The 81,906-nt window shown below is 72.9% G+C and carries 75 protein-coding genes, 1 tRNA gene and 1 pseudogene; 39 read left to right on the top strand and 38 right to left on the bottom strand.

All coding sequences use genetic code 11. The features are described 5' to 3' along the window. Positions 1 to 55 precede the first annotated feature (55 nt). Positions 56 to 1,492: an RNB domain-containing ribonuclease gene (locus AAW13_RS24305; protein WP_046728313.1), complete on the bottom strand. Its 1,437-nt coding sequence runs from the start codon at positions 1,490 to 1,492 to the stop codon at positions 56 to 58. 128 nt (positions 1,493 to 1,620) lie between these two features. Here AAW13_RS24305 and yaaA point away from each other — a divergent pair, with 128 nt between their 5' ends. Both yaaA and AAW13_RS24295 read left to right on the top strand, forming a co-directional pair. After that, complete coding sequence (yaaA, locus tag AAW13_RS24300; RefSeq protein ID WP_046728314.1) at positions 1,621 to 2,436, top strand: peroxide stress protein YaaA; 816 nt, start codon at positions 1,621 to 1,623, stop codon at positions 2,434 to 2,436. A gap of 119 nt (positions 2,437 to 2,555) precedes the next feature. Continuing rightward, a pseudogene (locus AAW13_RS24295) lies at positions 2,556 to 3,185 on the top strand (bifunctional 4-hydroxy-2-oxoglutarate aldolase/2-dehydro-3-deoxy-phosphogluconate aldolase); the annotation flags it as partial. Positions 3,186 to 3,285: 100 nt separating this feature from the next. Here AAW13_RS24295 and AAW13_RS24290 read toward each other — a convergent pair. The 3 genes from AAW13_RS24290 to AAW13_RS24280 are packed head-to-tail and all read right to left on the bottom strand — an operon-like array spanning position 3,286 to position 6,344. After that, on the bottom strand, positions 3,286 to 4,710 hold the full coding sequence (locus tag AAW13_RS24290; RefSeq protein WP_046728315.1) for a bifunctional RNase H/acid phosphatase: 1,425 nt from the start codon (positions 4,708 to 4,710) through the stop codon (positions 3,286 to 3,288). A gap of 45 nt (positions 4,711 to 4,755) precedes the next feature. After that, a complete protein-coding gene (locus AAW13_RS24285) occupies positions 4,756 to 5,499 on the bottom strand; it encodes a zinc ribbon domain-containing protein (RefSeq protein ID WP_063777049.1) in 744 nt (247 codons plus the stop codon). After that, a complete protein-coding gene (locus AAW13_RS24280; protein WP_046728316.1) occupies positions 5,496 to 6,344 on the bottom strand; it encodes a Nif3-like dinuclear metal center hexameric protein in 849 nt (282 codons plus the stop codon). The genes AAW13_RS24285 and AAW13_RS24280 overlap by 4 nt, the downstream gene beginning before the upstream one ends. 187 nt (positions 6,345 to 6,531) lie before the next feature. On the opposite strand from AAW13_RS24280, the gene AAW13_RS24275 reads away from it, so the two are divergent. Both AAW13_RS24275 and AAW13_RS46015 read left to right on the top strand, forming a co-directional pair. Continuing rightward, positions 6,532 to 7,941, top strand: coding sequence for a hypothetical protein (locus tag AAW13_RS24275; protein ID WP_240528715.1), 1,410 nt, complete (start codon positions 6,532 to 6,534; stop codon positions 7,939 to 7,941). 96 nt (positions 7,942 to 8,037) lie between these two features. Next, positions 8,038 to 8,190 carry a hypothetical protein gene (locus AAW13_RS46015; RefSeq protein WP_167391732.1) on the top strand — a complete coding sequence of 51 codons (153 nt, stop codon included), beginning with the start codon at positions 8,038 to 8,040 and terminating at the stop codon, positions 8,188 to 8,190. A 71-nt stretch (positions 8,191 to 8,261) separates the two neighbouring features. Here the strand turns inward: AAW13_RS46015 and AAW13_RS24270 are convergent, their stop codons facing one another. From AAW13_RS24270 to AAW13_RS24260, 3 genes are read right to left on the bottom strand one after another with little or no spacing between them, the layout of a single operon-like run. Continuing rightward, positions 8,262 to 9,209, bottom strand: coding sequence for a 3-oxoacyl-ACP reductase (locus AAW13_RS24270; RefSeq protein WP_046728317.1), 948 nt, complete (start codon positions 9,207 to 9,209; stop codon positions 8,262 to 8,264). Positions 9,210 to 9,219: 10 nt separating this feature from the next. Further along, entirely contained in the window at positions 9,220 to 10,296 is a 1,077-nt protein-coding gene (locus tag AAW13_RS24265) for a Zn-dependent alcohol dehydrogenase (RefSeq protein WP_046728318.1), read from the bottom strand. Between the two features lie 55 nt (positions 10,297 to 10,351). Beyond that, positions 10,352 to 11,209, bottom strand: a complete 858-nt coding sequence (locus AAW13_RS24260; RefSeq protein ID WP_046728319.1) for a MaoC/PaaZ C-terminal domain-containing protein — start codon at positions 11,207 to 11,209, stop codon at positions 10,352 to 10,354. A 345-nt stretch (positions 11,210 to 11,554) separates the two neighbouring features. Between AAW13_RS24260 and AAW13_RS24255 the strand changes: the two genes are divergently transcribed. Continuing rightward, positions 11,555 to 12,904, top strand: a complete 1,350-nt coding sequence (locus tag AAW13_RS24255) for a sensor histidine kinase (protein ID WP_046728320.1) — start codon at positions 11,555 to 11,557, stop codon at positions 12,902 to 12,904. Here the strand turns inward: AAW13_RS24255 and AAW13_RS24250 are convergent. Then, positions 12,882 to 14,453 (bottom strand): alpha-L-arabinofuranosidase B, encoded by a 1,572-nt coding sequence (locus AAW13_RS24250; RefSeq protein WP_107483395.1) that lies wholly within the window; start codon positions 14,451 to 14,453, stop codon positions 12,882 to 12,884. The genes AAW13_RS24255 and AAW13_RS24250 overlap by 23 nt on opposite strands. 239 nt (positions 14,454 to 14,692) lie before the next feature. Here AAW13_RS24250 and AAW13_RS24245 point away from each other — a divergent pair, with 239 nt between their 5' ends. Continuing rightward, positions 14,693 to 15,346 carry a response regulator transcription factor gene (locus AAW13_RS24245; RefSeq protein WP_071659672.1) on the top strand — a complete coding sequence of 218 codons (654 nt, stop codon included), beginning with the start codon at positions 14,693 to 14,695 and terminating at the stop codon, positions 15,344 to 15,346. Positions 15,347 to 15,371: 25 nt separating this feature from the next. Here the strand turns inward: AAW13_RS24245 and AAW13_RS24240 are convergent, their stop codons facing one another. Both AAW13_RS24240 and AAW13_RS24235 read right to left on the bottom strand, forming a co-directional pair. Beyond that, positions 15,372 to 16,802 carry an MFS transporter gene (locus tag AAW13_RS24240; protein ID WP_046728322.1) on the bottom strand — a complete coding sequence of 477 codons (1,431 nt, stop codon included), beginning with the start codon at positions 16,800 to 16,802 and terminating at the stop codon, positions 15,372 to 15,374. Between the two features lie 49 nt (positions 16,803 to 16,851). After that, entirely contained in the window at positions 16,852 to 18,063 is a 1,212-nt protein-coding gene (locus tag AAW13_RS24235) for a lipid-transfer protein (RefSeq protein WP_046728323.1), read from the bottom strand. A gap of 179 nt (positions 18,064 to 18,242) precedes the next feature. On the opposite strand from AAW13_RS24235, the gene AAW13_RS24230 reads away from it, so the two are divergent. Beyond that, the gene (locus AAW13_RS24230) at positions 18,243 to 19,988 is read left to right on the top strand and encodes an MFS transporter (RefSeq protein WP_046728324.1); all 1,746 of its coding nucleotides are present in this window, start codon (positions 18,243 to 18,245) and stop codon (positions 19,986 to 19,988) included. Between the two features lie 155 nt (positions 19,989 to 20,143). Here AAW13_RS24230 and AAW13_RS24225 read toward each other — a convergent pair whose 3' ends face one another. After that, on the bottom strand, positions 20,144 to 21,196 hold the full coding sequence (locus AAW13_RS24225) for an aldo/keto reductase (RefSeq protein WP_046728325.1): 1,053 nt from the start codon (positions 21,194 to 21,196) through the stop codon (positions 20,144 to 20,146). Between the two features lie 219 nt (positions 21,197 to 21,415). On the opposite strand from AAW13_RS24225, the gene AAW13_RS24220 reads away from it, so the two are divergent. From AAW13_RS24220 to AAW13_RS24205, 4 genes are all read left to right on the top strand, one after another. Beyond that, on the top strand, positions 21,416 to 22,069 hold the full coding sequence (locus tag AAW13_RS24220) for a class I SAM-dependent methyltransferase (protein ID WP_046728326.1): 654 nt from the start codon (positions 21,416 to 21,418) through the stop codon (positions 22,067 to 22,069). 22 nt (positions 22,070 to 22,091) lie between these two features. Beyond that, positions 22,092 to 23,006: an N-acetylmuramoyl-L-alanine amidase gene (locus tag AAW13_RS24215; RefSeq protein WP_046728327.1), complete on the top strand. Its 915-nt coding sequence runs from the start codon at positions 22,092 to 22,094 to the stop codon at positions 23,004 to 23,006. 304 nt (positions 23,007 to 23,310) lie between these two features. After that, a complete protein-coding gene (locus AAW13_RS24210) occupies positions 23,311 to 24,126 on the top strand; it encodes a hypothetical protein (protein ID WP_206306269.1) in 816 nt (271 codons plus the stop codon). A 99-nt stretch (positions 24,127 to 24,225) separates the two neighbouring features. Beyond that, positions 24,226 to 25,236: an LLM class F420-dependent oxidoreductase gene (locus AAW13_RS24205; RefSeq protein ID WP_046728329.1), complete on the top strand. Its 1,011-nt coding sequence runs from the start codon at positions 24,226 to 24,228 to the stop codon at positions 25,234 to 25,236. Here AAW13_RS24205 and AAW13_RS24200 read toward each other — a convergent pair. Next, positions 25,233 to 25,799 carry a hypothetical protein gene (locus AAW13_RS24200; RefSeq protein ID WP_046728330.1) on the bottom strand — a complete coding sequence of 189 codons (567 nt, stop codon included), beginning with the start codon at positions 25,797 to 25,799 and terminating at the stop codon, positions 25,233 to 25,235. The genes AAW13_RS24205 and AAW13_RS24200 overlap by 4 nt on opposite strands. A 137-nt stretch (positions 25,800 to 25,936) precedes the next feature. Between AAW13_RS24200 and AAW13_RS24195 the strand changes: the two genes are divergently transcribed. Continuing rightward, entirely contained in the window at positions 25,937 to 26,224 is a 288-nt protein-coding gene (locus tag AAW13_RS24195) for a hypothetical protein (RefSeq protein WP_046728331.1), read from the top strand. Positions 26,225 to 26,351: 127 nt separating this feature from the next. On the opposite strand, the gene AAW13_RS24190 is transcribed toward AAW13_RS24195, so the two are convergent. The 3 genes from AAW13_RS24190 to AAW13_RS24180 are packed head-to-tail and all read right to left on the bottom strand — an operon-like array spanning position 26,352 to position 29,586. Continuing rightward, positions 26,352 to 27,422: a prenyltransferase gene (locus AAW13_RS24190; RefSeq protein ID WP_046728332.1), complete on the bottom strand. Its 1,071-nt coding sequence runs from the start codon at positions 27,420 to 27,422 to the stop codon at positions 26,352 to 26,354. Further along, positions 27,419 to 28,189 carry a class I SAM-dependent methyltransferase gene (locus tag AAW13_RS24185; protein ID WP_046728333.1) on the bottom strand — a complete coding sequence of 257 codons (771 nt, stop codon included), beginning with the start codon at positions 28,187 to 28,189 and terminating at the stop codon, positions 27,419 to 27,421. The genes AAW13_RS24190 and AAW13_RS24185 overlap by 4 nt, the downstream gene beginning before the upstream one ends. Further along, positions 28,183 to 29,586: a glycosyltransferase family 4 protein gene (locus AAW13_RS24180; RefSeq protein ID WP_046728334.1), complete on the bottom strand. Its 1,404-nt coding sequence runs from the start codon at positions 29,584 to 29,586 to the stop codon at positions 28,183 to 28,185. The genes AAW13_RS24185 and AAW13_RS24180 overlap by 7 nt, the downstream gene beginning before the upstream one ends. Before the next feature lie 220 nt (positions 29,587 to 29,806). On the opposite strand from AAW13_RS24180, the gene AAW13_RS24175 reads away from it, so the two are divergent. Both AAW13_RS24175 and AAW13_RS24170 read left to right on the top strand, forming a co-directional pair. Next, a complete protein-coding gene (locus AAW13_RS24175; RefSeq protein WP_046728335.1) occupies positions 29,807 to 30,457 on the top strand; it encodes a TetR family transcriptional regulator in 651 nt (216 codons plus the stop codon). Between the two features lie 452 nt (positions 30,458 to 30,909). Continuing rightward, entirely contained in the window at positions 30,910 to 31,536 is a 627-nt protein-coding gene (locus AAW13_RS24170) for a maltokinase N-terminal cap-like domain-containing protein (RefSeq protein ID WP_046728336.1), read from the top strand. 47 nt (positions 31,537 to 31,583) lie between these two features. Here AAW13_RS24170 and AAW13_RS24165 read toward each other — a convergent pair whose 3' ends face one another. The 3 genes from AAW13_RS24165 to AAW13_RS46010 form a co-directional block, all read right to left on the bottom strand. Then, complete coding sequence (locus AAW13_RS24165; protein ID WP_046728337.1) at positions 31,584 to 31,817, bottom strand: ferredoxin; 234 nt, start codon at positions 31,815 to 31,817, stop codon at positions 31,584 to 31,586. A 6-nt stretch (positions 31,818 to 31,823) separates the two neighbouring features. Further along, positions 31,824 to 33,281, bottom strand: a complete 1,458-nt coding sequence (locus AAW13_RS24160; RefSeq protein ID WP_046728338.1) for an aldehyde dehydrogenase — start codon at positions 33,279 to 33,281, stop codon at positions 31,824 to 31,826. A 119-nt stretch (positions 33,282 to 33,400) separates the two neighbouring features. After that, positions 33,401 to 33,640 (bottom strand): hypothetical protein, encoded by a 240-nt coding sequence (locus AAW13_RS46010; RefSeq protein ID WP_046728339.1) that lies wholly within the window; start codon positions 33,638 to 33,640, stop codon positions 33,401 to 33,403. A gap of 78 nt (positions 33,641 to 33,718) precedes the next feature. Here AAW13_RS46010 and AAW13_RS24150 point away from each other — a divergent pair, with 78 nt between their 5' ends. After that, a complete protein-coding gene (locus AAW13_RS24150) occupies positions 33,719 to 34,768 on the top strand; it encodes an MBL fold metallo-hydrolase (RefSeq protein WP_046728340.1) in 1,050 nt (349 codons plus the stop codon). Between the two features lie 4 nt (positions 34,769 to 34,772). Here AAW13_RS24150 and AAW13_RS24145 read toward each other — a convergent pair whose 3' ends face one another. The 4 genes from AAW13_RS24145 to AAW13_RS24130 form a co-directional block, all read right to left on the bottom strand. Continuing rightward, positions 34,773 to 36,347, bottom strand: a complete 1,575-nt coding sequence (locus tag AAW13_RS24145; RefSeq protein WP_046728341.1) for an NAD(P)/FAD-dependent oxidoreductase — start codon at positions 36,345 to 36,347, stop codon at positions 34,773 to 34,775. Next, positions 36,340 to 37,689 carry an MAB_1171c family putative transporter gene (locus tag AAW13_RS24140; protein WP_240528714.1) on the bottom strand — a complete coding sequence of 450 codons (1,350 nt, stop codon included), beginning with the start codon at positions 37,687 to 37,689 and terminating at the stop codon, positions 36,340 to 36,342. The genes AAW13_RS24145 and AAW13_RS24140 overlap by 8 nt, the downstream gene beginning before the upstream one ends. Before the next feature lie 79 nt (positions 37,690 to 37,768). Then, positions 37,769 to 38,341 carry a hypothetical protein gene (locus AAW13_RS24135; RefSeq protein WP_046728343.1) on the bottom strand — a complete coding sequence of 191 codons (573 nt, stop codon included), beginning with the start codon at positions 38,339 to 38,341 and terminating at the stop codon, positions 37,769 to 37,771. Positions 38,342 to 38,425: 84 nt separating this feature from the next. Next, positions 38,426 to 39,007 (bottom strand): hypothetical protein, encoded by a 582-nt coding sequence (locus tag AAW13_RS24130; RefSeq protein ID WP_046728344.1) that lies wholly within the window; start codon positions 39,005 to 39,007, stop codon positions 38,426 to 38,428. Between the two features lie 269 nt (positions 39,008 to 39,276). Between AAW13_RS24130 and AAW13_RS24125 the strand changes: the two genes are divergently transcribed. From AAW13_RS24125 to AAW13_RS24090, 8 genes are all read left to right on the top strand, one after another. Then, positions 39,277 to 40,320: an ATP-grasp domain-containing protein gene (locus AAW13_RS24125; protein WP_046728345.1), complete on the top strand. Its 1,044-nt coding sequence runs from the start codon at positions 39,277 to 39,279 to the stop codon at positions 40,318 to 40,320. 325 nt (positions 40,321 to 40,645) lie between these two features. Further along, positions 40,646 to 41,848, top strand: coding sequence for a prenyltransferase/squalene oxidase repeat-containing protein (locus AAW13_RS24120; protein ID WP_046728346.1), 1,203 nt, complete (start codon positions 40,646 to 40,648; stop codon positions 41,846 to 41,848). Further along, entirely contained in the window at positions 41,845 to 42,483 is a 639-nt protein-coding gene (locus tag AAW13_RS24115) for an SCO2322 family protein (protein WP_046728347.1), read from the top strand. The genes AAW13_RS24120 and AAW13_RS24115 overlap by 4 nt, the downstream gene beginning before the upstream one ends. After that, positions 42,476 to 43,675 (top strand): energy-coupling factor transporter transmembrane component T, encoded by a 1,200-nt coding sequence (locus tag AAW13_RS24110; protein ID WP_071659670.1) that lies wholly within the window; start codon positions 42,476 to 42,478, stop codon positions 43,673 to 43,675. Before AAW13_RS24115 ends, AAW13_RS24110 begins: the two co-directional genes overlap by 8 nt. Next, complete coding sequence (locus AAW13_RS24105; protein ID WP_079178938.1) at positions 43,672 to 45,639, top strand: ABC transporter ATP-binding protein; 1,968 nt, start codon at positions 43,672 to 43,674, stop codon at positions 45,637 to 45,639. Before AAW13_RS24110 ends, AAW13_RS24105 begins: the two co-directional genes overlap by 4 nt. After that, positions 45,636 to 46,445: an ECF transporter S component gene (locus AAW13_RS24100; protein ID WP_046728348.1), complete on the top strand. Its 810-nt coding sequence runs from the start codon at positions 45,636 to 45,638 to the stop codon at positions 46,443 to 46,445. Before AAW13_RS24105 ends, AAW13_RS24100 begins: the two co-directional genes overlap by 4 nt. Positions 46,446 to 46,733: 288 nt before the next feature. Then, positions 46,734 to 47,147, top strand: coding sequence for an aggregation-promoting factor C-terminal-like domain-containing protein (locus AAW13_RS24095; RefSeq protein ID WP_046728349.1), 414 nt, complete (start codon positions 46,734 to 46,736; stop codon positions 47,145 to 47,147). 138 nt (positions 47,148 to 47,285) lie between these two features. Continuing rightward, positions 47,286 to 47,972, top strand: coding sequence for a YoaK family protein (locus tag AAW13_RS24090; protein WP_046728350.1), 687 nt, complete (start codon positions 47,286 to 47,288; stop codon positions 47,970 to 47,972). A gap of 104 nt (positions 47,973 to 48,076) precedes the next feature. Here AAW13_RS24090 and AAW13_RS24085 read toward each other — a convergent pair whose 3' ends face one another. After that, complete coding sequence (locus tag AAW13_RS24085; RefSeq protein WP_046728351.1) at positions 48,077 to 49,312, bottom strand: cytochrome P450; 1,236 nt, start codon at positions 49,310 to 49,312, stop codon at positions 48,077 to 48,079. 260 nt (positions 49,313 to 49,572) lie between these two features. Between AAW13_RS24085 and AAW13_RS24080 the strand changes: the two genes are divergently transcribed. The 4 genes from AAW13_RS24080 to AAW13_RS24065 all read left to right on the top strand — a co-directional run bounded on the left by AAW13_RS24080 (position 49,573) and on the right by AAW13_RS24065 (position 55,042). After that, positions 49,573 to 50,742, top strand: a complete 1,170-nt coding sequence (locus tag AAW13_RS24080; RefSeq protein ID WP_046728352.1) for a steroid 3-ketoacyl-CoA thiolase — start codon at positions 49,573 to 49,575, stop codon at positions 50,740 to 50,742. 688 nt (positions 50,743 to 51,430) lie between these two features. Then, positions 51,431 to 52,816 carry an MFS transporter gene (locus tag AAW13_RS24075; RefSeq protein ID WP_046728353.1) on the top strand — a complete coding sequence of 462 codons (1,386 nt, stop codon included), beginning with the start codon at positions 51,431 to 51,433 and terminating at the stop codon, positions 52,814 to 52,816. Positions 52,817 to 53,065: 249 nt separating this feature from the next. Continuing rightward, on the top strand, positions 53,066 to 54,262 hold the full coding sequence (locus AAW13_RS24070; protein ID WP_046728354.1) for a DUF2330 domain-containing protein: 1,197 nt from the start codon (positions 53,066 to 53,068) through the stop codon (positions 54,260 to 54,262). Between the two features lie 108 nt (positions 54,263 to 54,370). After that, positions 54,371 to 55,042, top strand: coding sequence for an O-methyltransferase (locus AAW13_RS24065; RefSeq protein ID WP_046728355.1), 672 nt, complete (start codon positions 54,371 to 54,373; stop codon positions 55,040 to 55,042). A gap of 20 nt (positions 55,043 to 55,062) precedes the next feature. Here AAW13_RS24065 and AAW13_RS24060 read toward each other — a convergent pair whose 3' ends face one another. Then, positions 55,063 to 55,452, bottom strand: a complete 390-nt coding sequence (locus tag AAW13_RS24060) for an FHA domain-containing protein (RefSeq protein WP_046728356.1) — start codon at positions 55,450 to 55,452, stop codon at positions 55,063 to 55,065. Positions 55,453 to 55,555: 103 nt separating this feature from the next. Between AAW13_RS24060 and AAW13_RS24055 the strand changes: the two genes are divergently transcribed. Beyond that, on the top strand, positions 55,556 to 55,990 hold the full coding sequence (locus tag AAW13_RS24055) for a DnaJ family domain-containing protein (protein ID WP_046728357.1): 435 nt from the start codon (positions 55,556 to 55,558) through the stop codon (positions 55,988 to 55,990). Positions 55,991 to 56,002: 12 nt separating this feature from the next. On the opposite strand, the gene AAW13_RS47465 is transcribed toward AAW13_RS24055, so the two are convergent. Continuing rightward, positions 56,003 to 56,812: a hypothetical protein gene (locus AAW13_RS47465; protein ID WP_052768499.1), complete on the bottom strand. Its 810-nt coding sequence runs from the start codon at positions 56,810 to 56,812 to the stop codon at positions 56,003 to 56,005. Between the two features lie 5 nt (positions 56,813 to 56,817). Further along, positions 56,818 to 57,465 (bottom strand): hypothetical protein, encoded by a 648-nt coding sequence (locus AAW13_RS24045; protein WP_046728358.1) that lies wholly within the window; start codon positions 57,463 to 57,465, stop codon positions 56,818 to 56,820. 160 nt (positions 57,466 to 57,625) lie between these two features. Here AAW13_RS24045 and AAW13_RS24040 point away from each other — a divergent pair, with 160 nt between their 5' ends. Beyond that, positions 57,626 to 58,183: a GNAT family N-acetyltransferase gene (locus AAW13_RS24040; protein ID WP_046728359.1), complete on the top strand. Its 558-nt coding sequence runs from the start codon at positions 57,626 to 57,628 to the stop codon at positions 58,181 to 58,183. Here AAW13_RS24040 and AAW13_RS24035 read toward each other — a convergent pair. Further along, positions 58,116 to 60,149: an MDR family MFS transporter gene (locus AAW13_RS24035; RefSeq protein ID WP_046728360.1), complete on the bottom strand. Its 2,034-nt coding sequence runs from the start codon at positions 60,147 to 60,149 to the stop codon at positions 58,116 to 58,118. The genes AAW13_RS24040 and AAW13_RS24035 overlap by 68 nt on opposite strands. Before the next feature lie 470 nt (positions 60,150 to 60,619). Between AAW13_RS24035 and AAW13_RS24030 the strand changes: the two genes are divergently transcribed. Further along, positions 60,620 to 61,300 (top strand): peptidoglycan-binding protein, encoded by a 681-nt coding sequence (locus AAW13_RS24030; RefSeq protein ID WP_338059063.1) that lies wholly within the window; start codon positions 60,620 to 60,622, stop codon positions 61,298 to 61,300. A 149-nt stretch (positions 61,301 to 61,449) separates the two neighbouring features. Here the strand turns inward: AAW13_RS24030 and AAW13_RS24025 are convergent, their stop codons facing one another. Next, positions 61,450 to 62,106: an HAD-IA family hydrolase gene (locus AAW13_RS24025; protein ID WP_046728363.1), complete on the bottom strand. Its 657-nt coding sequence runs from the start codon at positions 62,104 to 62,106 to the stop codon at positions 61,450 to 61,452. A 205-nt stretch (positions 62,107 to 62,311) separates the two neighbouring features. Beyond that, entirely contained in the window at positions 62,312 to 62,893 is a 582-nt protein-coding gene (locus AAW13_RS24020; RefSeq protein ID WP_046728364.1) for a TMEM165/GDT1 family protein, read from the bottom strand. Positions 62,894 to 63,305: 412 nt separating this feature from the next. Between AAW13_RS24020 and AAW13_RS24015 the strand changes: the two genes are divergently transcribed. The 3 genes from AAW13_RS24015 (at position 63,306) to AAW13_RS24005 (ending at position 66,547) form a co-directional block, all read left to right on the top strand. After that, positions 63,306 to 63,959 carry an HNH endonuclease family protein gene (locus tag AAW13_RS24015; RefSeq protein ID WP_046728365.1) on the top strand — a complete coding sequence of 218 codons (654 nt, stop codon included), beginning with the start codon at positions 63,306 to 63,308 and terminating at the stop codon, positions 63,957 to 63,959. 62 nt (positions 63,960 to 64,021) lie between these two features. Continuing rightward, positions 64,022 to 65,644 (top strand): alkaline phosphatase D family protein, encoded by a 1,623-nt coding sequence (locus AAW13_RS24010; RefSeq protein ID WP_046728366.1) that lies wholly within the window; start codon positions 64,022 to 64,024, stop codon positions 65,642 to 65,644. A 291-nt stretch (positions 65,645 to 65,935) separates the two neighbouring features. Beyond that, the gene (locus AAW13_RS24005; protein WP_046728367.1) at positions 65,936 to 66,547 is read left to right on the top strand and encodes a DedA family protein; all 612 of its coding nucleotides are present in this window, start codon (positions 65,936 to 65,938) and stop codon (positions 66,545 to 66,547) included. 60 nt (positions 66,548 to 66,607) lie between these two features. Here AAW13_RS24005 and AAW13_RS24000 read toward each other — a convergent pair whose 3' ends face one another. Continuing rightward, the gene (locus tag AAW13_RS24000) at positions 66,608 to 66,832 is read right to left on the bottom strand and encodes a DUF2277 domain-containing protein (RefSeq protein WP_046728368.1); all 225 of its coding nucleotides are present in this window, start codon (positions 66,830 to 66,832) and stop codon (positions 66,608 to 66,610) included. 256 nt (positions 66,833 to 67,088) lie between these two features. On the opposite strand from AAW13_RS24000, the gene AAW13_RS23995 reads away from it, so the two are divergent. Further along, positions 67,089 to 67,964 (top strand): ketopantoate reductase family protein, encoded by an 876-nt coding sequence (locus AAW13_RS23995; RefSeq protein ID WP_046728369.1) that lies wholly within the window; start codon positions 67,089 to 67,091, stop codon positions 67,962 to 67,964. On the opposite strand, the gene AAW13_RS23990 is transcribed toward AAW13_RS23995, so the two are convergent. Next, positions 67,961 to 68,554, bottom strand: coding sequence for a phosphoribosylanthranilate isomerase (locus AAW13_RS23990; protein WP_046728370.1), 594 nt, complete (start codon positions 68,552 to 68,554; stop codon positions 67,961 to 67,963). The genes AAW13_RS23995 and AAW13_RS23990 overlap by 4 nt on opposite strands. A 119-nt stretch (positions 68,555 to 68,673) precedes the next feature. On the opposite strand from AAW13_RS23990, the gene AAW13_RS23985 reads away from it, so the two are divergent. Then, entirely contained in the window at positions 68,674 to 70,668 is a 1,995-nt protein-coding gene (locus tag AAW13_RS23985; protein ID WP_240528712.1) for an SMI1/KNR4 family protein, read from the top strand. Positions 70,669 to 70,689: 21 nt separating this feature from the next. Here AAW13_RS23985 and AAW13_RS23980 read toward each other — a convergent pair whose 3' ends face one another. Further along, positions 70,690 to 70,890, bottom strand: coding sequence for a hypothetical protein (locus AAW13_RS23980; protein ID WP_046728371.1), 201 nt, complete (start codon positions 70,888 to 70,890; stop codon positions 70,690 to 70,692). 104 nt (positions 70,891 to 70,994) lie between these two features. On the opposite strand from AAW13_RS23980, the gene AAW13_RS23975 reads away from it, so the two are divergent. Next, on the top strand, positions 70,995 to 71,324 hold the full coding sequence (locus tag AAW13_RS23975; RefSeq protein WP_046728372.1) for a hypothetical protein: 330 nt from the start codon (positions 70,995 to 70,997) through the stop codon (positions 71,322 to 71,324). A gap of 74 nt (positions 71,325 to 71,398) precedes the next feature. Here the strand turns inward: AAW13_RS23975 and AAW13_RS23970 are convergent. After that, a tRNA-Val gene (locus tag AAW13_RS23970) sits at positions 71,399 to 71,470 on the bottom strand. 165 nt (positions 71,471 to 71,635) lie between these two features. Here AAW13_RS23970 and AAW13_RS23965 point away from each other — a divergent pair. Both AAW13_RS23965 and AAW13_RS23960 read left to right on the top strand, forming a co-directional pair. Next, positions 71,636 to 73,048: a hypothetical protein gene (locus AAW13_RS23965; RefSeq protein WP_046728373.1), complete on the top strand. Its 1,413-nt coding sequence runs from the start codon at positions 71,636 to 71,638 to the stop codon at positions 73,046 to 73,048. A gap of 122 nt (positions 73,049 to 73,170) precedes the next feature. Further along, positions 73,171 to 73,713, top strand: coding sequence for a DUF4383 domain-containing protein (locus AAW13_RS23960; RefSeq protein ID WP_046728374.1), 543 nt, complete (start codon positions 73,171 to 73,173; stop codon positions 73,711 to 73,713). Here the strand turns inward: AAW13_RS23960 and AAW13_RS23955 are convergent. The 3 genes from AAW13_RS23955 to AAW13_RS23945 form a co-directional block, all read right to left on the bottom strand. After that, positions 73,701 to 74,873, bottom strand: coding sequence for an amidase domain-containing protein (locus AAW13_RS23955; protein ID WP_071659668.1), 1,173 nt, complete (start codon positions 74,871 to 74,873; stop codon positions 73,701 to 73,703). The two genes, AAW13_RS23960 and AAW13_RS23955, sit on opposite strands and share 13 nt — an antisense overlap. Positions 74,874 to 75,018: 145 nt before the next feature. Next, on the bottom strand, positions 75,019 to 76,314 hold the full coding sequence (locus tag AAW13_RS23950; protein WP_046728375.1) for a polysaccharide deacetylase family protein: 1,296 nt from the start codon (positions 76,312 to 76,314) through the stop codon (positions 75,019 to 75,021). A 50-nt stretch (positions 76,315 to 76,364) separates the two neighbouring features. Continuing rightward, positions 76,365 to 78,473 (bottom strand): transglycosylase domain-containing protein, encoded by a 2,109-nt coding sequence (locus AAW13_RS23945; protein WP_079178941.1) that lies wholly within the window; start codon positions 78,471 to 78,473, stop codon positions 76,365 to 76,367. A 623-nt stretch (positions 78,474 to 79,096) separates the two neighbouring features. Between AAW13_RS23945 and AAW13_RS23940 the strand changes: the two genes are divergently transcribed. Next, positions 79,097 to 79,306 (top strand): FmdB family zinc ribbon protein, encoded by a 210-nt coding sequence (locus tag AAW13_RS23940; RefSeq protein WP_046728376.1) that lies wholly within the window; start codon positions 79,097 to 79,099, stop codon positions 79,304 to 79,306. Here AAW13_RS23940 and AAW13_RS23935 read toward each other — a convergent pair. After that, positions 79,303 to 80,115 carry an HAD family hydrolase gene (locus tag AAW13_RS23935; RefSeq protein WP_046728377.1) on the bottom strand — a complete coding sequence of 271 codons (813 nt, stop codon included), beginning with the start codon at positions 80,113 to 80,115 and terminating at the stop codon, positions 79,303 to 79,305. The genes AAW13_RS23940 and AAW13_RS23935 overlap by 4 nt on opposite strands. Further along, the coding region (locus AAW13_RS23930; protein ID WP_107483393.1) for a cysteine protease StiP domain-containing protein at positions 80,115 to 81,906 on the bottom strand (1,792 nt) is incomplete at its 5' end. The genes AAW13_RS23935 and AAW13_RS23930, both read right to left, overlap by 1 nt.

The following is an 81,906-nucleotide window of genomic DNA, read 5'->3' as shown; positions in this document are numbered from 1 at the left end:
CAGTCGGTCAGCAGGCCAGTCGGTCAGCAGGTCAGTCGGTCGGCAGGTCAGTCGGTCACGCGGGCGCGAACCGTACCTTCGCCGTGCCCGGGTCGGCCTGGATCAGGCGTACCGGCAGCCGCTCGCCCAGCGGAAGACGCACGCCGTCCTCGATCCGGCCTATGACGGCGGGCTCCTGGAGCAGCACCCGCCCCACGGTCGGCCGGTGCTCCTCGACCTCGACCACGCAGCCGTCGAAGACCTCGCCGACCCGGTCCTTCAGCAGCGCCGCCTCGACGATGTCGACGCACTCCCGTTCCACCGTGGCCGAGCGCCGCGAGCCCTCCGCCATCTCCTTGGGCAGCGTGTCCAGCCCCATCAGCACCCAGTCGGGCGGGGTCTCGCCGGCCGCCGCCGCGAGGCAGAGCTCGGACGCGTAGCGGTCCGCGAGGCGGCGCAGGGGCGCGGTGCAGTGGGCGTAGGGGGCGGCCACCGCCGCGTGGGTGGTGACCGCGGGCCGGACGCCGTCCCGGAAGACCGTGTACCCGGCGCCGCGCAGCAGGGTGGTGCACTCCTGGAGGAAGGCCGCGTGCCGGGGGCGGCGCGGGTTCAGGGAGCGGATCAGCTCCGCGTACGACACGTGGTGCGGCCACTCGATGCGCAGCGCCCGCGCGGTGGTGCGCAGCCGGGCCACGGCGCCGTCGGGGGCGGTCGGCAGGGTGCGCAGCACACCGGTGCCGTGGGCGAGCATCATCTCGGCGGCGGCCATACCGGTGAGCAGGGAGATCTGCGCGTTCCAGGCGTCGGCGGGCAGCGGGGCGCGGTAGGCGAGCTCGTAGGTGTGGTCGTGTTCGACGATCTCCTGCTCCGGCACGTTCAGCGAGATGCCGCCGCGCTCCACCTCCAGCAGTTCCCGTGCCTCGCCGATCTCCTTGAGCAGCGCGACGGGTTCCTCGGCGGTGCCGTCGTCGATCCGCCGCTGCACACCCGCGTAGTCGAGCTTGGCCCGGCTGCGCACCAGGGCCCGCCGGACGTCGGCGGCCCGGGTCCGCCCCTCCGCGTCCAGGTCGACGGTCCACAGCACGGCCGGGCAGGTCCGGTCCGGGAGCAGGCTCGCGGCGCCCTCGCTGAGCACGGCGGGGTGCAGCGGCACCCTGCCGTCCGGGAAGTAGAGCGTGGTGACGCGGTGGTGCGCCTCGGAGTCCAGCGCTCCGCCGGGCACGACGAAGGCGGCGACGTCGGCGATGGCGTACCGGACGCGGTAGCCGCCGTCGTGCCGGGACAGGTGCATCGCCTGGTCGAGGTCCCTCGACGTGGGCGGGTCGACCGTGAAGAAGGGGATGTCGGTCGCGTCGTGCGCGGGCACGGCCGGGGCCTTCGCGGCGCCTTCGGCCTCCGCGAGGACCTCGACCGGGAAGCTGTCGGGGACGCCGAGGTCGGCCCGGAGCGCGCTGAGCGCGGCCCGGAGCGGGGCCTCGGGGGCACCCTTGACGCGGATGTGACGGCGGGGCATAGGTCGAGCGTAGTCACATCGCCCGGCTCCGGCGTCTTACGCTGGCGCGAAGCGTCGATGACGAACGTCGGTCACGAACGTCGGTCACGAACGTCGGCCGTGCAGGCCGATCACGAAGAGGAGTACGTGTGCTGGTCCTGCTGCCGCCCTCGGAAGGCAAGGCGACCTCGGGTCGTGGCGCCCCGCTGAAGCCCGGGTCGCTGTCGCTGCCGGGGCTCGCGGAGGCCCGCGAGGCCGTGCTGGCCGAACTGGTCGACCTGTGCGCGGGCGACGCGGAGAAGGCCCGCGAGGTCCTCGGACTGAGCGAGGGGCTGCGCGGCGAGGTCGCGAAGAACGCGGAGCTGATGACGGCGGGCACTCGCCCGGCCGGGGAGATCTACACGGGGGTGCTGTACGACGCCCTCGGCCTGGCGTCCCTGGACCCGGCCGCGAAGCGGCGGGCGGCGCGGTCGCTGCTGGTGTTCTCGGGGTTGTGGGGTGCGGTCCGGGTGACGGACCGGATCCCGTCCTACCGCTGCTCGATGGGGGTACGGCTGCCGGGGCTCGGCGCGCTGGGCGCGCACTGGCGCGGGCCGATGGCCGAGGCGCTGCCGGAGGCGGCCGGGTCGGGGCTGGTGCTGGACCTGCGGTCGGCGGCCTACGCGGCGGCCTGGAAGCCGAAGGGCGAGGTGGCCGCGCGGACGGCGACGGTACGGGTGCTGCACGCGCCGACGCGGAAGGTGGTCAGCCACTTCAACAAGGCGACCAAGGGGCGGATCGTGCGGAGCCTGCTGACCGCCGGGGCCGCGCCGGCCGGGCCGGCCGAGCTGGTGGAGGCGCTGCGGGACCTGGGGTACGAGGTGGAGGTGACGGCGCCCGCGCCGGGGCAGGCAGGGAAACCGGAGAAGCCGGGGAAGCCGGGGCAGGGCTGGGCACTGGACGTGTTGGTTACAGAGGTTCACTAGAGTTAGAGGCTGTTGCGAAAGCTGGAGCAGGCGCTCCCGTTTTGGGCACTAATGCCGGCAACACCCTCTAATTGCAACATGCGCAACGACCTTTGCGGAGGCTGCATCGCCTCGGCAGGATGTTCGTCATGCCCCTACCGATCTCCGTGCTGGATCTCGCCCCCGTGGTGCCCGTGGTCGTGATCGAGGATGCCGCCGACGCCGTGCCGCTGGCGCGGGCACTGGTGGCCGGCGGGCTGCCCGCGATCGAGGTGACGCTGCGGACGCCCGCCGCGCTCGACGCCATCCGGGAGATCGCGGGCGGGGTGCCGGACGCGGTGGTCGGCGCGGGGACCGTCCTCACCCCCGGGCAGGTCGCGGGGTGCGTGGCGGCCGGGGCACGGTTCCTGGTCAGCCCGGGGTGGACGGACGGGCTGCTGGCGGCGATGGCCGGGTCCGGCGTGCCGTTCCTGCCGGGGGTGTCGACCGTCTCCGAGGTCGTGGCACTCCTGGAGCGCGGGGTGCGGGAGATGAAGTTCTTCCCGGCGCAGGCGGCCGGCGGCACGGCCTATCTGAAGTCCCTCGCCGGACCGCTGCCCCAGGCCCGGTTCTGCCCGACGGGAGGGATCGGCCCCGGCAACGCGCCGGAGTACCTCGCCCTCCCCAACGTGGGCTGCGTCGGCGGCACCTGGATGATCCCGGCCGATGCCGTCGCCGCCCGGGACTGGGCCCGCGTCGAGTCGCTGGCACGGTCGGCGGCGGGCCTCAGGGACAACGCCCTGGGGGACCACGGCCCCAGGGACGGCAGCCTCGGCATCAGCGGCCCCGACGACGCCGGTCTCGGCGACGGCGGTCTCAGGGACGGCGGTCTCAGGGACGCAGGTGGGACGTGTCGTTGAAGAGCCGTACGCTCGCGTTGCCGTCCGCGTAGTACGCCACCGCCGACAGCGACGCCGCCGACAGTTCCATGCGGAACAGCGACTTCGCCGGCGCGCCCAGGGCGAGCCGCACGAACGTCTTGATCGGCGTGACGTGGGTGACGAGCAGGACGGTGCGGCCCGCGTAGGCCGCGACCAGCCGGTCCCTGGTGGCCGCGATCCGGGTGGCCGTCTCGGCGAAGCTCTCGCCGCCCCCCGTGGGGTGCGCCTCCGGGTCGGCGAGCCACGCGGTCAGGTCGTCCGGGTAACGCTCGCGGACCTCGCCGAAGGTGAGGCCCTCCCAGGCGCCGAAGTCGGTCTCCTTGAGCCCGTCGTCGATCGTGACGTCGAGGCCGAGGCGGTCGGCGACGGCCGCCGCCGTCTGCCGGGTCCGGGTGAGCGGGGAGGCGAGAATCGCCTCGATCGTGCCGCGCCGGGCCAGGGCCTCGCCGACCCGGCGGGCCTGGTCCTGGCCGATGCCGGAGAGGGCGGGGTCGGTGCCGCCGCTGCCGGAGAAGCGCTTCTGGGGGGTGAGGGGGGTCTCGCCATGGCGGAGGAGGACGAAGGTCGCCGGTGCGCCGAGGTCGGGGGCCGAACTCCAGCCGGGGCTCGCCACGGTGCGGGCGGCGCGGGTGTCGGCGGTGGGCTTGTCCGTCGTCGCCACAGTGCCGGAGAGCGGGGGCCGGTCGCGCGTTTCCCCGCGCCCCTCACGGGTCGCCGTTCCCGCGGTCGGCGTTCCTGCGGTCGCCGTTCCCGCGGTCGGCGTTCCTGCGGTCGGCGTTCCTGCGGTCGCCGTTCCCGCGGTCGCCGTTCCCGCGGTCGCCGTTCCCGCGGTCGCCGTTCCCGCGGTCGCCGTTCCCGCGGTCGCCGTTCCCGCGGTCGCCGTTCCCGCGGTCGGCGACGAGTGCGCGGCCCGGCCGCCCGCGTCCAGCTCGGCCGTCGACGCCGAGGCCGACCACTGTTCGCCCCGCTTGCCCGCGTCCATCGCCTCGTTCGCCAGGCGGTCGGCGTGCTTGTTGCGGTCGCGGGGGATCCACTCGTACGTCACCTGGTCCGGCAGGAAGACGCCCCCGGCCGCCAGCGCCAGCGGCTTCATGTCGGGGTGCTTGATCTTCCACCGGCCGGACATCTGCTCGATGACCAGCTTGGAGTCCATGCGGACGTGCACGGTGGCGGTCGGGTCCAGGGCGTGGGCCGCGCGCAGGCCCGCCAGCAGGCCCCGGTACTCGGCGACGTTGTTGGTGACGACGCCGAGGTACTCGGCCGTCTCCGCCAGCGTCTCCCCGGTCGCCGCGTCGATGACCACCGCGCCGTAGCCGGCGGGGCCCGGGTTGCCCCGGGATCCGCCGTCCGCCTCGACGATGAACTCCCTTGCCACGTAAGCCCCTCAGCCCTTCAGCCCCTCAAGCCCCTCTGGGTGTTCCTACAGGCCCGACTCGGACGTGCGTACCAGGATGCGGCGGCAGTTCTCGCAGCGGACCACCGTGTCGGGCGCGGCCGAGCGGATCTCGTTCAGCTCGGTGATGGCGAGCTCCTGGCGGCAGCCCTGGCAGCTGCGGGCGTACAGCTTGGCCGCGCCGATGCCGCCCTGCTGCTCGCGCAGCTTGTCGTACAGCTTCAGCAGGTCGGCGGGGACCGCGGCCGCGATGACCTCGCGCTCCTTGGTGACGGTCGCCGCCTCGGCGTCGAGCTGCTCCGCCGCGGTGTCCCGCCGGGCGGTCGCCTCGTCGATACGGCCCTGGACGGCACCGACCCGCTCGGACAGCTCGGCGACCCGCTCCTGCGCCGACTCACGGCGCTCCATGACCTCCAGGACGACGTCCTCCAGATCGCCCTGACGCTTGGCGAGGGAGACGATCTCCCTCTGGAGGTTCTCCAGGTCCTTGGGGGAGGTGATCGCGCCGGAGTCCAGGCGCTGCTGGTCGCGGGCGGCGCGCTGGCGCACCTGGTCCACGTCCTGCTCGGCCTTGGTCTGCTCGCGGGCGGTGTCGCTCTCCTCGGTCTGCGCGGCGACCGACAGGTCGCGCAGCTGCGTGAGGTCCTTCGTCAGCGACTCGATCTCGGCGTGCTCGGGCAGCGACTTCCGCTTGTGCGCCAGCTGCTGGAGGCGTACGTCCAGGGCCTGGACGTCGAGGAGTCGGATCTGGTCGGCGGGCGCTGCGTTCAGTTGGGGGCTCCAAGGGACGGTGAGTGGCTGGTCCAGGGGTCGGTGACCGTCTTGGAGACGTGCACGCGCAGGTCCCAGCCGTGGCGGTCGGAGATCTCGTCGAGCTGGGCCGCGGCCAGCTCGCACCAGGGCCATTCGGTGGCCCAGTGCGCCGCGTCGAGCAGCGCGAGGGGGCTCGGGGCGACGGCCGCCGTGAATTCCGACGCCGGGTGGTGGCGCAGGTCGGCGGTGAGGAAGGCGTCCACCGCGGCGGCCCGCACGGCGTCGAAGAGGCTGTCGCCGGAGCCGCCGCTGACGGCGACCGTGCGGACCAGGGCCTCGGGGTCGCCGGCGACGCGGATGCCCTGCGCGGTGGCGGGGAGGCGTTCGGCGGCCCGGTCGGCGAGCTCGCGGACGGTCACCGGGTGGTCGAGCTCGCAGACGCGGCCGAGACCCCGGCGGCCCTCCGGGTCGGTGGGGTCCGGGACGAGGGGCCGCACGACCCTGAGGTCCAGGGCGCCCGCGAGCGCGTCGGAGACGCCCGGGTCGGCGGTGTCGGCGTTGGTGTGGGCGACGTGCAGCGCGATGTCGTTCTTGATGAGGGTGTGCACGACCCGGCCCTTGAAGTGGCCGGCCGCGACCGTCGTCGTACCGCGCAGGTAGAGCGGGTGGTGGGTGACCAGCAGGTCGGCGCCCAGCTGCACCGCCTCGTCGACGGTGTCCTGGACCGGGTCGACGGCGAACAGGACCCGGGTGACCTCCTGGTCGGGGTCGCCGACGACCGTGCCGACCGCGTCCCAGGACTCGGCCCGCTCGGCGGGCCACAGGGTCTCCAGCGCGGCGATGACTTCAGACAGACGGGGCACGGGGAAAGGCTACCTGCCTGTTCCGCGGGGCTGTACCCGCTCGCCCGCGGGAGGCGGCCCGCAGCACATCCGCCCCCGTTTCCTCAGGCGAATCGTCCAGCGTGCACCCGTATGTGTGAAGCCGGGGGCTGCCGCTCCCCCGCCTGTGCGTGCGAAAACTAGCTTCGTGGCCGGAGGTGACCGAACGATGACGGCCTGTGCGATCGAACCCTCGGCCGCGGACGAGGGCGACAGCGTGCCGGGGGCGGGCTGCGCCCTCACGTCTGCCACCGCGTCTGCCACCGCGTCCGCCATCACGTGTGCCATCACGGTGGACGGGGCGTACGCGGCCCGGCTGGCCCAGCAGGATGGTTCCTGCTACCCGGAGCGCTGGACGCTGGACGGACCCGAGCCGTACGCCGTGCCGCTGCCCGGCAACCAGCCGGAGGAGCCGGACACCGAGGTGCAGCCGCTGGGTGACGGACGGGTGCTGATCCGCCGGCTGGTGGACGGGCGGCACCACTTCGCCCTGCTGTACCCGACCGGTCCGGGGACCGGCGAGCTGCCGCTGGGCGCGGTGGAGTGCCCGGACCCGGACGCCTCGCTACGGCTGCTGCCGCCGGCGCCGGGCGGCGGTCACGCCTACGCGCTCGCCGTGGGGCCGCGCACCTCCACCGTGTGGCTGGTGGCGGGCGGGGCATTCGGGCCCGAGCCGCTGGCGGTGGTTCCGGGCCGGTGTTCGGGCGGGGTCTGGCTGGACCGGCGCGGGCGGATGCTGGCGCTGGACCGGGAGCTGGGCGGGCGGACCAAGGCGGTCGTGGTCGATCTGGAGCGGGGCGGCGAGGTGTCGCCGCTGTTGCAGATCGCGGCGGACAGCGACGACCGGCTGCTGCTCGCCGACCCGGACAGCGGGCTGATCCTGGTCGGCTCGGACGCGCCGTCCCCCGGGCAGGAACGGTTGGGCTGGGGCGTCCTCGGCAGCACGCTGCCGCTGCGGTTCCCGGAGAGCCTGCGGGTGCCGCAGGTGCCGGACTGCACGGTGACGCCGTTCGCGATCCAGCCGGGGCAGGTGCTGACTCCGGAGAGCTGCGGGGTGGCGCTGTGGATCGCGGGTCCGCTGGGCAGCTGGGTCGGCGCCTGGCGGGCCGGGGACCGGCGGATGTGTCATCTCCCCGCGCCGCAGGGGTGGTTGGCCGGTGCCGGGGTGTGGACGCTGGACGGGGTGCTGCGGCTGCCGTACGCCACGGGGGAGGTCCCGTGCGGGGTGGCGGCGGTCGTGGTGCCCTGGGGGGAGACGGGGGGCGCGGCGGGTCCGCGGGATCCGGTTCCGGACGGCAGGGCTGCCGGGGCGCCGGGCGCGTCCGGGGAGCCGGCGGAACCGGATCACCCGGCGCCTGTCGTGGCACGGCCGGTGCCGTTGCAACAGGCCCCGCTGGGGCGGCCGTCGCGGCCGGTGCCTCCGGTGCGGCCGGCGGAGCCGGTGTCCTGGGAGCGGCCGTTGCGGTGGGTGCGGCTGGAGCGGCGGTTTCAACCGTCGCCGGTGGGGCAGACGTTGGAGCGGAGTCCGGTGGGGCCGCCGTCGCGGCAGGGGCCGCCGGAGCCGCTTGTAACAAAGTAGCTGCGGTCGGCGTGCCCGCCTGGATCCGCCCCGTGCCGGTCCGGATAAACTCGCCGCGCTGTTAGAAAGATCATGTTGACGGGGTGAATTCTTCCGATGAGCGACGCCAGTACGTCCCAGCAGCTGTCCGCCGACCTTGAGGAGGTGGACGGTCACGGGAAGCACCGTGGTCACGTCTCGGCCCAGGACGGTGAGTCGGCCCCCAGCGGCCGGCACCGCAAGCCGGAACCGGCCGAGACCGCGGCCTGACGGCACGTACGTACGACCCGGCGGCCCCGCCCCCTCGTCAGCAGGGGGCGGGGCCGCCGTCGTACGTCGTGCTACCGGCGTCGCAGCGCCAGCACCTCCGCCGCCGCGAAGGTCTCCCCCGGCGGCCGGTCCGCGTAGTGCGGGGTGAGCAGGGCGTCGAGCTCGGCGTGGTCGAAGGTGTCCTGTTTGCTGTCGAACCTGGCCTCGACGCGAGGCCGTTCGACGACCGCGACCATGCCGCCGTGCACGACGAGCAGCTGGCCGTTGACGCGTTGGGCGGCCGGTGCGGCCAAGTAGCCGACCAGCGGGGCGACATGCTCGGGGGCGAGCGGGTCCAGGCCCTCGGCGGGCTGCTCGAACCCGGCGAAGACGTCCTCGGTCATCCGGGTGCGGGCGCGCGGGCAGATCACGTTGGCGGTCACGCCGTACTTGGCGAGGGCGAGGGCGGTGGAGGTGGTCAGGCCGACGATCCCGCCCTTGGCGGCCGCGTAGTTGGGCTGGCCCGCGGAACCGGCGAGGAAGGCCTCGGAGGAGGTGTTGACGATCCGGCCGTACACCCTGCCGTCGGCCGCCGCCTTGGCCCGGTCCCGCCAGTGCGCGGCCGCGAAGCGGGTGGTGTTGAAGTGGCCCTTGAGATGGACCCGGATCACCGAGTCCCACTCGTCCTCGGTCATGGAGAACACCATGCGGTCGCGCAGGATGCCGGCGTTGTTGACGAGGATGTCCAGCTTTCCGTAGGTGGTTGTCGCGAGCGCGAGAAGGTCTCGCGCCTGCGAGAAGTCCGCGACATCGCCGGTGTGGGCGACCGCCTGGCCACCGGCCGCGCGGATCTCCTCCGCGACCTGCTCGGCGGGGCCCGCGGAGGCCGCCCCCGAGCCGTCCCGGCCGGACTGGCCGAAGTCGTTGACGACGACGGCCGCGCCCAGCCGGGCGAGTTCCAGCGCCTCGGCCCGCCCGAGCCCGCGGCCCGCGCCGGTGACGATCGCGCTGAGCCCTTCCAGAGGCCTCTCTTCCGGCATCCGACGGCCCTCAGATCTCTATGCAGGTACGCAGGGCGGTGCCGGTGCGCATCTGGTCCAGCGCCTCGTTGATCTCCGCCAGCGGCACCCGGTGGGTGATCAGGCCCTCCAGGTCGATACGGCCGGCCCGCCACAGGGCGATCGTGCGTTCGTAGGAGCGGACCACGTCACCGCCGCCGTACATGGACGGCAGGATCCGCTTCTCGTCGAAGAACAGCTCGAACATGTTGAGCTGGAGGAAGTCGTCCATGGCTCCCGCGCCGACCACCACGAGGGTGCCACCGCGCCGGGTGTTCTCGTACGCCGTCCGCGCGGTCGCGGACCTGCCGACGACCTCGAAGACGTAGTCGAAGCCCTCGCCCGCGGTGACCTCCTGCTTGGCGCCGGGCAGTTCGTCCGGCGACACGGCCCGGGTCGCCCCGAACCCGAGCGCCGACTCGCGCCGCGACGCCACCGGGTCGACGGCGACGATCTCGGCCGCGCCCTTGAGCCGCGCCCCCTGGATCGCCGAGATGCCGACGCCCCCGCACCCGATCACGGCGACGGACGAACCGGCCTCCACGTCGGCGGTGTTGAGGGCCGCGCCGAGTCCGGTGGTCACCCCGCAGCCGATCAGCGCGGCGATGTCGAAGGGCACGTCGTCCGGAATCGGCACCGCGCACCCGGCGTCGACCACGACCTCCTCGGTGAAGGTGCCGGTGCCCGCGAAGCCGAAGACGTCACCGGTGGGGCGCCGGAAGTTGGGGGTGCCGGCGTTCATGAACCCGGCCAGGCACAGTTCGGTCTGGCCGCGCCCGCAGGCGGGACAGGCGCCGCAGGCAGGGAGCCAGCAGACCACCACCCGGTCGCCGGGCTTCACCCGGGTGACGCCCTCCCCCACCTCCAGGACCTCGCCCGCGCCCTCGTGGCCCGGCACGAACGGCCCCGGCTGCGGCAGCACCCCGCTCATCGCCGACAGGTCCGAGTGGCACAGCCCGGTGGCGCGCACCCGGATCCGTACCCGGCCGGGCCCGAACCCCACCGCCTCGACGTCGTCGAGGACCTCCAGCTTCTCCTGGCCGATCTCGTGCAGTACGGCTGCGCGCATGGTGCGGCTCTCCCCTCGACTGCCTGCTCAACTAGGTGCTCGACTGGCTGCTGGATCAAGAGTGTTGAACGATCGTGTCGGCGAGGACCGGCGCGTCGTCCCGCTCGACGGCGCTCACGGCCACCCGGGTCGACTCCGCGGCGCGCCACATGCGGATCCGCAGCGTCTCCCCCGGGTACAGCACCCCGGCGAACCGCGTCTCGTACGACCGCACCCGCGACACGTCCCCGTCGAGCAGCGTGTCGACGACGGCCTTGAGGGTCATGCCGTAGGTGCACAGTCCGTGCAGGATGGGCCGGTCGAAACCGGCGAGCTTGGCGAACTCGGGGTCGGCGTGCAGCGGGTTGTAGTCGCCGGAGAGGCGGTAGAGCAGCGCCTGGTCCTCGCGGACCGGCCGCTCCACGGTCCGGTCGGGCTCGCCCGCGGGCGGCTCCGGGCGCATCGAGGGGCCGCGGTCGCCGCCCCAGCCGCCCTCCCCCCGTACGAAGATCTGCGCGTCGTTGGTCCACAGCGGGCCGTCGGCGTCCGCGACCTCGGTGCGCATGACGAGGACGGCCGCCTTCCCCTTGTCGTACACGGCGGCGATCCGGCCGGTGGCGGTGGCGGTGCCCGCGACCGGGATGGGGCGGTGGAGCTCCAGCCGCTGGCCGCCGTGCAGCACCTTGGCGAGGTCGACGTCGATGCCCGGCATGGACAGACCGCTGATCACGCCGGGTGAGCCGGCGCCCGCGACGGTGGCGAAGCTGGGCAGGACGTGCAGCCGGGTCTCCAGGGTGTAGCGGAGCTCGTCGGGGTCGGTGGCGGGGCGGCCCGCGCCGATGCCGAGGTGGTAGAGCTGGACGTCCCGGCGGTCCCAGCGGATCTCCCCGGAGCGGGGTCCGGCGGCGAGGGCCTTGGCTGCGTCGATGGGCATACGGCTCCTGGGGTGTCTCAAGACCTCGGCACGGCCGTCCGCACCGTCGGCCGCACCGAGGCCGTCCACGGGGCGTGCGTCTAGGACCTAGAACGCGTTCCAGTCCGGCGCCCCTTGTATAGCCCAGCGTCCGTGACTTGTGAAGACTCCTGACGGCGTGTCAGTTGCGGTGGCACCCGGGACATTTGTCCTGCCGGAGTCCGTACACACGCATCTGCCGGACGGGCGGGCCGGATTCGTAGCGTCGTACCCATGACACAGACACAGAGGGCCGCCGGGTTCGGTTCGTACGCTGTGCTGTCGTGCCGCCGGTCCGGACGGGCCGGCCGACGGGGGGAGCGGGAGATGTACCGGACGCGTGGAGCGCGCACTCGGCTGCGGGAGTGGCGGGCGGCGCGGGAGCGGTGGAAGGCGGACATGCGGGCCTTCCGGGCCTCGGAGAAGGAGGCGCGCCGGACCGGCGCGGCGGTGCCCGAGCAGCCGGGGCCGCCGCCGACCGCGTTCTCCCTGCTGCCCTGGCTGCTGATGGGGCTGGGCGCGTTCTCCAACCTGTTCCAGGGCAGGACCCCGAACCCGTGGGTCGGCGGTCTGGGGCTGCTCGCCTTCAACTCCCTCTACATCTACGTGGCGGTCCGCGCCTTCGTGAAGGAGAAGCGGCAGGCTCCCTCGACGCTGACGGCGCTGGCCGCGATGGCCGTGATCACCTGCGGTCTCGGCGGCGGTTACGGCGGCAACTGGCTGCTGTTCTTCCCGCTGCTCGGCCTGGCGACGGGCGCGGCGCTGCGGGGCGAGCACCTGCGCTGGGCCGGCCTGGCCGTGGCCGTGCTCGCCGGTGCGGTCTCCGCCGCGCGCGACGGCTGGAACGGCCTGAACATCGCGTACGCCACCTGGATCTCCACGATGGTGACGGCGGCGATCCTCGGGCTCTCCGAGGCCGTACGGGAACTGCGGGCCGCCCGCGAGCAGTTGGCGCACCAGGCCGTGGCGGAGGAACGGCTGCGGTTCTCCCGCGACCTGCACGACCTGCTCGGCCACACCATGTCGGTGATCGTGGTGAAGTCGGAGGCGGCCCGGCGGCTCGCGCCCCGGGACATGGACGCGGCGCTCGCCCAGATCACCGACATCGAGTCGGTGGGCCGGCAGGCGCTCACCGAGATCCGGGAGGCCGTCACCGGATACCGCGAGGGCAGCCTCGACACCGAACTGGACCGGGCCCGCTCGGTGCTGGACGCGGCCGGGGTGGAGCCGGTGGTCGGCCGCTCGGGTGCTCCGCTCGCCCCGGGGACCGAGGCGCTGCTGGGCTGGGTGGTGCGGGAGGCGGTCACCAACGTCGTACGGCACTCCGGCGCGAGCCGCTGCGAGATCACCGTCGACGGCACCTCCGAACGGGTCCGCCTCACCGTCGCCGACAACGGCCCCGGTGCCGGGGCCGGTGCCGAGGCCGGGGCCGGTGCCGAGGCCGGGGCCGGTGCCGAGGCCGGGGCCGGTGCCGAGGCCGGGGCCCTCGGCGCGGCCCCCTCGCCGGAGGGTGCCGGCGGCACCGGTCTGAAGGGGCTGACCGAGCGCCTCGCGGCGGCGGGCGGCTCCTTGCGGGCCGGCCCGTCGCCGCGCGGCTTCACGGTCACCGCGGAGCTCCCCACCGAGGCGCTGGAGCCGCCGGCCCCGGCGCCCGCTACGGAGCCCAGGGCGTGCTGACGACCCAGCTCACGTCGTCGCTCCAGGACGTGTCGGTGTCCCAGGCGTTGGAGCCGCCGTCGCTCGCTATGTAGAGGTTGTAGTTGTAGTGACGCAGGTATTTCGTCGGGTAGTTGTACGAGGCGAACGACGTGCCGGTGCCGCTCTTCCCGGTCGTCGGGCAGAACGTGGCGTCCTGTCTGAACGTGGTGGTGCCGTCCATGGGCTGCCGGTAGATCTTGTAGTTGTAGTGACGGAGGTAGTCACCGGGGTAGTTGCGGGACTCGAAGGACACGCACGAGCTGTCGGCGAGTCCCGGGCGGACGATCCAGGTGGCGTCGTTCTTGTCGAGGACGGAGCTGCTGGAGGTGATGGCGGACAGCACCCCGGCGTTGTTCTGGTGGCGGACGTAGTCGGCGGTGCAGCAGGACGTGGTCGCCTTCAGGGAGATCTCCGAGGCGGCGCCCAGGGTGCCGGTGGAGCCGGTCGCGCCGCCGTAGCCGACGGAGACGATGTTCGACTGGACGGTGTCGTCGGCGGCGTCGGTCGGGATGCCGGAGGTCATCACGCCCTCGAAGAACGAGCCGATGGAGCCGTTGCTGTTGTCGCCGCCGGTGCCGAGGACGATCGCGCCCTCCTGGTGCATCGGCGAGTAACCGCTGCTGGTGCTGGGCTCACTGCCGGAATACGTGGTGGTGAGGCCGCCCGACTGGGCGTTTCCCCATTTCAGTGCGAAATGGTCCTGCCCGTTGTTCTTCAGCAACGCGGTGACGAACGGTATCGCGCCGGTGCCGGTGTTCGACGAGTTGGTGCTGTAGCCGAGATTGGACTGGAACAGCCCGTTCTCCAGGTCCGCCTGCACCCAGGGGCCGGAGCCGTAGCAGGGTGAGAACCAGCACTCGGTGCCGAAGTTGATGGCGTCCATGTGGCCGTTGCCGGTGTCCTTGTTGTTGGTCTCGGCGTTGCCGTAGTCGAAGCAGCAGCTGCCGTTCACATGGGTGCCGGAGGTGACCATGTACATCCCCTCGGCGCCGCCGTTGGTGGCGACTCCCGAGGTGGCGTTGTCCCGGTAGCCCATGCCGGCCGAGATCTCCAGGCCGTAGACCTGGTGGCCGCCCACGGTCACCGGCAGGGCGTCGGCCGGGGCGCCGACGTCGGCCGCGCCGGCCCCGCCCGCGCCCTCGACGGTGAGGTCGTTGTGCTTGCTCGACTGGTCGTAGATCCTGGTGATGATGCAGGTGGTACCGGCGCAGAAGGAGTCCTGCGCGGCCGCGTTGGCGTACCCGCCGGTGGACAGCAGGCCGATGTTGGCCGTGGCGCTGTCCGAGGCGCGCTGCACCTGGTAGAGCGAGCCGCTGTACGACGAGTACAGCGCCCGGACCATGCTGTGCGCGGCCACGCACGGCGTGCCGGCGGCGGCGTAGACGTCACAGGGCAGCGAACTCGCGGCGGCGGCCTCGGGGGCGCCGGCCCCGACGACGAGCGCGGCGACGGTCGCGAAGGCCGCCAGCACGGACAGGACGGCTCTCTTCAGTCGCCGCGGACCGGAGCGCGCGGCTCGTTGGGACACTGAGAACACGATGCACCTCTTCTTCGGTTCCTCGTAGGGCGGTGCGGGTGCCTGGTCGGTATACCGAACGCTGTTCGATCGAAATACCGAACCTATTCAGCTGTCGAAATGCCGACCGTTCGCCGACCATTCAGGGAATTGCAGAGGCGATTGTTTGAGCACGGTCAAGCGCCGTCAAGACCTGCGGTACGGAACAATGACTACTCTTTAATTGCCGGTTCCGAGGCTAGGCTTGGGCTGTGTACGAGCCTGCGAACGAGACGCCCCGGGACCACCGGCCCGCCAAGTCCGTCAGGGTGCTCCTCGCGGAGGACCAGGGGATGATGCGCGGGGCGCTGGCCTTACTGCTCGGCATGGAACCGGACATCGAGGTCGTCGCCCAGGTCGCCACGGGTGACGCGATCGTGGACGCGGCGCTGGTGCACCGGCCCGACGTGGCCCTCCTCGACATCGAACTGCCGGTCCGCAGCGGTCTGGACGCGGCGGCGGAGCTGCGCGAGCAGGCGCCGGACTGCCGGGTGCTGATCCTGACCACCTTCGGGCGGCCCGGTTACCTGCGCCGGGCGATGGAGGCCGGGGCCGCCGGGTTCCTCGTCAAGGACGGACCGGTGGAGGACCTGGCGCGGGCGATCCGGCGGGTGCTCACCGGGGAGACCGTGGTCGACCCGGCGCTCGCCGCGGCCGCGCTGAGCGCCGGGCCGAACCCGCTCACGGCCCGCGAGTGCGATGTGCTCAAGGCGTCGGTGGACGGCGCGACCGTCGCCGACATCGCCGCGAAGCTGCACCTGTCGGAGTCGACGGTGCGCAACTACCTCTCCGCCGCGATCGGCAAGACCGGCACCCGCAACCGCGCGGAGGCGGTACGGGAGGCGCGGCAGCAGGGGTGGCTGTGACCGGACGGCCCCCGGCCGACGCCCCCTAGCCCGCCGTGGTCTTCCGGTGGGGCAGCCACAGCAGCATCAGGACCGCTCCGGCCAGCAGCAGCCCGGTGCTGGTGCGGAAGGCCGCCGCGTAGCCCTCCGTCAGGGCGGCCGGCCCGCCGGTGGTGCCGGTCCGGGCCGCCGCGATCGTCGACATCACCGCGAGCCCCAGCGAACCGCCCATCGTGCGCGAGGTGTTGATCAGCCCTGACAGCAGCCCGGCCTCGGCGGGCGCCGCCCCGGACGTGGCCAGCGCGGCCAGCGGGGTCGCGGCCAGGCCCGCGCCGAGCATCATCAGGACGCCGGGGCACATGATGGCCGTCGCGTAGGCGCCGTGCGGGCCCATCGTCGACTGCCAGGCGAACCCGGTCGCGGCGACCAGCGTGCCCGACACCGCCACCGGCCGCGTCCCGAACCGCCGCATCAGCCGGGGCGCCGACTTGGAACCGACGAGCACCGCGACCGAGCTGGGCACGAGCGCGAGCCCCGCCTCCAGCGGGGTGTAGCCGAGGACGTTCTGGGCGTAGAGCGTCATGAAGTACCACATGCAGAACATCGCCGAACCGGAGACCAGCATGGCCCCGTTGGCCGACGCGACCGACCGCCTGCCGAGCAGTCCGAGCGGCATCAACGGGGCCGCCGTACGCGCCTCCACGGCGAGGAACAGCCCGATCAGCGCGAGCCCGGCGGCCAGCGGGACCAGGGTGCCCGCCGCCGCCCACCCCTCGGCCTCGGTCTGCGAGATGCCGTACGCCAGGGTCCCGAGGCCCGCTGTGACCAGCAGCGCGCCGGGCAGGTCGAGCCGCCGGCCGTCCCCGGCCCGGCTCTCCGTCAGCCACCGCACGGAACCGGCGAGGACCAGCGCGCCCACCGGCACGTTGATCAGCAGGACCCAGCGCCAGGAGAGCACCTCCACGAGCACCCCGCCGACCAGTCCGCCGGCCGCGCCGCCGCCGGCCCCGACCGCCGTCCAGGTGGCGATCGCCCGCGCCCGGGCCGGGCCTTCCGGCACGGCCGCCGTCAGCAGGGTCAGGGTCGAGGGCGCCAGGACGGCCGCGCCCAGCCCCTGCACGGCCCGGGCCAGCAGCAGCTGCCAGCCGTCCTGGGCGAGCCCGCCGCCGAGCGAGGCCAGCGTGAACAGGCCGAGCCCGACCAGGAACATCCGCTTGCGGCCGTAGAGGTCACCGGCCCGTCCGCCGAGCAGCATGAACCCGGCGAAGGCGATGGCGTACGCGTTGACCACCCACTGAAGGCCCGTGGCGCCCAGCCCCAGGCCGTCCCTCATCGACGGGAGCGCCACGTTCACCACGGACACGTCGAGCACGACCAGGAACTGCCCGGCGCACGCCAGCGCCACCACCAGCCAGGTGGGGGCCGCCGTGCGGCGGGATATGTGCGAGGTGCCCGCGGTCTCCAGCATGGCTGTCATGCTCTCAAGCCGGTTACGGTCCTTGCATCGGCTTTTCGGCCCACCCGTCCTAGGCCCTGGGCCCTAAGGCCGGGGTCGTCGCCCGAAGCAGGGTGACGACCGCCGCGCCGCCCAGTCCGATGTTGTGGGCGAGCCCCACCCTGGCCCCCTCGACCTGCCGGTCCCCCGCCGTGCCGCGCAGCTGCCAGACCAGTTCGGCGGTCTGCGCGAGCCCGGTCGCGCCGAGCGGATGCCCCTTGGAGATGAGCCCTCCGGAGGGGTTCACCACCCAGCGCCCGCCGTACGTGGTGGCGCCGGACTCGACCAGCTTGCCCGACTCGCCGGCCGCGCACATGCCCAGCGCCTCGTAGGTGAGCAGCTCGTTGACCGAGAAGCAGTCGTGCAGTTCGACGACGTCCACGTCCTCGATGCCGAGGCCGGAGCGGTCGTACACCCGGCGGGCCGCCGCCCGGGACATCGGCTGCCCGACGACGTCGATGCACGAGCCCGACGCGAAGGACTCACCGGTGTCCGTGGTCATGGCCTGCGCGACGATCTCGACCGCGCCGGTGAGCCCGCGGCGCTCGGCGAACCGCTCGGAGACGACGACCGCCGCCGCCGCGCCGTCGGAGGTGGGCGAGCACTGGAGTCTGGTGAGCGGGCGGTGGACGGTGGGGGCGGCAAGGACGCCGGCGACGTCGTGGACGTCCTGGAACTGGGCGTAGGGGTTGTCCGCCGAGTGCCGGTGGTTCTTGGCGGCCACCGCGGCGAGCTGCGCCTCGGTGGTGCCGTAGCGCTCCATGTGCTCGCGGGCCGCGTCGCCGAAGATCTGCGCGGTGGGCGGGGTCATCTCGAAGCCGTGCCGGGCGGCCATGATCCCGTAGTGCCGGGCGACGGGTGAGGCCGAGAAGTCGCCCCCGTCGGCGCCGCCGCCGAGCGAGCCCTTCTTCATCTTCTCGAAGCCGACGGCGAGGACGCAGTCGGCGGCACCACCCTCGACCAGCTGCCGGGCCAGCATCAGGGCGGTGGCGCCGGTGGCGCAGTTGTTGTTGACGTTGTAGACGGGGATCCCGGTGAGACCCAGCTCGTAGACGGCGCGCTGGCCGGCCGTGGAGGGCTGGAAGCAGTAGCCGATCGGAACCTGTTCCACATCGTCGTACGAGATCCCCGCGTCGGCGAGGGCGGAGCCCGCCGCCTCCCGGACCATGTCCCAGTACTGCCAGTCCCGGGTCTCGGGCTTCTCGAACTTGGTCATCCCGACCCCGGCGACATACGCCTTCATGGCGCTCACGGCACTCATGACGCGGGAGATTAGAACACGTTCCACCAACAGACCAGACCCTGACGCCAGGTCAGAAACCCATGGGAGGGTCAAGGATTCGTTAGCAGCTCGAAGCAACGGAATAGTTGCCTGTGCATACGAGGTTTAGCCGGTACTTACCAATCGGGAGGCCTCACTCAATGACGCACACGACGACCGACCAGCCCGCCCGGGGCGCGAGCGGGGCCGTGGTCCCGGTCCTCGCCTTCGCGGGCATCGTGGTCGCGGTGATGCAGACCCTGCTCGTCCCGGTCATCAAGGATCTGCCACAGCTGCTGGGCACCGAGCCCAGCAACGCCACCTGGGTCCTCACCTCGACGCTGCTGTCGGGCGCCGTGGCCACTCCGATCATGGGCCGCCTCGGCGACCTCTACGGCAAGCGCCGGATGCTGATCCTCAGCCTCGCCGTGATGGTGGTGGGCGCGCTGGTCAGCGCCCTCACCAGCGACCTGCTCACGATGATCGCCGGCCGTACCCTCCAGGGCTTCGCCATGGGCGCGATCCCGCTGGGCATCGGCCTGATGCGCGACATGCTGCCCCGCGAGAAGCTCGGCTCGGCGATGGCCCTGATGAGCTCCTCGATCGGCGTCGGCGGCGGCCTCGCGCTGCCCGCCGCGGCGCTGGTCGCGCAGCACATGGACTGGCACGCCCTGTTCTACGGCGCCGCCGCCCTCGGTGTGCTCTCCATAGCCCTGACGCTGCTGGTCGTACCGGAGTCCCCGATGCGCGCGCGGGGCTCGTTCGACGTGCTGGGCGCGCTGGGCCTGTCCGCCGGTCTGGTGCTGCTCCTGCTGCCCATCACCAAGGGCAGCGACTGGGGCTGGTCCTCGGGCACCACGCTCGGCCTGTTCGGCGCGTCGGTCGCGGTACTGCTCCTGTGGGGCGTCTTCGAGCTGCGCCACAAGGCCCCGCTGGTCGACCTGCGCACCACGGCCCGCCCGGCGGTGCTCTTCACCAACCTCGCCTCGATCATGGTCGGCGTCAGCTTCTACGTCGTCTCGCTGGTCCTTCCGCAGCTGCTCCAGCTCCCGAAGGCCACCGGGTACGGCCTGGGCCAGTCGATGGTCGTCGCGGGCCTGCTGGTCGCCCCGCTCGGCCTGACGATGATGTTCACGGCCCCGGTCTACGCCCGGCTGTCCGCCAGGTACGGCCCCAAGCTCACCCTCATCCTCGGCATGCTGATCATCGGCATCGGCTACGGCGCGGGCCTCGGCCTGATGAGCGCGCCCTGGCAGAGCGCGGTCATCGCGGTCGTCCTCGGCGCCGGCATCGGCCTCGCCTACTCCTCCCTGCCGGCGCTCATCGTCGGCGCGGTCCCGGCGTCCGAGACCGGTGCGGCGAACGGCCTGAACACGCTGATGCGGTCCATCGGCACGTCCGTCTCCAGCGCCGTCATCGGCATGGTGCTGGCCAACACGGCGAACCACGTCGGCGGGGTCGCCGTCCCGACCATGCACGGCTTCCGGGTCTCCTTCCTGATCGCGACGGCCGCGGTGGCGGTGGGCCTGCTGCTCGCGCTGTTCCTGCCCAGGCAGAACCGGCCGGCCCTGGGCGCGCGGCCGCAGGCCAGCAGCGAGCAGGACGCCGCCGTGCTCGCCGACGCCGAGGAGATCCTGCGGGGCTTCCGCGGCCGGGTCCTCGACGCCGAGGGGGTGCCGGTGGCCCGTGCGAAGGTGACGCTGATCGACCGGCGCGGCCGGCAGGCGGGCGCGACGCTGTCCGCCGCGGACGGGACGTACGCGCTCGCGGTACCGGCCGAGGGGGCGTACGTGCTGGCCGCGAAGGCCGCCGGACACGGCCCGCACGCGTCGTCGGCGACGCACGCGGGCGACGAGCGGGCGGTCGACCTGGACCTGTCACTGCCCGGCGAGACGGTCCCGGCGTAACGACACGGGACCGACGGCCCCGGTTCTTCCGCACCCAGGGCGGGCGGTACCCCACTCGGTGGGGTACCGCCCGCCGCCGTTCTCCGGGACGGGCCGCCCAGGGGCCGGAGGAGACCGGCGGCAGAGCGGTGCCGCATGCGCCCCGGGCCGGCGGTTCAGTCCGCGGCCGATCGGTCTCCGGCCGGGCGCCTGCGCCGGGCGGGTTCGGTGAGGGACGGCGGCTGCCAGACGCCGTCGGCCCGGTACAGGTCGGTCCCGGGCGGCACGATCTCGTCGATGCGGTCCAGCACCGCGTCGTCCAGTTCCAGGTCCGCCCCCTTGAGCAGCGCGGTGAGCTGGTCCATGGTGCGCGGCCCGATGATCACCGAGGTGACGGCCGGGTGCACCAGCGGAAAGGCGACGGCCAGCTCCGGGAGGGTGCGGCCGGTCTCCGCGGCGAGCGCGACGAGTCGCTCCACGGCCGCGTACTTGGCCGCGTTGCCCGGCAGTTCGGGGTCGAAGCGGTGCGGGGTGAGCTTGGCGCGGCCGGTGCCGAAGTCCACGGGCCGGCCCTCGCGATGGGTACCGGAGAGGAATCCCGAGGCCAGCGGCGACCAGGTCAGCACACCCATGCCCAGGCGCCGCGCGGTGGGCAGCACGGCCCGCTCTACGCCACGCGCCAGGATCGAGTACGGCGGCTGCTCCGTGCGCAGCCGCATCAGCGCCCGCCGCTCCGCGACATGGTGCGCCTCCACGAGGTCCTCGGCCGGGAACGTGGAACTGCCGAACGCCCGGATCTTGCCCGCCCGCACCAGGTCGCTGAGGACGGACAGCGTCTCCTCGACGTCGGTGGTGTGGTCGGGGCGGTGCACCTGGTAGAGGTCGATCCAGTCCGTGTCGAGGCGCCGCAGACTGTCCTCGACGGCCCTGACGATCCAGCGGCGCGAGTTGCCACTGCGGTTGCGGCCCTCCCCCAGCGGAAAGTGCACCTTGGTGGCGAGCACCACGTCGTCACGCCGGCCCTTGAGCGCCTTGCCGACGATCTCCTCGCACTCGCCTGCCGAGTACATGTCGGCGGTGTCCACGAAGTTGACGCCGGCGTCGAGGGCGGCGTGGACGATCCGGGCGCCGTCCTCGTGGTCGGGGTTGCCGATGGCCCCGAACATCATCGTGCCGAGGCAGTGGGTGCTGACCTCGATGCCGGTCCTGCCGAGGACTCGATAGCGCATACCGGTGCTCCGTCACGGGAGGGGGCGGGGATTGGCGGCGTCAGTGTAGGACTTGGAGTGCGCTTGAGAGCCAGTTCCCGGCCGGTGCGCGGGCCCGGCGGGCACCTGCGCGCCACCCCCTGTCGGGCACCGGGCGGAGCGTGCGGCAGCATGGGTGCCCGGACCGCACGGTACGTGCGCCGAGTGACCTTGCGACGAGTGACCCGAGGAAAGGGAGCCATGACCGCGGCAGCACCCAAGCCCGAGATCCAGGCCGCGTTCGAGGCGGCGAAGGGGTTCATGCCCGTCGGCGAGGGCCTCGCGCTGTACGCGGCGGCGGTCGAGGCGGGCGCGCTCGGTCTGCCGCTGCTGGAGGTCGGGACGTACTGCGGGCGCTCGACGATCCTGCTCGCCGACGCGGCCCGCGCGGCCGGCGTCACCGCGGTCACCGTCGACCACCACCGGGGCAGCGAGGAGCAGCAGCCCGGCTGGGACTACCACGACCCGGACACGGTCGACCCGCAGCTCGGGCTGATGGACACGCTGCCCGCCTTCCGGCGGACCCTGCACGGGGCCGGCCTGGAGGACCACGTGGTCGCGGTCGTCGGCCGTTCCCCGCAGATCGCCGCGTTCTGGAACTCCCCCCTCGGCCTGGTCTTCATCGACGGCGGCCACACCGACGAGCACGCCACCGCCGACTACGAGGGCTGGGCCCCCCATGTGGCCCAAGGCGGCCTCCTGCTCATCCACGACGTCTTCCCGGACCCGGCGGACGAGTTCACCGGCCAGGCCCCGTACCGCGTCTACCTCCGCGCCCTGGAATCGGGAGCGTTCACCGAGATCGCCGCCCACGACTCGCTGCGTGTCCTGCGGCGAACGGGGGCGGGGATCTGAGGGCGCGGTTAGAGTCGCAGACGTGTCGTACTCAGGCCCGGAATTCGATCCTCCCCAGCAGCGCCGGCCCCGGCGGGCGCCGGTCGCCGTCGGTCTTGCCGCGCTGGTGCCCGGCGCACTGCTCGGGTGGGTGGTGTACGAGGGGGTGGGCAAGCCCGGCGGGAGCGACGCCGGGCGGACCGGCGGGTCGACGACCCGGTCGGCGCCCGCCTCGGCGAGCGACGACGCCAAGGTGCCGAGTCCCACCGCGCCGGCCCTGCCGCTGAAGGGCAAGGTCGTGGTCGTCGACCCGGGGCACAACCCGGGGAACTTCCAGCACACGTCCGAGATCAACCAGAAGGTGGACATCGGCACGAACTGGAAGGAGTGCGACACCACGGGCACCTCCACCAACGCCGGTTACAGCGAGGCCCGGTTCACCCTGGACGTCGCGCACCGGCTGCGGACCCTGCTGGAGCGGCAGGGCGCCACCGTGAAGCTCACCCACGACGGGGACCGTCCCGCCTGGGGGCCGTGCGTGACCCGGCGGGCGCAGATCGGCAACGACGCGCACGCCGACGCGGCCATCTCCATCCACGCCGACGGCGCTCCCGAGGGCGACCGCGGCTTCCACGTCATCCTGCCCGCGTCCGTGCACGCCGGCGGCGCCGACACCCGCCCGATCGTCGCCTCCTCACGCACCCTCGGCGAGCGCGTCGAGAAGGACTTCGCGGCGGTCACCGGCAGCGCTCCGTCCAACTACGTGGGCGGCGGCACCGGGCTCGACGTGCGCAAGGACCTCGGCGGCCTCAACCTGTCGACGGTTCCCAAGGTGTTCATCGAGTGCGGCAACATGCGCGACAGCACGGACGCGGCCCGACTGACCAGCGGCGCCTGGCGCCAGAAGGCGGCGCAGGGCATCTCGGACGGAATCACGGGCTTCCTGCGCGGCGCGTGACGGACCCGCGGCCGGCCCCACCGTCCGGCCGCCGGGCGGTCTCGATCTGTCAACGGTTCCGGCGGTGTTCGCCGTGGGCGGCGCCGCGCGGGGTAGCAAGTACGCGGCACCGTCGACCAGCGGTGCCGGGCGGCAGCAGGCAGCGCAGGGGATCTCTGAGGAAATCGTGAGTTTCCTGCACGGGTGGGCAATCGCGCGCTGGTCCGGGCGGACACCCTGATCGTCCGGGCGATAGTGTCCTTCTACGATGAGGGGCCCGTGTGACGCCTCCTCCGCCGACGAGACGACCTACGAAGGACCTGAAGTGAATATCCGCTCCCTCACTAGAGGCGACGGCGTGGTGATCGGAGCAGCGGTGTTGCTGTTCATCGCGTCGTTCCTCGACACGTTCGACAAGTCCGGCAGCGGTGCCCCGAACGCCTGGGACAACCTCGGCCTGGTGATGAGCATGTACGTCGGCGGTATCGCCGGCGCGGTCCTGATCGTCCTGTCCCGCGCACTGCCACAGCCGTTCAAGGTCGTCGGACTCGACCTGGGCCAGATCGGCGTCGGCCTCACCGTGTTCTCGCTGTGGACCGCCTTCTGGTCGACCATCGACCCGCTGGGCCCGTTCACCGACGAGTTCAAGAGCCTTGACGTGGGCGCGGGTTCGGGTCTGATCCTCGGCCTGATCGGGGCGCTCGTGCTGGCCGCGGCCGCGGTGGCCACCGCGCTGGTCCCCGCCCTCCAGGCGGCCCTGATCCCGGCCCCCAAGCCGCAGGCCCCCCAGCCCTACGGCGCCCAGCCCCCCGGCGGCTACGGCTACCCGGGTGCCGCCGCCCCGCAGCCCGGTCAGCCGTACGGTGCGCAGCCGCAGCCGGGTCAGCCGTTCGGGCAGCAGCAGCCCCCGGCTCCCGCCGCCCAGCAGCAGCCGCCGGCCGCCGACTTCTCGCCGTTCTGGTTCGCCGTGCCGGTGGCGCGGCCGCTGTTCGCGGAGGACGGCTCGACCGCGCCGATCGCCGAACTGGCGCCCGGCACCTGGTACCTGGCGGTCGAGCAGCGTGGTGCCGCACTGGTCGCCCAGACCCAGGACGGCCGCCGCGGCGTGCTCCAGGACACCTCCGGGATCCAGCGCGGCTGACCTGCCCGAGCCGCACGTACGGCCCCTCGCCCTTCCGGGTGGGGGGCCGTTGTCGTACAGTCGCCCGGCAACTGTCTGACGGTACGTCAGGAGGCGGTCATGCGACTCGGGTTGGCACTGGGCTACTGGGGGCGCGGTCCTTCCCCGGACCATGTGCCGCTGGCGCGGGAGGCGGAGCGGCTCGGGTACCACTCCGTGTGGACGGCGGAGTCCTGGGGCTCGGACGCGTTCACCCCGCTCACCTGGATCGCCGCGCGGACGTCGACCATCCGGCTGGGGACGGCCGTCGCCCAGATGGCGGCCCGGTCACCGACCACCACGGCGATGCACGCGCTGACCCTGGACCACCTGTCGGGCGGCCGGGTGCTGCTGGGGCTCGGGCTGTCCGGGCCGCAGGTCGTCGAGGGCTGGTACGGCCGCCCGTTCCCGAGGTCCCCGCTGACCGCGACACGGGAGTACGTGGACGTCGTACGGCAGGTGCTGCGCCGGGAGGGGCCGGTCGTCTCCGAGGGCCGCTTCCACTCCCACCCCTACCGCGGCCCCGACGCCACCGGGCTGGGCAGGCCGCTGAAGCCGATCACCCACCCGCTCCGTGCCGGCCTGCCCGTCCTGCTCGGTGCCGAGGGGCCGAAGAACGTCGCCCAGACGGTCCGGATCGCCGACGGCTGGCTGCCGCTGTACTGGGCGCCCAGCCGGCCCGAGGTGTACGGGCCGGCGGTGGCGGACCTGCCGGCGGGCTTCCTCGTCGCGCCCATGGCCCAGGTCAGGGTCTGCGACGACGTGACCGAGGGGCTGCTGCCCGTGAAGGCCATGCTCGGCTTCTACATCGGCGGGATGGGGCACGCGGCCCGCAACTTCCACGCCGACCTGATGGCACGCATGGGGTACGAGGGGGCGGCGCGGCGGATCCAGGAACTGTTCCTGTCCGGGCGCCGCGAGGAGGCGGTGCTGGCGGTGCCGGACGCGTTCGCCGACGAGATCTCACTGGTAGGACCCCGCGAACGGATCGCCGAGCGGCTGGAGTTGTGGCGCAAGGGCCCGGTGACGGACCTGCTGGCCGTGGCACCGGACCCCCACACCCTGCGGGTGCTGGCGGAGTTGAACTCCTAGCCCCCGGTGAGCTGGCCGGCCGACGGCACCTGGTCGGTGACCGGGGCGCCGGCGCCGGCGCCGGCCTGCTTCACCTTGTTGATGACGTCGTCGAACGCGCTCGCCGCGTTGCCGTCGCCCTTGCGGAGCTTGGCCGGCAGGTCCTTCAGCGCGTCGATGCCGGCGGTCAGCGGCGCGATGGCCTTGGACAGCAGCGGGTCACCCTGGGCGTTCCGCTTGGCGGCCTTGAGCCGGTTGTAGGCGAAGGCGCCCGCGGCTCCGGCCTTGATCAGGGTGAACGTGCGGCCGTGGGCGCCCTTCTTGAACTTGCCGGCCTTCCAGGGTTTGACGATCCACTGGTAGGTCGCTCCGGCCGCCAGGCCCGCGTTCGCGACGAACCGGGTCTTGGCGAACTTCTGCTTCTCCGCGGACGTACTCGGGCTGGGCGTGTCGGCCACGGGGACCGCCGCCATGCCGGTGTCGGTCGACTTGCTCTGGGTGCTGCCGGCGCAGGCGGTGGCGCCCGCGACCAGGGCGCAGCAGACGGTCAGCGCGACGACGAGGCGCCGTATCGGTACGGGCACGGGGTCCTCCCGTGTGTCTCTCGATGTCCTCCCCGAGCGGATGCTTCCTCCGGCAGCCTCACCCAGATGGCGGCACCTCGCCACTCGGGGCGACGCGTTACAGGTTTCAAGGACCGTTCGGCGGCAAACCGCAGGACATGTCCTCTGAACGCGGTGCCAATCAGGCCGGTAGGGTCGTCGCGGTCGTCGCCGACGTCATGGCCCTCATCCTGGGCCTCTGGATCCTGATGTATCTGCTGGACGCGAACCGGGCGAACAGCCTGGTCCAGTTCGTCCATGACACGGCGGCCTGGCTCGCCGGCTGGTCGCGCGACCTGTTCACCTTCGACGAGGCCTGGGCGAGGGTGGTGGCGGGCTACGGCCTGGCAGCCGTCGTCTACCTCTTCATCGGCCACGCGATAGCGAACCGCATGCACCGCCACTGAGAAAGCCCGGTCAGTGCAGCGCCCCGCCAGGGGCGCTGGGGGTGCCCCCGGCCGAAGGCCGGGGGAGGAACTGCGCGATCAACCACGACGCACCCGCACCCGCGCCACCGCCGTTCCCCCCGCCCCACTAGGCGCAGCAATCCACCTCGAGCCCGTTCGGAAGCTCCCCGCCCCCGAACACCGCACACGTCGCGTCATGCCCCCCGAGCGCGGCGACGGCGAGCAGCAACGACCCCGCCGTCCACGTCGTCAGCTCCCGCGGCCACACCGCGTCGTCCTCGTACACGTACCCGGTCCAGTACAGCCCCGACTCGGCGTCCCGAAGGTGCTGGATGGACTGGAGGATCTCCAGCGCCCGGTCGGACTCGCCGACCGCCCACAGCGCCAGCGCCAGTTCCGCCGACTCCCCGCCCGTCACCCACGGGTTGGGGACCACGCACCGCACCCCGAACCCGGGCACCACGAACCGGTCCCAGTCCTTCGCGATCCGCGCGCCCGCCTCCGCGCCGGTCAACGCCCCGCCGAGGACCGGGTAGTACCAGTCCATCGAGTAGCGGTCCTTGTCCAGGAACCGCTCGGGGTGCCTGCGGATCGCGTGCCGCAGCGCGCCCACCGCCAACTCCCAGTCCGGCTGCGGCTCCTCGCGCTGTTCGGCGATGGCGAGGGCACAGCGCAGCGCGTGGTGGACGGACGAACTCCCGGTCAGCAGCGCGTCGTCGGCGGGCGTGCCGTCGTCGTCGCGGCGCCAGCCGATCTCGCCGCCCGGCTGCTGCAACCGCAGCACCCACTCGACGGCCGCGTAGACGGTGGGCCACATCCGGTCGAGGAAGGTGTCGTCGCCGGTGGAGAGGTAGTGGTGCCAGACGCCCACGGCTATGTAGGCGACGAAGTTGGACTCGCGGGCCCGGTCGGTGACGTCGTCGTGGGCGCCGTCGGCGTAGGCCGCGTACCAGGAGCCGTCCTCGTGCTGGTGCCGGGCGAGCCAGGAGTACGCCCGCTCGGCGGCCTCGTGCTCGCCGGCCGCGTCCAGCGCCATCGCGGCCTCGGTGTGGTCCCAGGGGTCCAGGTGGTGTCCCCGGAACCACGGGATCGCGCCGTCCTCCCGCTGCACGGCGAGGATGCCGCGAACGGTCGCGGCGGCCTGCTCGGCGGTGAGGACCCCGGGCAGGACGAGGTGTTCTGTCCGGGGGGTGGTCACTTGGCGGCCACCCCGGCGTCCGACGTGGCACCGGTGCCGGTGCCGGCCGCGGGCAGGTGCGGCTTGGTCGCGTAGACGACGACGCTCTTGCCGATGACCGGGTTCAGCGCCTGCTCGGCGACCCGTGTGACCAGCGGCTTCTTCATGATGTCCCAGACCAGCAGCTTGTGGTACGCCCGCACCGGCAGCGCCTTGTCGTTGTCGACGCCGAACGCGCACTTCAGCCACCAGTACGGCGAGTGCAGCGCGTGGGCGTGGTGCGTGCCGTACGGCCGCAGCCCGGCCTCCTTGATCTTCCCGATCAGTTCGTCGGCCTTGTAGATGCGGATGTGGCCGCCCTCGACCTCGTGGTACGCGTCGGAGAGCGCCCAGCAGACCTTCTCGGGGCCGTAGCGCGGCACGGTGACCGCGATCCGGCCGCCCGGCCTGAGCACCCGCACCATCTCGGCGAGCACGCCCTTGTCGTCGGGGATGTGCTCCATCACCTCGGAGATGATGACGACGTCGAAGGACTCGTCGGGGAAGGGCAGGGCGAGGGCGTCGCCCTCCATGGCCGTGGCGGTCGCGCCGGCGGGGGCCTCACCGGCCTCCTTCATCGCCGCGAACCACTTGGCGACCTCGCGGATCTCCTCGCCGTTCTGGTCGAGGGCCACGACCTGGGCGCCGCGCCGGTAGCACTCGAAGGCGTGCCGGCCGGCCCCGCACCCCAGGTCCAGGACGCGGTCGCCCGGGGCTAGCGGGAACCGGGAGAAGTCGACGGTCAGCACGTGGCCCTGCTTTCGGGAGTGGATGCAACGTCTGCGAGGGGGGCGGCCGCCGGGCGGCCGGGGGTCGTGGGCGCGGGACGCGCCGCGGGGCGGCCGGCGATGGCCTCGCGGTAGCGGGCCACGGTGCCCTCCGCGGCCCGTGCCCAGGTGAACTTGCGCAGCACCCGTTCCCGGCCCGCCCGGCCGAGCCGGGCCCGCAGCTCCGGGTCGCCCAGCAGCCTGCCGAGCCCCGCGGCCAGCGCGTCGGCGTCGCCCGGCGGTACGGCCAGGCAGGTCTCGCCGTCGGCTCCGGCGACCTCGGGGATCGCGCCGCCGGTGGTCGCGACCAGCGGGGTGCCGGTGGCCATGGCCTCGGCGGCGGGCAGCGAGAAGCCCTCGTAGAGCGAGGGCACGCAGGCCACCTCGGCCGAGCGGACCAGGTCGACGAGTTCGGCGTCGGAGATGCCCTTCACGAACTCGACGGCGCCGCCGAGGCCGTACCGTTCCACGGCCTGGGCGACGGGCCCCTCGGTGGGCCGCTTGCCGACGACCACGAGGTGGGCGGCGGGGTGCTCGGTCCGTACCTTGGCGAGGGCCTCGACGAGGTACACGAGACCCTTGAGGGGGACGTCCGCGCTGGAGGTGGTGACGATCCGGCCCGGTACCTGGGGTACGGCGGGATCCGGCGCGAAGAGGTCGGTGTCGGCGCCGATGTGGACGACGTGCACGCGGTCCTCGCGGACGCCGAGGTGGTCGACGATCTCCTGGCGGGAGGTGCCGGAGACGGTGAGCACGGAGGGCAGCCGGCGGGCGACCCGCTTCTGCATCCGGGTGAAGGCGTACCAGCGCCGTACGGAGTAGCGCCGCTGCCAGCCCTCGGCGGCGTCCAGCTCCAACTGCCGGTCGACGGTGATGGGATGGTGGATGGTGGTGACGAGCGGCGCGCCGATGTCCCCCAACAGCCCGTACCCGAGCGTCTGGTTGTCGTGGACGACGTCGAACTCCCCGGCGCGGGCGCGCAGATGGCGGCGGGCACGCAGGGAGAAGGTCAGCGGTTCGGGGAAGCCGCCGGTCCACATGGTCGCCACTTCGAGGGCGTCGACCCAGTCCCGGTACTCGTCCCGCTTCGGCGTCCGGAAGGGGTCCGGGGAGCGGTAGAGGTCGAGACTGGGCAGCTCGGTGAGGGTGAGGCCGGGGTGTCCCTCGTCGAGGACGTCGAGGACGGGGTACGGCTGCGAGCCGATGACCTCGACCCGGTGGCCGAGCCGGGCCAGCTCACGCGACAGGTGGCGTACGTAGACGCCCTGGCCGCCGCAGAACGGGTTCCCTTTATAGGTGAGGAGCGCGATGTCGAGCGGTCGCTCGCCGTCGGCGGCGGGTTCCTCCTTGGTACCCGCCCGCCTGGCCTCAGCGGTCACTCCGGGCCCCCTTCTCCCTGCACTTTCCCGCGAGGTTACGCCGGGACGCTAATCTAGAACAAGTTACAGACTTGATCGTTCAGGAGGCTCTGAATCTACCGGCAGGTAGGGGCGGAGTGAGCAGTGGATCAGGTGATTCGCGCCACGACGCGAACCCCTGCCATGCTGTCTGATCACTCGCCCTGAGCACTGCCCTCACCGACTGTCACGGACGGGACCCATGCCTGCGGAAGCCAAGGTGGACATCAGCGCCCGGCCGGCCTCACCCCCGCTCACCGAGCGCCAGGAGGCCCGGCGCCGCCGCATCCTGCACGCGAGCGCGCAACTGGCCAGCCGGGGTGGTTTCGACGCGGTGCAGATGCGCGAGGTGGCCGAGTCCTCCCAGGTCGCGCTGGGGACCCTGTACCGCTACTTTCCGTCCAAGGTCCACCTGCTGGTCGCGACCATGCAGGACCAGCTGGAACACATGCACGGCACGCTGCGCAAGAAGCCGCCGGCGGGCGAGACGGCGTCCGAGCGGGTCGCCGAGACCCTGATGCGGGCGTTCCGGGCCCTGCAACGCGAGCCGCACCTCGCCGACGCGATGGTCCGGGCCCTGACCTTCGCCGACCGCAGCGTCTCCCCCGAGGTCGACCAGGTCTCCCGGCAGACCACGGCGATCATCCTGGACGCGATGGGTCTGACCGACCCGAGCCCGGCCCAGCTCTCCGCCGTCCGCGTCATCGAGCACACCTGGCACTCGGCGCTGATCACCTGGCTCTCGGGCCGCGCCTCCATCGCCCAGGTCAAGATCGACATCGAGACGGTGTGCCGCCTGATCGACCTGACGGAGCCGGGCGCGGCGCAGGGGAACAAAAGCCAGGGGCGCTAGGGGCGCGAAGGCAGGCCGGGCATGCGAAGGGGGCACGCGAAGGCCGGGCATGCGAAGGGGGCACGCGAAGGCCGGGCATGCGAAGGGGGCACGCGAAGGCCGGGCATGCGAAGGGGGCACGCGAAGGCCGGGCATGCGAAGACCCACGAGACGGGTTCCCTTCGCCGGTATGGTCCGGATCAGGTGGTAGGGGTCGCCGTACGGCTCAACCACTGCCTTCCGGCCTCTCAGCCCGACCGTCGACGTCGGCACCGGCGGATGCTTCTGCATCTGCGTCACGCCTGCGTCGGCTACTCCGCTCGGACTCCCTCACTCGCCTCGTAGGCTGTTAACAGCATAGAACGCATGAAGCCAGATAAACCACCCCAAAGCTGGATTTTTTCTGCTTCTCCTGGTATCAGTCACCGGAAAGTCCCTGGCGAGGTCGCCGCGCCCGGCCCGAGAATTCCCCCATGGCACTCATCCACCGCACCACCCTCAAGCCCACCAAGGTCGAACTCCTCGCCGGCTGGCTTCCGACCCGCCCCTGGTACCGCGGCTCCGCCGCACCGGAACCGGTGAAGGCCGGCGGGTTCCGGCTGGACGATCCGGCGGGCGAGGTCGGGATCGAGTTCATGGTCGTCACCGAGGAGTCGGGGGCGTACCTCGTGCCGCTCACCTATCGCGGCGCGCCCCTGGAGGGCGCCGACCACGCGTTCGTCGGCACCATGGAGCACGGGGTGCTCGGTACTCGCTGGACCTACGACGGCTGCCACGACCCCGTGCTGACGGCGGGGCTGCTCGCCCTGATCGAGGGGCGCGCCCAGGCGCAGGCCCAGAGCCTCACCGACACGCCGGACCACGAGGTCGCCCGCGGGTACGAAGGCGAGAGCCCGCTGCCCGGCCTCGGCGCCCCCGTCGACACCGACGAGAGCACCGAGTTCGCCGTGCCGGACACCGGCCTGGTGCTGGCGCTGCGGCGGGTGCTGACGCCCGGCTCGACACCGCCCGAGGACGCGGTCGGCCATGTCACCGGTGTCTGGGAACACTCCGCGGACACCCGCACCCGCGGCCTGTTCGCCGCCCTCCGGCCCCACTAGTCCTCCGACGCCGCTAGTCCTCCGACCCCGCTAGTCCTCCGACCCCGCTAGTCCTCCGGCGGGAAGACCGGCTCCCCGCTGTCCAGCAGGGTGATCGTGATCGCCTCCACCGGGCAGTTCTCCGCGGCGTCGAGGACCCGGCCGTTGGCGTCCGTCTCCGGGTCCACGGGGTGGGACTGCATGGCGGAGTCGAGACGGAAGGCCCCGGTGGCGCGGTGGACGCACTGGGCCGAGCCGATGCAGATCGACCGGTCGACCTCGACGTGCCAGCGGTCACCCATGGTCCGTCACGCCTCCCAGCCGGCCGGCAGATGGATCATCTTGTGCTCCAGGAACTCGCCGTAGCCCTCGGGCCCGAACTCCCGCCCGAGACCGGAGTCCTTGTAGCCGCCGAACGGTCCGAGCATGTCGAGGCTGAAGGTGTTGACGGAGTAGGTGCCGGTACGGACCTGGCGCGCGACCTCGATGCCGTGCGCCACGTCCGCCGTCCAGACGCTGCCGCTGAGCCCGTAGTCCGAGTCGTTCGCGATCTTCAGGGCCTCCGACTCGTCGCCGTAGGGGAGCAGGCAGATCACCGGGCCGAAGATCTCCTCCCGGGCGATCCGCATGGAGTTGTCGACGTCGCCGAAGAGGGTCGGCTCGACGTACCAGCCCTTGTCCAGGCCCGCCGGACGGCCGCCGCCGGTGAGGATCTTCGCGCCCTCCTCCAGCCCGATCCGGATGTAGTCCAGGTTCCGCTGCTGCTGACGGCGGGCGACCAGCGGTCCGACCTGGGTGGCCGGGTCCAGCGGGTCGCCGACCTTCAGGGCGCTCGCGGCGGCCGCGAAGGCCTCGGCGAACTCGTCGTAGCGGGAGCGCGGGACGAGGATGCGGGTCTGGGCGACGCACGCCTGGCCGTTGTTCATCCAGGCGGCCGGGACGATCCCGGCGACGGCGGCGGACGCGTCCGCGTCCGGCAGCACCACCGCCGCCGACTTGCCGCCCAGCTCCAGGGTCACCCGGGTGAGGTTCTTCGACGCGACCTCCATCACGCGCCTGCCCGCGGCCACCGAGCCGGTGAACGAGATCTTGTCGACGCCGGGATGCGACACCAGGTACTCGCTCACCTCGCGGTCCGCCGGGAGGATGGACAGGACCCCGTCCGGCAGCCCGGCCTCCTTCGTGATCTCCCCCAGGATGTAGGCGTCCAGCGGGGACTCCGGGGACGGCTTGAGCACCACCGTGCAGCCGGTGAGCAGCGCGGGGGCGAGCTTGGCGGCGGCGACGAACTGCGGGACGTTCCACGGCACCACGGCCGCCACCACCCCGACCGGCTCCCGCCGCACCAGGATCCTGCCCAGCACGCCGTCGCGCGTCTCCTCGTAGGTGAAGTCGCGCGCCACCCTGATCGCCGCGTCCCAGACCATCATCGCGCCGAGCGCCTGGGCGAGGACGCTCCAGGAGTACGGGGAGCCGTTCTCGGAGGAGATCACCCGGGCGATCTCCTCGTGCCGCACGGCGATCGCGTCCTTGATCCGGGTGACGACCTCGATCCGCTCGTCCAGCGACATCCGCGGCCAGGGCCCCTCGTCGAAGGCCCGCCGCGCCACCGCCACCGCCCGGTCCACGTCCTCCCGGGAGGCGTGCGGCACCCGCCCGAAGACCTCCTCGGTGTGCGGGGAGACCACCTCGATGACGTCCTTGCCGAGGGGGTCGGTCAACTCCCCGCCGATGAACAGCTGTCCGTGCTCCAGGAACTCGGTCATGGCGCCCCGCCACCCTTTCTGACGATGTCTCAGAACTGATACCAGTTCTAGTTCAAGTAAGCCAGGGGCGGGACCGAATAGGCCCTCACCAGCGGTTTCGCCACCGGTGAGGGCAGGTGTCAGACCGGCTCGGGAAGCCGTTCGCCCTCGTTCAGGGTCGGTTCCGGCGGCGCCTTGCGGCACAGGCGGGCGAGCCGGGCCGGCCGGACGACGCCCAGGTCCCGCCGGATCGGGCCCGACGTGACCCGGGACCGGGACGGCGACTTCGACGACCCCGGCGCGCCCGCCGGGCCGCTCCGCCCGGACGTGCCGTACCGGATCGCGGCGACGGACGCGGCCGCGGAAAGCCGGAACTTCACGGCACGCCGTCCGATGTGAAACCAGTTCTAGTTATAGTGAGCGGTGGCCGTGGGACGGGCGGGCGCGGAGGCGGGCTGATGACGGACAGTCGGGGCGGGTCGGCGGCGGTACGGGACCTCGGCGGGGGCGTGCGGTCCGTGGCCGTGCCCATTCCGGACAATCCCCTGGGGTACACGCTGGTGTACGTCGTCGACACCGATCGCGGGCCGGTGCTGGTCGACACCGGGTGGGACGACCCCGGGTCGTGGGACGTGCTGGTGGCGGGGCTGGCGGCCTGCGGGACCGGGGTGGGCGAGGTGCACGGGGTGGTGATCACGCATCACCATCCGGACCACCACGGGCTGTCGGGCAGGGTGCGGGAGGCCTCCGGGGCCTGGGTCGCGCTGCACGCCGCCGACGCGGCGATCGTACGGCGGTCGCGGGAGACCCGGCCGGAGCGGTGGTTCACGTACATGGCGGCGAAGCTGACGGCCGCCGGGGCACCCGAGGAGCACGTCGCGCCGTTGCGCGGCGGCCGTCGGCGGTCCCTGCCCGGCCTCTCCCCCGCCCTCCCCGACCGCGAGATCGTCCCCGGCGAGCTGCTCGACCTGCCCGGCCGGCGGATCCGGGCGATCTGGACGCCGGGGCACACCCCGGGCCATGTCTGCCTGCACCTGGAGGAGGAGCACCCCGGTGGGCTACCGGGCCACGGGCGGCTGTTCTCCGGCGACCACCTGCTCCCCGAGATCACCCCGCACATCGGCCTGTACGAGGACCCCGACGACGCCACCGTGACCGACCCCCTCGGCGACTACCTCGACTCCCTGGAACGCGTCGGCCGCCTCGCCCCCGCCGAGGTCCTCCCCGCCCACCAGCACGCCTTCACCGACGCCGGGGGCCGGGTCCGGGAACTGCTGGCCCATCACGAGGACCGGCTGACGGACCTGCTGGCCCTCCTCCGGGAACCCCTCACCCCCTGGGAACTGGCCACCCGGATGGAGTGGAACCGCCCCTGGGAGCAGATCCCCTACGGCTCCCGGAACATCGCGGTCTCGGAGGCCGAGGCCCATCTGCGCCGCCTGGTGAAACTGGGCCGGGCGGAACCGGTGCCGAACAGCGAACCGGTGACGTACGTGGCGGTGCGGTAGGCCGTCAGCTCTCCAGGCCCGCCGCCTCGCGTTCCGCCGCTGACAGGGGGGCCTCCGTCAGGGGGGTCCGACGGGGGCCGAAGAGGGTGTGCCAGAGCATGTCGGGGGCGAAGAGCCTGGTCGGCGGGGTCATCAGGCTCATCACGTCCAGAAGGCCGTGCAGGGCGCGCGGGTTCGCCGAGCCGGCCGCCACCGCCTTGTCGACGTAGGCCGTGAGCAGGCGTTCCACCGCCTTCGGCGGCTCCGGTGCCGCCTCGGGGTAGTACGCGTCCTGTCCGACGGCCAGGTTCCAGGCGTTGCCCACCGGCCGGGCCACCGCGCGCTGGATGCGGCGGGCGACGCCCGGGGTGTCCGGACCGTGCCTGTCGAGGACCTCGCGGACCGCGATCGCGCTCTGGGCGGCGACCGAGATGCCGTGGCCGTAGACCGGGTTGTAGCCGGCGACCGCGTCGCCGACCACCGCGAAACCCTCCGGCCAGGAGCGGACGTTCTCGTAGTAGCGGCGGCGGTTGGCGGTGGAGCGGGTGGTCACCGGGTCCGTCAGCGGCTTGGCGTTCGCTATCAGCCGGCCGATGATGGGGTCTCGCAGGCCGGTGAGCGCGAAATGCTCGAACTCGGCCGGGGCGGCGCTCGGTTGGCCGCCGCGCGTGCCGGAGACGGTGACCAGCCAGCGGCCGCCCTCGATGGGCACGAGGACTCCGCCGCGGCCGGGCGCGTCGCGCGGGTCGGCCTGGACGTTGACGACCGGGTAGCGGGGCAGGGCGGTGGTGGCGGGCGGGGCCTCGTAGACCCGGCTGGCGTAGGCCACACCGGCGTCCACGACACGCTCCACGACCTGCGGCAGGCCGAGTTCCGTGAGCCACCTCGGAGTCTGCGAGGCGCGCCCGGTAGCGTCGATCACCAGGTCCGCGCGGAGAACCCCGCCACCCTCACCGCGGCGGTCACCCTCGCCGCGGCCGGCACCTTCATCGCCGCCGGCACCTTCGCCACGGCCGCCTCCTTCACCGCGACCGGCGCCGCGGCCGTCACCCTCGCCGCGGCCGTCACCCTCGCCGGTGCCGGTGCCGGTGCCGGTGCCGGTGGACAGCCGTATTCCGGTCACCCGGTCGCGGTCCCCCACCAGGCCCGCCACCCGGGTGCCGTCGCGCAGCGTCACCCCGCCCCTGCCGAGGACGGCCGCGCGGACCACCGCGTCCAGCAGGTCCCGGCTGCACACGATCATGCTGTGCCGGGAGTCGGTGAACCGCCGGAACCACTGTCCCGTCGGCGCCTTGCTGACCAGGTCCTTCATCACGTCGATCAGTCCGGCGCCCTGCGCCGTCAGCTCGCCGGTGACACCCGGGAGCAGGTCCTCCAGGGCCGCCACGCCCCCGGACCACACGAGGTGGGCGTGCCGGGCCTGCGGCAGGCCCCTGCGGCGCTCGGGACCTTCCGGCAGCCGGTCGGCCTCCACGACGGTGACCTCGTCGAAGCGGGTGGCGAGGACCGACGCGGTGAGCAGTCCGGCGGTGCTGCCGCCGACGACGATCGCGGTACGACGGCCCGCCGTGGTTGCTCTGTCGGACGTGGGGTCAGGCATGGGTGATGAGACCTTCTGTGGCGGCCGCCTGCCGGCGGAGTGTTTCCACGACGGGCGAGTGGTCCCGCAACGCGTACGCGACGGACTCCAGTTCACGGTCGGGGAGGTCGGTCGGGGAGTCGTCATGAGCGGCGTGCTGCGCCTGCGGACGCGGACCGCTGTCGGGCACGTCGGGGGTGTCGGAGCCGTGCGGGGCACCGGAGCCGCGCGAGGCACCGGAAGCGTGCGGGGCACCGGAGGCGTGGGGGTCGTGGGTCTCCCCGGCCGGGCCGGCCGGGCCCCGCGCGGCGGTCCGCAGCGCGTCCACCGCCACCAGGATGTCCACCGCCCCCGCGATCCCCCGCGCGGCGCACTCGGTGTGCCCGGCGGCCACCGCCTGCCGCCGGGCGCGCTCGCGCCGGGCCCCGCTCAGGTACGGGGACAGCCTGAGCAGCCCGTCGTTGATGGCGGCCCGGCGCAGTTCCAGACGGAGTTCGGCGCCCGAGACGCGGCCGGTGGCCGGGGCCGGTGACGCGCCGACCGTCAGCATCTCCCGCCACAGCGGCTCCAGGCTGCGGTGGGTGCGCCACAGGCGCCGGCGTTCGTCGCAGTACGGGCCGGCCTGCCCCGCGATGAAGCCGACCGAGACCAGGAAGGCCTCGGCGATCGCGAACGGCGGGGCCACGTACGTGGAGAGGTAGTCCCAGTCACGGCCCGCCCAACGCGCCACGATCGCCGCGACCTTGGCGACGTCGAAGATGAACCCGAGGGCGTAGGCGACCTGGAGGCAGACCACGGCCCGGCGCAGCCACTTGTCGGCGACCTCCTGGAACCAGGCCCACAGGATGGCCGCGGCGACCACGGCCGAGACCATGTGCGCGACCAGGTAGAGCATCGTGTGCTCGCGCATCCAGGGGGTGTTGGCGTAGTACGTGTCCAGGTCGCGCAGCCGCTCCACGTGGTGGTCGCCGAGCGCGAAGGTCACCCACAGGCCGACGATGATGACGGCGTACGCGATCCACACCAGCCGGGTCCTGCGGCGCCGGACGGCGGACGGCGGCTCACGCCAGGTGATGATCAGCCAGAGGCAGGCGCCGCAGTACGCGGTGAGCAGCGAGTAGACCCAGACGCCGGCGAAGTTGGGCACGCCGGTGACCTCGTTGATGCGGTGCAGGTTGCCCGGCGGCAGGGACGCGAAGATGAGCGCGCCGATACCGAGGAGCAGTGCGGTGGCCCGCAGGATCGGGTCCTGCCAGGCGCGCCGGAGCAGCGGCAGCTTGATCACGAAGGCCACGGCCATCAGTACGGCCGGGATCGCGTAAGCGGCGAAGGAACCCGCCATGTCCCAGTGCGGGCCCGTCACCGGAAGCGCCCCGGGTGCGTCACCGATACCGCGCCGGGCACGGCGCCACCCGCGTCCGTGCCGCCAGGCCTCCCGCGCATCACGGGCCGCCGATGTTGCCCAGGGAGGACGACAGGCGGTCGGTGAGGGTGTCCTGGGAGAACCGGCCGGTCGCCGCGTAGGGACCCACGACCTTGTGGAACTTGGCGGCGAGCCGCAGCCCGCACTCCTCGGCCTCCCACTCGGCGTCGGCGGCGGAGGCGGCCGGCGACCGGGTGGCCAGCGCGACGACCCGGTCCCAGGGGATGTCCTCGTCGGACCGGTCGAGCAGCCGGCGCGCGGCGGCGGGCAGGCCGACGTCGTAGTGGACGTCCAGCGTGCCGTAGTGGATGTGTCCGATCTCGTGTCCGGCGATCACGAACTTGTGGGCGTCGGCGGCCCGTTTCTCGACCACGACGATGTACTCGTCGTCCTTGGCGAGGGTGATCCCGGAGACGTCGAGTCCGGGCGGGAAGGTGAGGAACCTGAGTCTGACCGGACGGTCGAGGCGCGGGCTGAGCGTGGCGCACAGCGCGTGCAGGAACGCCTCGGGCCGGGTCGGCGGCTCCAGCGTGCGGGCGGTGTCCCGGACGAGCTGGGCGAGGAACCGCTTGGGCGATCGGGTCGGGCTCATGCGTCGGCGTCCTCGCTGGCGGTCGGCGTTCCCATCGGCATCGGTCTCGGTTTCCCTGACATGGTAAGTCGCTCTGGTCCAGGCCTAGTTGACGGCACCTTCGGAGGTGATGATCAGCTCCGCCAGGTCGGCGAGCGTGGCCAGCTGCCGGGCGTTCATCTGGGGTGCGCGGGCGGCCAGCCGGACCAGGCCGCTGTCGCGCAGCCGGGAGAGCGGGTCGGCCTGGGCCTCCAGGCCCTGGAGCACCGGCTGTAGCGCCTCGTACAGCGCCTCGGGCTCGTCGGCGGTGAAGAACCCGGCCGGCAGCTCGAAGAACCGCCGTAGCCGGTCGGTGTGTTCGAGGCTCGGCAGGCCGCTCTTGCGCCACTCGCTCAGCCACTGCCTGCTGGTGCCGGCGATCGCCGCGAGTTCGCCCAGCGAGTACCGCTTGCCGTCCGGCCTGCGCCGGTTCTCGCGAATGAAGTCCAGCCGCTGCCGCACCCGTTCGGCGAGTCCGGTCTGCGGTGCGGTGCCACCGGCGAGCAGTTCGGCGACGACGCCGACGGGGATGCCGGTGCGCTGCGACAGATCGGCCACGTCCAGTACCTCGGACAGCCGGCCGTGGCGTCCGGTCAGCTCCCCGAGCCGTGCCAGCACATCGGACAGCGGGGCATGGGCGTCACTCACCAAGGTCCCCCTGGACGCGTCGACGGGCGCTCGGCGGTCGCTCGGCCGGGCAGACGCGAGGCTACCCAATCACCCGTACGGTCCACCAGACATGACAAGGTCCACTGCGGAATTGGGCAGCAATCGTTGACATGTGACGGTTCGGCAGGAAAGGATCACCCCCACCAGGCCACGGTCGAACCGAACCGCTCCGGGTGCCGCCTACGGGGGAGTGGCGGCCGGGGGCGAACCGCCGCCCCGCCTCCTCCCCGCGAAGGTGAGGCGAACCGATGCCGCAGCCCGTCCTGCTCCTCGGCGCCGGCCGCCGGCGCGCCTACGACGAGTTCACGCTGGCCCGGGTCGCCGCGGTCCGCCCGGTGCTGCTGGTGGACGCCGCGCCGCCCGCCTGGGCGCTCCCGTACCTGGCCGGTCACCTCGCGGCGGACCCCGGCAAGGGCGGGGCGACGGCTTCGGCGGTGGTGCGGTTCGCGGCCCGGCACCGGGTCCGTGGCGTGCTGACCCAGTCGGGCGAGTACGTGGTCGCCGCCGCCCGGATCGCCGCGCAGTCGGGGCTGCCGGGCCTCTCCCCCGCCACGGCCGCCGCCTGCGCCGACCCGGCCGCCCTGCGCGCGCTGCTGGCCGCCGGCAACGTCCCCACGGGCGACCCCGCCGAGGATCCCGGCACGCCCCGGGTGAGCGCCGAGACCGTCGTCCTGGACGGGGAGATCCGGATCGCCGCCATCACCAGGACGGCGCCGGGCCCGGCGCCCGCCCGGCGGCCGCTGCGGCACACCGTGCACGCCCACGACGGTCTGCTGCACAACCGTTTCCTGCGGCTGGCCGTCGACCGTGCCGTGCACGCTCTCGGCGTCACCCGGGGCGTCCTGCACATCGGCTTACAGCTCACCGACCGCGGCCCCCGGGTCACCGACGTCACCCCCCACCTGCCGGGCGACCTGATCCCGCTGCTCGTCAGGCGGGCCACCGGCGTCGACCTCGCCCGGGCCGCGGCCGCGCTCGCCACCGGCGAACTGCCCGACACCACGCCGACCCGGCAGCGGGCGGCCGCGGTCCAGTTCGCCTATCCGGCCGTCACCGGCCGCCTCGACCACCTGGAACTCTCCCCCGACGCGGCCCGGGAGCCCGGCGCCGACCGCATGATCCTCACCCGGGAGCCCGGCGGTCTCGTCACCGCCGGCCCGCACGCGACCGACGCCGACCGGCTCGCGCTCTGGGTCGCGGTCGGCGAGACCCCGGCCGACTGCGACGGCGCCCTGCGCCGGCTGGCCCGCCACCTGTCGGCGGCCATCGACCCGGTCGCTACCGCGGCCTGAGGACGTCCGCCCGGCCGTTGTCGCACAGCCGCCTCTCAGCCTCCCCGAACCGGCCGGTAAGGTAGCGGGGGTCGTCATCACCCGTACGGGGGGAAGCCGGTGCAAACCCGACGCCGCCCCTTCCCCATTTCTCGGCTTCGCTCGAACCGGGGAGACCCCTGTCCGTGAGCCGCCGATCGGCAAGCCGGACCACCCCGCCCGGGACGTTGCACGGCTCAGGTGTGCCGGCGTCCGTCGGCACACGGCACCGTCGAGGTCACGGAGCCGAGCCGCCGGGGTGTCCCGCGCTGCCCGGCTCCCGAGCAGGGAGAGGCAGCCGCCGATCATGAACGTCCTCCGCCGCAGCGCCGCGGTGCTGGCCGCCACCGCCGTCATCGGCGCGGCCACGCCCGCGACGGCCGCCCTGGCCGCCGGCACCCCGTCCCCGTCCGCCTCGACGGTCCGCCCCTCGGGGCTGTACGGCAGCGCGGACCCCAAGTTCGACGGTGTCTGGCGGCAGTCCCTGGCGCTGCTCGCCCAGCGCACGGTCGGGGTGACCCCGGCCACGAAGGCGGTGGACTGGCTGACCGGGCAGCAGTGCGCGAACGGCTCGTTCGCCGCGTTCCGGGCCGAGCCGGCGGCCGCGTGCGACGCCAAGGTGACGGTCGACACGAACAGCACGGCGGCCGCCGTCCAGGCCCTGAAGGCGGTCGGCGGTCACGACGACGCGGTCGGCAGGGCGGTGACCTGGCTGAAGTCCGTGCAGAACACGGACGGCGGCTGGAGCTACACGCCCGGCGGCGGCAGCGACACCAACTCGACGTCCGTCGTCGTCGGCGCGCTCACCGCGGCCGGCGCGCGGGCCGACCGGACGCCGTACGACCTGCTGTCGAAGTGGTCCGTCCGCTGCGACCAGGACGGCGGCGGCGGGCTCGCCTACCAGCCGGACAAGAAGGGCGGGCTCGCCGCCAACGCGGACGCGACCGCGGCCGGGGTGCTGGCCGCACTCGGCAAGGGGTTCGTGGCGACCGCCGGCAAGGCCTCGGCGCAGGGTCCTGCCTGCGCCGACTCCGGCAAGGCGCTGACGCGCACGGAGGTGGCGCGCAACGGCGCCGCCTACCTGACGGACACCCTGGCCGCCAAGGGCTACCTCGTCTCCGCGCTCGCCGGTGCCGCGCCGCAGCCGGACTACGGCAACACCGCCGACGCGGTCGTCGCGCTGGCCGCGCAGGGCTGGACGGAGCAGGCGAGGAAGCCGTACGCCTGGCTGGCGGCCCATGCCACGCCCTGGGCGAAGCTGAGCGGACCCGCGGCCTACGCCGAACTGGTCTTCGCCGCGCACGCGATGGGCGCGAACCCGCGTGACTTCGGCGGTACGGACCTGGTGGCGTCGCTCGCCGCGACCGGGCCGGCGCCGCGGACGGCCGCGGCCCACACCGAGGAGCGGACGTCGTCGGGCGCCGGCGTCTGGTGGATCGTCGGCACGGGTCTGGTCGCCGGCATCGGCATCGGCTTCCTGTTCAGCGGCCGCCGGAAGCAGCAGCCGTGACGGCGGGCCGCCGTGCGCAGCCGCTGCTCCTGACCGTGCTGCCGGCCCTCGGCGTACTGCTGGCCCTGTGTTCGGCGGGGCAGGCGCAGGCCGCCGGCTACCGCTACTGGTCCTTCTGGGAGCGGGACGGCGGCCGCTGGACGTACGCCACGCAGGGTCCGGCCACGGCGCGGCCGGCCGACGGCGCGGTGGAGGGGTTCCGCTTCGCGGTGAGCGAGGACTCGGGCGACGCGTCGCGGCCCCGCGGGGCCGCGGACTTCGGCACGGTCTGCGCCGGGACGGACGCGGTCCGGGGGAAGAAGCGGGTCGCGCTGGTCCTCGACTTCGGCACACCGGCGGACGCGCCGTCGGGCGAGAAGCCGCCGGCGCGCCGGACGGCGTGCGCGGTGGTGCCCGGCGACGCGACGTCGGCGGAGGCGCTGGCCGCGGTGGCGAAGCCGTTGCGGTACGACACGAACGCGTTGCTGTGCGCCATCGCCGGGTATCCCGCGAAAGGGTGCGGGGAGCAGGTGACGGCGACGGCGGAAGGCAAGCCGGGCAGCGGTCCGTCGGTGGGACTGCTGGCCGGGTCGGGGGTGGTCGTGGCCCTGGCGGCGGGGGCGTTCTGGCAGGCCCGGCGGCGGAAGAATGCGTGATCGTCACGGTGCGGGTGTCCGGCGGCCGGTCGCGCGGATCCCCGCGCCCCTGACGGGGCACGTCCCGGCCGCGGCCGGTCGTGCCGCCGGGGCGAGATCCCCGCGGCCCCGGCGTCGTCGCCGCTTCACCGTCCATCCCGGTGCCTGGTGGGTCTGGTCGCTGTCGCTCGGGGTGGCCGCGTCCCGTACCTCCAATCCCTTGCTCCTCGGGCTGCTCGTCGCGGTGACCGGGTACGTCGTGGCCGCCTGCCGCACCCCGGGCCCCTGGTCCCGTTCCTACGGTGCCTTCGCCCGGCTCGCCCTCGCCGTGCTGGTCGTGCGCCTCGCCTTCACCGTGGTGCTCGGCTCGCCCGTCCCCGGTTCGCACACCCTCGTCACCCTTCCCGAAGTGCCCCTTCCGCACTGGGCCCAGGGCATCCGGCTCGGCGGCCGGGTCAGCGCCGAGGGGCTCGTCTTCTCCCTGTACGACGGGCTCCGGATCGCCGCCCTGCTGATCTGCGTCGGTGCCGCGAACGCCCTCGCCCATCCGGCCCGGCTGCTGAAGTCGCTGCCCGGGGCCCTGTACGAGATGGGGGTGGCCGTGGTCGTCGCGCTCACCTTCGCGCCGCATCTCATCGCCGACGCCCAGCGGCTGCGGGCCGCCCGCAGGCTGCGCGGGCGCCCCGACTCCGGGGTCCGCGGACTGCTCCAGGTGGGACTCCCGGTGCTGGAGGGGGCATTGGAGCGTTCGGTCGCGCTCGCCGCCGCGATGGACGCGCGCGGTTACGGCCGCAGCGCCGACGTTCCGGACCGGGTCCGCCGTACGACGGCCGCGCTCACCCTCGGCGGGCTGCTCGGGGTGTGCGCGGGCACGTACGGGCTGCTCACCGCGGAGGGCGGCGGCTACGGGCTGCCCCTGCTGCTGGCCGGGGTCGGGGCCGCGCTGGCGGGACTGCGGCTGGGCGGCCGCCGTTCGCTGCGGACCCGCTACCGGCCTGATCCCTGGGACGCACGCGCCTGGCTGGTGTCCGGGGCGGGGGCGGCCGTCGCGGGGCTGCTCACGCTCGCCGGGGCCCGCGATCCGGACGCGCTGCGTCCCGGGGTCGTACCGCTGGTCGCCCCGGCGCTTCCGCTGTGGCCGGCGGCCGCCGTGCTGCTCGGGCTGCTGCCCGCCCTGATCGTTGTGAAGGACCCGAAGGAGGAGCCGTCGTGATCCGCTTCGAGGATGTCTCCGTGACGTACGAGGACGCTGCCCGGCCGGCCGTCCAGGGCATCGACTTCGAGGTGCCGGAGGGTGAACTCGTCCTGCTCGTGGGGCCGTCCGGGACCGGCAAGTCGACGGTGCTCAACTCCGTGAGCGGACTGGTGCCGCACTTCACCGGCGGCACCCTGCGCGGCCGGGTGACGGTCGCGGGCCGGGACACCCGCACCCACCCGCCGCGTGAACTCGCCGACGTGGTGGGCACGGTGGGGCAGGATCCGCTCGCCCACTTCGTGACCGACACGGTGGAGGACGAACTCGCGTACGGAATGGAGTCGTTGGGGATCGCGCCGGGCGTGATGCGGCGCCGGGTGGAGGAGACCCTCGATCTCCTGGGGCTCGCCGAGCTGCGGGACCGGCAGATCGCGACGCTCTCGGGCGGGCAGCGGCAGCGGGTGGCGATCGGCTCGGTGCTCACCCCGCATCCTCGGGTCCTGGTGCTGGACGAGCCGACCTCGGCGCTGGATCCGGCCGCCGCGGAGGAGGTGCTGGCCGTGCTCCAACGGCTGGTGCACGACCTGGGGACGACGGTCCTCATGGCGGAGCACCGGCTGGAGCGGGTGGTGCAGTACGCCGACCGGGTGGTGCTGCTGCCGGGTGCGGGAGCGGCGCCGGTGACCGGCACCCCCGCCGAGGTGATGGCCGTGTCCCCGGTGTGTCCGCCGGTGGTGCAGCTGGGCCGGCTGGCCGGCTGGTCCCCCCTGCCGATGACGGTGCGCGACGCCCGCCGCCGGGCCGCCGCACTGCGCGACCGTCTCACCGACCGCTCCCCGCGGCAGCAGGGCACGCGAGTCGCACACCGGCCCGCCGAGCGGACGCCGAGGCACGTCACCGAGCAGCCTCCCGGGACCGCCCCGGCGTCGCTCGCCGTGCGGGTGCTGAACCGGCTCGGCGGGCGGGCCCCGGAGGCCCGGCGGGCGGGGGTCCCTCACCAGTGGCCGGCCGACGGGGCTGCGGAGGCGGCCGACGGAACTGCGGAACCGGCAGGCGGAGCCGCGGATCCGGCGGCCGAGGTGCGGGGGCTCGCCGTGCGGCGGGAGGGGATCGACGCGCTCCGGCGGGTCGATCTCACGGTCGCGCCCGGTGAGACGGTCGCGCTCATGGGACGGAACGGCGCCGGGAAGTCCACCCTGCTCGGCGCCCTGGTCGGGCTCGTCACGCCGAGCGCGGGAGGCATCCGGGTCGGCGGCGCCGCCCCGCACCGCAGCCGCCCGCGTGACCTCGTACGCCTGGTCGGGCTGGTGCCGCAGGAACCCCGTGACCTGCTGTACGCCGACACGGTCGGCGCCGAGTGCGCGGCCGCCGACCGGGACGCCGGGGCGGCGCCCGGGACCTGCCGGGAGCTGGTGTCGGGGCTGCTGCCCGGGGTCGCCGACGGCACGCATCCGCGGGATCTGTCCGAGGGACAGCGGCTGGCGCTCGCGCTGGCCGTCGTACTGACCGCCCGGCCGCCGCTGCTCCTGCTGGACGAGCCGACCCGGGGCCTGGACTACGCGGCGAAGGCCCGGCTGGTGGGTGTGCTGCGCGCGCTCGCCGCCGACGGGCACGCGATCGTGCTGGCCACCCACGACGTGGAGCTGGCCGCCGAGATCGCGCACCGGGTGGTGCTGCTCGCGGACGGCGAGGTGATCGCGGACGGGCCGACGGACGACATCGTGGTCTCCTCGCCGTCCTTCGCCCCGCAGGTGACGAAGGTGCTCGCCCCACAGCGGTGGCTCACGGTGGCCCAGGTCCGCGAGGCCCTGGGGGAGGCACCGACGGAGGCACAGCCCCAGGCACAGGCCGAAGCACAAACCCAGGCACAGACCGAAGCACAGGCCGAGGCACAGACCGAAGGGAAGACCGAAGGGCAGACGGAAGAGCAGACGGAAGGACAGACCGAAGAGCAGACGGAACAGACGGAGGCGTCGGCATGAGCGGTCCGGTCCGGCTCGGCCCCCGCTCGCTCGCCGCGCTCCTCCTCGTCAGTGCCGTCGGCGTGGTCGCGATCGGCTGGCCGTTCCTCGCCCCGCCCACCTCACGGATCGCCTCGCACGCCCAGGACGCGCCCTGGCTCTTCGCGGGTCTGCTGGTGCTGCTGGTCGCGGTGCTGGCGGCGACGATCTCCGAGTCCGGGCTGGGTCCGAAGGCGGTCGCCATGCTCGGTGTGCTGGCCGCGACCGGGGCGGCGCTGCGGCCGGTCGGCGCGGGCACCGCCGGGATCGAGCCGATGTTCTTCCTGATGGTGCTCAGCGGGCGGGTGCTCGGACCGGGCTTCGGGTTCACCCTGGGCTCGCTCACGATGTTCGCGTCGGCGCTGCTCACCGGCGGGGTGGGGCCGTGGCTGCCGTTCCAGATGCTGGCGATGGGCTGGTTCACGATGGGGGCCGGGCTGCTGCCGGGGCCGGTGCGGCTGCGGGGGCGGGCGGAGCTCGTCCTGCTCGCGGGCTACGGGTTCGCGGCCGCGTTCGCCTACGGCATGGTCGTGGACCTGGCCGGCTGGCCGCTGCTGTCCGGTACCTCCTCGGACATCGCCTTCGATCCGCACGCCGGGGCCGCCGCCAACCTGGCCCGTTTCCTCGCCTACAGCCTGGCCACCGCCATGGGCTGGAACCTGGGCCGGGCCCTGTGCACGGTCGTGCTGACCCTGCTCCTCGGCCCGGCCCTGCTGCGGGCGCTGCGCCGGGCGACCAGGCGGGCCGCCTTCGAGACCGCGGTCACCTTCGACGGTCCCGGTGCGTGAGCCGTCGTGGGCGCGGCGTGACCGGGCCGGTGAAGCACCCCACATGACGCACGTCACCTACGATCCGGAACAGTAGTCACCCTTCTCCGTTATGTCCGTTTCGCCACCCCCGCTGACCTGCGGTTTGAGAGCCACGCCACACAGCGGACTATCACCGCCTATGCGACCACAACTAGTAAAAGGGGTGATTGCGGACGGATTTCGGGCCTGCTTCTCTGGACGACGTCGCCAGGCACCACAGGCTTCCGGAGCACGGCGACCCCCTGTCCCCGACGAACGAGGTTCTCCGTGTCCGTGAACATCATCCGCCGCATCGCTTCCCCGAAGAAGGTCCTCACCGCCGCCGCCGTGGCCGCCGCCACCGCCGGTATGGCACTGAGCGCGGCGCCCGCCCAGGCCGCCACCGGCTCGGCCTCCTCCGCCCAGGCGATCGCGCACAAGATGATTCCGGACGCCGCGCAGTTCAACGCGTTCAGCAAGATCGTCTCGCACGAGAGCGGCTGGAACCCCTCCGCCACCAACTCGTCCTCCGGCGCCTACGGTCTGGTCCAGGCGCTGCCGGGCTCGAAGATGGCGTCCGCGGGCTCCGACTGGAAGACCAACCCGGCCACCCAGATCAAGTGGGGCCTGGACTACATGAACTCCCGTTACGGCAGCCCGACCGCCGCGTGGAGCTTCTGGCAGGCCAACGGCTGGTACTGAGCCGCCCGACGCCTCTCCCCCGCACTCCGGCACCCTCGCCCCCTCCTCCCTGGGGCGAGGGTGCCGACGCATGTCCGGACGTGGTGGACTGGTCGCCCGGAGCCACCCGGCCCCGCCCGCCACACCCCCGGAGGAGCGATGTCCGCGGCGACCCCGAACCGCGATCCCGAGACCCGCGGCGTGCGGCTGGTGGTCGTGCTGCTGGCGCTGATGACGGTGAGCGGCCTGATCGACGCGGTGAGCTATCTCGGCCTGGGGCACGTCTTCACCGCCAACATGACCGGCAACATCGTGATCCTGGGCTTCGCCGCCGCCGGGGCGCCCGGGTTCTCCGTCGCGCGCTCGGCGACCTCCCTCGCCTGCTTCGTCGCGGGCGCGACGCTGGGCGGCCGGGTCGCGGGCCGGTTCGGCGGCGGTTCCCGGCGGACGTGGACGCGGGTGATCCTGGCGGCGGAGGCGGTCCTGCTGGCCGGGTCCGCCGCGCTGGCCTTCGCCCTGCCGGACGGCAGGGCCACCACGTACCCGCTGATCGCGCTGACCGCCTTCGCGATGGGCCTGCGCAACGCGAACGTCCGCAAGCTGGGCGTGCCCGACCTCACGGCGACCACGGTCCTGACGACGACCCTGACCGGGCTGGTCTCCGAGTCCCGGTTCGGCGACGCCACGAGCAGCCGCTCCCCGCGCCGTGCGGCCGCGGTCCTCGCGCTGATCGCCGGTGCCGTGCTGGGCACGTTCCTGGTCCTCCACCACGGCCTGGGCATTCCGCTGCTCGTGGCGGCGGCGGTCTCCGGGGTGTTCACGGTGGCCGCGTCGGGACGGGAGTGAGGCGGCGTCTCGGGGGAGGCAGGAACGGGGCGTAGGGGGGTTGCTCCTGCCTCCCTCGGGACGGGCCGGCGGCGCCGGGAGCCGTCGGCCCGCGCAGGGAGGGGTCAGGCCGTGGTGACCCTCAGGTGCTTCACCCCGTTGATCCACGCCGAGCGGAGCCGGTCCGGGTCGCCGACCGGCCGCAGGTCCGGCATCGCGTCGGCGATCGCGTTGAAGATCAGGTCGATCTCCAGGACGGCCAGCGACTTGCCGAGGCAGTAGTGCGGGCCGCCGCCGCCGAAGCCGAGGTGGGGGTTGGGGTCGCGGGTGATGTCGAAGGTGTCGGGGTCGGCGAAGACCTCGGGGTCGTGGTTGGCGGAGGCGTAGAAGACGCCGACCCGGTCGCCCTTGCGGATCAGCTTGCCGCCCAGTTCGGTGTCCTGGGTGGCGGTGCGCTGGAAGGAGTTGACGGGGGTGGCCCAGCGGACGATCTCCTCGGCGGTGGTCGCCGGGCGCTCGCGCTTGTAGAGGTCCCAGGCCCCGGGGTGGGTCAGGAAGGCGTGCATGCCGTGCGTGATGGCGTTGCGGGTGGTCTCGTTGCCGGCCACCGCGAGCATCAGCACGAAGAAGCCGAACTCGTCGGAGTTCAGGTTGCCCTCGTCCTCCGCCGCCACCAGCGTGGAGACGATGTCCTTGGCCGGGCACTGCTTGCGGTCGGCGGCCATGTTCATCGCGTAGGCGATCAGTTCGGTGGCCGACTCGGCGCCCACCGCCTCGGTGATCGCGTACTCCGGGTCGTCGTACGAGATCATCTTGTTGGACCAGTCGAAGATCTTGGCCCGGTCGTCCTGCGGGATGCCGATCAGTTCGGCGATCGCCTGGAGGGGGAGCTCGCAGGCGACCTCGGTGACGAAGTCGAAGGGGCCGGAGTGGGCGCGGGCCGCCTCGACGATCGCCCCGGCCCTGGCGCGCAGCCGTTCCTCCAGGGCGCGGATGGAGCGCGGGGTGAAGCCGCGCTGGATGATCTGGCGGACCCGGGTGTGCTCCGGCGGGTCCATGTTGAGCAGGATCAGCCGCTGGGCGTCGATCGCGTCCCGCTGCATGTGCTCGCCGAAGCGGATGATCGCCGTGTTGAGCCAGGACGAGAAGATCTCGGGGTGCGTGGAGACGTACTTGACGTCCGCGTGCCGGGTGACGGCCCAGTAGCCGTCGTCTGCGAACCCGGCGAGGCCGTGCGGCTGTTCGATCCAGCGGACCGGTTCGGACCGGCGCAGTTCGGCGAACTCCGGGAGCGGCACCCGGTGATGGAGCAGGTCGGGGTCGGTGAGGTCGAACCCGTCGGGCAGCGCGGGACAGGGCATGGGCGGCTCACTCCCACCGTGTACAGGCCTGAGAAGCATTCTGACGATCCGTCAGAAAACGACGGTTGCCGTGACGGTAGTAACGAGTTCTACAAGTCGCAAGGGGCACGGTCGCCCCAATTGCGCGCAAGCCCCTTGCGGTTGTGCACAGCCTGTCAGCAGACTGCACACAGAACTAGTACGCGTTCTAGTTCTGCGTGGCGGGCCGGGCCGGGACGCCCCTGCGCCGCGCGGGTGACCGAGGAGAGGACCGAGCCCCCATGGCCGCGGAACCCGTGATCGTCGAAGCCGTACGCACCCCCATCGGCAAGCGCGGTGGCGCGCTGGCCAACCTGCATCCCGCCTACCTGCTGGGCGAGACCTACCGTGAACTCCTCGGCCGCACCGGCATCCCCGCCGACGCCGTCGAGCAGATCGTCGGCGGCACGGTGACCCACGCCGGCGAGCAGTCCATGAACCCCGCGCGCACGGCCTGGCTGACCATGGGGCTGCCGTACGAGACCGCGGCCACCACCGTCGACTGCCAGTGCGGTTCCTCGCAGCAGGCCTCGCACATGACCGCCAACATGATCGCCGCCGGGGTCATCGACGTCGGGATCAGCTGCGGGGTCGAGGCGATGTCGCGGGTGCCGCTGGGCTCGGGCTCCAAGCACGGGCCGGGCAAACCGTTCCCCGACGAGTGGCACGTCGACCTGCCCAACCAGTTCGAGGCCGCCGAACGCATCGCCCGCAACCGGGACCTGACCAGGGAGGACGTCGACGGGCTCGGGCTGCTCTCGCAGGAGCGGGCGGCGCATGCCTGGGCCGAGGAGCGCTTCAAGCGGGAGACCTTCGCCGTGCAGGTGCCCACGACGGAGGAGGAGCAGCACGCCGGGCAGGGCATGTGGCGGCTCGTCGACAAGGACGAGGGGCTGCGCGACACGTCGGCGGAGGCGCTGGCGGGCCTGAAGCCGGTCATGCCCACCGCGGTCCACACCGCGGGCAACTCCTCGCAGATCTCCGACGGGGCGGCCGCGATCATGTGGGCGTCGAAGCGGATGGCGCGGGCGCTGAAGCTCCGGCCCCGGGCCCGGATCGTCGCCCAGGCGCTGGTCGGCGCCGACCCGCACTTCCACCTCGACGGCCCGATCGACGCCACCCGGGCGGTGCTCGGCAAGGCGGGCATGACCCTGAAGGACATCGACCTGGTCGAGATCAACGAGGCCTTCGCGTCGGTGGTGCTGAGCTGGGCCCGGGTCTTCGGGCAGGACCTGGACAAGGTCAACGTCAACGGCGGCGCGATCGCCCTCGGCCATCCTGTGGGGGCCACCGGCGCCCGGCTCATCACCACCGCGCTGCACGAACTGGAGCGCGCGGACAAGGAGTTCGCCCTGGTCACAATGTGTGCCGGCGGCGGCCTCGCGACCGGGACGATCATCCAGCGGCTATAACGCACCAGGCACGGCGGAACCAGCGCGAGGGCGGAGTGCGCGCGTGGGGCCGGCGGCCGCGCTCCAGCGCGCCCCGAGCACCAGCAGTACCGGGATGATGCCGGTCCGGCCGAGCCGGAGCGTGTGCGGACCGGCAGCGAGAACATCGGCAGGCTGATGGCAACCGGGGGGCAGCAGCGAGGTACGCCGGCTCACCGGCCGAGGGCCTGCCGGGCGGCCTCGATGAGCGGCTTGAGCGCCGGTCCGCCGAACGGCGTGCCCGTGCTCCACCTTCGCCACGCCCCGTCGGCCTGTCGCCCCGTCCGCGTTCACTCGTCTGATCCGAGAACCCCCGAGGCCCCCACCCCCGGCTGACGGAGACGCGGGCAACCCCCTCTTCACCTGACAGCGGTCTGCGTTCTGTCCCGAAGACGGCCCGATGACGGCCCGATGACGGCCCGAAGACGGCCCGAAGACGGCGGTTCGGGGCCCGGTTGCGTCGGCGGAGCGCGAGAAGGATCACAGTGCGCGGCCCGCATGAAGCGCCGCGGGCGGGCATACGCCCCTGCATACAGCGCATTTAGCTGCACATTGCAGCTACTCGCGTACGCGACGTAACGGCACCAAGTGCTCCTATCGTCGCTTTCCGACCCGTCCGGCGCCGTACGGGCCGCGCCCTGTCCCCGTCGAAAGGTAGGCGAGCCCCGTTTTGGCGACCGTCACAGCCGTCACCCCGTCCGTCAAGTTCCCCGGCCCCCGTCCGGCCGCACCGGCACCCGCGCCCACGGTCACCGACCCCGCGCTGGTGAAACGCGCCGTGAAGGCGGCCGCGCTGGGCAACGCCATGGAGTGGTTCGACTTCGGCGTCTACAGCTACATCGCGGTGACGCTGGGCAAGGTCTTCTTCCCGTCCGGCAGCCCGACCGCCCAGCTGCTCTCCACGTTCGGCGCCTTCGCCGCGGCCTTCCTGGTCCGGCCGCTCGGCGGCATGGTCTTCGGACCGCTCGGCGACCGCGTGGGCCGCCAGAAGGTCCTCGCCGTGACCATGATCATGATGGCGGCGGGCACCTTCGCGATCGGCCTGATCCCCTCCTACGCGGCGATCGGCGTCGGCGCCCCCGTCCTGCTCCTCGCCGCCCGCCTGGTGCAGGGCTTCTCCACCGGCGGCGAGTACGCGGGCGCGTCCACCTTCATCGCCGAGTACGCGCCGGACAAGAAGCGCGGCTTCTTCGGCAGCTGGCTGGAGTTCGGCACGCTGGCCGGCTACATCGGCGGCGCCGGCCTGGTGACCCTCATGACGGCACTGCTCTCCTCCGACGACCTGACGTCCTGGGGCTGGCGCGTCCCGTTCCTGATCGCGGGCCCGATGGGCATCGTCGGCCTCTACCTGCGGATGCGCCTGGAGGAGACCCCGGCGTTCGCGGCGGAGGTGGCGAAGGCCGAGCAGTCCCGCCCGAAGGTCCCGCTGCGCGAGATGATCACCGGGCAGTGGAAGGCCCTGCTCCTGTGCATGGCCCTGGTCCTGGTCTTCAACGTCACGGACTACATGCTGCTGTCGTACATGCCGAGCTACCTGACGAGCGAGCTGAAGTACGACGAGACGCACGGCCTGCTGGTCGTCCTCGGTGTGATGGCGCTGATGATGATCGTCCAGCCGTTCGCGGGAGCGCTCACCGACCGCGTGGGGCGCCGTCCGGTCATCGCCGCGGGCTGCGCGGGCTTCCTCGCCCTCTCCGTCCCGGCGCTGCTGCTGATCCGCCAGGGCAGCCTGCTCGCGGTCGGCCTCGGCATGGGCGCCCTGGGCCTGCTCCTGGTCTGCTTCACCGCGGCGATGCCGGCGGCCCTCCCGGCCCTCTTCCCGACCCGGGTCCGCTACGGCTCCCTGTCGATCGGCTTCAACGTCTCGGTCTCCCTCTTCGGCGGCACGACCCCGCTGGTGGTGACGGCCCTGATCGGGGCGACCGGCAACATGATGATGCCCGCCTACTACATGATGGCGGCGGCGGTGATCGGCGGCTTCGCGGCCTGGCGCATGTCGGAGACGGCCGGAAAGCCGCTGCCGGGCTCGGCACCGTCGATCGAGCAGTCCCCCTGAGACGCGCCCCGCGGGGGCGCTGGGGGCGCCCCCGGCCGGAGGCAGGGGAGGAACCGCGCGGCCAGGCCCCGCGGCCAGGCCCCGCGAGCCGGCAGCCGGGAGACCGCGTTCATCAGCCCGTTCGAACCGACCGGCCGCCCCGTCCGTACTGTCGGTCGACAGACGGTAGCTGTACGGAACGGCCCCGGAACCACGCCCTCCGCTATACCGTCTGAAGTCCTGTTCGACGGCAGCGGAGGGCATCGGTTCATGAGCGGCCAGCGGCGACCCCGCCGACGCACACGTCTACTCGCGGTCCTGCTCGTCCTCGCCGCCCTCCAGCTCGGCTCCCTCGCCGCCCCCGCGTACGCCTGCGCCTGCGGCGCCCTGGTGCCCGACGCGACCCGGCAGGTCACCGTCGGCCGGGAGGAGTCGGTGCTGCGCTGGGACGGCGCCCGCGAGCAGATCGTGATGCGTCTGACGGTGGACGGCGACGCCGACCGCGCCGCCTGGATCATGCCCGTCCCGCACCGCGCCACGGTCGCCCTCGCCGACCCGGCCCTCTTCGACCAGCTGCACACGCTCACCGCCCCGGTGCACCGCACCCGCCACCACTTCTGGCCCACGGACGGCGACTGGCCGCTGACCACCGGCGGCGCCACCTCGCCCGTCCCGCCCGGCGTCGGCGCCCAGCCCCCCGGCGTCGGCGTGGTCGAGCGCCAGCGGCTCGGCCCCTTCGACGTGGCCCAGCTGACCGCCACCGACCCCGGCGCCCTGGACGGCTGGCTGCGGGGCAACGGCTTCGCGCTCCCGCCCCGGCTGAGCGGCGCCCTCGCCCCGTACGTCGCCGAGCGCTGGGAGTACGTCGCGGTCAGGCTCGCCCCCGAGACCGCGAACACCACCCTGCACGGCGCCCTGGACCCCCTGCACCTCGCGTTCGCCAGCGACCGGCCGGTCTACCCGATGCGGCTGTCCAGGCTCGCCGCCACCCCGCAGTCGCTCGGTCTGTACGTCCTCGCCGCGCACCGGATGGAGCCGCGCACCGCGATCGGCGGTGAACGCCCCCGGGTCGTCTACGCCGGCCGGCTCAGCCGTCCGGCCGGAGCCCTGCGCGAGCTCGCCGCCGGCACCCCGTACCTGACGGCGATCGGCCAGGAGTTCCCGTACCCGTCCCGGATCTCCGGCGACCACGTGCTGCGGCGGGCGGCCTCCGACACACCGTTCCAGCAGGTCGTCTACACGGACCGGCTGAGCACGGTGGCGGGCGTCCCGGCCTGGCTGGCGACGGTGGGCGGCGCGCTGCTGCTGGTCGTCACGGTGATGTCGCTGGCCGCGGTACGGCGATCCCGCCGTCCGGCACCGCCACCACCGCCCACCGGGCCGCCACCGCCCACTCAGCCACCGCCACCGGCACAGCCCCCCGGGCAGCCGCCGCGCCCCCCGCGGCCCCCTGCGCCGATCGGCTGAGTTCCGGCCGCCGGGGCGGTGGATCACCGTCGCGGCGACCCTCTCAGTAGTGCTATCCAGGTGGCTGTCAGGGGACAGCCTCCTGGACAGGCGAAAGGCAGCGGACGCATGAGCGGCTCTCAGCTCTGGGACGACGTCGACTTCTACTTCACCAGCCATCTGTCACCGGACGACGACGCGCTCCAGGCGGCCCTGCGCGAGAGCGAGGCGAGCGAGCTGCCGCACGTCAACGTCACCGCCAACCAGGGCAAGCTCCTCCAGCTCCTCGCGCAGATCCAGGACGCCCACAGCATCCTGGAGATCGGCACCCTCGGCGGGTACAGCACCATCTGGCTGGCGCGGGCGCTGCCCGCCGACGGCCGGATGGTCTCGCTGGAGTACAACGCCCGGCATGCCGAGGTGGCGGTCCGCAACATCGCCCGCGCCGGTCTGGACCGGCTCGTCGAGGTGCGGGTCGGGCCCGCCCTGGAGTCGCTGCCCAAGCTCGCCGACGAGAACCCGGCCCCCTTCGACCTGGTCTTCATCGACGCCGACAAGGCCAACAACCCGCACTACGTGGAGTGGGCGCTGCGGCTCACCCGGGCCGGCAGCCTGATCGTCGTCGACAACGTGGTGCGCGGCGGCCGGGTCGTGGACGCCGGGAGCGCCGAACCGGACGTGGTCGGCACCCGTGCCGCGATCGAGCTGATCGCCGCGCACCCGAGGCTGAGCGGCACGGCGATCCAGACGGTCGGCAGCAAGGGGTACGACGGCTTCGCCCTGGCCCGGGTCCTGGCCTGACCGGCCGGCCCTCGCCCCCGTCAACCCTCGTGGTAGAAGCCCACGTTGACACTGCGCGGGGCGGTGCGGTCCCGGACGACGATCTCGCCGGAGCCGCCCCGCGGCAGCGCGACCGTGCCGCCGTAGGTGATGGCCTGGGCGTACTCCCCGACCTTCAGCAGCACCTCGGAGGAGGGTTCCGCCTGGGAGCCGCGCAGCCAGGTGACCTGCCAGCCGCCCTCGGTCCCGCACAGGAACTCCAGGTGCACCCGGGAGACGAACAGCCAGTCGTCGGGCGTGGCGAGCCGGCAGACGGAGGCGTCGCGGCCCACCCGCAGCACGGCGCCCGGGTCGCTGGGTGCGTCGGCCATGAGCATTCCGGCCGTTTCGCCCGTCTCCCCGGATACGGAGGCCATGGTGAGTTCGAGCACGTGCGTTCCCCCTGCGCGGTTCCTGGGTCTTCCCTGAGATCCCTGCTGGATCTCGGCCGCATGATAAAACGCCCGGCGGATCCGCGTCCGGCACAATGGTGTCATGACCGAGCGAAAGCCACCCGGGGTACCGTTCGAGTCCTGGGTCGACAAGCAGATCCGAGATGCCCAGCGGCGCGGGGAGTTCGACGAACTGCCGGGCGCGGGGCAGCCGTTGCCGGCGGTCCTGGACACGCCCTATGACGAACTGTGGTGGGTCAAGCGGAAGATGGCCCGCGAGGGGCTGGCGATGCTGCCGCCGACGCTCGCGCTGCGCAAGGAGGCGGAGGACGCGCTCGCGGCGGCCCTGGCGGCACCTTCGGAGCGGATCGTCCGGAAGATCATCACGGAGGTCAACGTCAGGATCCGCGACATGATGTTCAAGCCGCCGCCCGGGCCCCCGCTGGGCAAGAAGCCGTACGACGTCGAGGAGGTCGTACGCGAGTGGCGGGAGCGCCGGGCGGCGGCGGGCACGGCGGAACCGGACCCGCAGGCGTGACTCGGTGGTGACTCAGATGTGCAGCAGCCGGTCGGCGAGTTCGCGGTAGTCGCGCAGGGCCAGCCGGAGCTGTTCGGTGTCGGCCGTGCCCGGCCGGTCCCCGCCGTCCGCCTGCCAGCTGCCTCGCAGGGCTTGGCGACGGCGCTCGACGGCGTCGGTCAGGCGGGCGCTGAGTTCCTCGACGGCCCGGTCGGCCTCCTCCACGGCCGCGCGCGGCTCGTCGACGAAACCGGCGACGGCGTGCCGCAGCCGCCGCTCCAGCTGACCGCGCTCCTCGTTCGGCATCAGCCGCTCGCCGTCGGCCTCGGCGTCCGTCTGCCGGCCAACGGCCGTCTCGCGTCCGAGGGTTCCGTCGGTCCTCCCCTCGGTCCCGGCGTGCGTCCCACGCCCGGCGCCCGCCCCGAGCCCCGCGTCCACCGAACGCGCGGTTCCCGTCGCCCGCCCGGTGCCCGTCCGCCCGGTGTCGGTCCCACGCCCGGCGCCCGTCCGTCCGGCGTCCGTCCGCCCGATGTCGGTCCCACGCCCGGCTTCCGTCCCACGCCCGGTGTCCGTCTCGTGGCCCGGGCCGTCGCCGGCCACCAGTACGGCCGGGCCGGACTCCCCGGCGCCGGACCCGGCGCCCGTGCGGCCGTCGTCGTGGCGGCCGTCGTCGTGGCGGCCGGTGGGTTCCGGTGCCGCCTCCTCCTGGCCGGGGGTGACACCGCTGACGGAGGCGTCGCCCCAGTCGGTGGTCTGCTCCTCGCGGCCCGGCAGCGGCTCGCCGCCGGGATACACGTCGCCGCCCGCCGGACGGCGGCCCGGTCCTGTCTTCGCGTCGGTCATGTCGGTCAGCTCTCCTTCGGACGGCTCGGGTCGGCGGACCAGGGCATATGGCCGCCGGTGTCGGCCCCGACACCGGCGCGGTGGCGGCCGTGCTCACCGGTGGACGAGGTGACCAGGTCCTCGAAGAGGGAGCGGGCCTCGATCATGGCCCTGCGCATCTCCTCGGTACCGGCCTGGTTCTGCGGAGCGCCGCCCACGGGCGCCACGGCGGCCCGGTGGACACGGCGGTAACCGTCGACGTGGTCGGCGTGGTGCACGGAGAGCGCGGCGACCTGGTCCTCGTACTCGGCGCCGGCCGGGAAGCCACGGGCGGCGGCCACTTCGGCGAGCAGCCGGTCGATCTCGGTCACGGACTCGCGGGGCGAGTCGACGAAGTGTTCCTGTGCGGTCGTCCAGCGAGCCGCGTACCGCTCGCGTTCCGCCGGTTCCAGGGGTCGCTCGTGCAGGTCGCCGTGGCGCTCCACGCGCTCGGCGAGCTCACGTTCGGCCGCGTTGGTGTCACCGCCGTGCTGGGCCACGGTCCGCTCGTACTCGGGTCCGAAGCGCCGCTTCAGGTTTCCCGGGCCCTTGTTCCGCGAGCGCATGGCCAGTACGGCCGCGACTACGACCACGGCGGCCACGATCACGATCGCGATGATCAAGCCTGTGGACATGGTTGCCTTCCGGTGTCTCGGCCCGACGGGCCGGCTCTCTCTTCGGGTGACCCGGACCGCGCTCCGCAAACAGCGGGCGGTACTTGCCGGCCGCCAGGCCGCCCCGAGGTCACCGATATCCGGTTGCGCGGGTGGCCCGGTGCGGCCTGGGATACGGGTCATGACCTCCTGGACGATCACCCCGGAACCGCCTGACTCCCCCGCCGCGACGGCCCTTTGGCGGGCGTACTACACCGCGGTCAGCGACCGCTGGTACCTGCTGCACGAGAACCGGCGCACCGACCCGGCCGAGCTGGAGCGCGAGATCGCGGCCCGCACGGGGTCCGAACTCGCCCCGCCCACCGGCCGGTTGCTGATCGCCCGGTACGAGGGCGAGCCGGCCGGCAGCGCCGGTGTCCGGCTGCTCGGACCGGGCACCGCCGAACTCACCCGGGTGTTCGTGGCCGAGGGCCGACGCGGCCTGGGCGGTGCCGCGCTCCTCGTCGCGGCGGCCGAGGACGCGGCCCGTGCCCTGGGCGCGGCACGGATGGTGCTGGACACCCGTTCCGACCTGGTGGAGGCCCGCGCCCTGTACGCGCGGCTCGGCTACACCGAGACCGAGCGGCACAACGACGACGTCTACGCCGAGCACTGGTTCCGCAAGGAGCTCGTCAACCGGCCTGCCGGGCCGCCGGGTTCCGGGGCTGCTCACGTTCGGTCCCGCACAGCTCGTCGGTGAGCTCCCGCACCAGGCGGTCCAGGTCGGTGGGGCGGTCCGGGCCCCACCAGTCGCCGAGGAGTTCGGCCAGGGACTCCTCCCGGGCCCTGGCGAGCCGTTCCGCGGTCTCCCGGCCCTGCTCGGTCGCGGTCAGGTCGAGACCGAGCCGGTCCACCAGGCGCCGTTCCTCCAGCTGCCGGGCGCCCTCCAGCACCACGGTCAGCGGGACGGCCCCGCGCTCGGCGAGCTGCCCCGGTTCCACCGAGCCGTACCTGCGGATCCGCAGCAGCAGCCAGCCGGCCGCGGGCACCAGGTCCACTCCGGCCCGCTCGTTGATCTTCCGGTAGACCTCCCGGCGCCCCTCGCGCGTCCCGAGCAGCGACAGGGCCCGGCAGCACTCGTCGTACGACGACCGCTGCACCGGGTTGGGCGGAAGGGTCTCCGAGGCGTCCGGCGCGGTGACCGAGCCGCGCAGCCGGTCCTCCTTGAGGAACCAGGCCAGCACGAAGCCGAGGGCGGCCACCGGGGCCGCGTACAGGAAGACGTCGGTGATCGAGGACGCGTACGCGTGCAGCGCCGCCGGGCGCAGCGCGGGCGGCAGCACGGCGATGCCGCGCGGGTCGGCCTTGAGGGCGCCCGGGGTGACGCCCGGCGGGAGGCGCACGCCCCGGAAGGCGTCCGCCAGCTTGTCGGCGAGGCGGCTCGCGAAGACGGAACCGAAGATGGCGACCCCGAAGGAGGCGCCGATCGAACGGAAGAAGGTCGCGCCGGAGGTGGCGACGCCCAGGTCCTCGTACGAGACGGAGTTCTGCACGATCAGTACCAGGACCTGCATGACCAGGCCGAGGCCCAGGCCGAAGACGAAGAAGTAGACGCTCATCTCGGCGGTCGGGCTGTGTTCGTCGAGCCGGTGGAGCAGCAGCAGCCCGATCGTGGTCACCGCGGTGCCGGCCACCGGGAACACCTTCCAGCGGCCGGTTCGGCTGACGACCTGGCCGGAGAGCGTGGACGACAGCAGCAGGCCGACCACCATCGGCAGCATGTGCACGCCCGACAGGGTCGGCGAGATGCCGTGCACGACCTGGAGGAAGGTCGGCAGGTAGGTCATCGCCCCGAACATCGCGAAGCCGACGATGAAGCTGATCAGAGCGGCGAGCGTGAAGGTCCGGATGCCGAAGAGCTTCAGCGGGAGGACGGGTTCGGCGGCCCGCCGCTCGACGGCGACGAAGGCGACGGCGAGGACCACCCCGAGCACCGCGAGTCCGACGACCCGCGCCGAACCCCAGGCCCAGGTCGTCCCGCCCAGCGAGGCGACCAGCACCAGGCAGGTGGCGACGGCGGCGATCAGCAGGGTGCCGAGGTAGTCGATGACGTGGTGGGCGGTGCGGCGCGGGATGTGCAGCGCGGCGGCGATCACCGCGAGCGCGACGACGCCGACCGGCAGGTTGACGTAGAACACCCAGCGCCAGCTGAGCTGCTCGGTGAGCACCCCGCCGAGCAGCGGCCCGAGCACGCTGGTGGCGCCGAAGACGGCACCGAACAGGCCCTGGTAGCGGCCGCGTTCGCGCGGTGGCACGAGGTCGCCCACGATCGCCATCGACAGCACCATGAGCCCGCCGCCGCCGAGCCCCTGCAACGCGCGGAAGCCGATCAGCTCGCCCATGTCCTGGGCCATCCCGCACAGCGCCGACCCGATCAGGAAGATCACGATCGCGAGCTGGAAGAGCCGCTTGCGCCCGTACTGGTCGCCGAGCTTGCCCCACAGCGGGGTGGCGGCGGTGGAGGCCAGCAGATAGGCGGTGACCACCCAGGACAGGTGCTCCAGACCGCCCAGGTCGCTGACGATGGTCGGCAACGCGGTGGACACGATGGTCTGGTCCAGCGCGGCCAGCAGCAGCCCGAGCAGCAGCGCGCCGATCGGGACGAGCACACCGCCGGGGACCTGTTCCGCTTCCTTCGCCGTCGCGTGCGTGGCGTCCACGGCCATGGAGACCTCCCGGGTTGCGTCAACCATTCTCCATCGTGGCCGGTCTCACCCGTTATGGCCCGTCGAATCCTCTTCGCGACCCCTTGAGCCCGGGGGTTCCCGCGAACGTACGTGTGGGTGCTCCGCATAATCTGTGGAGTTTGTAAGGGGGGTTTGCAAGGGGAGGGACGGACGCCGTGACGGATACGACCGAGGGTCGCCAGTGCCCGGAGTGCGGGGCACCGAGGCGGCCGGACGGCTCGCCTTCCTGCGACTGCAACCAGCGGGCGTCCGACGCCCTGCGCGACGCGCGTACGGCGGAGCAGGCCGCGGCGGAGGACTTCGACCCGCTGCGGATACGGCCTTACATCGGGCTCGACGGCCACGACGGCCAGGACGGCCACGACGCGGCGGGTGCCGGAGGGGCCGCCGGAGGGGCGGAGACCGTGCCGGTGGCGGTGCCGGTGCCGCCGGGGGAGCCGACGGTGCCGATGCGGACGGTGCCGGACGCCGACGCGGGGGCAGCGCCGTACGACGACGTATCCGACGCGCCCGGCCCGCCGGCTCCGGAGGAACGGCCCCGCCGGCGTTCACGGCGGGCGCTGCTGCTGTCCGTGGCCGGGGCGGTGGTGGCGGTCCTCGCCGTGGCGGGATTCGTGAGCGGGCTCTTCGCCCATCTGACGCCCACGCGGGACGGGGCGGGGCCCGAGAGCGTCCGGGAGAGTGTGCCGGACGTGACGCCGGGGTCGCCCTCGGCCGCCGCGCCGACGTCGCCGACGGCGTCCGCGACGTCGGCGTCACCGTCCGTGTCGGCGAGCCCCAGTGCCTCGGCGGAGCCGTCCGCCACGCCGTCGGGCGCGAGCCCGTCCCCCACCCCGTCCCGCTCGGCCACGCCGACCCGGTCGGCGCCGGTGACGGGGACGTCGGCGTCCGCGCAGCCGTCGACGCCGCCGGTGCTGCGCCCCGGCGACAGCGGGGCCGAGGTCACGGAGCTCCAGCTGCGGCTGAAGCAGGTGGGGCTGTACTCGGGGGACGCCTCCGGCGAGTACGACAGCAGGACCGAGAGCGGGGTCCGTACGTACCAGGTGACGCGCGGCGTCCTGACGGACGAGTCGGGGGTGTACGGGGCGGCCACGCGGGCGAAGCTGGAGTCGGAGACGACGAAGCCGTAGAGAGGCGGCGGGCCGTCGGTCGCGGGCACGTGCGGGTGAGTGGGGCCGGCCGCGCGGTTCCTCCCCCAGCCTTCGGCCGGAGGTACCCCCAGCGCCCCTTGCGGGTCGCTCCACTCACGCCCGCCGGCGAAACCCACGCCGGCCGGCCCCTAGCCGACGTGCACCCGGAGTGAGCCGTCGTCCAGCGTCTCGATCCGCACCTCCGTCAGGTCCCGCACCACCGCGTCCGGTCCGTGCAGGCCCGCCCGCGGGCCGACGCCGATCACGCGCATCCCCGCCGCCCGCCCCGCCGCGATCCCCGCGCCGGAGTCCTCGAACACCACGCAGTCCGCCGGGTCGACCCCCAGCTCGGCCGCGCCCTTCAGGAAACCCTCCGGGTCCGGCTTGCTCGCGCCCACCGACTCCGCGGTCACCCGCACCCGCGGCAGCGGCAGGCCCGCGGCGGCCATCCGGGCCGTCGACAGCGGCACGTCCGCCGAGGTGACCAGGGCGTGCGGCAGCCCGGCCAGCGAGGCGAGGAAGGCCGCCGCGCCCGGGACCTCCACCACGCCGTCCATGTCGGCGGTCTCCTCCGCCAGCATCCGCGCGTTGTCGGCGAGGTTCCGCTGCACCGGCCGGTCCGGCAGCAGCAGCGCCATGGAAGCGTGCCCCTGCCGGCCGTGGACGACCTTCATGACCTCGTCGCCGTCCAGCCCGTGCCGCTCGGACCAGCGCCGCCAGATGCGTTCCACGACGGCGTCGGAGTTGACGAGGGTGCCGTCCATGTCGAGCAGGAGGGCGCGGGCGGTGAGGACGGTGGCCGTCATCGGGCAGCTCCTAAACAGGCCGGGAGGACCGGGCCGGAGAGACGGGCCGGGAAACGGCCGGAACAGACAAGGCGGCCCCGCCCGCCGGTCAGGGAAAACGGGCGGGAGCCACTTTGTTTCTCTACGGTACAAAACAGAGCGGCTCTCCCGCCACCACCTTCGCCGACCGTTCACCGACTCTTCAGCTCGCGGGACCGCCGCCCGGTCAGCCGGCGAACGCCTCCCACAGGCTCCACACGCCCAGCGCCAGCATCAGCACGGCGGCGATCTGCGTGATCAGCCGCAGCGGCACCTTCTTCATCAGCGCCTTGCCGCCGACGATGCCCAGCCCGGCCACGGCCCACAGACCGAGCACCGCGCCGAGGCCCACGGACAGCGGGTCGTCGTAGCGCGCCGCGAGGTTCGCCGTCATGATCTGCGTGAGGTCGCCGAACTCGGCGACCAGGATGAGCATGAACCCGGTACCGGCGACCTTCCAGAAGGACTGGTCGGCGGGCTTGCGGATCTCCTCGTCCTCCTCGCCCTTCTTCAGCAGCAGCACGGCCGCGCCGCCGAGGAAGAGCAGACCGGTGATCGCGTGCACGATCTGCTGCGGCAGCAGGGTCAGCACGCTGCCGGCCGCGACGGCCAGCACGACGTGCAGCAGGAAGGCCGCGGCGACCCCGGCGAAGACGTACGACGCCCGGTAGCGCGTGCCCAGGACGAGACCGGCGAGCGCGGTCTTGTCGGGCAGTTCGGCGAGGAAGATGACGCCGAAGACGAGCGCCGTCACGGTGATGCTGATCAAGGGTCCTCAATCGGTCGGGGGCCACCCCACCGAGAGCACCGCGCTTCGCAGACGAACACCTCGGCAGGGCAGCACACGGTCGCCCGCGCCGTACGGCACGGGGGTGCACTGCTTGCCGAAGGTCTCGCTGGCCGACCCCTTGACCGAGGTCCGCCTCCGGGCGCCGGCTCAGACGGGCTGAGCAGTATGTCGACGGTCCGGCGAAGAGCTACTCCCCTTCAACTCCGTCCACAGTACGTGAACCCGCCACCGATCCCAAGGCCGGGAATCGCGCCTGTGAGTCACGTCGCACGTCTTGTCGTGTCATGAACACGTCACTAACTTCTTACCCAACGCTCACCCACCGGCAACGCGGCAGCGCGAGCATTCCCTCGCCCGCGCTCCAACACCCCACCCCCACCAGGGAGTTCGCATGGCTCGCACTTCGAAGTTCTACGCGCGTCGACGAGTCAGCATACTCGCGGCCCTCACCGGACTCATAGCCTCTGCCGCCCTCTTCAACTCGCCCAGCGCCTCCGCCGCCCTCCCCACCCCGGTCAGCGCCGCCACCGCCCGCACCTACCTCGCCTCGCTCACCGTGGCCACCGAGAACCGCACCGGCTACGACCGCGACCTCTTCCCGACCTGGGACACCATCAGCGGCACCTGCAACACCCGGGAGTGGATCCTCAAGCGCGACGGCACGAACGTCGTCACCAACTCCGCCTGCACCGCCACCAGCGGCTCCTGGTACTCCCCCTACGACGGCGCCACCTGGACCGCCGCCTCCGACGTCGACATCGACCACCTCGTCCCGCTCGCCGAGGCCTGGGACTCCGGCGCGAGCAAGTGGACCACCGCCCAGCGCGAGGCCCTCGCCAACGACGTCACCCGCCCGCAGCTCCTCGCCGTCACGGACAACGTCAACCAGTCCAAGGGCGACAAGGACCCGGCCGAGTGGATGCCCTCGCTCACGTCCTACCGCTGCACCTACGTCCGCGCCTGGGTCCAGGTGAAGTACTACTACAACCTCTCCGTCGACTCCGCCGAGAAGAGCGCCCTCACCAGCTACCTCTCCGCCTGCTGAGTCCGGAACCTCCCCACCCTCCTCCGTCGTTCCGTACCGTACGGGGCGACGGAGGAGGGGCTGTGGCCGGACTGCGCCTGGGACCGCTGCTGAGGTACACCGACGGCTCGTCGGCGACCGTCTGGGTCGAGACGAGCCGTCCGTGCACCGCCGAGGTGCGCTGCGCGGACGGCGCCGCCGGCACCGCCCGCACCTTCCAGGTGGCGGGCCACCACTACGCCCTGGTCCCGGTCACCGGACTGGCCCCGGGGACCTCACCGTCGTACGACGTACTCCTCGACGGCGCGCGGGTGTGGCCGCCGCCCGACTCCCGCTTCCCACCCTCGGTGATCCGCACGCCGGCCGCCGGCGAGGCGCTGCGGGTGACCTTCGGCTCCTGCCGGTGGGCCGCACCCCCGGCCGACGGCCAGGACCCGGTCGGACCCGACGCCCTGGACAGCCTGGCCGTCCGCGTCGCCGCCGGCGGCGAACGCCCGGACGTGCTGCTGCTGTTGGGCGACCAGGTGTACGCCGACGAGACCTCGGCCGCCACCCGCCGCTGGCTCGCCGCCCGCCGCGACCTCGCGGACGCCCCCGGCGCCGAGGTCGCGGACTACGAGGAGTACACCCGGCTCTATTACGAGTCCTGGCTCGACCCCGAGGTCCGCTGGCTGCTCTCCACCGTGCCCACCTGCATGGTCTTCGACGACCACGACGTGATCGACGACTGGAACACCTCCGCCGCCTGGCTGGCCGGCATGCGGGCCACCCCCTGGTGGCAGGAGCGGCTGCTGAGCGGGCTGATGTCGTACTGGGTCCACCAGCACCTCGGCAACCTCTCCCCGGCCGAACTCGCCGCCGACCCGCTCTACGCCGCCGTCCTCGCCTCCCCCGACGGCACCGACGCGCTGCGCGCCTTCGCCGCCGGGGCCGACACCGACCCGGCCTCGGTGCGCTGGAGCTACCGGCGGGACTTCGGGCGGGTACGGCTGCTGATGGTGGACACCCGGGCGGCCCGCGTGCTCGACGAGCAGAGCCGCGCCATGCTCGACCCCGGCGAGGCCGGGTGGCTGCGCGAACAGGCGCTGGCCGACCGGGAGTCGTACGACCACCTGCTGGTCGGCACCTCACTGCCCTGGCTGCTGCCGCATCTCATACACGACCTGGAGACCTGGGACGCGGCCCTGTGCCGGGGCGAACGCGGGCCCCGCTGGGCGAGGTTCGGGGAACGGCTGCGCCGGGCGGCCGACCTGGAGCACTGGGCGGCCTTCCCGGCGTCCTTCGCCGAACTGGCCGCCCTGTTCGCCCGCACCGGCTCCGGGCCCGAGGCCCCCGCCTCCGTCTGCGTGCTCTCCGGGGACGTCCACCACGCGTACGTCGCCGAACCCGCGTGGCCCACCGGTACGGCACCCCGCTCCCGGGTGGTGCAGCTCACCTGCTCCCCCGTCCACAACTCGGTGCCGCCCACGATCCGGGCCGGCTTCCGCTTCGGCTGGAGCGCCCCGGCCCGGTTCCTCGGCCGACGGCTGACCCGGCACGGGCGCTGCCCGCGACCGCCGGTGACCTGGCGCAAGGCGGGCGGACCCTGGTTCGGCAACCAGCTCATGACACTGACCCTGCACGGCCGTTCGGCCCGCCTCCGGCTGGAACGGGCCCGCCGCGACGGAACCCTGACGACCGTACGGGAGACGATCCTGACCGAATGAGGCCGCCGACGACCCGCGGTCCCGGCCGGGGCCGACGCCTCGGGCCGACGCCTCAGGTCAACGCCTCGGTCGACGCCTCGGGACGACGCTTCGAGTCGACACCTCAGGCCGATGGCCCGGGTCGACGTCCCTGCTCGACGTCCCTGCTCGATGGCCGGGTCAAGACACGCCGTCGGTCGGATAACCCTTTGCGGATCTCGCGAACCCCCCGTGAAACTCCTGTCACACCCCCGGCGTACGCTGTATGGCTGTCATCGGGGGGCGCAACAGGACAATCACGGGGGAACCGTCGTGTGGGAAAGCATGGGGTCGCTGGAGGCCGGGCCATGGATGTACGCCATGGTGGCCCTCTCCGTGCTGCTCGACGTGTTCCTGCCGGTCCTGCCGAGCGGCGTGCTGGTCATCACCGCGGCCACGGCAGCGGCGGCGGGCTCCGGCGCCTCCGCCGGACAGGTTCCGCACGTCGTGCCCGACTTCCTGGCACTGGTCTTCTGCGCCGCCACCGCCTCCTTCCTCGGCGACCTCGTCGCCTACCGGCTGGCCTGGCGCGGCGGGGCCCGGCTGGACCGGGCGATCGCCCGCTCACGGCGGCTGAGCAGCGCGCAGGAACGTCTCGGTGAGGCGCTGTCCCGGGGCGGCGGCGCGCTGGTGGTACTGGCCAGGTTCGCCCCGGCCGGCCGTTCCCTCGTCTCCCTCGGCGCCGGCGCCGCCCACCGCCGCGTCCGCGACTTCCTCCCCTGGTCCGCCCTCGCCGGACTGACCTGGGCGGTCTACAGCGTCGCCCTCGGCTACCTGGGCGCCCAGTGGCTGGGCGCGACCTGGGTGGCCACGGCCGTCTCGGTCGCGGCGCTGTTCGGCGCGGGCGCGGGCGCCGGGTATCTGATGCGAAAACGCCCGGCGTGACCTGCCCGGCGTGACCCACCCGGCGTGACCTGTCCGACGCGAGCTGTCCGGCCGTCCGCCTCAGCCGCTCGCGGGCCGGCCGCGTACCTCCAGCGTCCCCAGCAGTTCGGCGGTCGCCGCCGCCACCGCGTCCACCGCCCGCTCGAACGCCTCCCGGTTGTGCGCGGCCGGCGCCCGGAACCCGGACACCTTCCGTACGTACTGCAACGCGGCGGCACGGATCTCCTCCTCCGTGGCCTCCTCGGCCAACTGGGGCGGACGCAGGGTCTTGATACTCCGGCACATGTCATCAGTCTCCCGCAGACCCCCCTTCTGCTGCGAGGATCTTCCCGAGGCGGCCACCGTTCCGGGGCCGACCGACGAGAGGACCGAACCCATGACGAACGCGTCCCGCCCGCCCCACGCACCGCAGGCACCCGACACACCACAGCCACCCCACGCACCGCAGCCACACCGCGCACCCCACGCACCCCACGCACCGCACGCATCAGAAGCCCTCGGTGGGCCGAAGCCGTCCGACGGGGCGGGGCTCACCTTCGCCGTGCTCGGACCCGGTGGGGTCGGCGGCCTGCTCGCCGCCCTGCTCTCCCGCGCCGGCCACCGCGTCCTGTGCCTGGCCGGCGAGGAGACCGCCCGCACCCTGCGCAGCACCGGACTCCAGGTCCGCAGCACCGTCTTCGGCGACTTCACCGCCCCCGTGGACGCCGACACCGCCTTGCGTGAACCGGTCGACGCCTGCCTGATCACCGTCAAGGCCACCGCCCTTGACGCGGCCCTCACCCGGATCCCGCCCGCGGTCCTCGGCGACGCCCTGCTCGTGCCGTTCCTGAACGGCGTGGAACACCCCGCGCTGCTGCGCGCCCGCTACTCCCCCGACCTGGTGGCCCCGTCCGTGATCCGTGTCGAGTCCACCCGCCGGGCGCCCGGCCTGATCGAACACACCAGCCCCTTCGTGGAGATCGACCTCACCGGCGGCAAGGTTCCCCGCACCCGGCTGACCACCCTGGCCGAGGCCCTCACCACGGCCGGCCCGGCCACCCGGGTCCTGGACGACGAGACCACGGTCCTGTGGGCGAAGATGTCCTTCCTCGCCCCCTTCGCCCTCCTCACCACCCGCTACGGCCTCCCGCTCGGCGAGGCCCGCACCCGGCACCGCGAGGAACTGGCCTCCCTCGTCGCGGAGACGGCCGCGGTCAGCCGCGCCTGCGGTGCTCCGGCCGACCCGGCCCAGGCGCTCGCCCGCTACGACGCCTTCCCGGCCGCCACCAAGTCCTCGATGCAGCGCGACGCGGAGGCGGGCCGCCCGCTCGAACTCGACGCGATCGGCGGCGCGTTGCTCCGCGCCGCGGACCGGCACGGCGTACCCGTGCCGGTGACCGCCCGCATCGTGCGGGAGCTGCGCGAGACGGCGGGCTAGGGCGTCCGCCCCGGGGTCAGGGGGTGCGCGCGGCCGGGGGTCCGGGCGGCGGCGACGAAGGCGGCCATCTTCGCGCGGCTCTTGATCCCCGGCGCCGTCTCGACGCTGCTGGAGACGTCCACCCCGTAGGGCCCGAAGTCCTCGATGACACCGGTCACGTTGTGCTCGTCGAGGCCGCCCGCGATCACGACCCGTCCGGGCAGGTCCGCGACCCAGCCGGGGATGTCCGCGAACACCCCGCTGCCCGCGCTGGCGTCGTAGAAGAAGTACTCCAGTGCCTCCGGCCGCTCGGGCGGGGTGCCGGAGGCCAGGGCGAGGTTCGGGATGTCGGCCGTCTCGTAGATCTGCACGGTGTCGAAGTGCCCGGCGACGGCCGCCGTCTCCTCGTACGTGAGGGCCACGGCGAAGACGGGGATCCGCCCGCGGGCGTGCCCGGCCAGCCGCACGGCTTGCTCGGGCGGGCAGTACCGCTTGCTCTTCGGGGTCACGACGATCCCGACCGCGTCGTAGCCCAGCTCCACGGCCCAGTCGATCTGCTCCTCGCGGGTGAGCCCGCACACCTTCACGAACGTCGGCCGTTGCCCGCTCATCCTGTCCCCTGCTCCGTTCTCCCGCCGGGCGGGAACGCGATCGTGCCGTCCAGGGTCTCATCACCGGAGCCCCGTCACGGGCCCGGGCGTTGTCAGTGGTGGCTGCCAGGATCACCCCCATGACGGACACGAGCGAGGACCGTACCGGCGGGGGCCCCACGAGCGGCCGTACCAGCGACGGCCGTACGGGCGAGGACTGGCGGTCCCTCCTGACCCGGTGGAGCCAGGAATGGGCGGACGCGCAGGCCGGGCCGGCGCCGGAGGGCGAGCCGCCGGCCCGGGACGCGGAGCCGCTGCGCACCCGCTGGCTCGGCTTCCCGCCCGCCCCGGAGGAACGGATACGGGCGCTGGAGGAGAAGCTCGGGCACCGGCTGCCGCCGTCCTACCGGACGTTCCTCGCGGTGAGCGACGGCTGGCGGTACGCGGGCGGCTTCGTCTGGCTGCTCGCCGGCACCGACGGGGTCCGGTGGCACGAGGACGCGGCAGGCCTCTCCGAGTACTTCCCCGGCGAACTGGACGACGACCCCTCCCCCCAGGACGAACTCCTCGCCGGGATGTGGGGCCGGGCGCTGCAACTGGACGTGGAGTCGGACGCCCTCTACGTCCTGCTGGACCCCGGTGACGTGGACGAGGCGGGCGAGTGGGCCCTCTACACCTGGGCGCCCTGGCATGCCGACCAACCGAGGCGCTACGAGTCGTTCGGTACGTTCATGGAGGCGATGTACCGGGAGTTCCACCACCTCGAGGTCAGCCGCTCGGAGCGGTCGCGGACACCGTTCGTCAACGCCACGACCCGGGCCCAGGACGCGGCCGTGGACAGGGCCCGCCTGGACGCGCTCGGCGGTCGGTACGAGCGGGCCTCGGCCGCCCTGGCGGAGGCGGACTCCTTCGGCAGACCGCGGGCGAGAGGCCTGCGGGACCAGATCCGCCGACTGCTCGGCGAGACGTACATGGTCTACTTCCAGGGCCTGACCGCCGACCCGATGTACGCCCCGGAGGTCGTGCCGGTCCTGCTGGCCGAGCACGTGCGCATGCGCGGGGACGACGACCGCCTGCCGCACACCCTGACCGGCGCCCCCGAGGCGGTGCTCCGGGCGGCGGACGGCATCCTGCGGCAGCTCCGCGCAGGCACCTACCGCTACACCGCCGAGGGCCCCTTCGGCCGTGCCGTCGAGGAGGCACGCGAACAGGCCCGCTGGGGCGGGACCGACGCGGCCTGGCACACCCTGCGCGCGGCCCTGCCCGAGTGGCGGCCGCTCAGTCCGGACCACCTCGCCCCCATCGGGCTGTGCGCCGACTCGCTCCTCGGCGCCCTGATCACCCGGGAACGCGGCCAGGAGCTCCTGGCCACCCCCCGGGCCGGCCTGGCGGGCGACATCCCGGCGCCCACCGCGGACCTGGACCCACCGGGGCTTGCCTGGCTGGCGGACGCGGACGCCGGCGGCTCCCGGAAGTCGTACCGCTTCCTTCTGGTGGAAGGAGTGGCACCAGCCGGTCTGCCCGCCCTGATCGGCGCCGACGACACCACCGCCCTCGACGCTCCGGCGACCTCGTGGGAGGCACGCCGCCTGTCCTCCGGCGACCAGGACGACGCCGCTCCCTGGGCGGACCGGGCACGCATGGCCGTGGGTCGCGCCGGGCCGGGCTGGAGCTTCGCCTTCGAGCCCCGCCCCGGCGGACGCTTCCACGAACAACGCCTCACCTCCCCCGCTCTCGCCGCCTCCGCCGGCACCCGCGTGGTGACCGTCTGGAGCCAGCCCTCCGACGGCCTCCGCCCCGCCGTCTTCCACCTCTCCTTCGCCCAGGACGGCGAGGAACGCTACGGCCTCACCACCGACGGCACCACGACCACGACCCGGGGCCCCGTGCCGGAATCCCTGCTCCCTCCTTCCGCTCGACCGCCCGCCCCCTCCGACGACCACGGACACCACCGGGCCGAACGCCACATCCTCGAAGCCCTCTCCGCCGAACTCCCCGTCCGGCTGCCCCGGTTCGCCCTCACCCACGGCCGCCTGCACACCCTCCGCACCCGCCCCTGGAACCGGCCCCCGCAGCCCGGCGAGACGTACCTGACCGTTCGGATAGTGCGCGGGCAGCCGGGAGACGGGAGGTAGGCGGGAACCACCGGGGCCTCTTCAGCCGGCCGAGCGGGCGCGGGTCCCCGCCCCCACGGGGCGTATCCGGGGGATCAGAGCCGGGACACGGGCGCGGTAGGCCTCGTAGGAGGCGCCGAACCGGGCGGCCATGAGTCCGTCCTCGGCGCGGACCCGGAGCAGCAGCCACGGCACGGTCACCGCCAGGACCACCGTCCAGGCACCGAAGCCGCAGGCCGACATCGCGCGCCTTTCGCGGTCCGGCAGCCCGCCTCCACCCGCCCTCGAACACATGAACCCCACGAACGAACTCGCCATGCAAAATCGAACAGGCGTACCATTGCCGTGTGGCTGCGACCTATGACTTTCCGAGTGACCTCCTCGCCGGTCAGGAGGAGCTGCATCAGGTCCGGGCCGAGCTGTCGGCCCTGCTGAAGCGGCTCCCCTGGTCGGTCGAGCCGCTGGACGGATTCAGTGACGACGGTGGCTGGCGCAAGGTGGAGCGCCCCGCCTCCCCGGGCTGGACCGAGGACCAGCAGGCCGAGGTGGAGAAACTGCGCCGCCGCGAACACGAGCTGGCGGTGTTCGTCAGCGGCCACCGCTTCTGGGCCGAGGTGACGGCCCCGGACCGCATGGACGCCCGAAGCCGCCTCAAGCACGCACACGAGCAGGACTGACCGCCCCCCCCGGGCGATCGACAGAGGGCCCCGAACCGATCACGGTTCGGGGCCCTCTGTCTGATCATGCAGCGTGGGCGCGGACGGTTTCGAACCGCCGACATCCTGCTTGTAAGGCAGGCGCTCTACCCCTGAGCTACGCACCCGGGACGAGTCGACAGCCTACATTGCCCAAGGCCCTGTCCCACAAACCCGTATCCGCGCCCTTCGCCGGAAACCGTGAACTGACCGGCTCGTGTGTTCGTCTTTTCCAGGTGGGAGAATGTCATCGGCGCCAGGACACAGGGCGCTCCGCGGCACGGGAGAGGGTAGTGACGGCGACATCGGCGACACCCGGGCAGTCGTACTCGCCTTCCCCGCGGTCCCGGCCGCGCCCCGGCCCGTCGGCGGCGCCGCGGTCCCTGCTGCTCCGGGACTCGCTCACGCTTGTCGCTCTGCCGGTGCTGGCGCTGCTCGTGCTGCCGGGGGCGTTCGCCGGCGGGGGGACCCGGCGGTGGTTCGGGGGGCGGGCCGAGGGGCAGCGGGCGGAGGCGCAGGCGGCCAAGGACGCCGCTGCCGCCGCGTTCTACGAGCTGGACACCGCGCAGCGGGATCTGCGGATCTCGATAGAGACCATCACCGCCGTCGACGACTCGCCCGCCGCCCGTCGGGCCGTGACCGACTTCGAGGCGCTGGGGCGTCGGATCGACGAGGTGAGCAACCGGTACATCCAGGCCATCGACGCCTACGACCTGGACCGGGACGACCTGGAGGCCGCCGTCGCGGCGCGGGCGCGGACGGAGATCACCAAGGCCAAGGACGAGCTGGTCGGCGTCAAGCGGGAGCTGGACCGGTTCGGGGAGTCGCTGGGGCCGCTGCTGGGCAAGGCCGAGACGCAGCTGGCGCGGCTGGCGCCCGCCGTGGAGCGGGCCCGGCAGGCGCTGCTGGCGGCGAGCAACGCGCTCGACGCCGTGCGGCGGACCGAGCTCAGGGCCGATGACCTGGCGGCTCGGCTCGCGGCGCTCGCTCCTGAGCTGACGAAGCTCAATCAGGGTGCCGGTCAGCACGGGGCGCAGGCGACGCTGGAGCGGGCCGGGCGGGTGCAGCGGGAGGCCGAGGCGATCCGGGTCGAGGCGGAGCGGCTGCCGGAGCAGGCCGCCGAGATCGATCACCGGCTGGTGAGTCTGCGCACCCGTGCGCAGGCGCTGACCACTCGGGCCGGGCAGGTGGACCCGGTCCTGAGCGAGCTGCGGCGGCGGTTCTCGGCGGCCTGCTGGCAGGATCTTCAGCAGGTGCCGGAGCAGGCCGCCGTGAACGTCCGGCAGGCCGAGGTGAAGCTGCGGGAGGCGCAGGCGGCGCGGGACGCGCAGAAGTGGGCGGACGCCACGTCGCTGCTGTCCACGGCGCGGGCGTTGCTCAACGGTACGGACGAGGCCGTTTCCGCCGCAGGTGACCGGCTGTCCCGGCTGAACGCGGTGCAGAAGGATCCGCGGGCGGAGATCGAGCGGACCCGGTTCGCGATCCGGGACGCGCAGCGGCTGGCGATGGCGGGGCGGACCAGCCCCGATCCGCGGCACGCGCGGCCGCTGGACGAGGCGGTGGCGCGGCTGGACCGGACGGCGGGGATGCTGGAGGGGCGGCATCCGGACTACTGGCGTTTCCTGACGGAGACGGAGGCGGTCCGGCAGTCGGTCGCGCGGGTGGTGGCGCAGATCCGGGAGGATCGCGGGGCCGGCGCTCAGTGAGCCGTTTGCCGCCGGGCCGTGCCGGGCGGATATTGGTGGGAGCGGCCGGCGACGGCGGTCCCCCGCCGGGGCGGCGGTCCACGGTCCAGACAGCGATCCGCGATCCAGATCAGGAGGCGGAGATGGCCTCACACACGCACTCGGGGACGCGGCGGCGCATCCTGTTCGACGAGGCTCTGCCCGTCGACCACCGCCTGAACAGGGTCTACCGGATCGGTGCCGGTCTGATGGGCCTGTTCCTGGTGGCCTTCGGCATCCTCGGGCTGACCGACAACATCGGCTTCTTCGACACCGGGGGCAACACCGCGATCGGCCTGAACACCAACGGCGCGCTGAGCGTGTTGTCGATCTGTGTCGGGCTGCTGCTGTTCGTCGGGATGGTGATCGGCGGGAACTTCGCGTCGACGCTGAACATGGTGCTCGGCGTGCTGTTCATCCTGAACGGCTTCCTGTTCCTGGGCCTGCTCGGCACGGATTCGAACTTCCTGGCCTTCGGGATCCAGAACGTGCTGTTCAGCTTCGTGGTGGGGCTGGTGCTGATGGCGTTCGGGATGTACGGCAGGGTCAGTACGAACCTGCCGCACGACAACCCGTACTGGCGGGCCCGCCACCCCGAGGCGGAGCAGCGGGCCACACCGTCGGCAGCCGATGATCAGGTGCGGTAGGCGTAGTAGTACGCGTTCGGGTAGGACGCGATGAGGCTCGCCAGCGACCTGCGGTAGGTGTTGTTCGAGTGGTACGTGACGTACGGGATGCCGTTGGCCTTGTACGTCACGATCATCGTGTGGTCCTTCTCCCCGTTCCGGTCGAAGTCCATCTGGATTACGTCGCCGACCTCGGCCTGGTAGACGTTGGCGAGCGGGGTGGTGCGCTTGGAGTTCTGCGCGAACCAGGACCACTCGTTGACGCCGACGAACGAGTCCGACTGGATGTCGGCGTTGCCGAACCACTTGGTGTAGTCGTAGACGTAGCCCGGGACGTGCTTCCAGCCGCCGGCCTTCAGGGACTGGCTGACGAAGTTGGTGCAGTCGCCGCCGGCGCCGTGGCCGTTGAAGTCCGGGTAGTCGGTGTTGTAGTTGTTCCAGTACTTCTCGGCGTAGGCGGCCATCGCCTTGTAGTCGTACGTGCCGCCGGTCAGCGTCTTCGGCACGGCCGCCGGGTTGCGGGTGGTGGCCGCGCGCGGGGCGTCGGGGGTGGTGTTGCCGTCGTCGCCGGTGGCGGGGGCCTTGACCGAGGGCTTGGACAGCGTGTTGACGGCGAGGCCGCCGTCGTCGGTGTCCTGGATCCTGGTGAGCTGCCAGACGCCCTGCCGGTCGGCCTTGAAGGTCAGCTCGTGGTGGGCCTGGAAGCCGGTGTTCTTCGGCTGGCCGGCGGCGGCCTTCGCGTAGGTCAGCGTCGTGGTCTCGGTGACGTCGGCCTTGGCGGTGCGGCCGGTGACCCGGGTCGCGTCGAGCGTCACCTGGGTGCTGCCGGCGCTGTAGGTCTCGCCGAGCTTCGCGATGCTGCTCTGGCGGCCGCGCAGCTGCGTCAGCGCCTTGTCCTCGTCGCGCGTCTGCGTGCTGGAGAGGCGGACGTCGCCGGAGAAGCGGGAAGTGGTCTGCTTCTGTGCGGCCCCGTGGACGAGCGCCTGGGTGCGGTCGGTGAAGACCGCGTCGGCCAGCTTCTGGAAGGTGGCCTTGGTCGCGGCGTCCACGGTGGGGTCGTCGACGACGGCCGCGCCCGCGCTCCAGTTGGGCACGAGGGCGACGCCGGCGACGACCGACGCGGCCGCCGCCGTGACTATGGCCGCGCGGCTCCGCCTACGGCTCAGTTTTCTGGATTTCAATGGTGTTTCCCCTCTACGCCGGTACACCTACCGGGCGACGGCATCTTCGCACGGCGTGTGTGACAGCTGTGAAGGGGGTTGCACGATTGGAATCCGCTTGCTGTCGAGTCGAGTTGACATGGACCAGCGGTATGTCGCATACCGCTTATTTCACGACGGTCGACCAGTCCGCCGGCGCCTGGGCCGGGTCGAGGGTGCGCAGCCGGGCCAGGGTCTCGGGATCCTGGGCGTCGAGCCAGTCCGAAAGCTCCTTGAAGGACACGCACTTGACGCCCTTCTTGGTGCATATCTTCGGGATGACCTGGTCGATGGCCTTCATGTAGATGCTGCCGTTCCAGTCCTCGAAGTGGTTGCCGATGAACAGCGGGGCGCGGCTGCCGTAGTAGACGCGGTTGAAGCCGTTCATGTACGAGTTGACGGCTTCCTGTTCCCATTCGGCGTACTTCGAGGGGTCGCCGTCGACCTCGCCGCCGGACTGGTTGTAGAGGAAGTTGAAGTCCATCGACAGGGCCTGGATGTTGCTGCCGTAGGGCAGCAGCTGGAGCGGGAAGTTCCAGAGGCCGTCCTTCTTGCCGGGCCATATCTGGTAGTCGCCGGGGGAGCTGGCGTCGTACTTCCAGTTGTAGCCGTACTTCTGGAGCGCCTTGAGCAGGTTCGGCTGCCCCTCCAGGCAGGGGGCGCGGCCGCCGACGACCTCCTGTCTGAAGTCGAAGGGCAGGGCGGGGATGTCCTTGAAGCCGGTGTTGGTCTTCCAGTTCTCGACGAACTTGTAGAACTGGTCGATCTCGCTCTTCCACTGGGCGACGCTCCAGTCGCCGCCGCCCTTGGCCTCGCAGAAGTGGCCGTTGAAGTGGGTGCCGATCTCGTTGCCCTGGTCGTACGCCTCGCGCAGCTGCTCCAGTGTGGTGCGGATGTGGGCGTCGGTGGCGTAGTCGATGGCGGCGTCGCCGGGCTGGTGCATGGGCCCGGTGTAGAGGCTCTTCTTGCTCTTGGGCAGCAGGTAGATGCCGGTGAGGAAGAAGGTCATGTGGGCGTTGTACTCCTTGGCCATCTCCCGGTAGTGCGAGAAGAGATGGTCGTCGCCCTCCAGGGCGCCGTCCCAGGAGAAGACGACGAACTGGGGCGGTTTCTCACCGGGCTTGAGCTTCTCGGGCTTCAGCTGGCCCTTCTGCGGCCCGGTGTACGACGTGGAGCCGTCCCCCAGGATCTTCGTCTTGCCGTCCCACTTCGGTGAGGCCGACGCCGACGGGCTGGCCTTCTTCGTGCCGGAGGCGGTGGGGGTGGTGTCGTCCTGCTTGGTGAGCACCAGGTAGCCCGCGACGAGGGAGGCGACGACCAGGAAGGCGGCCAGCGTCAGGAACTCCGGGCGGGCGGGACGGCGGTCGCGGGCGGGCGCCTTGCGGCGGCGGCCGCCGGTTGTCGGCTTCGTACGGGGCTTCATGCGGGGCTCATTCTGCGCGGGTGGTGGGGCGGGGCTCGGGGCTTCGGTGGTCAGTCAAGGCCCGTGGCCTTCGCCCAGACCGTGTACGGGACGTTGTCGGTGCCGGTGCCGGCCAGTCCCTTGAGCGGGAGCGGCTCCAGGGATTTGTTGAGGTCGATGCGGTATACGACGACCGATGTCGTCACGTTCGAGAGTGTGCCGGTGTACCAGGCGGCGGTGTCCTTGCCGGTGGCTTCGGTGGTGCCCGCCTTGCCGGCCGCCGTGGTGCTGAGCGCGGCCGTCGGGTGGGCCAGCCGGAAGGACTCGGTGAGTGCCTGCTCGACGTCCTCGGCGACGTCGTCACGGACGGCGCGGGCCGGCTGCGGGGTGTTGAGGGCGACCCGGTGGCCGTTGCGGGTGATCTTGGCGACGGAGTAGGGCTCGGTGTGGTTGCCGCCGGCCGCGAAGGTGGCGTATCCGCTCGCCATGCGGATGGCGCTGGGGGTGGAGCTGCCCATGGACAGGGCCGGTACCTGCGCCCCGATGGTGTCGGAGAGCAGTCCGGAGGCGATCGCGGTGGAGCGCACCTTGTCGAGTCCGGTGTCCATGCCGAGTTGCATGAACGGTGTGTTCACGGACTGGGCGAGGGCTCTCTCCAGGCTGATCTGCCCGTACGACTTGCCGTCGTCGTTGTTCGCGTGGACCTTCTTGCCGCTGCGGTCCCAGTACGGTCCGTCGAGCGTGGTGACGGGGATCTTGTCGTCGCCGTCGTAGAGCGTTCCGGGCAGGACGTCGGTGGCGGCGCCGCCGCGTTCCTTGTGGATGCCGTTCTGTAGACCGGCGGCGTAGACGAAGGGCAGGAAGGAGGAGCCGGCCGGGACGGTGGTGGCGTTGGACTCGTTGTAGCCCTGTTTCCGGTGGTCCGGGCCGCCGTAGACGGCGATGATCCGCCCGTCGGTGGCGACCGAGGCGGCCCCGTAGTGCGCGGCGTCGGCGAGCTTGGGGTCGCTCTTCTCGGCGTCCTTGCGGGCCTTGGTCACGGCCTCGGTGAGCGTGGCCTCCTTCTTCCGGTCGAAGGTGGTGTAGATCTGGTAGCCGCCGAGGTCGAAGTCCTTGTCCGAGATGTGGGCGGACTTCTTGGCGTACTGCTGGGCCAGTTCCACCAGGTAGTCGCTCTGGCTGCCGGTGTCGTACACCTTGTTGGTGGCGATCGGCTCGGGGAAGGTCTTGTACTTGGCCCGCTCGGCCGGTGACAGCTTGCCTATCTTGACCATCCGGTCGAGGATCCAGGACCAGCGTTCCACCGCGCGCTTGTGGTTGGCGGCGCTGAGCGTCGGGTCGTAGAGCCCGGCGCCCTTGAGCAGCGAGGCGAGCATGGCGGCCTGGCTGGCGTTCAGCTTGCTGACGTCCTTGCCGTAGTAGGCCTGGGCGGCGCGCTGGATGCCGTACGTGCCGCGGCCGAACCAGCTGGTGTTGAGGTAGCCCTCCAGGATCTGGTCCTTGCTCATCTTGTTGTCGAGCTTGAGGGAGATCATGGCTTCGGTGAATTTGCGGCTTACCGTCTGGTTCTGCGTGAGATAGACGTTTTTCACGTATTGCTGCGTGATGGTGGAACCGCCCTCGGTGTCCCCTTCGCCGATCGTGCGGTACAGGGCCCGGGTGATGCCCTTGACCGAAATCCCGGGGTCCGAGTAGAAGCTCTCGTTCTCCGCGGCGAGCACCGCCCAGCGCACGTCCACGGGTATGTCCTTGAGCGGCATGTCCTGCCGCTGCACCCAGCCGGTCCGGGCCATCGGCGTGCCGTCCGACCAGAAGTACACGTTGTCCTGCTGGGTGGCGTAGGTGTTGAGGTTGGAGGGGATGTCGGTGGCCGCGTAGGCGACGACGAGGAACAGCCCGGTCAGCCCGATGCCGCCGAGCCAGGCGCCGAGCCACTGCCGCCAGGACGGCACCCAGCGCCGCCAGCCGGCCCGGCCGGGCCGCGGGTACTTCGGCCGCAGCTTGCGCGCGTACGGCGCCAGTGGCGCGAGCCGGGGCCCCACGAGAGCCCGGACACCCGCCAGCGCCGCCAGCGCCCGCTCACGCGGCGACAGGCGGGCGCTGCGGCGCCGTTCGGCCCGGCTGCCGGAGGCCGTCGGCTCCGGGTCCGGCTGCCGCTGTTCGGGCACCCTGATCTGCATCGTGACGTCCGCCCGCAGGGCGTCCACCTTCAGGTGCAGGGTCTCGTCGTGGACCGGCCGCTCCGGCTTCTTCCGCCGCTGCCCGGCAGCAGGCGCCGGGGTGTCACGGGCGGCGCGGACGCCCTCGCCCTCGTCCGCCTTCGCGGCGTCCTCGGCGCGCAGGGCGTGCAGCTCGTTCCACAGGGCCTCCGCCTTGCCCCGCGCGACCTCCTGCGCACGCTGAGCGTCGTCGCCCTTCTGCCGCAGAGCATGCTCCGCGCGCAGGCCGTCGACCTTCAGATGCAGGGTCGCATCCGGCTCGAACGGCTTCTTTCCCCGGGATCCGGCCTGGTCATGGCCCTTTTCCGGGTCGCCCGTCCGCTCCGTTGCGTCCGTCACGACTGCGTCTCCCCTCGCACTCGGTCTTGCGCGCGCGGTTAGACAGGTCGGGTGGACAGGCCGCGACAGTCGCGGCGCTATGAGCCCCCCTCTTCCCCCGGTCTTTCGGCTCCTCGCGGCCAGCTCAAATTATCAGCGATCTTTTCAATATCTCCGCACAAGTATCGGACAGAAAGGAACACTCATGAAATTCTGAGGTGTAGTGATGCCCGTCACTCCCGCATCACTGCCGCTAGCCTGTTCCCATGCCCCGTTACGAGTACCGCTGCCGTACCTGCGCCGACACCTTCGAACTCGCCCGTCCGATGGCTGAGTCGTCGGCTCCGGCAGTCTGCCCCGACGGGCATGAAGACACTGTAAAGCTCTTGTCCGCGGTGGCGGTCGGGGGTACGACGTCCGCGCCCGCCGCCGCCTCCGCGGGCGGCTGTTGCGGCGGCGGCTGCTGCTGCGGTTAACCCTCCGTACGAACGGCCTTCAGGAATTCCCTCAGGATTCGCTCCCCGGCGAGCACCCCGCGCTCCGGCAGCGCGCTGACGGCCGGGCCGGCCCACCCGGCGTCGGCCAGCTCGCCGTGGCCCGGCCGCCAGCCCCGGTCCGCGGCCAGCAGCAGGTCGGCGTCGAGCAGCGAGTCCCCGGCGGCCAGCGTCAGTTCGGCCCCGGTCCTGCGCGCCACCTCGCGCATCGCCGCGCTCTTCGTCAGCGGCTTCGGTACGGCGTAGATCTTCCGGCCCTGGAGGGACACCGTCCAGCCGCGGTTCTCCGCCCACACCGCGAGACCCTTCACCCACTCCTCGGGCAGCAGCTCCCGCTCCACCACCAGGTAGGCGAACAGGTCCTCGGCGACACGCTGCTTGCGCAGCCACACCGGGTCGGCGTGCGCCGTCAGATACGCCCGCACCTCGTCCAGCGGCGCGCACTCGTCGGCCAGCCGCGCCAGCACCCGCCCGTGCCAGTCCCCGTCGGAGACCCCGTCCACCAGCAGATGCCCGCCGTTGGCGCAGATGGCGTACCTCGGCGCGGGCCCCGGCAGGTTGATCCGCTCGTACTGCTTACGGGTCCGGGTGGTCGTCGGCACGAAGACGGCCGCGTCCCCCAGCTCGGTCAGCAACTGCGCGGCCGTCTCCGTCAGGTACGACAACGGCCTGCTCTCGTGCACCTCGACACAGAGCAGCCGGGGCGCCCGCGCGTCCGGCACGGTCAGCGCCAGGGCCCCCGCGGAGTAGATCAGCGTACGGTCGAGGTCGCTCGCGACGAGCACCGCCATCAGACGTTCACCGCCCTGCCGTCGGCGCCGGTCGCACCACGGGTGTACTTCGGGTGGATCAACCCGACACAGGTGTACGGCAGTTCGCCGACCTCCTCCACCGGTACCCCTCTCTGCTCCGCCAGCAGCCGCACATGGTCCAGGTCGGCGCCCGCCCCGGCCCGCGCCAGGATCTTCCAGGGCACCCGGCGCAGCAGCACCCGGGTGGTCTCGCCGACACCCGGCTTGACGAGGTTCACGTCGTGGATGCCGTACTCCTCGCTGATCCGCTCGACGGCCGCCCAGCCCTCCCAGGTCGGCGTCCGGTCGGCGACCGCCAGCTCCTTCACGGCCGTGTCCACCGCGTCCACGACCTCGCCGAAACGCGCGGCCACCGCGTCCAGGAACGCCACCGACACGTCGGCGCCGGCCAGCTCGCGGTAGAACTTGGCGCCGTGGAAGTCGTGCGGGCCCACCAGGTCGGCCCGCAGCACGGTCCGCGAGATCAGCCCGGAGACGGTCGAGTTGAGGCAGGCGGAGGGGATCAGGAAGTCCTCCCGGGTGCCGTACGTCCGCACGCACGACCCGGGGTCCGCGAGCACCGCGATCTCCGGGTCGAAGCCGGTGACGCCCGCCTGCTCCTCGAACTCGGCGACCGCGTCGGCCAGTTCCCTGGTGATGGCGCCCTTGCCGGTCCAGCCGTCCACGAAGACGACGTCCCGCGGGTCGTGGTGCGCGGCCAGCCAGCGCAGCGCGTTCGCGTCGATGCCCCGGCCGCGCACGATCGACACCGCGTAGTGCGGCAGGTCCAGGCCGTACCGGAACTGCGCCCAGCGGCGCATCAGCACGCCCACCGGGGTCCCGGCACGGGCCAGCGACACCAGCACGGGGCGCGGTGACCGCTCCGCCAGCACGGTCTCGGTGACGACCCCCACGGCCTGCGCGATCCGCGCGGCCGACGTCTCCAACGCGGCGTGGAACAGCGCCTGGTACCGCTCGCTCGGCTGGTACTCCACCGGCAGCGACTCGGCGTAGTGCGCGCCGCCGCTCTGGATGGCCTCCTCGCGCTCCTCGGTGGGTGCCTCCAGCGTGACCTCCGAGAGGTCCTGGAGCAGCCAGCCGACGTCCTCGGGCGCGTAGGAGGAGAAGGCGGGGCCGCGGAGGGGCTCGGGCAGCATGGCGGGGCTCTCTTCGCAGGGCGCGGGGACGTACGACGGTACAACCGCGAGCAGGACGTGCGGGGCATGCGCGCCGAGCCCGGCCAGCAGGCCGTCGGGGGCGTGCAGTTCGGGGGTGTCGCCGGCGGAGTCGACGAAGAGGACGACCGCGTCGAAGCCGGCGCCGGCGACGTTGTACGCGTAGCGCTCGCCGGGGCCGTCGGCGGGGTCGTCGTGGGCCGGGAAGACCAGACGGCTGCGGATGGCGTAGCCGGGGTCGTCGACGGCCAGGACGGGCGAACGGGTGGTGGTGGAGTACCGCACCTCGGCGGTCACCAGGGCCTCCAGCTCACGGGCGACCCTGAGGGGCGTGTACATCAGCTCCTCGAAACCGAGCGTCAGCACGCGGCGGGCGTCCGGGGGCAGGGCTTCGGCGAGCCTCGCGGCCATCAGGGGGAGGGCCGACTCCAGCCGTGTCCGGTGCGCTGGAGTGAACCCGTGCCGCCCGCCGTCGGGAAGGCCGGGAGGCCAGTGCAGGTCGACACGGGTGAGGTGGGAGTGGTCGGAGTGGTGGGAGTGGGGGGTCGTCCGGTGGTCGGCGGGGTGCGGGCGGGACGGGTGGGCGGTCGTCCGGTGGTCGGTGGAGTGCGGGCGG

The organism is Streptomyces humi (assembly GCF_001005085.2).
In the GTDB taxonomy this organism is placed as follows: domain Bacteria; phylum Actinomycetota; class Actinomycetes; order Streptomycetales; family Streptomycetaceae; genus Streptomyces; species Streptomyces humi.
Note: the sequence above shows the minus strand (reverse complement) of the source record. Positions and strands in the feature narration are given on the sequence as shown.

What these genes read in the sequence shown, in the direction of transcription:
- AAW13_RS23980 (WP_046728371.1), bottom strand. Translation starts at nt 70,890, where the DNA reads ATGTCGGCCTGCGGCTTCGGTGCCTGGACGGTGGTCCTGGCGGTGACC.
- AAW13_RS24265 (WP_046728318.1), bottom strand. Translation starts at nt 10,296, where the DNA reads ATGCGCGCAGCCGTACTGCACGAGATCGGCCAGGAGAAGCTGGAGGTC.
- AAW13_RS24045 (WP_046728358.1), bottom strand. Translation starts at nt 57,465, where the DNA reads ATGTCCACAGGCTTGATCATCGCGATCGTGATCGTGGCCGCCGTGGTC.
- AAW13_RS24170 (WP_046728336.1), top strand. Translation starts at nt 30,910, where the DNA reads ATGGCACTCATCCACCGCACCACCCTCAAGCCCACCAAGGTCGAACTC.
- AAW13_RS24090 (WP_046728350.1), top strand. Translation starts at nt 47,286, where the DNA reads ATGTCCGCGGCGACCCCGAACCGCGATCCCGAGACCCGCGGCGTGCGG.
- AAW13_RS24195 (WP_046728331.1), top strand. Translation starts at nt 25,937, where the DNA reads ATGTCCTCTGAACGCGGTGCCAATCAGGCCGGTAGGGTCGTCGCGGTC.
- AAW13_RS47465 (WP_052768499.1), bottom strand. Translation starts at nt 56,812, where the DNA reads ATGACCGACGCGAAGACAGGACCGGGCCGCCGTCCGGCGGGCGGCGAC.
- AAW13_RS24230 (WP_046728324.1), top strand. Translation starts at nt 18,243, where the DNA reads ATGACGCACACGACGACCGACCAGCCCGCCCGGGGCGCGAGCGGGGCC.
- AAW13_RS24110 (WP_071659670.1), top strand. Translation starts at nt 42,476, where the DNA reads ATGCGTGATCGTCACGGTGCGGGTGTCCGGCGGCCGGTCGCGCGGATC.
- AAW13_RS24100 (WP_046728348.1), top strand. Translation starts at nt 45,636, where the DNA reads ATGAGCGGTCCGGTCCGGCTCGGCCCCCGCTCGCTCGCCGCGCTCCTC.
- AAW13_RS23940 (WP_046728376.1), top strand. Translation starts at nt 79,097, where the DNA reads ATGCCCCGTTACGAGTACCGCTGCCGTACCTGCGCCGACACCTTCGAA.
- AAW13_RS24030 (WP_338059063.1), top strand. Translation starts at nt 60,620, where the DNA reads ATGCGGACGGTGCCGGACGCCGACGCGGGGGCAGCGCCGTACGACGAC.
- AAW13_RS24160 (WP_046728338.1), bottom strand. Translation starts at nt 33,281, where the DNA reads ATGACCGAGTTCCTGGAGCACGGACAGCTGTTCATCGGCGGGGAGTTG.
- AAW13_RS46015 (WP_167391732.1), top strand. Translation starts at nt 8,038, where the DNA reads ATGAGCGACGCCAGTACGTCCCAGCAGCTGTCCGCCGACCTTGAGGAG.
- AAW13_RS23990 (WP_046728370.1), bottom strand. Translation starts at nt 68,554, where the DNA reads ATGAGCGGGCAACGGCCGACGTTCGTGAAGGTGTGCGGGCTCACCCGC.
- AAW13_RS24065 (WP_046728355.1), top strand. Translation starts at nt 54,371, where the DNA reads ATGAGCGGCTCTCAGCTCTGGGACGACGTCGACTTCTACTTCACCAGC.
- AAW13_RS24205 (WP_046728329.1), top strand. Translation starts at nt 24,226, where the DNA reads ATGCGACTCGGGTTGGCACTGGGCTACTGGGGGCGCGGTCCTTCCCCG.
- AAW13_RS24255 (WP_046728320.1), top strand. Translation starts at nt 11,555, where the DNA reads ATGTACCGGACGCGTGGAGCGCGCACTCGGCTGCGGGAGTGGCGGGCG.
- AAW13_RS24025 (WP_046728363.1), bottom strand. Translation starts at nt 62,106, where the DNA reads ATGACGGCCACCGTCCTCACCGCCCGCGCCCTCCTGCTCGACATGGAC.
- AAW13_RS24040 (WP_046728359.1), top strand. Translation starts at nt 57,626, where the DNA reads ATGACCTCCTGGACGATCACCCCGGAACCGCCTGACTCCCCCGCCGCG.
- AAW13_RS24035 (WP_046728360.1), bottom strand. Translation starts at nt 60,149, where the DNA reads ATGGCCGTGGACGCCACGCACGCGACGGCGAAGGAAGCGGAACAGGTC.
- AAW13_RS23985 (WP_240528712.1), top strand. Translation starts at nt 68,674, where the DNA reads ATGACGGACACGAGCGAGGACCGTACCGGCGGGGGCCCCACGAGCGGC.
- AAW13_RS23950 (WP_046728375.1), bottom strand. Translation starts at nt 76,314, where the DNA reads ATGAAGCCCCGTACGAAGCCGACAACCGGCGGCCGCCGCCGCAAGGCG.
- AAW13_RS24225 (WP_046728325.1), bottom strand. Translation starts at nt 21,196, where the DNA reads ATGCGCTATCGAGTCCTCGGCAGGACCGGCATCGAGGTCAGCACCCAC.
- AAW13_RS24125 (WP_046728345.1), top strand. Translation starts at nt 39,277, where the DNA reads ATGCCGCAGCCCGTCCTGCTCCTCGGCGCCGGCCGCCGGCGCGCCTAC.
- AAW13_RS23945 (WP_079178941.1), bottom strand. Translation starts at nt 78,473, where the DNA reads ATGCAGATCAGGGTGCCCGAACAGCGGCAGCCGGACCCGGAGCCGACG.
- AAW13_RS24240 (WP_046728322.1), bottom strand. Translation starts at nt 16,802, where the DNA reads ATGACAGCCATGCTGGAGACCGCGGGCACCTCGCACATATCCCGCCGC.
- AAW13_RS24235 (WP_046728323.1), bottom strand. Translation starts at nt 18,063, where the DNA reads ATGAAGGCGTATGTCGCCGGGGTCGGGATGACCAAGTTCGAGAAGCCC.
- AAW13_RS24260 (WP_046728319.1), bottom strand. Translation starts at nt 11,209, where the DNA reads ATGCCCATCGACGCAGCCAAGGCCCTCGCCGCCGGACCCCGCTCCGGG.
- AAW13_RS24175 (WP_046728335.1), top strand. Translation starts at nt 29,807, where the DNA reads ATGCCTGCGGAAGCCAAGGTGGACATCAGCGCCCGGCCGGCCTCACCC.
- AAW13_RS24070 (WP_046728354.1), top strand. Translation starts at nt 53,066, where the DNA reads ATGAGCGGCCAGCGGCGACCCCGCCGACGCACACGTCTACTCGCGGTC.
- AAW13_RS24275 (WP_240528715.1), top strand. Translation starts at nt 6,532, where the DNA reads ATGACGGCCTGTGCGATCGAACCCTCGGCCGCGGACGAGGGCGACAGC.
- AAW13_RS24120 (WP_046728346.1), top strand. Translation starts at nt 40,646, where the DNA reads ATGAACGTCCTCCGCCGCAGCGCCGCGGTGCTGGCCGCCACCGCCGTC.
- AAW13_RS24080 (WP_046728352.1), top strand. Translation starts at nt 49,573, where the DNA reads ATGGCCGCGGAACCCGTGATCGTCGAAGCCGTACGCACCCCCATCGGC.
- AAW13_RS24055 (WP_046728357.1), top strand. Translation starts at nt 55,556, where the DNA reads ATGACCGAGCGAAAGCCACCCGGGGTACCGTTCGAGTCCTGGGTCGAC.
- AAW13_RS24145 (WP_046728341.1), bottom strand. Translation starts at nt 36,347, where the DNA reads ATGCCTGACCCCACGTCCGACAGAGCAACCACGGCGGGCCGTCGTACC.
- AAW13_RS24150 (WP_046728340.1), top strand. Translation starts at nt 33,719, where the DNA reads ATGACGGACAGTCGGGGCGGGTCGGCGGCGGTACGGGACCTCGGCGGG.
- AAW13_RS24135 (WP_046728343.1), bottom strand. Translation starts at nt 38,341, where the DNA reads ATGAGCCCGACCCGATCGCCCAAGCGGTTCCTCGCCCAGCTCGTCCGG.
- AAW13_RS24220 (WP_046728326.1), top strand. Translation starts at nt 21,416, where the DNA reads ATGACCGCGGCAGCACCCAAGCCCGAGATCCAGGCCGCGTTCGAGGCG.
- AAW13_RS23960 (WP_046728374.1), top strand. Translation starts at nt 73,171, where the DNA reads ATGGCCTCACACACGCACTCGGGGACGCGGCGGCGCATCCTGTTCGAC.
- AAW13_RS24085 (WP_046728351.1), bottom strand. Translation starts at nt 49,312, where the DNA reads ATGCCCTGTCCCGCGCTGCCCGACGGGTTCGACCTCACCGACCCCGAC.
- AAW13_RS24270 (WP_046728317.1), bottom strand. Translation starts at nt 9,209, where the DNA reads ATGCCGGAAGAGAGGCCTCTGGAAGGGCTCAGCGCGATCGTCACCGGC.
- AAW13_RS24015 (WP_046728365.1), top strand. Translation starts at nt 63,306, where the DNA reads ATGGCTCGCACTTCGAAGTTCTACGCGCGTCGACGAGTCAGCATACTC.
- AAW13_RS24000 (WP_046728368.1), bottom strand. Translation starts at nt 66,832, where the DNA reads ATGTGCCGGAGTATCAAGACCCTGCGTCCGCCCCAGTTGGCCGAGGAG.
- AAW13_RS24165 (WP_046728337.1), bottom strand. Translation starts at nt 31,817, where the DNA reads ATGGGTGACCGCTGGCACGTCGAGGTCGACCGGTCGATCTGCATCGGC.
- AAW13_RS23935 (WP_046728377.1), bottom strand. Translation starts at nt 80,115, where the DNA reads ATGGCGGTGCTCGTCGCGAGCGACCTCGACCGTACGCTGATCTACTCC.
- AAW13_RS24305 (WP_046728313.1), bottom strand. Translation starts at nt 1,492, where the DNA reads ATGCCCCGCCGTCACATCCGCGTCAAGGGTGCCCCCGAGGCCCCGCTC.